83 protein-coding genes (1 of these 83 only partly in view) are annotated in these 115,343 nt (G+C 47.5%); 54 read left to right on the forward strand and 29 right to left on the reverse strand.

Annotated features, from left to right (window positions below; genetic code table 11):
- The 3 genes in view from BQ9893_RS17660 to dprA are tightly spaced (each overlapping or abutting the next) and all read left to right on the forward strand, a layout consistent with a single transcriptional unit that may run on beyond the window.
- A protein-coding gene (locus BQ9893_RS17660; RefSeq protein ID WP_075967451.1) for a peptidase U32 family protein crosses the window boundary here: on the forward strand, positions 1-690 show its 3' portion. The gene continues 570 nt to the left of window position 1, outside the view; 690 of the gene's 1,260 nt are visible here — the last part of the coding sequence; its start codon lies off the left edge, out of view; its stop codon occupies positions 688-690.
- Positions 690-1,097 (forward strand): acyl-CoA thioesterase, encoded by a 408-nt coding sequence (locus BQ9893_RS17665; protein WP_075967450.1) that lies wholly within the window; start codon positions 690-692, stop codon positions 1,095-1,097. The genes BQ9893_RS17660 and BQ9893_RS17665 overlap by 1 nt, the downstream gene beginning before the upstream one ends.
- Positions 1,094-2,209, forward strand: a complete 1,116-nt coding sequence (gene dprA / locus BQ9893_RS17670) for a DNA-processing protein DprA (protein ID WP_075967138.1) — start codon at positions 1,094-1,096, stop codon at positions 2,207-2,209. Before BQ9893_RS17665 ends, dprA begins: the two co-directional genes overlap by 4 nt.
- A 252-nt stretch (positions 2,210-2,461) precedes the next feature.
- On the opposite strand, the gene BQ9893_RS17680 is transcribed toward dprA, so the two are convergent.
- On the reverse strand, positions 2,462-3,352 hold the full coding sequence (locus tag BQ9893_RS17680) for a glycerophosphodiester phosphodiesterase family protein (RefSeq protein ID WP_208610827.1): 891 nt from the start codon (positions 3,350-3,352) through the stop codon (positions 2,462-2,464).
- Between the two features lie 498 nt (positions 3,353-3,850).
- Here BQ9893_RS17680 and BQ9893_RS17685 point away from each other — a divergent pair, with 498 nt between their 5' ends.
- From BQ9893_RS17685 to BQ9893_RS17720, 9 genes are all read left to right on the forward strand, one after another.
- Entirely contained in the window at positions 3,851-4,213 is a 363-nt protein-coding gene (locus BQ9893_RS17685) for a BlaI/MecI/CopY family transcriptional regulator (protein ID WP_075967141.1), read from the forward strand.
- A 20-nt stretch (positions 4,214-4,233) separates the two neighbouring features.
- Positions 4,234-5,970 carry a M56 family metallopeptidase gene (locus BQ9893_RS17690; RefSeq protein WP_075967142.1) on the forward strand — a complete coding sequence of 579 codons (1,737 nt, stop codon included), beginning with the start codon at positions 4,234-4,236 and terminating at the stop codon, positions 5,968-5,970.
- Between the two features lie 36 nt (positions 5,971-6,006).
- A complete protein-coding gene (locus BQ9893_RS17695) occupies positions 6,007-7,560 on the forward strand; it encodes a tetratricopeptide repeat protein (protein WP_075967143.1) in 1,554 nt (517 codons plus the stop codon).
- Positions 7,561-7,593: 33 nt separating this feature from the next.
- Positions 7,594-7,758 carry a hypothetical protein gene (locus BQ9893_RS21775; protein ID WP_167369884.1) on the forward strand — a complete coding sequence of 55 codons (165 nt, stop codon included), beginning with the start codon at positions 7,594-7,596 and terminating at the stop codon, positions 7,756-7,758.
- 165 nt (positions 7,759-7,923) lie between these two features.
- Positions 7,924-10,137: a patatin-like phospholipase family protein gene (locus BQ9893_RS17700; protein WP_081415489.1), complete on the forward strand. Its 2,214-nt coding sequence runs from the start codon at positions 7,924-7,926 to the stop codon at positions 10,135-10,137.
- Between the two features lie 12 nt (positions 10,138-10,149).
- On the forward strand, positions 10,150-10,824 hold the full coding sequence (locus BQ9893_RS17705) for a DUF2461 domain-containing protein (protein ID WP_075967144.1): 675 nt from the start codon (positions 10,150-10,152) through the stop codon (positions 10,822-10,824).
- Positions 10,825-10,969: 145 nt separating this feature from the next.
- Entirely contained in the window at positions 10,970-12,745 is a 1,776-nt protein-coding gene (gene sppA, locus BQ9893_RS17710) for a signal peptide peptidase SppA (RefSeq protein ID WP_075967145.1), read from the forward strand.
- Positions 12,742-13,407 (forward strand): DUF2975 domain-containing protein, encoded by a 666-nt coding sequence (locus BQ9893_RS17715; protein WP_075967146.1) that lies wholly within the window; start codon positions 12,742-12,744, stop codon positions 13,405-13,407. The genes sppA and BQ9893_RS17715 overlap by 4 nt, the downstream gene beginning before the upstream one ends.
- A gap of 142 nt (positions 13,408-13,549) precedes the next feature.
- Complete coding sequence (locus BQ9893_RS17720; RefSeq protein WP_075967147.1) at positions 13,550-13,762, forward strand: helix-turn-helix domain-containing protein; 213 nt, start codon at positions 13,550-13,552, stop codon at positions 13,760-13,762.
- Positions 13,763-14,161: 399 nt separating this feature from the next.
- Here BQ9893_RS17720 and BQ9893_RS17725 read toward each other — a convergent pair whose 3' ends face one another.
- Positions 14,162-15,526, reverse strand: coding sequence for a TrpB-like pyridoxal phosphate-dependent enzyme (locus tag BQ9893_RS17725; RefSeq protein WP_075967148.1), 1,365 nt, complete (start codon positions 15,524-15,526; stop codon positions 14,162-14,164).
- 156 nt (positions 15,527-15,682) lie between these two features.
- Here BQ9893_RS17725 and BQ9893_RS17730 point away from each other — a divergent pair, with 156 nt between their 5' ends.
- The 3 genes from BQ9893_RS17730 (at position 15,683) to rfbD (ending at position 19,137) form a co-directional block, all read left to right on the forward strand.
- Positions 15,683-16,903, forward strand: a complete 1,221-nt coding sequence (locus BQ9893_RS17730; RefSeq protein WP_075967149.1) for a DcaP family trimeric outer membrane transporter — start codon at positions 15,683-15,685, stop codon at positions 16,901-16,903.
- A gap of 123 nt (positions 16,904-17,026) precedes the next feature.
- Positions 17,027-18,247 (forward strand): DcaP family trimeric outer membrane transporter, encoded by a 1,221-nt coding sequence (locus BQ9893_RS17735; RefSeq protein WP_075967150.1) that lies wholly within the window; start codon positions 17,027-17,029, stop codon positions 18,245-18,247.
- On the forward strand, positions 18,247-19,137 hold the full coding sequence (rfbD, locus tag BQ9893_RS17740; RefSeq protein WP_075967151.1) for a dTDP-4-dehydrorhamnose reductase: 891 nt from the start codon (positions 18,247-18,249) through the stop codon (positions 19,135-19,137). Before BQ9893_RS17735 ends, rfbD begins: the two co-directional genes overlap by 1 nt.
- A 91-nt stretch (positions 19,138-19,228) precedes the next feature.
- On the opposite strand, the gene BQ9893_RS17745 is transcribed toward rfbD, so the two are convergent.
- On the reverse strand, positions 19,229-20,239 hold the full coding sequence (locus tag BQ9893_RS17745; protein WP_075967152.1) for an aspartate-semialdehyde dehydrogenase: 1,011 nt from the start codon (positions 20,237-20,239) through the stop codon (positions 19,229-19,231).
- Positions 20,240-20,372: 133 nt separating this feature from the next.
- On the opposite strand from BQ9893_RS17745, the gene BQ9893_RS17750 reads away from it, so the two are divergent.
- Positions 20,373-22,706 carry a lamin tail domain-containing protein gene (locus BQ9893_RS17750; RefSeq protein ID WP_075967153.1) on the forward strand — a complete coding sequence of 778 codons (2,334 nt, stop codon included), beginning with the start codon at positions 20,373-20,375 and terminating at the stop codon, positions 22,704-22,706.
- Between the two features lie 8 nt (positions 22,707-22,714).
- Here BQ9893_RS17750 and BQ9893_RS17755 read toward each other — a convergent pair whose 3' ends face one another.
- Positions 22,715-23,848 (reverse strand): clostripain-related cysteine peptidase, encoded by a 1,134-nt coding sequence (locus BQ9893_RS17755; protein WP_075967154.1) that lies wholly within the window; start codon positions 23,846-23,848, stop codon positions 22,715-22,717.
- A 95-nt stretch (positions 23,849-23,943) separates the two neighbouring features.
- Complete coding sequence (locus BQ9893_RS17760) at positions 23,944-25,467, reverse strand: glycoside hydrolase family 10-like protein (protein WP_075967155.1); 1,524 nt, start codon at positions 25,465-25,467, stop codon at positions 23,944-23,946.
- A 228-nt stretch (positions 25,468-25,695) separates the two neighbouring features.
- Here BQ9893_RS17760 and BQ9893_RS17765 point away from each other — a divergent pair, with 228 nt between their 5' ends.
- From BQ9893_RS17765 to rsgA, 8 genes are all read left to right on the forward strand, one after another.
- Entirely contained in the window at positions 25,696-28,923 is a 3,228-nt protein-coding gene (locus BQ9893_RS17765) for a glycosyl hydrolase (RefSeq protein ID WP_075967156.1), read from the forward strand.
- Between the two features lie 122 nt (positions 28,924-29,045).
- Complete coding sequence (uvrA, locus tag BQ9893_RS17770) at positions 29,046-31,838, forward strand: excinuclease ABC subunit UvrA (RefSeq protein ID WP_075967157.1); 2,793 nt, start codon at positions 29,046-29,048, stop codon at positions 31,836-31,838.
- Positions 31,839-31,951: 113 nt separating this feature from the next.
- Entirely contained in the window at positions 31,952-33,253 is a 1,302-nt protein-coding gene (locus BQ9893_RS17775) for an ATP-binding protein (protein ID WP_075967158.1), read from the forward strand.
- Between the two features lie 314 nt (positions 33,254-33,567).
- On the forward strand, positions 33,568-34,278 hold the full coding sequence (pyrH, locus tag BQ9893_RS17780) for a UMP kinase (RefSeq protein WP_075967159.1): 711 nt from the start codon (positions 33,568-33,570) through the stop codon (positions 34,276-34,278).
- A gap of 636 nt (positions 34,279-34,914) precedes the next feature.
- Entirely contained in the window at positions 34,915-36,504 is a 1,590-nt protein-coding gene (locus tag BQ9893_RS17785; protein ID WP_244155214.1) for a glycoside hydrolase family 32 protein, read from the forward strand.
- Positions 36,505-36,521: 17 nt separating this feature from the next.
- Positions 36,522-37,682: an MFS transporter gene (locus BQ9893_RS17790; protein WP_075967453.1), complete on the forward strand. Its 1,161-nt coding sequence runs from the start codon at positions 36,522-36,524 to the stop codon at positions 37,680-37,682.
- 108 nt (positions 37,683-37,790) lie between these two features.
- Positions 37,791-38,354 (forward strand): ribosome recycling factor, encoded by a 564-nt coding sequence (frr, locus tag BQ9893_RS17795; protein WP_075967161.1) that lies wholly within the window; start codon positions 37,791-37,793, stop codon positions 38,352-38,354.
- A gap of 90 nt (positions 38,355-38,444) precedes the next feature.
- Positions 38,445-39,377 (forward strand): ribosome small subunit-dependent GTPase A, encoded by a 933-nt coding sequence (rsgA, locus tag BQ9893_RS17800; protein WP_075967162.1) that lies wholly within the window; start codon positions 38,445-38,447, stop codon positions 39,375-39,377.
- Here rsgA and dgt read toward each other — a convergent pair.
- The 3 genes from dgt to BQ9893_RS17815 form a co-directional block, all read right to left on the reverse strand.
- Positions 39,374-40,699, reverse strand: coding sequence for a dGTP triphosphohydrolase (gene dgt, locus BQ9893_RS17805; RefSeq protein ID WP_075967163.1), 1,326 nt, complete (start codon positions 40,697-40,699; stop codon positions 39,374-39,376). The two genes, rsgA and dgt, sit on opposite strands and share 4 nt — an antisense overlap.
- A 14-nt stretch (positions 40,700-40,713) precedes the next feature.
- Positions 40,714-41,322, reverse strand: a complete 609-nt coding sequence (locus BQ9893_RS17810; RefSeq protein ID WP_075967164.1) for an L-threonylcarbamoyladenylate synthase — start codon at positions 41,320-41,322, stop codon at positions 40,714-40,716.
- Between the two features lie 108 nt (positions 41,323-41,430).
- Positions 41,431-42,288 (reverse strand): enoyl-ACP reductase FabI, encoded by an 858-nt coding sequence (locus tag BQ9893_RS17815; RefSeq protein ID WP_075967165.1) that lies wholly within the window; start codon positions 42,286-42,288, stop codon positions 41,431-41,433.
- 223 nt (positions 42,289-42,511) lie between these two features.
- Between BQ9893_RS17815 and BQ9893_RS17820 the strand changes: the two genes are divergently transcribed.
- Positions 42,512-44,281, forward strand: a complete 1,770-nt coding sequence (locus BQ9893_RS17820; protein WP_167369885.1) for a hypothetical protein — start codon at positions 42,512-42,514, stop codon at positions 44,279-44,281.
- Between the two features lie 128 nt (positions 44,282-44,409).
- Here BQ9893_RS17820 and BQ9893_RS17825 read toward each other — a convergent pair whose 3' ends face one another.
- Entirely contained in the window at positions 44,410-46,875 is a 2,466-nt protein-coding gene (locus BQ9893_RS17825) for a bifunctional UDP-N-acetylmuramoyl-tripeptide:D-alanyl-D-alanine ligase/alanine racemase (RefSeq protein ID WP_075967167.1), read from the reverse strand.
- Positions 46,876-46,895: 20 nt separating this feature from the next.
- Entirely contained in the window at positions 46,896-47,879 is a 984-nt protein-coding gene (locus BQ9893_RS17830; RefSeq protein WP_075967454.1) for a GSCFA domain-containing protein, read from the reverse strand.
- 129 nt (positions 47,880-48,008) lie between these two features.
- Between BQ9893_RS17830 and BQ9893_RS17835 the strand changes: the two genes are divergently transcribed.
- The 3 genes from BQ9893_RS17835 to porU are packed head-to-tail and all read left to right on the forward strand — an operon-like array spanning position 48,009 to position 52,662.
- Positions 48,009-48,659, forward strand: coding sequence for a redox-sensing transcriptional repressor Rex (locus BQ9893_RS17835; RefSeq protein ID WP_075967168.1), 651 nt, complete (start codon positions 48,009-48,011; stop codon positions 48,657-48,659).
- A gap of 3 nt (positions 48,660-48,662) precedes the next feature.
- Entirely contained in the window at positions 48,663-49,277 is a 615-nt protein-coding gene (locus BQ9893_RS17840; RefSeq protein ID WP_075967169.1) for a fumarylacetoacetate hydrolase family protein, read from the forward strand.
- Between the two features lie 16 nt (positions 49,278-49,293).
- Positions 49,294-52,662 carry a type IX secretion system sortase PorU gene (gene porU, locus BQ9893_RS17845; RefSeq protein ID WP_075967170.1) on the forward strand — a complete coding sequence of 1,123 codons (3,369 nt, stop codon included), beginning with the start codon at positions 49,294-49,296 and terminating at the stop codon, positions 52,660-52,662.
- Here porU and BQ9893_RS17850 read toward each other — a convergent pair.
- From BQ9893_RS17850 to BQ9893_RS17860, 3 genes are read right to left on the reverse strand one after another with little or no spacing between them, the layout of a single operon-like run.
- A complete protein-coding gene (locus tag BQ9893_RS17850) occupies positions 52,651-53,931 on the reverse strand; it encodes a DUF6080 domain-containing protein (protein WP_075967171.1) in 1,281 nt (426 codons plus the stop codon). The two genes, porU and BQ9893_RS17850, sit on opposite strands and share 12 nt — an antisense overlap.
- 17 nt (positions 53,932-53,948) lie before the next feature.
- Positions 53,949-54,542: an HAD-IB family hydrolase gene (locus tag BQ9893_RS17855; RefSeq protein WP_075967172.1), complete on the reverse strand. Its 594-nt coding sequence runs from the start codon at positions 54,540-54,542 to the stop codon at positions 53,949-53,951.
- Position 54,543: 1 nt separating this feature from the next.
- Positions 54,544-55,440 (reverse strand): decaprenyl-phosphate phosphoribosyltransferase, encoded by an 897-nt coding sequence (locus tag BQ9893_RS17860; protein ID WP_075967173.1) that lies wholly within the window; start codon positions 55,438-55,440, stop codon positions 54,544-54,546.
- Positions 55,441-55,586: 146 nt separating this feature from the next.
- Here BQ9893_RS17860 and porV point away from each other — a divergent pair, with 146 nt between their 5' ends.
- Positions 55,587-56,750: a type IX secretion system outer membrane channel protein PorV gene (gene porV, locus BQ9893_RS17865; protein WP_075967174.1), complete on the forward strand. Its 1,164-nt coding sequence runs from the start codon at positions 55,587-55,589 to the stop codon at positions 56,748-56,750.
- 26 nt (positions 56,751-56,776) lie between these two features.
- Positions 56,777-57,253: a 2-C-methyl-D-erythritol 2,4-cyclodiphosphate synthase gene (ispF, locus tag BQ9893_RS17870; RefSeq protein ID WP_005634408.1), complete on the forward strand. Its 477-nt coding sequence runs from the start codon at positions 56,777-56,779 to the stop codon at positions 57,251-57,253.
- 136 nt (positions 57,254-57,389) lie between these two features.
- On the opposite strand, the gene BQ9893_RS17875 is transcribed toward ispF, so the two are convergent.
- On the reverse strand, positions 57,390-59,285 hold the full coding sequence (locus BQ9893_RS17875) for a sensor histidine kinase (protein ID WP_075967175.1): 1,896 nt from the start codon (positions 59,283-59,285) through the stop codon (positions 57,390-57,392).
- Between the two features lie 117 nt (positions 59,286-59,402).
- On the opposite strand from BQ9893_RS17875, the gene BQ9893_RS17880 reads away from it, so the two are divergent.
- From BQ9893_RS17880 to BQ9893_RS17900, 5 genes are all read left to right on the forward strand, one after another.
- Entirely contained in the window at positions 59,403-59,747 is a 345-nt protein-coding gene (locus tag BQ9893_RS17880; protein WP_075967176.1) for a translation initiation factor, read from the forward strand.
- A 4-nt stretch (positions 59,748-59,751) separates the two neighbouring features.
- Complete coding sequence (locus tag BQ9893_RS17885; RefSeq protein ID WP_075967177.1) at positions 59,752-62,979, forward strand: UvrD-helicase domain-containing protein; 3,228 nt, start codon at positions 59,752-59,754, stop codon at positions 62,977-62,979.
- A gap of 72 nt (positions 62,980-63,051) precedes the next feature.
- A complete protein-coding gene (locus BQ9893_RS17890) occupies positions 63,052-63,714 on the forward strand; it encodes a phosphatidylserine decarboxylase family protein (RefSeq protein ID WP_075967178.1) in 663 nt (220 codons plus the stop codon).
- A 9-nt stretch (positions 63,715-63,723) separates the two neighbouring features.
- Positions 63,724-64,428: a CDP-alcohol phosphatidyltransferase family protein gene (locus BQ9893_RS17895; RefSeq protein ID WP_075967179.1), complete on the forward strand. Its 705-nt coding sequence runs from the start codon at positions 63,724-63,726 to the stop codon at positions 64,426-64,428.
- A 52-nt stretch (positions 64,429-64,480) separates the two neighbouring features.
- On the forward strand, positions 64,481-64,756 hold the full coding sequence (locus BQ9893_RS17900) for a DUF4834 family protein (protein ID WP_075967180.1): 276 nt from the start codon (positions 64,481-64,483) through the stop codon (positions 64,754-64,756).
- Between the two features lie 5 nt (positions 64,757-64,761).
- On the opposite strand, the gene BQ9893_RS17905 is transcribed toward BQ9893_RS17900, so the two are convergent.
- Together BQ9893_RS17905 and BQ9893_RS17910 are read right to left on the reverse strand one after the other, a co-directional pair.
- The gene (locus BQ9893_RS17905; protein ID WP_075967181.1) at positions 64,762-65,208 is read right to left on the reverse strand and encodes a nucleoside deaminase; all 447 of its coding nucleotides are present in this window, start codon (positions 65,206-65,208) and stop codon (positions 64,762-64,764) included.
- Positions 65,205-65,432 carry a hypothetical protein gene (locus BQ9893_RS17910; protein ID WP_075967182.1) on the reverse strand — a complete coding sequence of 76 codons (228 nt, stop codon included), beginning with the start codon at positions 65,430-65,432 and terminating at the stop codon, positions 65,205-65,207. Before BQ9893_RS17910 ends, BQ9893_RS17905 begins: the two co-directional genes overlap by 4 nt.
- 70 nt (positions 65,433-65,502) lie before the next feature.
- Between BQ9893_RS17910 and BQ9893_RS17915 the strand changes: the two genes are divergently transcribed.
- The 3 genes from BQ9893_RS17915 to BQ9893_RS17925 are packed head-to-tail and all read left to right on the forward strand — an operon-like array spanning position 65,503 to position 66,995.
- On the forward strand, positions 65,503-65,868 hold the full coding sequence (locus tag BQ9893_RS17915; protein WP_075967183.1) for a YraN family protein: 366 nt from the start codon (positions 65,503-65,505) through the stop codon (positions 65,866-65,868).
- Positions 65,869-65,890: 22 nt separating this feature from the next.
- Positions 65,891-66,247, forward strand: coding sequence for an MmcQ/YjbR family DNA-binding protein (locus BQ9893_RS17920; RefSeq protein WP_075967184.1), 357 nt, complete (start codon positions 65,891-65,893; stop codon positions 66,245-66,247).
- Positions 66,240-66,995, forward strand: a complete 756-nt coding sequence (locus BQ9893_RS17925) for a biotin--[acetyl-CoA-carboxylase] ligase (protein WP_075967185.1) — start codon at positions 66,240-66,242, stop codon at positions 66,993-66,995. The genes BQ9893_RS17920 and BQ9893_RS17925 overlap by 8 nt, the downstream gene beginning before the upstream one ends.
- A 44-nt stretch (positions 66,996-67,039) precedes the next feature.
- On the opposite strand, the gene BQ9893_RS17930 is transcribed toward BQ9893_RS17925, so the two are convergent.
- The 4 genes from BQ9893_RS17930 to BQ9893_RS17945 all read right to left on the reverse strand — a co-directional run bounded on the left by BQ9893_RS17930 (position 67,040) and on the right by BQ9893_RS17945 (position 75,623).
- Positions 67,040-67,246, reverse strand: a complete 207-nt coding sequence (locus tag BQ9893_RS17930; protein ID WP_075967186.1) for a hypothetical protein — start codon at positions 67,244-67,246, stop codon at positions 67,040-67,042.
- Positions 67,247-67,353: 107 nt separating this feature from the next.
- Positions 67,354-70,143 carry a sugar-binding domain-containing protein gene (locus tag BQ9893_RS17935; RefSeq protein ID WP_075967187.1) on the reverse strand — a complete coding sequence of 930 codons (2,790 nt, stop codon included), beginning with the start codon at positions 70,141-70,143 and terminating at the stop codon, positions 67,354-67,356.
- 224 nt (positions 70,144-70,367) lie between these two features.
- Complete coding sequence (locus BQ9893_RS17940) at positions 70,368-72,383, reverse strand: RagB/SusD family nutrient uptake outer membrane protein (protein WP_075967188.1); 2,016 nt, start codon at positions 72,381-72,383, stop codon at positions 70,368-70,370.
- Between the two features lie 15 nt (positions 72,384-72,398).
- On the reverse strand, positions 72,399-75,623 hold the full coding sequence (locus tag BQ9893_RS17945) for a SusC/RagA family TonB-linked outer membrane protein (protein ID WP_075967189.1): 3,225 nt from the start codon (positions 75,621-75,623) through the stop codon (positions 72,399-72,401).
- 705 nt (positions 75,624-76,328) lie between these two features.
- On the opposite strand from BQ9893_RS17945, the gene BQ9893_RS17955 reads away from it, so the two are divergent.
- The 10 genes from BQ9893_RS17955 to BQ9893_RS18000 all read left to right on the forward strand — a co-directional run bounded on the left by BQ9893_RS17955 (position 76,329) and on the right by BQ9893_RS18000 (position 94,606).
- The gene (locus tag BQ9893_RS17955; RefSeq protein WP_075967191.1) at positions 76,329-79,742 is read left to right on the forward strand and encodes a glycoside hydrolase family 2 protein; all 3,414 of its coding nucleotides are present in this window, start codon (positions 76,329-76,331) and stop codon (positions 79,740-79,742) included.
- A gap of 367 nt (positions 79,743-80,109) precedes the next feature.
- On the forward strand, positions 80,110-83,220 hold the full coding sequence (locus BQ9893_RS17960) for a SusC/RagA family TonB-linked outer membrane protein (RefSeq protein ID WP_081415490.1): 3,111 nt from the start codon (positions 80,110-80,112) through the stop codon (positions 83,218-83,220).
- 11 nt (positions 83,221-83,231) lie between these two features.
- A complete protein-coding gene (locus tag BQ9893_RS17965; RefSeq protein ID WP_075967193.1) occupies positions 83,232-84,815 on the forward strand; it encodes a RagB/SusD family nutrient uptake outer membrane protein in 1,584 nt (527 codons plus the stop codon).
- Between the two features lie 110 nt (positions 84,816-84,925).
- Positions 84,926-86,224: a glucosidase family protein gene (locus BQ9893_RS17970; protein WP_244155186.1), complete on the forward strand. Its 1,299-nt coding sequence runs from the start codon at positions 84,926-84,928 to the stop codon at positions 86,222-86,224.
- Between the two features lie 70 nt (positions 86,225-86,294).
- On the forward strand, positions 86,295-87,158 hold the full coding sequence (locus BQ9893_RS17975; protein ID WP_075967195.1) for a helix-turn-helix domain-containing protein: 864 nt from the start codon (positions 86,295-86,297) through the stop codon (positions 87,156-87,158).
- Between the two features lie 136 nt (positions 87,159-87,294).
- Positions 87,295-87,987: an RraA family protein gene (locus tag BQ9893_RS17980; RefSeq protein WP_075967196.1), complete on the forward strand. Its 693-nt coding sequence runs from the start codon at positions 87,295-87,297 to the stop codon at positions 87,985-87,987.
- Entirely contained in the window at positions 87,984-89,186 is a 1,203-nt protein-coding gene (locus BQ9893_RS17985) for a mandelate racemase/muconate lactonizing enzyme family protein (protein WP_244155188.1), read from the forward strand. The genes BQ9893_RS17980 and BQ9893_RS17985 overlap by 4 nt, the downstream gene beginning before the upstream one ends.
- A 5-nt stretch (positions 89,187-89,191) precedes the next feature.
- Positions 89,192-89,983: an SDR family NAD(P)-dependent oxidoreductase gene (locus tag BQ9893_RS17990; protein WP_075967197.1), complete on the forward strand. Its 792-nt coding sequence runs from the start codon at positions 89,192-89,194 to the stop codon at positions 89,981-89,983.
- 27 nt (positions 89,984-90,010) lie between these two features.
- Positions 90,011-91,564 (forward strand): sodium/sugar symporter, encoded by a 1,554-nt coding sequence (locus BQ9893_RS17995; RefSeq protein WP_075967198.1) that lies wholly within the window; start codon positions 90,011-90,013, stop codon positions 91,562-91,564.
- A gap of 42 nt (positions 91,565-91,606) precedes the next feature.
- On the forward strand, positions 91,607-94,606 hold the full coding sequence (locus BQ9893_RS18000) for a glycoside hydrolase family 2 protein (protein WP_075967199.1): 3,000 nt from the start codon (positions 91,607-91,609) through the stop codon (positions 94,604-94,606).
- Positions 94,607-94,661: 55 nt separating this feature from the next.
- Here BQ9893_RS18000 and BQ9893_RS18005 read toward each other — a convergent pair whose 3' ends face one another.
- Positions 94,662-95,834 carry a C1 family peptidase gene (locus BQ9893_RS18005; protein WP_075967200.1) on the reverse strand — a complete coding sequence of 391 codons (1,173 nt, stop codon included), beginning with the start codon at positions 95,832-95,834 and terminating at the stop codon, positions 94,662-94,664.
- 39 nt (positions 95,835-95,873) lie between these two features.
- Positions 95,874-97,484, reverse strand: a complete 1,611-nt coding sequence (locus BQ9893_RS18010) for a dipeptidase (RefSeq protein ID WP_075967201.1) — start codon at positions 97,482-97,484, stop codon at positions 95,874-95,876.
- Positions 97,485-97,554: 70 nt separating this feature from the next.
- On the opposite strand from BQ9893_RS18010, the gene BQ9893_RS18015 reads away from it, so the two are divergent.
- Positions 97,555-99,129 carry a beta-N-acetylhexosaminidase gene (locus BQ9893_RS18015; RefSeq protein WP_075967202.1) on the forward strand — a complete coding sequence of 525 codons (1,575 nt, stop codon included), beginning with the start codon at positions 97,555-97,557 and terminating at the stop codon, positions 99,127-99,129.
- 92 nt (positions 99,130-99,221) lie between these two features.
- Here the strand turns inward: BQ9893_RS18015 and BQ9893_RS18020 are convergent, their stop codons facing one another.
- From BQ9893_RS18020 to BQ9893_RS18040, 5 genes are read right to left on the reverse strand one after another with little or no spacing between them, the layout of a single operon-like run.
- Positions 99,222-101,645 (reverse strand): ABC transporter permease, encoded by a 2,424-nt coding sequence (locus tag BQ9893_RS18020; RefSeq protein WP_075967203.1) that lies wholly within the window; start codon positions 101,643-101,645, stop codon positions 99,222-99,224.
- 28 nt (positions 101,646-101,673) lie between these two features.
- The gene (locus BQ9893_RS18025; protein WP_075967456.1) at positions 101,674-102,336 is read right to left on the reverse strand and encodes an ABC transporter ATP-binding protein; all 663 of its coding nucleotides are present in this window, start codon (positions 102,334-102,336) and stop codon (positions 101,674-101,676) included.
- 17 nt (positions 102,337-102,353) lie between these two features.
- Positions 102,354-104,759 carry an ABC transporter permease gene (locus BQ9893_RS18030; RefSeq protein WP_075967204.1) on the reverse strand — a complete coding sequence of 802 codons (2,406 nt, stop codon included), beginning with the start codon at positions 104,757-104,759 and terminating at the stop codon, positions 102,354-102,356.
- The gene (locus BQ9893_RS18035; RefSeq protein ID WP_075967457.1) at positions 104,759-106,006 is read right to left on the reverse strand and encodes an efflux RND transporter periplasmic adaptor subunit; all 1,248 of its coding nucleotides are present in this window, start codon (positions 106,004-106,006) and stop codon (positions 104,759-104,761) included. Before BQ9893_RS18035 ends, BQ9893_RS18030 begins: the two co-directional genes overlap by 1 nt.
- A 35-nt stretch (positions 106,007-106,041) precedes the next feature.
- Entirely contained in the window at positions 106,042-107,415 is a 1,374-nt protein-coding gene (locus BQ9893_RS18040) for a TolC family protein (RefSeq protein ID WP_075967205.1), read from the reverse strand.
- Between the two features lie 238 nt (positions 107,416-107,653).
- On the opposite strand from BQ9893_RS18040, the gene BQ9893_RS18045 reads away from it, so the two are divergent.
- Positions 107,654-108,421 (forward strand): AAA family ATPase, encoded by a 768-nt coding sequence (locus tag BQ9893_RS18045; RefSeq protein ID WP_075967458.1) that lies wholly within the window; start codon positions 107,654-107,656, stop codon positions 108,419-108,421.
- A gap of 7 nt (positions 108,422-108,428) precedes the next feature.
- On the opposite strand, the gene BQ9893_RS18050 is transcribed toward BQ9893_RS18045, so the two are convergent.
- Positions 108,429-108,932: a flavin reductase family protein gene (locus BQ9893_RS18050; protein WP_075967206.1), complete on the reverse strand. Its 504-nt coding sequence runs from the start codon at positions 108,930-108,932 to the stop codon at positions 108,429-108,431.
- A 376-nt stretch (positions 108,933-109,308) separates the two neighbouring features.
- Positions 109,309-110,535 carry a M16 family metallopeptidase gene (locus BQ9893_RS18055; protein ID WP_075967207.1) on the reverse strand — a complete coding sequence of 409 codons (1,227 nt, stop codon included), beginning with the start codon at positions 110,533-110,535 and terminating at the stop codon, positions 109,309-109,311.
- Between the two features lie 123 nt (positions 110,536-110,658).
- Between BQ9893_RS18055 and BQ9893_RS18060 the strand changes: the two genes are divergently transcribed.
- The 4 genes from BQ9893_RS18060 to BQ9893_RS18075 all read left to right on the forward strand — a co-directional run bounded on the left by BQ9893_RS18060 (position 110,659) and on the right by BQ9893_RS18075 (position 115,246).
- Complete coding sequence (locus BQ9893_RS18060; protein ID WP_075967208.1) at positions 110,659-111,276, forward strand: SIS domain-containing protein; 618 nt, start codon at positions 110,659-110,661, stop codon at positions 111,274-111,276.
- Between the two features lie 5 nt (positions 111,277-111,281).
- Complete coding sequence (locus tag BQ9893_RS18065; RefSeq protein WP_075967209.1) at positions 111,282-112,211, forward strand: carbohydrate kinase family protein; 930 nt, start codon at positions 111,282-111,284, stop codon at positions 112,209-112,211.
- A 78-nt stretch (positions 112,212-112,289) separates the two neighbouring features.
- Entirely contained in the window at positions 112,290-113,354 is a 1,065-nt protein-coding gene (locus tag BQ9893_RS18070) for a tyrosine-protein phosphatase (protein WP_075967210.1), read from the forward strand.
- A 125-nt stretch (positions 113,355-113,479) separates the two neighbouring features.
- The gene (locus BQ9893_RS18075; protein ID WP_075967459.1) at positions 113,480-115,246 is read left to right on the forward strand and encodes a DEAD/DEAH box helicase; all 1,767 of its coding nucleotides are present in this window, start codon (positions 113,480-113,482) and stop codon (positions 115,244-115,246) included.
- The last annotated feature ends 97 nt before the right edge of the window (positions 115,247-115,343 follow it).

Raw genomic sequence — 115,343 nt, forward strand, 5'->3', positions numbered from 1 at the left:
CTGCACGAAATGAACGCTTCCGCCAACCGCGGAGCCTGCATGCAGATCTGCCGGCGTGCTTATTCGGTAAAAGACAAAGACAGCAATATCGAACTGGATATCGAAAACCAGTATATCATGTCGCCTAAAGACTTGAAAACAATTCATTTCATGAATAAGATGATGGATGCAGGCGTACGGGTATTCAAGATCGAAGGACGTGCCCGCGGTCCCGAATATGTCCGTCTGGTGACTGAATGTTATAAGGAGGCTGTGCGTGCCTACTGTAACGGCACGTTCGACGAAGAGAAGGTTGCCGTTTGGGACGAACGTCTCGGCAGCGTGTTCAACCGGGGGTTCTGGGACGGTTATTACCTGGGGCAACGGTTGGGCGAATGGAGCAGCAAATATGGTTCGGGAGCGACCAAGAAGAAAGTGTATGTCGCCAAAGGGATCAAATATTTCGACAAGATCGGCGTGGCGGAGTTCGAAATGGAATCAGGCAGCTTGAAAGTGGGCGATGAAATCCTGATTACCGGGCCGACAACGGGTGCAGTCATGCAGACGATAGACGAAATCCGTGTAGGCTTGAAACCGGTGTCCGAGACTGTCAAAGGCGAACGGTTCTCTTGTAAGGTAAGCGAGAAGATCCGGCCGTCCGACCGATTGTATAAAATGGAAAAAGTTCAACTTGAGAAAGTTTTTGAATGATGAAAGAGTATATTTTTAAACTGACAGACAAAGTCCGCGACTACGAATGCGATTTGCAGGGAGTGGTCAACAACTCCAATTACCAGCATTATATGGAACATACCCGGCATGAATTCCTGGAATCGCTCGGTGAGAATTTCGGAAAGATGCATGAGAAAGGCATTGACGGATTTGTGTCGCGGGTAGAGATCCAGTATAAAACCTCCCTTAAAAGCGGCGACCGCTATATCTCCTGCCTCAATATATATAAAAAAGGTGTCAAGCTTGTGTTCGAGCAGGATATTTACAGGGCTTCCGACAATGTACTGGCAACGAAAGGAATCGTTGAGTCGGTTATCGTCGAGAACGGGAAGCTGACACGTGGCGAATATTTCGACGAAATGCTAAAAAGAATAGAACATACATGACAGACAAACGGATTTACCAAATTGGCCTTACTATGATAAACGGCGTGGGAGATATCCTGGCACGGCATCTCCTGCAAACTTTGGGAGATGCAGAGGCGGTGTTTGCAGAAAAAAAGCCGTTATTGGAAAAAGTTCCGGGTATCGGTAGCCATATCGCAGCCGAAATCAAACGTCCGGAAATCCTGCAACGGGCGGAAAAAGAGTTGGCTTTTATCGAGAAAAATAATATTTCCTGTTATTATCTGGCCGATACGGATTATCCGCTACGCCTGAGGGAATGCCCGGATGCCCCTGTGCTTTTCTATTTCAAGGGAAATACGGACCTTGATGCAACTCGTATCATCAGTGTCGTGGGTACTCGCAACGCGACGGAATACGGTCGGGGGCTTACCGAATCCCTTATAAAAGACCTGGCGGAGACAATACCAGGGCTGTTGGTCGTGAGTGGACTGGCTTACGGTATTGATATCTGTGCTCACCGAAGTGCATTGCGTAGCCAACTGCCGACCGTTGCCGTGCTGGCGCATGGTCTGGATCGTATTTATCCTTCTTCCCATCGGAATACGGCTGTGGAACTGCTGGAATCGGGCGGGTTGTTGACTGATTTTCCCAGCGGGACAGAGCCGGATCGTCCAAATTTCCTCCGGCGAAACCGGATTGTCGCCGGAATGTCGGATTGTACGATCGTGGTCGAATCGGCTGAAAAGGGCGGCTCTTTGGTGACAGCCGATATTGCATTTTCTTATGGACGGGATGTCTGCAGCTTTCCGGGGCGTGTCGGCGACAACCATTCCAAAGGTTGCAACAATCTTATCCGGCAAAACAAAGCCGGTTTGATTACCTCTGCCGATGATCTGATCTCTGCTCTTTGTTGGGATATTCAAGCCACGGCTACTCCTGTTCAAGCGGAACTGCCTTTTTTCGATACGGACATTTCCACTCCGGAACAAAATCCGGTTTTAGCCATCATGCGGACACAGAATGAGATCCATATCAACGAACTTGCCTTGGCTCTGGACATGCCGGTGCATCAACTTTCTACGCAACTGTTCGAATTGGAAATAAGCGGGAAGATAAAAGTATTGCCGGGAAACATCTATAAACTGTCTTGACCGGTCTTTTCATAGGCTGTTTTTTATACCTGAGAGAGGAATGGGACTTCTATAAAAAATTAAAGGCTGTCTCACGACAACCCCTAACCAACTTTGTTAACCTTAAATCTAATACTATTATGAAAAAACCACAGTGCAAAGATACGCTTGTCAAGAGCGTTTGTCAAGCGTTTTACGGCTAATACTTGTTAATCTGGAGGGTACGAATGGTAAAAAGATTTTAACTTGATTTAAAGAACCTTTTAAACCACGTTATTTTGTTAAATCGAGCCCTTGAAACAGGTATGGATAGTCCGTTTCGATCACATCGGGACGAGTGCTGATCTCTGACTGGTAACCGGCTGTTTTTTCTGTTTCCGTTTTTGCCCGGTCGTGTGTCGGGGCAACGGAAATCATGCACATGACACCGTTTCGGTGCAGGTCATCGTACAACGGTTGCTGCTCGGGCTTCATTTTCGGTCCGACATAAGCCATCACTTGTCTCCAAGGAATACCGGCTTTCTCATATTTATCGAATTCTTCCCGATTCTTGCACCAGCAGGAAAACATGGCCTCCGGTTCCCGGTCGAGATAATAGCGGGCCTGACCGGCGTTATGTACCGTGTACATGACGTTGACAGGCTTTTCTTTTTCGATAAAATCAGCCATGACCTCCAAGGGCACATCTTTGATATCCAAATTCAGGATTGTTTTGCCCTTGCTCCATTCCAGGCATTCTTTCAAGGTCGGAATCTTGAAAGCAGTCACGTTGCCGTTACGGTCTACCAGATTGAATTGTCGTAGCTCCGCATAGGTGTAATCCGAAACTTTCCCTTTTCCGGTGGTTGTCCGGTCGATGGTTTCGTCGTGCATCAACACGATCACCCCGTCTTTTGTCAAGCGCGGATCGATCTCGAAAAACGATTCCATATAGGACAGGGTCTTCTCGAACGATTCGATGCAGTTCTCCGGATAACCGTCCAGCATTCCGCCACGATGTCCGCTGATCACAATCGGGCGGTCAGGAGCATACCGGAAATAGGCATGAAGATCCCCGCTGTTCTTTACTTGAATATAATGAGGATTTTGTTCTGTATCCGAAGCCGAAAGGTCTCCGGCAGTCATAAAGACTCCTAAAAGGAGTACAAGAAAAAAAGATAACATTTTCATGATGTTCGTATTTACATGGATTCCTTATTGATTACGAGGCTTAAAAGTAAAAATTTTTTGCCAATGCCGTGCTTGAAGATTGTTACAAAAATATGAAAATATGACCGGAGGCGAGATACGTAAGAGAAGCAGAGGGTATATAAAAAATTAAGGATTGTCATCACGACAACCCCTAACCAACTTTGTTAACCTTAAATCTAATACTATTATGAAAAAACCACATTGCAAAGATACGCCTGTCAAGCCCGTTTGTCAAGCCTTTTACAGACAATATATGTTAAGCTCCGGCGATTGTTTTGCCAAAAAATGTTGGCTATTTTAAAACTATACAGATTACGTGCAAAAACTGCTAATTTTAACGTTTGTCATGCCGCTTTGTTGCAGGAAATGGATTCCTGTGTTGGATCGTTAGTACAAATTAACATATAATTTCTTGTGCATTTACGACGTATTCGTAGCTTTGCGATACGATCGTAAAAAATAATATTGAAAATGGAAAGATTAACGAGACAGGAAGAGGATGTGATGCGTTGGATCTGGCAGATTGAGCCATGTTTTATCAAAGACATCCTGGCGAAGTATGAAGAGCCTAAGCCTCCTTATACGACAATCGCCTCTATTGTGAAGAATCTGGAACGTAAGAAATACGTGAAGGCAAAGCGTTACGGAAATACTTACGAATACAGGTCATTGATTCCACAGGAAGAATATAAACGAACGTTTATGGGGAATGTGGTGAACAACTATTTCGAGAACTCTTATAAGGAAATGGTCTCTTTTTTTGCGAAGGAGCAGAAAATTTCGACCGATGAGTTGAAGGAGATTATCGACATGATTGAGAAAGGACGAGAATAAACCGTTAAATACGTAATGCCATGGCACCGGAATTGGCCTACTTCTTGAAGGTAAATGTAGCTTTTATACTTCTTTATGCCTTCTATCGGTTGTTCTTTTACAAGGACACCTTCTTCAAATTGCGCCGTGCTATCCTCTTGGCATTCTTTGGGGTGTCATTGTTCTATCCGTTGATGAATATTCAGAATTGGATACGGGAACAGGAGCCGATGGCAGAGGTCATACAAATGTATTCGGCTATTTTACCTGAAACGATGATAACGCCTGGCAATATTCCCGAAACAAACGGGCATGATCTGTTACTTTCCGGTATTTCGTATCTCTATTGGAGCGGCGTTATCGTTTTGTTGCTTCGTCTTTTAGTGCAGTTGGGCAGCATATTGATGTTGACGCGACACTCGGAAGTGGCATTGATCCGTAACGTACGTGTACACATCCTTAATAAACCTGCCGGGCCTTTTTCTTTTTTCCGGCTGGTATTCCTGCATCCCGAAAGCCATTCAGAAAAAGAGATCGATGAAATTCTGACACATGAGTGTACGCATGTCAACCAATGGCATTCGATCGATGTGGTTATTTGCGAATTGGTTTGCATTATCTGTTGGGTGAACCCGTTTGTCTGGCTGTTGAAAAGGGAGGTACGTCATAATCTGGAATATCTGGCTGATGATACGGTGCTCGAATCGGGCTATGACAGCCGTAGCTATCAGTATCATCTTTTGGGGTTGGCGCATACCAATAAATCAGCCACCTCTTTATCCAATAACTTTAATATGCTGCATCTGAAAAATCGGATCAGCATGATGAACAAAAAGCGTTCCCGGAGTATCGGGAAGACGAAATACCTGATCTTTATACCGCTTGTAGGCGTTTTGCTGATCCTGAGCAATGTCGATGCCTTAGCCCGAATCACAGACGAATTGACGGAAAGCTCGTTTGCCGATGTCCTTGTGCCGGATGCCATCCAACCGTTTCCGGCGATCGGCAATGTCGCTCCGGCTGAAAAGCGTGAAGAGTATGTGTTGTCGGAGAAAGGGGCGGAAGCTGCCAAACAAGCCAGTAACCAGATATTTACCGTTGTGGAGGTAATGCCGGAATTCCCTGGCGGACAGGGAGCTTTGCTGGATTTTCTGAAAACGAATCTCAGATATCCGGAGTCAGCGATCAAGGACGGCATAGAAGGACGGGTCAGTTGTTCTTTCGTTGTCGGAAAAAATGGAGCTATCTCAGGTGCGGAAGTGATCCGTGGGGTAAGTCCGGCGTTGGATGGAGAGGCTTTGCGAGTGATAAACTCCATGCCGGTATGGTCGCCGGGAAAACAGAGAGGCAAGGCGGTTAATGTCAAATATACGGTTCCGGTAACTTTCCGGCTTACCGGTGGAAGGAAAAAGATATCTTCACGTGCCACGCGAAAGCAAGTGAAAGGAATCGATACGTCCGGCCGTGTCTTTACGGTCGTGCAGCAGATGCCTGAATTCCCGGGTGGACAGTCTTTGTTATTGAAATATCTGGCAACACGCATTAAATATCCGGTTATTGCCCAGGAGAATGGAATACAAGGCCGTGTCTCTTGCTCTTTCGTTGTCGACACGGATGGAAGTTTGAAAGATATTGAAGTGATCCGTGGAATCGATCCTTCGCTGGACAAGGAGGCTGTCCGGGTGATTCGGGAAATGCCTAAGTGGAATCCAGGCATACAAAATGATATGGCTGTAGCCGTCAAATATACGGTTCCGGTTACTTTCCGTTTGCAGTAAAAATAGACCGGAACAGGTCATAAATATGATATCATTATGAAAAGTAAGTTTTCTCTCTTACTGTTTCTTTGCGTACTGTCCTTTTGTGGACAGGCGCAAAGTTTTAATCTCCAGGAATTGGTCAACAAAAAGCAATTTCAGGAAGTGATAGCACGTGCGGACAGTCTTACCCCTGCCGATTCAGCCGATTATGCAACGATGTCGGCAATCGGGCAGGCATATGAGGGGTTGTTGCGCTATAAGGATGCTTATCAATGTTTCTCTTATTGCTTGAAAATGGATACGAGCAATATAGATGCGTTGAATGCCGTTGCCAGGAATGCGATCAATTTCGGGAAGATAGCGGAAGCGAAACAATGTTATCATAAGGTGCTGGAGGCCGATAGCATGAATTTTTATGCCAACTATCAGCTGGCACGCCTCTATTATCAGTTGGGTGATTATGGCAAGGCGACGGAACATTATCATATTCTTGCTTCCATCGAAGGGGAAAATCCGTCTATCCTGACCGGTTTGGCCGATTGCCATATCAAAAGAGGAACCGGACCTAATACGATGATCGCCCTTTCTTTGTATGCCCGTGCTCTGGAACTGAACCCGGAAAATGTGCGTGTGGCATCTTCTCTGGTCAATACGTTATTGCGGATGGGAGATGGGAAAGGGGCGTTGCAGGTATGTGACACCGCTTTGTTTTATAATCCGGATAACAGGCAGATTAGGCAGAGTAAAGGAATGGCGCTGTATATGGAGAAAGATTATTTACAAGCGGACACCGTGTACACGGGGCTATTGGCAGATGGAGATTCTTCTTTCCTGAATTTGAAATATGCGGGTGCCGCCCGCTATATGTCCGGGCATGCACTGGATGGAGTCGAACTGTTGGGAAAAGCGTTCGAAATGGATTCGACGGATGTGGAAACGGCTATGTTGTATGGCGCTTCCTTGGGGAAAACATACGATCGCAAACGGGCCTACGAACTATTCGATCTTGCGGAAACGAATATGCAGCCGAAAAAGTTTCTCGTGAATCTGCTGACGACTTTCCGGGGAGATGTGTTGAAACGGGACGGGCGTTGGCCTGAAGCGGAAAAGTTGTATTATGCCGCTTGGAAGAAAGACCCGACTCAGTTGAACTTCCTGTATGAGATTAACAGACATTATTGGGATGTCGATCCGGGGTTGTTTCAGAATGAAAAAGAATTGCAAAAAACTATTTTCAGCAAATATGCTTACCTGACGGCCTATATGAAGACGGACAAGTCGCAAAAGTATCTGTACAATTACCGTCCTTTTTTGGAGGCGGTTTGTGAAGATGCCTTTTTCAAGAATGCCGACGAAGTGACAATGTTGGCTCCTGACGGGAAAAAAACGAAACTGGCTGTCGCCGATCTGCGTGTATTGGTTGCCCAATTGCCGCAGATGCCGGAAGAGGAACGTTTGAGACGCGAAAAGATGCAGGCACAAATGAAGAAAGCCAGGGAAAAAGAAAAGGATCTGCATAAAAGTGGCGTTAAACTCGATACGCTCGTCTTGAATAAAGAAGAAAAAGAGAAAGCGCGGAAAATATTGAAAGACGCCGGCTTGGAATAGATAGGATATCTGAAAAATATAAACGATATAAATATGAAAAAGCAGATTCAGACGAACTGGAGGTGGATGATGGTTGGGATCTGCTTGGTCTTTATTGTTTCGACCTATCATGGGATGATTATTCGGGAGGATGGGGCGAAAATTATGTATGTGGATGCGGAATATATCAGGTTCGAGCTTTTGTTGGCCGGAAAGTAGACGGCATGTTATGTTTTTTCAATCCTTTTATTGCGTGAGGCGATAACAAAATATATCTTTGCCATTGGATATAAATAAGATATTCGTTATGAAGTAGTAACGATTGACAAGAACCTGTCCATAGAAGAATATATCCGTGGATAACAACTAAATAAAGGGATTGTGATGGTGAAGAAATGCCTGTCTCTTTTGCTGATATGCTTGCTCGTTTGGCCTGCGATAGCAGGAGAACGCAAGAAAGTCGCTGTCGTGTTGGGCGGTGGTGGTGCGAAAGGTGTGGCGCATATCGGGGTATTGAAAGTGTTGGAGGAGGCCGGTATACCGATCGACATCGTGACTGGAACCAGTATGGGAGCGATTGTCGGAGGTTTGTATGCCATCGGTTACAGCCCGGACGAAATCAAGGGAATGGTCGAGGATCAGGACTGGGATATGTTGTTGAGTGACAAAGTGAAACGCAGCCATCTGCTTTTCCCTGAAAAAGAGAAGGCGGAACGTTATATAGTCTCTTTGCCTTTCGGGTTGGAGAAGAAGGACCGGGTGATCGACGGGGTTGTGAAGGGCCAGAATTTGCAAAATCTCTTTTCGGACCTGACGATCGGTTATCATGATTCGGTCGATTTCAATTCTTTCCAGATTCCGTTTGCCTGTGTGGCAGTCGATATGGTCAGTGGCAAAGATTATGTATTCCATGAAGGCAGCCTTCCGCTTGCCATGCGTGCCAGTATGGCGATTCCGGCAGTGTTTACCCCTGTCCGGCTGGACAGTATGGTGCTTGTCGACGGTGGGTTGAATAATAACTATCCGGTGGATGTCGCACTTGCTATGGGGGCGGATATCATTATCGGTGTGGATTTGGCAACGAGCGATCTGCGTACCTACGACCGCCTGCATTCTCCCGGTGATATCGCAACGCAGATCATCGCTTTACACGGCTATGACAAATATGCGCAAAACCGCGACCGGACCGACCTGCTGTTTCGCCCGGATATGGAACCTTACCGTTCTACCAGTTTTGCCCCTGCCGCTCTCGACACGATGTTGCACAGAGGAGAAGCCGAAGCCCACCGTCGTTGGAACGAAATCATGGCTTTGAAGCGTAAGATCGGTCTTTTGGATACCGATACCTTTTCCATAGAGGCACGGAGGCTGGCGCATCGTCCCGTTTTGCCCGCCGATACTTTCTATGTCCGCCATATTCGTTTCGATGGAGCCGATCCGCGTGATCTGAACTGGTTGCATCGTATCTGTGCGCTGAAGGAGAACAGCCATATAACATTGAAGGAACTGCGCAAATCCATGTCTATCCTGGTGGGGACAAACGCCTATGCTTATGTAAACTACAAACTGACCGGCGAGAACCAGCAGGATTTGGTCTTGACCTTGCAGCCTAAATCGGAAAGTTCTGTGAACTTGGGTATACGTTTCGATTCGGAGGAAATCATCGGAGTGTTGGTGAATGCCACCTATCATAAGGGAAAACGGAATCATTCCCGTTTTGCTTTTACCGGGCGTGTGGGGAGTAAGATATCCTCTGCGATGCTGGATTATTCGATCGAACGTTCTCCACTGCGCAATTTCAATTTGTCGTATAAGTTCAGCTATAATAATTTGGACATTTATGAGAAGGGAGATAAACGGTTCAACACGACCTATACGCACCATCTTGCCGAATTCGCCTATTCGGATATGAACTGGTTGAGTTTCAAGGTAAAGGCCGGGTTGCGTTATGAGTATTTCAATTATAATTCCTTTCTTTACACAGGGAACAACGAACTGTATGCTGTGAAACCGGAGGGTTTTTTCAGCTATTTCGCATTGGCACATCTTGAGACATTGGACCAACGGTATTTTCCGAATAAAGGGGTTTCTTTGGAAGCGAACTATTCATTGTATACGGATAACTTTGTGAAATACAATGGTAGTTCTCCTTTTTCGGCTATCGGATTGAAGTTTATGACGGTTTGGCCCATTAGTTCACGTCTGAGTTTGCTGCCTGCGTTTTACGGGCGTGTCTTGATCGGAGGGAATACGGCTTATCCGTTCTTGAATGCGATCGGAGGGGAGACGTTCGGGCGTTATTTGTCTCAGCAACTACCTTTTGCCGGAATCAATCATGTGGAAATCCTGGATAATTCGGTTGTAGTGGCCCGTCTTCAGCTCCGGCAACGCATTGCGGGGAACAATTATATCACGCTGACCGGCAATTATGGTGTTCACGATAATGACTTTTTCCATTTGTTGAAGGGGAAAAGCCTTTGGGGCGGTAGCCTGGGATATGCTTATAACAGTATGGCCGGCCCGCTGAGTGCTACGTTTGGCATGTCCAACCGTAATTCGCATTTGCAGTTTTATATGAATTTGGGATTTATGTTTTAATATGATAAAGGTATGAATGCAGAAATAATGCAATTCCTGACGGAGTTGAAACAAAACAATAACAGAGAATGGTTTCAAGCAAATAAAAATCGTTATGATTCTCTTCGCAAAGGTTTTATCGATGAGGTTCAACAATTGATTAACCGGATTGCTTTGTTTGATCCGGAAATAGCCGGATTGGAGGCGAAGGACTGCCTGTTCCGTATTTACCGGGATATTCGTTTTTCGCCGGATAAGACTCCTTACAAAATTCATTTTGCCGCCTATATGGCTTCCTGTGGCGGACGAGGTAGCGAGCGTGGCGGTTACTATATTCATCTTGAACCAGGTGGCTGCCTGCTTTCGGGTGGTGTTTGGTGTCCGCCGCCGGCCTTGTTGAAAGCACTTCGTAAAGACATTTATGAAAATATAGAAGATTTTGTCGCCATCATGGAAAATCCGGCTTTCAAGAAGACATATCCGAAGATGGAGGGTGAAGTCCTGAAACGTATGCCTACCGGTTATCCTTCCGATTTCAAATATGGCGAAATTCTCCGGCATAAGGACTTTAGCGTCGTTTCCTATAAACCGGATGAATTCTTTTTCGAACCGGATTGGATGGATAAGGCCATTGATGATTTCAAGCTTTTGTATCCGTTCAACCAATTTCTGAATTATACGGTGGATGAGTATTTGGGAAGAATCTGATTTCAATATATATTTTTCGTATTTCGTAAATATTTTATCGAAAAACGATAAAAATGTTTGGTAGAGTCAAAAATAATATATTCTTTTGCATATCGAAAAACGATAAATATTATTTGAGAAACGAACAACAAATACATAAAACATTATGAAACAATTCTTCAAAACAGTATTTGCATCCACACTGGGCGTGCTGGTTGCTTTGGGAATCGTAACAATAGGTTCCATCTTTTTCATCATAGGAGTAGCTGCCAGTGCTGACGGTTCTTCCGAGTACAAACCGGATAAGAACACGGTGTTCAAATTGTCTTTGGATGGGGTCTTGGTTGATCAGGCAGTGAAGAATCCTTTCTCGGAACTGATGGGAGAAAGCAGTAATCAAATGGCTGTATCGGATGTGATCAAAGCGATCCGCCGTGCAAAAGCAAACGATAATATTAAAGGAATTTATCTGGAAGCCGGTTCGCTTTCTACTGGTTTTGCAGGAATCGAAGCGATCCGTCGTGAATTGGTGGACTTTAAGGACAGCGGTAAGTTCATTGTGTCTTATGGCGATTTTTATACGCAGGGTTCTTATTACCTGTGTAGTGTGGCCGATTCTGTTTTTCTGAATCCGCAAGGTAGTGTCTCGTTAGTGGGGCTCGTTTCGCAAGGCTTGTTCTTTACCGGATTGGCTGAAAAATTAGGTGTAGAACATTATATCTTTAAGGTTGGAACTTATAAGAGTGCTGTAGAGCCGTTTTTCCTGAAAAAGTTTAGCGATGCCAACCGCGAACAGTTGACTTCTTTCTTGGGCAGTGTATGGGGAAACCTGACTACTGCTATTGAGAAAAGCCGTAATATCTCTTCCGACGAATTGAACCGTTACCTGAACGAAGGTCTTGCAATGGGGCAGGCTTCCAATGCGGTCGATTATAGATTGGCAGACGGGCTTCGTTATCGTTATGAAGTGGAAAACTGTGTGAAAGAAATGGCCGGACAGGATGTGAAAGGCAAGCTGAAAACGGCAGGAGTGGATAAAGTCGCCTCGATCAAAGTGAAAGAAAAAGACAGCAAGAATAAGATTGCTGTCCTGTATGCGGAAGGTGAAATCAGAGACGAAGATTCTTCTTCTCCTTTCAGTGCCGATGAACAGGTGATTTCAGAAGAAATGGCAAAGAAGTTGCGTAAACTGAAAGATGACGATGATGTAAAAGCCGTAGTCTTCCGTGTGAACTCTCCGGGTGGCAGCGCTTATATTTCCGAACAGATATGGAAAGAAGTCGAAGAACTGAAAGCAAAAAAGCCGATCGTAGTTTCAATGGGTAATTATGCTGCTTCCGGTGGCTATTACATTTCTTGTGCAGCTAACAAGATTGTTGCCGAACGTACGACATTGACCGGTTCGATCGGTGTGTTCGGTGTCGTTCGTAATTTCACTGGGACATTTGATAAGGTAGGTGTAACTACGGATATTGTAAAGACAAATACATTTGCCGACCTGGGAGACATCAGCCGTCCGATGCGTGAAGATGAAAAGGCTTTGATTCAGCGTGGTGTGGAACACACCTACGATTTATTCCTGACTCGTTGCGCAGATGGCCGCGGAATGACGAAGGCTGAGATCGATTCGATCGGACAAGGACGTGTATGGACAGGCGAGCAGGCGTTGGAAAGAGGCTTGGTCGACCAGTTGGGCGGTATGGACGATGCAATCAAAGAGGCTGCAACATTGGCGGAACTGACTGATTATTCAATAACGGTAGCCGACGGGCCGAAAGATTTCTTTACCAAATTCATGGAGAAACAAATGGATGAAGCCAAAATTGCCATCACCAAATCTGTAATGGGTGAAGAGCAATTCAAATTGTTCTCAACTATCCGTCGGGCAGAAACGGAATCCGGAATAATTGCCCGTATGCCATTTGATATAAAAGGGTTATGAAAAAGCAATTGAATTTAATCTGTGTATTGATATTTTTCTTTGTCGGCCTGTCTTTGGTTCCGAGTATCTATTCGATGGGGAATGCTTTTGTGGACGGTTTCAAAGAAGGAATGTCGCAAGTGGAAGAAGCACATGAGCAGGGAGCAACAAATATCAGTGCGGAGATATTAAGTCCGTTGGCTCTTAATTTATGGCCGAAGTCTTTGGCTGCCACTTCTGATAAGCTGTTCAATCAGAAGGACCAGGAGTGGTATCCGGCTTCACATATCAAAACATTGGTCTGGGCAAAATCCAAAGATGTCGGATTTGCAGGATATGTAAGTTTCCTTGCGCTGATCGGCCTGTTCTTTATTATAAAAGCGATCATCCAATTCTACAAGCTTATCAATGCGATTAATCATGAGGTGATATTCGATTGGATGAATGTACGCCGTTTGAATCGTATCGGGCGTGATTTGCTGATCTCTTTTGTGATGACACAGGCTTATATGCTAATGAATTACTGGACGGCAACCCGCCTGTTCGAGCTGGAAGGTTATGAACATAATTTCTGGGGCGATTTTCAGTCAATGACGTTGATAATGGGACTGATCGCTTTATTGGTAAGCCGTATTTTTGCGATCGGTTTGCAGATGAAGGAGGAACAGGAATTGACCATTTAAGGAACTGATAATTTTTTCTTCTTCGGATGATATCTTTATTATCGCTTCGGAAGTTTGAGCATTCCGGTCTGGCAAGTACCGGAAAATGCAGGTGGTGAAATCTTGTAATGTCATAATTAACGAATAATCAAAAGGGAAGAATATGGCTATAATAGTGAATTTGGATGTGATGATGGCAAAAAGAAAGATTGCTTTAGGTGATCTGGCCGACCGTATCGGCATTACTCCGGCAAATCTTTCAATTTTAAAGACAGGCAAAGCCAAAGCTATACGCTTCTCTACTCTTGAAGCAATTTGTAAGGAACTCGATTGTCAACCGGCGGATATACTTGAATTTAAGGACGAGGAATCGTGATATTCCGGGAATGGCAGATAATGTTCTTACAATTTGTAAGTATGTCGAGGGCGTGAAAGTGTATGAAAACTTTAATATTGTTAAATAAGCTATATTTTGTGACAATATGTAAGCGGAAGTTTGTTCTATTATCGAATGATACCTACATTTGCGGCGCAATTTGAAAGTATTTTTAAGTGATTAATATTACACATATGGAATGTGGAATAAAAAGAAGAAAAACTTTAGCTTGAATGTCCAAAATATGGTTGCTCCGGCAACAAGTTATAACGACATTTTCTCATAATACCTATTTTAAAATATTTCATAGACACAACCGAAAATGGCGCGAATAACAAAAGACGTGAGTCCCTGTTATTAGCGCCATTTTCATTTTTTATGGTAGGTTCTCTGTTGTTCTTACTTAATGATCTTTTCTATCTCCGAAAGATTCTTTTCCACATCGGCATCCGTGACTTCGTAGTTTGTCAGGTCGCCAGCCAGATATTGGTCGTAAGCGGCCATGTCGATCAAACCGTGGCCGGACAGGTTGAACAGGATCGTACGCGGTTTGCCTTCGATCTTCGCCTGCTCTGCTTCACGGATAGCGGCGGCGATGGCGTGGGAAGATTCGGGAGCCGGTATGATACCTTCACTCTGTGCGAAGAGTGTGGCTGCTTTGAATGTCTCAAGCTGTTGGATGTCTACGGCATCCATCAGACCATCCTTCTTCAGTTGGCTGACGATGGAACCTGCACCGTGATAACGCAGACCGCCAGCATGGATATTGGCCGGGGCAAAGTTATGTCCCAAGGTAAACATCGGAAGAAGCGGTGTATAACCGGCTTCATCACCGAAGTCGTATTGGAATTGTCCTCGTGTCAGTTTCGGGCAGGATGCCGGTTCGGCTGCAACGATGCGGATGTCTTTCCCTTGTGTCAGTTTATGGCGCAGGAACGGGAATGCAATACCGGAGAAGTTTGAACCGCCACCGAAACAAGCGATTACCACGTCCGGATATTCTCCTGCCATCTCCATCTGCTTTTCTGCTTCCAGGCCGATAACCGTTTGGTGGAGCATTACATGGTTCAGTACACTACCCAATACATATTTACAATTGGGAGTCTGCATGGCCAGTTCTACCGCTTCGGAGATGGCTGTACCCAGACTTCCCTGATAGTTCGGGTGCTTGGTGATGATGTCGCGACCCGCACGTGTACTCATACTCGGCGAGGCGATCACTTCGGCTCCGAACGTCTGCATCATAGAACGGCGATAGGGTTTCTGATTGTAGCTGACCTTTACCATATAGACAGCCAGTTCCAATCCGAAGTGTTTGGCGGCCATGGCCATGGAAGCTCCCCATTGTCCGGCACCTGTTTCGGTTGTGATATTGGTTACGCCTTCTTTCTTGCAGAAATAAGCCTGCGGAATAGCTGAGTTCAGTTTGTGCGAACCGACCGGGCTGACACTTTCGTTTTTGAAATAGATGTGAGCCGGTGTGTCAATCGCTTTCTCAAGCCCGTAAGCACGGACCAACGGAGTCGGACGCCAGATTTTATACATATCGCGAACTTCTTCCGGGATTTCGATCCAAGCATCTGTCTGATTAACCTCTTGCTCTACCAACCCTTTGGCAAATAAGGGGTAGAGGTCTTCTGGTTTGAGCGGTTCCTTTGTTTTTGGGTTCAGCGGAGGAAGCGGTTTATTCTTCATGTCAGCCACGATATTGTACCAGGCTGTAGGAATATCTTTCTCCTGTAGTAAAAATTTTTTACTTTCCATGATGTTGTTATGTAGTTTACATTATTAATCAATTTGGCCTTTAAGGCTTACAACTTGGAAGCAAAGTAACAAATAATATTTCGTTCTTCAAATGAAATACAGGAAAATATATATCTTTGCGGCTCAACTCTGTTAAACAGATAACAAACTATAAAAATGAAAAAACTGATATTACTGCTGATTGGCATTTGCATGATGTTCCCGGCGATAGCCCAGAAGAAGAACTTCACTTATAAATTTTACGGCTTTGTCCGTGGAGACCTCTTCTATAATACGCGTGCCAATATGGCTCCGGTGGACGGGAATTTCTATTTGTATCCACTGGACAAGAAACCGGATGCAGGCGGTAAAGACTTGAATGCCGGTCCCAACGGTAGTTTCTATACCTTCACTTCTCGTCTTGGAGTGGACGTGACCGGTCCGAATATCGGTACGGCCCGTTCTTCAGCAAAGATCGAAGTCGATTTTGGCGGTTTCTCGTCCAGCACGACGATGTTGCGTATTCGGCAGGCCTATGTGGCGTTGGATTGGGAAAAGAGCCAGATATTGATAGGGCAGACTTGGCATCCTTTGTTCGGGAGTGTCTATCCGGATATCCTGAATCTTTCTACCGGTGCACCTTTCCAACCGTTTAATCGCGAACCGCAGATACGTTACCAGTATAAGGCAGGGAAAGTCAAATTGACTGCTTCCGCCCTTTGGCAGTTGCAATATCTTTCAAGTGGCCCTAACGGGATGAGCGAGGAATATATGAAGAATAGCTGTGTGCCGGAGTTCTATCTCGGTGCCGATTATGCTTCCGATGGTTGGCTGGTAGGCGGTGGTGTCCATCTGATTTCCCTGAAACCTCGTACTTCTTCTGTCTGGAATGAAAAGACCTATAAGGTAAATGAGCGTATGACGACGTTTTCCTATGAGGCTCATGCCAAGTATACCGGACGCAATTTCGCTTTTGCCGCCAAGAGCCTGATGGCTTCCAGCTTGGACCATACGGCGTTGATTGGCGGTTATGGCATCAGTTCCATCGCTCCGGATAACGGAAGGCAGGAATATACGCCTTTCCGCCATTCCACTTCTTGGGTTAATTTCACCTACGGAACGAAGTGGAAAGGGCATTTCTTTGCCGGTTATACCAAGAACTTAGGGACGACCGATGCTTTGGTTTCTGCAACCAAATATGGTATGGGATTGGATATAGATCAGGTTTTCTCTACCAATATCGCTTTCTCCTACAATCTGCCCCATTGGCAGATAGGAATGGAATATATGCCGACGACGGCTTGGTATGGCGATACGGACAGGACTTCCGGCAAGGTCGTAAATACGCATAGTGTCACCAATCACCGTATACTGGGGCTTGTGATGTATTATTTTTAAGAGTCTGGTTGGGCGGACTCTCCGATTGTCACAATTTCTATGCTTATACTCAAGCCCTTGAAAAAGACATTTTGTAGTGAGAACAAACTTCCTTACCTTTGCAGTCAATTTGAAAAGACAGAAATGAAAAGATACTTGCTACTCTTTGCGGCCTTGTGTATGGTGATGGCCGGTTATGCCCAGAAAAAGAATTTTTCTTATACTTTTTACGGACAGGTGCGTGGTGACCTGTTTTATAATTCCCGCGCTAATGCTGAGACAGTGGACGGACTTTTTTATCTTTACCCGAAAGATAAGAATCCGGATGCTGACGGGAATGACCTGAATGCTACGGCAAACGGTAGTTTTTATCTGCTCTATTCCCGTCTGGGGGTGGATGTGAAAGGACCGAATATAGGAAATGCCGTGACGACAGCCAAGCTGGAGGCGGACTTTCGAGGCTCCGGCAGTAATTGGGCGGTCTTGCGTATTCGCCATGCATACGTCAATCTGGATTGGGGAAAGTCGGCAGTGTTGGTGGGGCAAACCTGGCATCCGCTGTTCGGCGATGTATCTCCGCAGATGTTGAATCTTTCGACCGGTGCACCTTTCCAGCCGTTTAACCGCAGCCCGCAGATCCGCTACCGGTACACCTCCGGCAAAGGATTGCAGTTGACGGGAGCCGTGTTGTGGCAATTGCAGTATCTGTCTGCCGGCCCGAACGGAAAGAGCGAGGAATATATTAAAAACAGCTGCATCCCGGAAGTCTACGTTTCGGCTGATTATAAGGCAGACGGTTTGATTGCAGGTGTCGGTATGGAAATGTTATCCTTGAAACCCCGCCTGCAAACAACGGTAGATAACCGGACGTATAAAGTGAACGAACGGGTTACTTCGCTCTCTTTTGAAGCGCATGCCAAATATACGGCTCCGAACTGGTTGATAGCCGGTAAGACCTTGTTAGCCTCCAATCTGACGCAGGCCAGTATGTTGGGCGGGTATGCTGTTACTTCCATCGATTCGCGTACAGGGGAACAAGAATATACGCCATATCGCCATTCGATGACTTGGCTGAATGTGGTGTATGGAAAGAAGTGGAAGCCGGGAATCTTTGTCGGGTATCTGAAGAACCTGGGGACGGGAAAGACGATCGCCGGGCCGACCTATGGTGTCGGGTTGGATGTGGACCAGGTGTTTACCACCAACCTCCAACTCTCTTATAATTTGCCTCACTGGAAATTGGGAGTGGAATACAGCCCTTCTTTTGCCTGGTATGGCACAATGAATGCCGAAAACGGTAAAATAGAGGATACTCATTCGGTAACAAACCACCGCGTATTGGGTGTCCTGATCTATATGTTTTGATGAAAAAGATATTGATTATAGGAGCAAACGGGTTCACCGGGAGAAGAATCCTGGATAACCTTTCGGAGAACGGGGAATACGAGGTATTCGGCTGTTCCCTTCATTCTGATATTCGTCAGGAAGGAAATCATACTTTCATCCGGTTGGATATCAACGACTATCCGGCGGTAGAGACCTTGTTCGACCATATCTGTCCTGATGTCGTCATCAATTGTTCGGCTCTTTCCGTTCCTGATTATTGCGAGTTGCACCGCGAAGAGGCGTATGCCGTTAACGTGTCGGCGGTAGAAAACCTGGCTCATTGTTGCGAGCATCAGGGATGCCGTTTTATCCATCTGTCGACTGACTTTGTGTTTGACGGGAAAAGCGACCGTCTCTATACGGAAGAAGATATACCCGCTCCGCTCAATTATTATGGTGTGACCAAGTATCAAGGAGAGCAGGCGATAGCAAGTATTTGTCGCAACTATGCGATTGTCCGTGTGGTTGTCGTATACGGGAAAGCCTTGCCGGGCCAACATGGCAATATCCTGCAACTGGTCAAGAACCGTTTGGAAGCAGGGCAGGAGATTCGTGTCGTCTCCGACCAATACCGTACGCCGACTTGGGTGGCGGACATTGCCGACGGAGTGGAGAAGCTGGTGTATTCCGGTAATTCCGGTATTTATCACATCTGTGGCGCGGAATATCTCTCTATCGCTGAAATGGCATATCGTGTAGCCGATTACTTCAATCTGGATCGTTCCTTGATCCGCCCGGTCACAACGGAAGAAATGAAGGAAGCAACCCCGCGTCCGCATAATAGCGGATTATCTATTGAAAAAGCAAAACGAGAATTGGGCTATTGCCCGCATACGTTGGAAGAAGGACTGGAAGAAATGAAGATATAATTTAGGCACGGATTACAAGAAAGGAATCCGTGCCTAAAAGATCATGATAAAGGAGTTTTGACATCTCCTTCTCTTTATATTCAAATACCGTTTATCCGATATTCTTTACTTTCAACAAATACTCTGCTATCTGTACGGCATTCAAAGCTGCGCCTTTTTTGATCTGGTCGCTTACCGTCCAGAAGGTCAAACCGTTCGGATTCGTGATGTCCTTACGGATACGGCCTACGTAAACAGGATCTTTCCCGGCAATGAACAACGGCATCGGATAATCTTTCTTTGCCGGTTCGTCCTGCAGGATAACACCTTCGGCTTCAGCAAAAGCTTTGCGGGCTTCTTCTACGCTGATCGGGCGTTCCGTTTCGACCCAAGTTGCTTCGCTATGGGCGCGCATGACCGGAACACGCACACAGGTTGCGCTCACTTCGATGTCGGAGTGCATGATCTTGCGTGTTTCGTTATACATCTTCATCTCTTCTTTCGTATAGCCGTTGTCGGTAAATACGTCTACATGCGGAATAACGTTGTAAGCCAGCTGATAAGCGAACTTTTCTACAGTAGGTTCTTCGCCTTTCAACAATTGTTCATATTGTTTTACCAGTTCGGCCATAGCTGTTGCGCCTGCACCGCTGGCAGCCTGATAAGTCGATACGTGTACACGTTTGATATGCGACAGACCCTCGATTGCCTTCAATGCAACGACCATCTGGATAGTGGTACAGTTCGGATTGGCAATGATACCGCGCGGACGATTCAGTGCATCTTCCGGGTTCACTTCGGGAACGACCAAAGGTACATCGTTGTCCATGCGGAATGCACTGGAATTGTCGATCATCACAGTACCATATTTTGTAATGGTTTCTGCGAATTCGACAGAAGTACCGCCACCGGCCGAAACAAAAGCAACATCAATTCCCTTAAAGTCGTCGTTATGCTTAAGCTCCTTGACGGTAATCTGTTTACCACGGAAAGTGTAAACACGTCCGGCACTGCGAGATGAGCCAAAAAGCACAAGTTCATCTATCGGGAAGTTTCTCTCGTCGAGTACGCGCAGGAATTCTTGTCCTACGGCTCCACTCACTCCAACAATTGCTACTTTCATTTTGAGCACTAATTAATTTGTTTATAAAAAAAATGGTATACCTTTACAGCGTGTACGGAAAGCTCTGTGCTTTCTTCGCTACAACGCTTTAGGGGTGCAAAGATATACAAATTATAAACAAAACCAGAAGGCTATGAAACAATTTATTCTTTTTCTCTTCGTATTACTTCCTTTTTGTGTGATTTCACAAGTGAATGAGACGTTTGATGGACCGGAGTTGGGTTCCGACTGGATCGGTAAGGATCGGGAGTCGTTTAAAATTAATGAAGAGGGAAGGCTTCAACTTGTTATTAAACCTACTCAATCAGGGAGTCTCTCCATTGGAAAGGATATTCCCTATTCGACAAATATGCAATGGGAGTTTGACGTGTATATGCGGCAGGCACCGAGCAATGATAATAAGTTGTGTGTGTATTTGTATCAGGAAAATGCAGCGCGTTACTACTATGTGCGTATCGGGCGTACCGGTACGAAGGAGTTAGGATTGATGCGTCATGGAAAAGTCGAACTGATTACACCGCGCACGAACTTTGCAAACACACCGTTACTTTTGCATATCAAAGTCACACTGGAAAATAATGAACAATGGACATTATACAGCCGGACCGAAGGAACGTCCAGTTATAAATTGGAAGGAAGTAGCAAATATGCGATTACCGCTCCGCCGGAACGGGGAAATCTGATTTTTACATTCTATTATACGAAGACTCGAAGTGGTTTATTCAGCATTGATAATGTATATGTTTCCGATCGGATAACACCGACTCCTCTTGAGTCGGATGAACCCGGCAAACCGGGCCCTTCTCCCGTAGAACTCCCGAAATTGGTTGAAACCGAACCGATATCAGCCTCCATCTTGCGTTACACTTTTAATAAGCCGGTCGAAATAAAGAATGCTGTTTTTAGTATCTCCGATATTGGGGAGGCTTACCGGAAAACCTATGTGGATGAAGAGCTGAAAACCACTGTCAATGTTCTTTTCGAGAAAAATATGGAGAATGGCAAACAATATACGATCTCTTATCAAGGAGTGACCGATCTGTCTGGTAACCGTCTTTCCGATTTCTCGGAGAATGTGAAATTCAAAATGGAAGGTGACGACGCTGCCGATGTCCCGCCCGGTTCTATCCGGATAAATGAGGTGATGGCAAAACCGGGAGAGGCACAGGGAATGGCCGAGTATGTTGAATTATACAACAAGACATCTGCGCCTGTTTCCTTGAACGGATGGGAATACCGGAATGTGACAGGCAAGAAAGTTAAAAAACTGCCCAATGTGACACTGGCTGCAGGGAGTTATGCCGTTTTGTATGACCGTGAAAAATCATTGGCGGCCGATGATCGAGCCTTGTTGATCCCGATAGATAAATTTCCGGCTTTAAATGATCAAGGAGCCTTGTTGCATCTGTATAATGCTTCGGGAACATTAATAGATTCGGTTTCCTATGCCAAAGCCACCGGCGGTAAATCCTGGGAACATTCTGTTTCGGGTTGGCGTCTTTGTACTGATCCACGTGGAGGAACACCCGGTGCCGTTAATTCCTCTTCCGATAAGGCGGAAGAACCGCCGGTAGATTCGGACGGACCCGATACACCCGATGATACGAATGATCCCGATATTCCGGCAATCACAGATCCGGTTCAGCCAGGAGAAATCATTATCAACGAATTGCTTCCCGACCCGTATGCCGGAGGCAGCGAATATATCGAATTGTACAACCGTTCGGATCATCCCTTGTCTTTGTCTGCTCTCTCTGTTGCCATTCGTAAATCTGACGGTACACTCAGTACCCGCTACCCTTTGGCTTCTATTCAGCCTGAGCTGAACACCAAAAGCTATCTGCTCTTGACCAAAAACAAGGAAAGCGTTGCCTCTTTCTACGATATAGCCGATCCATCTGCCCTTTGCGAGTTGGCCAAACTTCCGATTTTAGCCAATACATCTTCCACTTTGGTCTTGTTCCGTTCTGCGGATGAGACGGTAATAGATGAAGTCGCCTATTCTTCGAAGTGGCACGCCTATTCTATCAAAAAATCGAAAGGAGTCGCTCTTGAACGTATCGACCCTGATGGCGCAACACAAGACGCGGCAAACTGGACCTCCGCTTCCGTAACGGCTGGTTACGGTACACCCGGTTATCAGAATTCCCAATACAAAGGCGCTTCGTCGGGTGGCTCTACGGGGATGGAGCCTCCTTTGTGGATAGAGAAATCCGGCAGTTATGCTATTTCCTATCTGCTCGACCGTTCGGGATATAGTTGTCGTGCTTTTGTTTTCAATACTTCCGGCCTGCGTGTAGCCGAGATTGCCAATCATGAGTTGTTAGGCACCTCCGGCGAAATCACCTGGAGTGGCGTTGCCGGCAACGGAAGCCCGCTGCAAGCGGGTGTCTATATCTTTTATGCAGAAATATATCATCCCGATGGTATAGTGAAACGCTTTAAGGAGGCTTTCCTGATCCGGTGATAGCAAGCCTATTCGTATACCGCCTTATACCAGCTAACCCTTTGTTTATACCATTCGAGCATTTTGGAGAGAGATTCTTGCGGGACGAAAACGGTCAGGCCGCAATAGCTTTCTACCGGTAATGCCTGTTGAGGTGTGCCGTAGTAATAATAAGATTTAGGAGTATGTGCCTTGTAGATAACCGCTTTGTCCAGGCAACAGATGAATTTGCTGTATTGTTCGTCTGTCGCCAACTGCTTGATATAGTCGGCCATGTCATATAACATTCCGGGACTGCGATACAAGTATTCCAGTCTTTGCATCTTTTTAAGATCGAGGCTGTAAATATCGCTTTCGGTCTTATCAGCCAAGATATCATGTGTTATGTTTTTCAGATTATCCAGTTCGCTTGTTTTCGTAAGCGATACGGTCGCATACGGATAAGAATTGTTCAGATAATGGTTGTAGAATGTTTGGCCCACCATTTCCAGTTGCAGGCCGGAGGCAAACAGTTGTGGCATCATCTCTGCATAAGGCCATCCGTCCGCCAGTGTTTCGGTGGGGGAAGCCAAGATATATTCGGCCTTGTTCCTAAGTTCATAAGCACATTCGATGCTTGCCATGTAGCAGGCATCGAACAAGATGAAATCAAATACGTTATCCGGCAGCCCTTTCGCCAGGTCGTCGATCTCCATCCAGTTGTTGCCGTCCTGTCCGAACGCTTTCAGCTTATTCTGGTAGTCGGAGGGAAGCCAGGCAGTCCCGTGGCTCCATAATATCAATCCATAGCTGTCTGCCGGATATTGTGAAAGCACTTCGCCGATCACACTCCGCATCACATCCGGATCTGCCGAATTCTGCTTTTCATAGTCCTTCAGGTGGAATTTCTTGACGACACCGTTTTCTTCTTTTATCTGAAGAAGTTCCGGGTTCGAACCGGCAGGAGCATAATAAACGATCAGGTTTCCTCCGTTGAGGTTTTGGGCTGTCGCACCTTCTATCATGCTCTCTATGTTTTTTGAGGCAAAACTGTTGAGGCTGTTATTGGCCATCATATAGACTAAGATGGTACGCGTAGTTCGGGGTCCCGGAGTTTCATTCTCGGAACAACCTGTAAATCCTAAGCAAAGGATGATAAACAGAGTGATAAGCTTTAATTTCATATGCCCTCAATACTAAATGTATTTCGTAACAAAGATACGAAATTAATCGGTTCTGTATGTGTGTATTGGCTGTCAATTATGCTAATGATACCGGACTAAAGTTTTACCATTTTGCTTTTGCCTTGATTCTCATTGTGAAAACGGTCTACTGCCGTGACTACGTAGCGGTATTTGTGTTTCCCGTCGTCGTAGGGTAGCAGATAGTTCGTTTTGCGTGTGATCGCTACTATCTTCGAAGGATCGTTCAGGTTGACCGGCTCTTTGTTTTCGAAGCGGTAGATGACGAAATAGTTTGCCAATTCGGGATTGGTCCTGCTTTGTTCCGCCTGCCAGTGCAACATATACCCTTGGGCAGTCCATTCGGCCTTCAGTTTCTTGACCTCCTCCGGCGCCCGGTTGTGCAGGTGAGTATAGGCCGGGATCAGAGCCGGATATCGGTGGTAGTTCCGTTTCAGGCTGTCGGCCACACCTTGGTTGTTCCAAAGTATTTCGTTTGCCGGCCAGAAGCAATTTCCGTTGATATGGGAAAGTGAGCGTTCGTAGCGCATCTTGCGGGTCAGTTCTCCGGCTTTCATGGTGCGGGCTATATCCTGGCCGATATATAGATGTCCGCCATTGGCATTTTTGTTCCACCATTTGATAAGCGTGATGTAATCGGCAGCCGGGTGTCCGATCTCCCAATATATCTGTGGAATGTTGTAGTCTATCCAACCCTCTTTTACCCAGCGTGTCACGTCTGCGTACAGGTCGTCGTAGTTTTGCAATCCGTTGGTGTTGCTGCCTGAACCGTCGGGCGTGCTTTTCTTATTGCGGTAGATGCCGAACGGGCTGATGCCGAATCTGACCCACGGTTTGGATAGCAGGATAGTGCGCTTGATCTCACGAATCAGCTTGTTCACATTCTCCCTTCGCCAGTCGGCACGTTGTGATGCTTTATATCCTTTGTTCAATCCGTATTTCTGAAAACTATTGTCGTCCGGGAAAGGCATGCCGGCTACCGGATAAGGATAGAAATAGTCGTCCATGTGGATTGCGTCTACATCATAACGGCTTACGATATCCCGTACCACACGGCAGATGAACTGCCGGCTTTCCGGTAATCCGGGGTCAAACAAGATTTGTTTGTTGTAGGTCACGAACCATTCCGGATGTTTATTATATATATGTGAATCGGCAAAACGGGTGTATCCGCCTGTACTTGCCCGGTAAGGATTCAGCCAGGCATGGAATTCCATATTCCGTTTGTGGCATTCTTCGATCAAGAAAGCCATTACGTCGAAGTCTCCGGCAGGTGCGAGTCCCTGCTGGCCGGTATAGAAACGGCTCCAAGGTTCGATGTCCGATTTGTAGAAAGCGTCAGCTTCCGGACGTACCTGGAAGATGATGGCATTGATCCCGCATTTTTGCAGATAGTTAAGCTTGCGGATAAAGTCTTTCCGCATTTGTACGGGTGTCATATCTTTGTATTCTCCCTGGAAAGCGGTCTGTATCCAAGCCCCGCGAAATTCCCGTTTCACATCTTTTCCAGTCGATTGCTGCGGTATTTGTTGTGCCGTCTTACATGATGTTACTGCGCCAAGCAGCAAGACCAGTAGCAGACGAAGGTATTTTGCCATCATGAAGTCTATAAGTTTGAGATTCTTTTGTCTGTTATTTAATCCACCTGCAAAGATAATAAAAGTTTAAAAGCCTCTATCTTTTTTGCGTTATAAACAGTGGTTTTGAGAATAAGGCTTGATGGAAATTTGTTTGGAAAAGCATTTTTGAAAAGATATAAATCAATATAGAAAACAGAGGTGGAAAGAATCTTGTTACTTTTACCGCCGAAATCTTAAAAAGAACAGACCATGAGGAAACCTCTGTTTAAAACATTGCTTTGTCTTTCGTTGTTGATGCCTTTTACGGGAAACGGGCAAGAGAGAAATGCGCTTGAGTCCGGTTTTATGAATCCGGCCGAAAAGGTACAAACATCCGTTTATTGGTATTGGATCTCCGGGAATATCTCGGAAGAAGGTGTGAAAAAGGACCTGTATTCGATGAAAGAAGCCGGGATCAACCGGGCTTTTATCGGGAACATCGGGTTGGAAGGAATTCATACGCTCTATAAGACCGTTCCGTTTTATAGTGAGGAATGGTGGAAGATATTGCATGCAGCCCTTAAAACGGCAACTGAATTAGGAATAGAGATCGGTATCTTTAATTCTCCCGGATGGAGCCAGTCGGGCGGGCCGTGGGTGAAACCTGAGCAGGCGATGCGTTATCTGGCATCGGTGAAGGCGGAAGTCAGCGGAGGAAAACAGGTAGAAGTTGTTTTGGCGAAACCCGATAAAGACTTCCAGGATGTAAAGGTAATCGCTTTTCCCTCTGTCGGGAAGAAAGCAGCCCGGTTGTCGGTGGCAAATGCAAAAGTGACATCTGCTATGCCTTTGCAAAACCTGAACAGCCTGATTGACGGAGATAAGGAGACAGCCGTGCTTTTTACGGAAAAGAGCGAAAAGCCGGTGGCGATCGATTTCAGGGCGGACGCCCCGTTTACCTTACGCAGTTTGCAAATCTTTCCCGCCCGTCAGCCGATTCAAGCCAATGCCCGCTTATGGGTGAAAGAAAACGGGGCTTATCGGATGCTGTCCGAGTTCAAGCTCGACCGTTTCAATGCAAATTTGAATGTCGGCTTTGATCCGTATGCACCGGTTGTTGTCTCTGTCCCGGCGACGACGGCAAGCGAGTTCCGGTTGGAGTTGGCAAACGTGGGTCCCGGTATGGGGCTGAGCGAGGTGGAATTCTCTTCCTTTCCCGCCGTGGAACGTTATCCCGAAAAGACATTGGCCAAGATGTTTCAGACCCCGCTTCCTTATTGGCATGAATACCAGTGGCCGGTACAACCGGAAACGGACGATCCCTCTCTGGTGATCGATCCGGGGAAAGTATTGGATATTTCTGCTTTCTTGCAGGGAGACCGTCTTGTGTGGAAAGCTCCGGCGGGAGAATGGACGATCTTGCGCACCGGTATGCTCCCGACAGGCGTGACAAACAGTCCTGCCGACCCCGAAGCAACCGGACTGGAGATAGATAAGATGAGCCGCAAACATGTGGAAGCACACTTCGAGGCCTTTATGGGTGAAATATACCGTCGTATTCCGGCAGAAGACCGTGCCTGTTGGAAAGTAGTCGTGCAAGATAGTTACGAGACAGGCGGGCAGAACTTTACCGACGACTTCTTGTCGGAATTCCAGGCGCGTTACGGCTATGACCCGTTACCGTTCCTTCCTGTTTATGAAGGATATGTGGTCAAGAGCGAGGACCAGTCCGACCGTTTCCTTTGGGATCTGCGGCGCTTGGTTGCGGATAAGATCGCATACGACTATGTCGGCGGCTTACGGGATGTGTGTCATAAATATGGTTTGACGACCTGGTTGGAAAACTACGGGCATTGGGGGTTCCCCGGTGAGTTCCTGCAATATGGCGGACAATCGGACGAGATAGGAGGTGAGTTCTGGAGTTTCGGCGATTTGGGCAATATCGAGAACCGTGCCGCTTCTTCCTGCGGACATATTTATGGGAAACAGAAGATTTCGGCCGAATCGTTCACCAGTGGCGGGACGCCTTTCAGTTGTTATCCCGCCATGATGAAACAACGCGGCGACCGTTTCTTTACGGAAGGGATCAACAATACGTTGTTGCATGTCTATATCTCTCAACCTTCGGAAGAACGCGAGCCGGGGATGAACGCCTGGTTCAGTAGCGAATTCAACCGGCTGAACACCTGGTATCCGCAGATGGATTTGTTTACATCCTATCTGAAACGAGTCAACTATATGTTGCAACAAGGCTTGAATATTGCCGATGTCGCTTATTTCATCGGCGAAGATGCTCCCAAAATGACCGGTATCGTAGACCCCGAACTGCCGAAAGGTTACCAGTTCGATTATATCAATGCCGAGGTGATCGAGCGCGACCTCTTTGTCAAAGACGGTTTGCTGACGTTGCCTCACGGCACTCAATACCGGATACTGGTACTTCCGAAGCTTGAAACTATGCGTCCCGAACTGCTTGCCAAGATCAAGAAACTGATCGAAGACGGTGCAGTTGTCTTAGGTCCGGCCCCGAAACGTTCGCCGAGTGGAGAATCTTACCAAACGGCCGACAGGCAGGTTGAAAAATTGGCCGGCGAATTATGGTCCGGTTTGGACGGGCGAAGCGTGAAGGCAGTCAAAAGAGGAAAAGGCGAATTGCTGTTCGGTATGACAATGGAGGAGGCCTTGAAGCATATCGGTTGTGTGCCGGATTGCGGATTGCCGGCAGATGCTCCGGTTCTCTACGGGCACCGTGCTGCTGTAGATGCCGATATCTATTTTATCTCCAACCAGAAAGACGAAACGATCGAGCTCCGTCCGGAATTCCGTGTCCGTTCAAAGCAACCGGAGTTGTGGGATGCGACAACAGGCCGTATTCGTACGCTCCCGGCCTATGAGGAGACAGCTGCGGGGACAGTCGTTCCATTGAAGCTGTATCCTTATGAGAGCGCTTTCGTCGTGTTCCGTCGGCCGGCCACAAAAGCGGAGGGGACAGGGTTGCAACTGAACTATCCGGTTCCGCAGACGCTTGTCCGCCTGGATGCTCCCTGGAAAGTATCTTTTGAGGAAAAGAGAAGAGGCCCTGCAAGCCAGACCTTTGCCTGCCTGGAAGATATCAGCAAGAACGAGAATCCCGATATCCGCTATTATTCCGGTACGATTTGGTACGAGACGGAATTTAAGTTGAAAAAGAAACCGGAGGGCGAATTGTATCTGAATCTGAACGATGTCGGTGTGATGGCAAAAGTGAAGATCAACGGTCAGTATGCCGGTGGTGTCTGGACGGCTCCCTACCGGGTAAATGTCACGAATTTGGTTCGTAAAGGAAAGAATAAAGTTGAGATAGAGGTCGTTACTACATGGATGAACCGTTTGATCGGCGACAGTGGTTTGCCGGAGTCCGAACGGAAAACCTGGACACCTTGCAATAGCTGGAAACCAACCGATACGTTGCAGAAATCCGGCCTGGTCGGCCCCGTTTATATAGAAAGTGTGAATTGATTGTTTCCGAATGTGAATGTCAGCCGTTTACTTGGCAAAACGGCAATCCTTTTTTACTTTTGCGATTCGGGAAGGTGTGTCAAAACTATCTTCCTCGGAACCGATTAATGAAGGAAATAATTATGTCCGAAAACAATTCTATATTCATCAAGGGAGCTCGAATCAATAACCTGAAAAATATCGATGTCGAGATTCCCAGAGACAAACTTGTCGTTATAACCGGCCTTTCCGGTAGTGGAAAATCATCATTGGCATTCGATACGTTGTATGCGGAAGGGCAGCGCCGCTATGTGGAGAGCCTTTCCGCCTATGCCCGCCAGTTCCTGGGGCGTATGAGCAAGCCGGAGTGTGATTATATCAAAGGCATTCCCCCTGCCATCGCCATCGAACAAAGGGTGAACACCCGCAACCCGCGTTCGACGGTGGGAACCTCTACGGAGATATACGAATACCTTCGCCTCCTGTATGCCCGTATCGGGAAAACCATCTCTCCCGTGTCGGGGACGGAAGTGAAGAAACACCAGGTAAGCGATATCGTGAAAGAAGTCTTAGGTTATCCCGCCGGGACTCGCTTTGCCGTATATGCCCCTGTCGTCCTGCCGGATGGGCGCGGTATCAAAGAACAATTGGAAATCCTGCAAAAAGAAGGGTACACCCGTTTATCCATTGGCGAGACCGTTTACCGTATCGGTGAAGTGCTGGCGGATGACGCATTGCTTTCCTCCCCGGTGATCGAACTGTTGATAGACCGTCTGGTCGTATCGGATGACAAGACATTGAAAAGCCGTCTTGCCGACTCTGCCGAAACGGCTTTCTTCGAAGGACACGATACCTGTATCATCCGTATCTACACACCCGAAGGAACGGTTGTAAAAGAATATTCCAAGAAGTTCGAGGCAGATGGAATGGTGTTCGAGGAGCCGACCGATATGATGTTCAGCTTCAACAACCCGTTGGGAGCCTGCCCGACATGCGAAGGGTTCGGGAAGGTGCTCGGCATAGATGAAAATCTGGTCGTGCCCGATAAAAGCCTGTCCGTCTTCCAGGGAGCGGTAGTCTGCTGGAAAGGCGATGTGATGGGAGAGTGGTTGAAGGAGTTTATCTTGAAGAGCGAGAAATACAACTTCCCTATCCACCGTCCCTATTACGATCTGACACAAAAGGAGAAGGACCTGCTTTGGCACGGAGCCCGCGGACTGCACGGCATCGACGACTTCTTTAAGTTTGTGGAAGAGAACCTCTATAAGATACAGTATCGCGTGATGTTGGCACGCTATCGCGGAAAGACCGTTTGCCCGACCTGCAAAGGTTCCCGTCTGCGTCCCGAAGCCCTCTATGTAAAAGTGGGAGGAAAGAATATCGCGGAACTGGTCGCCCTTCCGATCACGGAAGCAAAGGCCTTTTTCGATAATCTCCGGCTCGACGAGAACGATGCCTCCATCGCCAAACGTTTGCTGACGGAAATCTCCAACCGCCTGCAATTCCTCTTGGATGTGGGATTGGGCTACCTGACGCTCGACCGTCTGTCCGCCTCTCTTTCCGGTGGTGAGAGCCAACGTATCAACCTGGCGACCTCTTTGGGCAGCAGCCTGGTCGGTTCCCTTTATATATTGGACGAGCCGAGTATCGGGCTTCATTCGCGCGACACCGATTTGCTGATCAAGGTGCTCCGCCAATTGCAGGCATTGGGCAATACGGTTGTCGTGGTGGAACATGACGAAGAGATTATCCGTGCGGCCGATTACATCATCGATATCGGTCCGAAAGCCGGTCGCCTGGGGGGAGAAGTGGTCTATCAGGGCGATGTGGACGATTTGAAGACCAGCAGCAACAGCTATACCGTTCGTTATCTGACAGGTGAGGACCGGATAGAAGTGCCCCTTTACCGTCGTCCCTGGAATAATTATATCGAGGTGAAAGGCGCCCGCAAAAACAACCTGAAAGGGATCGATGTGAAATTCCCCCTGAATGTGATGACGGTCGTGACGGGTGTCAGCGGTTCGGGAAAAAGCTCGCTTGTGCGTGATATTTTCTACGAGGGTGTCAAGCATTATTTGGACGAGGCTGCCCGTTTGATGGTTGACTGTTCCGGTTTGGAAGGCGATATGCACATGATTAAAAGCATCGAGTTTGTCGACCAAAACTCCATCGGCAAGAGTTCCCGTTCCAACCCGGTGACCTATATCGGGGCCTACGACGAGATCCGTAAACTTTACGGCGAACAGCCCTTGGCTAAACAGATGGGCTATTCGGCTGCCTATTTCTCCTTTAATAAGGAAGGCGGACGATGCGAAGAATGTAAAGGAGAAGGAAAGATCACGGTCGAGATGCAGTTCATGGCCGATATCACCCTCGAATGCGAAACCTGCCACGGCAAACGTTTCAAACAGGATGTGCTCGATGTCGAATATCACGGTGCGAGTATCTATGATATGTTGGAAATGACCGTGAACCAAGCGATCGAGTTCTTCGGCCAATATCAGGGTTCGCAGGAAAAAAAGATCATCAAGAAACTGAAACCCCTCCAGGATGTCGGATTGGGATACATCAAACTCGGCCAGACTTCGTCCACTTTGTCCGGTGGTGAAAACCAGCGTGTGAAACTGGCTTACTATCTGGGCCAGGAGAAACAGGAACCGACGCTCTTCGTCTTTGACGAGCCGACGACCGGCCTGCATTTCCATGACATCAAGACTTTGTTGAAGGCTTTCAATGCCTTGATCGATAAAGGGCATACGGTTGTTATCATCGAGCATAACATGGATGTGATCAAATGTGCCGACCATCTGATCGATCTCGGTCCCGAAGGAGGAAATGCCGGAGGGAATCTGGTCTGTGCCGGAACGCCGGAAGAGGTGGCGATGTGCGAAGCATCCTATACGGGAAAATATTTAAAGGATAAACTTCTTTTCTGAGCTGGTACAACTGTGTTGGCTAACACCTGGAAAAAAGTTGCAATCTTGGGACTGTTTTCCTGGAAAAAAGTTGTAATATTGTAGCTGTAATATTGGAAAAAAGTTGCAGAAGTATGCTTAAAAGAAAGATTATCAATGAACTGTTGTATTGGAAAAGGAAGACTACAAACAAGGCTCTTCTGATTAAAGGTGCCCGGCAAGTAGGAAAAACAACTATTGTACGCCAATTCGCAAAGGCCAATTACAAGCATTTCATAGAGATCAACTTTGAGCAAATGCCTACGGCAAAACAAGCGTTCGATGGAAATTTGGATGCCCGTACCATACTTATAAATCTTTCGGCAATGGGATATGGTCCGTTGGAACCCGGCGAGACTTTGATTTTCTTCGATGAGATACAATCTTGCCCAAAAGCAAGAACAGCAATAAAGTTTTTGGTGGAAGACGGACAATACGATTATATAGAGTCGGGCTCTTTACTTGGCATCAACTACAAGGACGTATCGTCCTATCCGGTTGGCTTCGAACATGAGTTGGATATGTATCCTCTTGATTTTGAGGAATTCCTGTGGGCTTGCCATATCGGCGAAGATGTAATCGGCATGCTGGAAGATTGTTATGAGAATCTTCGTCCCGTACCTGCTTTTCTCCATCAGCAAATAATGGAGCGATACCGTCAATACTTGATAGTGGGAGGTATGCCTGAAGTTGTGGCGACATACCTTGCCAATGAAGATTTCAACAAAACTGTCACCAATCAGAAAGACATTCTCACAGGCTATCGCAACGACATATCCAAATATGCAGGGAATGATAAAATGCTGGTGAAATCAGTATTTGATGCTATCCCCGGACAATTGAGCAAACAAGACAAACGTTTTGTTCTTGCAGCGATAGAGAAGAATGCCTCACGGCGTAAGTACGGGGCGCCTACCCAGTGGTTGGTAGATGCGGGTATGGCATACTATTCTTTTAATGTAGGCTCATTTGAACTGCCATTTCCGAGCCATGAAAACCTCAAGTTGTACAAACTCTTCTTTGTCGATAGCGGACTCATGTGTGCCATGATGCTCGATAAGATACAAGTCAAGGTCTTGACAGGTGATATCTTTGTGAACGAGGGAGCTCTTGCCGAGAACTATGTGGCAGGTGAATTGGCCAAACATGGCATATCGTTGAACTATTACGACAGGAAGAGTAAACATGAACTTGACTTCGTTTTTCCTGAAGGAAATAAGATTTCAATCATAGAGGTGAAGTCGGGGAAGGACTACAAGAAACACTCTTCGCTCGATATGGCCCAAAGTCTTTTTGGCGACAGAATAAACCGACGGATAGTAATGAGCGGTAATGATTTGGAATTTGAAAACGGTATCCTATATTTACCTCTTTATATGAGTATGTTTATAAAATAAAATATCGTGCAAAATAAGTAATAAATACATGCGGTTTTGTTGGGTAAAAATATACGGCAATCCGTTTCTTTCCGCTGAAAGAGGATTGCCGTATAAAAGTTAGGAATTATAAGGTTCTGGTGACTTTTTCGCGTCTTCAAAATAAGTAAGTGTGTATCTTTATTCTCGGACAAAGATAGAAGAGAGATGTTACAATGCTGTTACAACGAGGGTACAGTCTTGTTAAATGTTTTACTAAAATGAAGGACTGCTATTGCCGGGTTATTGAAATACTGTATTTTTGTGGATATAACAATCAAACGAATCAAGATAATATGGCTCAGTACAAACGTATCCTGTTGAAATTAAGCGGCGAATCGCTTATGGGAGGTAAACAATATGGTATAGACGAAGTTCGTCTGAACGAATATGCGGCACAGATCAAAGAGATAGCCGAAATGGGTGTCCAGATCGGAATCGTGATTGGCGGCGGCAACATCTTCCGCGGCTTGAGCGGAGCGTCCAAAGGCTTCGACCGTGTGAAAGGCGACCAGATGGGGATGCTGGCAACGGTCATCAACAGCCTGGCCTTGAGTTCTGCCCTTGTGGCTCATGGCGTGAAAGCCAAGGTGCTGACAGCTATCCGTATGGAACCGATCGGCGAGTTTTATAATAAATGGCGGGCGATCGAATTGCTTGAACAAGGTAATGTCGTGATCATGTCGGGCGGAACCGGCAATCCGTTCTTTACGACCGACACGGGCTCATCCCTGCGTGGTATCGAGATCGAAGCGGACGTGATGCTGAAGGGAACCCGCGTAGACGGCATCTATACGGCCGATCCTGAAAAAGACCCGACAGCCACCAAGTTCTCGGAGATCACCTATGATGAAATCTATACACGCGGTCTCAAGGTCATGGACCTGACGGCGACCACGATGTGTAAGGAAAACAACCTTCCGATCATCGTTTTCGATATGGATACCAACGGCAACCTGAAAAAAGTGATGAGCGGAGAAAACATCGGAACGCTGGTGCATAATTGACAATCCGCCGGTATCCGAAAAGAAATATTCTGTTGTGAAAGGTGACAGATGACAGATAAAAAGGCCTTTTTGCAAAACTTTTCTGTGTAATTGAATTAGAATAGGCTCCCTTAAAGGCACCCTCTTCTAATTCACTTTTCCCTTAAACTTTTACAGAAATGGGTTTTTATCTGTCATCTGTCACCATAAATCATTGATAATCAATAATCGCTTTTTTAACTGCCATTCTATTTTCCCCCTTTCCTCGAACGCAAAGAAACAACCTGTTTTTATCCGGCTTTTATAACCGGACTACATAAAGCTATGCTTTAGCTCCCCTAACCCATAGCTTTACACCGGCTAAAGCTATGCTTTACGGTTTGCCGAGTGCCTCGATTTCCCGTACCTGGAGTGATATAAGGATGCTTTCCTGAATTATGTTGATTTTTCGGATGAAATGAAAAATAGTAGAAAAAAATTTTTTCTGTAAAAACTTGAAGAATAATTACGATGTGAACAATAAATAGTGTATATTTGAGGATGGATAGTGTAACCTTTTTGATTTCATTGTTTTATTTTAAATTCTAATTTTCCATGGAAGTGAAAACAAGATGCGTGTTGATTCTCGTAAGTGCTCTGCTGACCTGCATTTCTGCAATGGAGGCACAAGACTTGGCAATGAAGATTACGAAGAGATATCTTAATCTTCCGGTTTCGCATCAGACAGACCGGGCGGTAATGACTTTTGATGTGGATGGCAAACAGGAACGGGCGTTTGATATTCGCCTGGCTCCGGAAAACCCGGACTATTGGGTTTTCTGTGATATGTCTGCTTTGAAGGGCAAAGAGATAAAAATCTCCTATAAGGGGAACAAGGCCGGAATAAACAAGATATATCAGGCAGATGAAATAGCGGGGCAGGATAGTCTGTATGCCGAAACCAACCGCCCGCAAATTCACTATACTCAACGTAGGGGGTGGAATAACGACCCTAACGGACTGTTGTACTATGACGGTGAATACCACCTGTTCTACCAGCATAATCCGTATGAGCGCGATTGGGGAAATATGCATTGGGGGCATGCGGTAAGTAAAGACTTGATACATTGGGAGGAACTGCCTGTCGCCCTGTATCCGGACGAACATGGTACGATGTTCTCCGGTTCGGCTGTGATCGACTATGGCAACACCTCCGGCTTCGGAAAGAAAGGTACTCCGGCGATGGTGGCTGTCTATACTGCCGACAGTCCGGAAAAGCAGGTGCAATGTGTTGCTTATAGCCTCGACAGAGGGCGTACGTGGACGAAATATACGGGAAACCCGGTGATCGACTCCAAAGCGAAATGGAACAGTAAAGATACCCGTGACCCGAAAGTTTTCTGGCATAAGCCATCCCGTAAATGGGTGATGGTTCTGAATGAACGCGACGGGCATTCTATCTATAACTCGGATAACCTGAAAGACTGGACGTTCGAAAGCCATATCACCGGCTTTTGGGAGTGTCCCGAATTGTTCGAACTCCCTGTCGATGGAAATAAGAATAATACCAAGTGGGTGATGTACGGAGCCTCCGGCACTTATATGATCGGGGCTTTTGACGGCAAGAAGTTTACACCTGAAGCCGGTAAATATTACTATTCGACCGGTTCTATCTATGCCGCCCAGACCTTCACCGGTATCCCTGAATCCGACGGGCGTCGCATCCAGTTGGGCTGGGGGCGTATTTCTCATCCGGGAATGCCTTTCAACGGCATGATGTTGCTTCCGACAGAATTGTCTTTGCATACGACCAAAGACGGTATCCGCCTTTTCAGCAAACCGGTCAAAGAGTTTGACCGGTTGCAGACGGAAGCCGGCCGGTGGAATTCACTGACGGCCGATAAGGCCAATGAGTTGCTTCAATCATATAACAATGCCGGGATATTGCGTATCCGGACCACGGTCAAACTGTCTCATGCCACGAGCGCGGGCCTGAACCTCTTCGGGCAACCTTTATTGGATTATGATATGAACTTCAACCGCATAAACGGCGTGTTCTATTCACCTGAAGATATGACCAGCATGGAAATTACGGCCGATATCATTCTGGATAAGACATCTGTTGAAGTCTTTATCGATGACGGCGCTTACTCCTATTCGATGGAGCGCCGTCCGGATATGAAGAATAAAGAAGGTTTTCGTTTTTGGGGAAATAATGTGGAAGTAAAGGACCTGGAAGTGTATACGCTCCGGTCTATATGGAAATAAAAAACAGCAGACAGATCATGAAAGAGAAAAGTTTGTATATGAGATTGATCCCGGTGATGCTTGTCTTCTTCACGATGGGATTTGTGGATTTGGTGGGAATTGCCTCCAACTATGTGAAGCTGGATTTAGGGCTGACGGATTCCGAAGCGAATATTTTCCCCTCCTTGGTGTTCTTCTGGTTCCTGATCTTCTCCGTCCCGACAGGGATGTTGATGAATAAGATCGGACGGAAAAAGACGGTCATGCTGAGTCTGGCCGTTACCTTCGTGTCGTTGCTGATCCCGTGTTTCGGCGAGGGCTATATGGTGATGCTGGTCTCCTTTTCTTTGTTGGGGATCGGGAATGCTTTGATGCAGACTTCGCTGAACCCGCTTCTGTCTAATATTATTACCGGAGATAAGTTGGCGAGCAGCCTGACTTTCGGGCAGTTTGTCAAAGCGATCGCCTCTTTTCTGGCGCCTTATATTGCTATGTGGGGAGCGACTGCGGCGATCCCTTCGTTGGGGTTGGGCTGGCGTGTGCTGTTTCCGGTCTATATGGTGATCGCGGTTGTTGCGATTTTCCTGTTAGGGGCGACCCCTATCAAGGAAGAGAGGCCGGAAGGCAGGCCCTCCACGTTCGGTGAATGTATAGCCTTGCTGGGTAACCCGTTTATCCTGTTGATGTTTGTCGGCATCATGTGTCATGTCGGCATAGATGTCGGTACGAATACCACCGCCCCTAAAATCCTGATGGAACGGGTGGGGATGGATATACATGCGGCGGCGTTTGCAACGAGCCTCTATTTCATCTTTCGTACGATCGGTTGCCTGACCGGTTCGCTGATCCTGGCTCATTGGTCGCCGAAGAAGTTCTTCATCGTCAGTGTCGTATTGATGGTCGCCTCGATGGTGGGTTTCCTTCTGTTTGACAGCAAGGCCCTGCTATATGTCAGCATCGCTTTGGTCGGATATGGTAATTCGAACGTCTTCTCCATTCTTTTCTCCCAGGCTTTATTGTCGATGCCCCAACGGCAGAACGAGGTGTCCGGCCTGATGATTATGGGACTTTTCGGGGGAACGGTCTTCCCGCTTTTGATGGGTTTTGCCTCCGATGCTCTCCATTCGCAGACAGGAGCTTTGCTGGTTTTGGCAGTCGGGGTGTTTTATCTGCTCTCCCTTTTTACGAAATTGAAGTGATCCTGAAGGTTCGGAAAAACATATTTCCGTAAACAGTTTGCCAAAAAGAAAAACTTTACTATTTTTGTTTGCCTAACGAACAAAGAAAACAAAAATATACAATCACTTATGGCAGATATAAAACAGTATGTAAAGGCGGCAGAAGAGAAGATGACTTTTGCGATCGAATATTTGGACGAACAGTTGTCTCATATCCGTGCCGGAAAGGCGAATCCGAAAATCTTGGATTGCGTGAGAGTTATGTATTACGGAGCTCCTGTCCCTTTGACAAATGTGGCTACCGTAACTATACCGGATGCAAGAACGATCATGATCACCCCGTGGGAAAAGAAGATTATCAAAGATATTGAAAAAGGAATCATGGATTCCGAAGTCGGTATCACTCCTGAAAACAATGGTGAAGTGATCCGTTTGGGTATTCCTCCTCTGACGGAAGAACGTCGTCGTCAGTTGGCTAAACAGTCCAAACAGGAAGCGGAAACGGCCAAGATCAGTATCCGTAATGCCCGCCGCGATGCAATCGAACAATTGAAGAAAAGCATCAAGTCCGAAGGAACTCCTGAAGATGTCGAAAAAGACGCAGAAGCAGAAGTCCAGAAAGTCCATGACAAGTATATCAAGAAAGTAGACGAACTCTACGCTGCAAAGGAAAAAGAAATAATGACGGTATAACGAGTTGAAAGTTGAAAGTTGAAAGTGACGGGATAGATCCTTTCTTTCAACTTTTAACTTTCAACTTTCAACTTTCAACTTTCAACTAACATGAGGGGATTGGTTATAAAGAATACGGGTAGCTGGTATACCGTACGCACCGATGACGGGCGCGATATAGAAAGTAAGATCAAAGGAAATTTTCGCCTGAAAGATATACGTACCACCAATCCTGTTGCGGTTGGAGACCGGGTCGATATAGATATCAATGCCGAAGGAACCGCCTTCATCACCCAGATCGAAGAGCGGAAGAATTATATCATCCGCCGCGCTTCTAACCTCTCCAAACAGTCGCATATCATTGCCGCAAATGTAGATCAGGCAATGTTGATCGTGACGGTCAACTATCCGATTACCACCACCGTTTTTATCGACCGCTTCCTTGCTACAGCCGAGGCCTATCGTGTGCCGGTGAAGCTGGTCTTCAACAAAATAGACCGTTATCATGGTGGAGACCGGGAATTGTTGGACGGTTTGATCAACCTGTATACGACAATCGGCTATCCTTGCTCCATGCTTTGCGCCCGTACCGAAGAGGGGTTGGACGAGTTGAAAGAGGATCTTAAAGGGAAGATCACCTTATTGTCCGGTCATTCCGGTGTGGGGAAATCGACAATCATCAATAAACTGGTTCCCGGTGCAGGCCTTCGCACCGGCGATATCTCCGAATACCACAACAAGGGGATGCACACCACGACCTTTTCCGAAATGATTCCTTTGCCCGGCGGTGGTTACCTGATCGACACTCCGGGGATCAAAGGTTTTGGCACGATCGAAATGGAAGGAGCGGAAATCGCCCATTACTTCCCCGAAATATTCAAATTCTCCGCCGATTGCAAATTCAACAACTGCTCTCACCGTCACGAGCCGGGCTGTGCGGTGTTGCGTGCCGTTGAAGACCATTATATCAGCGAATCGCGATATAAAAGCTACCTGAGCATACTGGAAGATAAGCTGGAAAGCAAGTACAGGGAGGAATATTAGACTGCCGGCAAACTCATCCCTGTGATTTTGCGGTATAAATCCAAAGCATATACATCTGTCATGCCGGAGATATAATCGAGTACGCATTGCACTTTGCCGTAGACGGTCGGCGCGTTCGTGTCGTACTGTTCCGGGATGCGTTGCAGCAGGAGCTTGCTGTAGGCATGGTCCTGGTTCATGACGGCTTCCGTCAACGTGTCGATCAAATGGCTGAAGATATGGTAACCGGCCAGTTCGATGTCTAACACCTCTTTGGCGCGATATATCTTTTTGTAAGCGGTTTCAGAGCAAGTTGCATAAGCAGCCTTTGCCTGGTCGCAAATGTTGTCGATAAGCGGAGTGTTGTATGTCCCGTTGAGGAGGCCTTCTTCATTTTCGAGGAAGATACGGGAACATTCGTCCACCAAAAGACCGATGATGCAGGAACGCAGGTAAGCGATCTGCTCGTTGGTGTCGTCCACCATTTTCATGACGCGGACAATATGGTCGAGGCGTTCTCCCTCGAAAAAGTTGAGGAGCAGCCGGATGGCCTCTTCCGTGGTCAGGATATGCAGCTTGCAGGCATCCTCGATATCCATGATCTGGTAGCAGATGTCATCAGCGGCTTCCACCAGGTAGACAAGCGGATAACGGACAAACTTGTTCGCGTCTTCCGGGTTCCGGCAAATACCTAATTCGTTGGCAATACGCATATAATCCTCCTCTTCCGATTGGAAGAAACCGAATTTTCCTTTCTTCCCTGCGTAAACGGAAGAATACGGATATTTGATGATGGATGCAAGCGTGCTGTATGTCAGGGCAAAGCCGCCTTTGCGACGGCCGATGAACTGGTGGGTGAGCAGGCGCATGGCATTCGCATTCCCTTCGAAGTGGAGGAAATCTTCATAGCGCCCTCCTTCGTTGATAATTTCTTCTTGCAGCTTTTTCCCGTTCCCTTCGGCAAAATAGGCAGAGATCGCCCGCTCTCCCGAATGCCCGAACGGCGGGTTGCCCATGTCGTGGGCCAGGCAGGCGGCTGAAACGATGGATCCTATTTCCGGGAAATTGACGCTCCCGTCCGGATATTTCCGCATCAGGCCTTTGGCTACATTATTACCTAATGAACGTCCTACGCAGGAAACTTCCAGGCTGTGTGTCAAACGGTTGTGCACGAATATGCTGCCCGGAAGAGGAAATACCTGCGTTTTGTTCTGCAAACGGCGGAAAGGGGAGGAGAAGATCAGGCGGTCGTAGTCTCGCTGAAAATCGGTACGTTCATGTTTGCGTTCATGATATTCTTCCATGCCGAAGCGTTTGCCGGAGAGTAATTGGTTCCAGTTCATCTTGTCTTATTCGTTTAATAGATTAATTCACCTTTTCCTTGGCGGACAATTTCAAAGTCGTCTGTCGTGCAGTCGATGACGGTCGAAGCCTCCGTGCCTCCGTAACCACCGTCGATGACGATGTCCACCTCGTTTTCATACTTCTCTTCGATCAGTTCGGGATCGGTACTGTATTCGATGATGTCGTCTTCGTCATGCAAAGACATGGTCAGGATCGGGTTTCCGAGTTCCCGTACGAGTGTGCGGATAATATTATTGTCCGGCACACGGATACCCACCTCTTTTCTGTTCTTGTATATCTTGGGTAGTTCGCTGCTGGTAGGCAGGATGAAGGTAAAGGCGCCCGGCAGGTTCTTCTTCATCAACTTGAAAGCAGCGTTGCTCACTTTGGCATATTCGCTCAGGTTGGAGAGGTCATAACAGATAATGGACAGGTTGCTTTTCTGCGGGTTGACGCCTTTCATCTGGCATATCTTTTCGACTGCACGTACATTCAATGCGTCGCAACCAATAGCATAAACGGTGTCGGTCGGGTAAATCACGAGGCCGCCGTTGCGCATGATATTGACCACTTTGTCTATCTCCCTGAGATTGGGGTTTTCGGGGTATATTTTTACGAGCATAGCGTTATGAGTTGAAAGGTGAGAGTTGAAAGGTGAAAGTGGAAAGTTTACTTCGTGTTTCCTCAAACTTTCAACTTTCACCTTTCAGCTTTCACCTGATTTACGGTTTTAGCCGTAAATGATGTGTCCGTTTTCGTCGGTATATTCTTCCAGACCTTTGCTGTACTGGTTCATGGCACGAAGGCTCATGCCCATGCTTGAGAAGCCACCGTCGTGGTAGAGATTCTGCATCGTGACTTTGCGGGTGAAGTCGGAAAACATCATGACGCAATAGTCTGCACATTCGTCGGCTGTGGCATTGCCCAGCGGACTCATCTTTTCGGCGAAATCCATCAAATGGTCCATTCCTTTCACACCGCTACCGGCCGTAGTCAGCGTCGGCGACTGGGAAATGGTATTGATACGTACGTTCTTTTCACGGCCATAGATGTAACCGAAACTGCGGGCTATAGATTCCAACAGGCTCTTGGCATCAGCCATATCGTTGTAGCCGAAGAATGTACGTTGTGCCGCCACATACGAGAGGGCGACCACCGAACCGTATTCGGCAATGGCATCCTGCTTTTTGGCAACCTGCAACATCTTGTGGAAAGAGATTGCGGAGATATCCAGCGTCTTTTCCAACATGGTGTAGTCCAAATCGTCGTAGGTACGTTTCTTACGCACGTTCGGGCTCATGCCGATGGAATGTAAAACGAAATCTATCTTACCCCCTAATACTTCTACTGATCTGGAGAAAACAGTTTCCAAATCTTCCACGCTCGTAGCATCCGCCGGAATAACTTCGGCGTGCAACTTCTCGGCCAAAGCATCCACCTGTCCCATGCGAACCGCGATAGGCGTGTTGCTCAGTGTGATCGTTGCTCCTTCTTCTACGGCTCTTTCAGCCACTTTCCAGGCGATAGACATATCATTCAGCGCACCGAATATAATGCCCCGCTTGCCTTTCAATAAATTATGACTCATTCTTTTTATTTATATATGTTACGGCACAAAAGTACACAAAATGTGCAAGATACGCAATCTTTTACTTTATTTAGGAGGCCGGGCAAAAGTAGTTGTAACTTATTGTTTATATTTGTATATTGTTGAAGAAGGAAATAGACAGAGATCGGTTAATTTGAAAGAGTGAATATAAATGAGGAAAAATCTATTTAATGTTTTATGTGTTCTCCTGGGATTGAATCTTATGCTTTCAATGTGTAACCGGGCGAATGCGCAGATTGTTTCGTCCAGTAAAGCGGATACATGGGAAGCCATAGATGGATTAGGACGGAAATTGCCGGATGCCCAAAAAGCCGGCAAGCCTCGTAAGGATCGTTTTGTCGGTCTGTTTTATTTTGTTTGGCACGGAGCTCATGGGTATGATAAGCATATGACCACGTTGCCGGATGAGGGAGTTCGGCCAAAATCTCCAGAAGATGTGAATAGTCCCTATGATATAACTCGCTTATTAAAAGAGAACCCGGAAAATCCGGCTTATGGGCCGGAACCTGCCTTCCATTACTGGAGTGAACCTTATTTCGGCTATTATCTGCCGGATGACGAGTGGATTATACGTAAACATGCACAAATGCTCTCCGATGCTGGCGTCGACGTTATTATTTTCGATATTACCAATGGGGCGATTTATCAGCCGCAAGTGTTGAAGATTGCGGAAGTATATACACGGTTGCGTGCCGAGGGCATTTCTACGCCTTCGGTTAGTTTTATGATTAATTCTAATTCGGTTTCAACAGCAAACCGTTTATATGAGCAGTTTTATAAAAAAGGATTGTATTCTTCTTTATGGTTTAGATGGAAAGGACGGCCTTTATTACTATGTAATCCGGAAGGCCTTTCGGAAGAGATCGTGGATTTTTTCACGTTGCGTCAGTCGTGGGCATGGACGAAAGGCCAAGAATGGTTTGCTGACGGGAAAGACAAATGGCCATGGTTGGATCATACTCCGCAAGGATATGGCTGGCATGAAAGCCCGGATAGGCCGGAGCAAATGCCTGTTTGTATAGCTGAACATCCGATTTCCAATATCGGACGGAGTTTTCACGATGGGAAGGAACCGGATTCGCAGCATCTTCGTTCGAAAGAAGGACTTTATTTCAAAGAACAATGGGAACGTGCATTGGAGGCTGATCCTGAATTTATTTTTATTACGGGATGGAATGAATGGGTCGCAATGCGTTTTACGAATGGTGCTGCTGGGGGTATGTTGGGTAAGCCTATAAAGAAAGAGGATACATTCTTTGTCGATTTGTATAATGAGGAATACAGCCGTGATGCAGAACCTGAAAATGGAGAATTAGCTGACCATTATTATTGGCAAATGGTGGATGGCATACGTCGTTTTAAGGGAGTGCGGGAAGTTATCCCGGTAAAAAAATCTTTCCCGATAATTGTTGATGGCGATTTTGGAGACTGGACTTCTGTCTCTTCTGTTTATTATGATGACAAGGGCGATACTTTTCATCGTAAACATCCGGGCTGGGGGAGAATCAAGGAATATGTAAACACAACGGGACGTAATGATATCGTAGAGGCTCGTATTGCTGATTCCGGCAGTTCTGTCTCTTTTTATGTGAAAACGGCAGAGCCGATAATTGGATGGGAATCCGGACAGGCTATGAATCTTTTTATCCAGGTTGAAGGGGAAAAATCTCCTCAATGGGAAAACTATCAATATATGGTCAATCGTAATCCCGGGAATGAAAATAGTACCAGTATTGAACGCTGTACAGGTGGTTGGAACTGGAAAGTAGAGGGGGAAGTCTCTTATGCTGTTAAAGGGAACGAATTGGAAATACAAGTTCCTAAAAGAATATTGAAAATCGGCTCTGATTATATTCTGAATTTCAAATGGACGGATAATGTGCCGTTGGATGGAAATCCGATGCATTTTTTGGATAAAGGAGATGCTGCTCCCAATGCACGATTTAATTATCAATTTATATATGGGAAATAGAGCTTTGAGGCCGTAAAGATGAGATTTAGGGGAACAGGGCATTGTCGCCTGTTGTGTGAAAATAAGATAGCCGGCACGGATCGTTCGTAGTTGAAGGAGCTGCCGGCTATCTTTATTTCTGTTTTTGTTTATTCCCTGTAGTAAACTCTTTTTACCCTTGGCGAGATCGAGGTCAGTATCTCGTACGGGATGGTCTTCAGCTTGTCTGATAGTTCGCTGACGGGGAGTTCTTCGCCGAAGATGATGACGGTGTCCCCTTCGCGTGCATCAATATCGGTGACGTCGATCATACAGGCGTCCATGCAGATATTGCCGATAATCGGACAACGATGTCCGTTGATCACGACTTCACCGCCGCCATTGCTGAAATGGCGGTCCAGGCCGTCGGCATACCCGATCGGGATAATCGCGATACGTGAATCGCGCTTTACATAGCTCATCCGGCTGTAGCCGATGGAATCGCCTGCCGGGACGTTTTGTATCTGCAAGATGGTCGTCTTCAGCGTGCTGATGTTTCGCAACCCTTTCTGGCCGGAGGCGCTGACGCCGTACAGGCCGATGCCGAGACGTACCATATCCATCTGGTAATCGGTGAACCGTTCGATTCCCGCCGAATTCAGGATATGCTTGATCACCTTGTATTCCAGTCCGGCTTCCAGTTCTGCTGCCGCGCGGGTGAATGTATCCAATTGCTTTTTCGTGAAATCGTCGAAGATATAGGAGTCGCTACCTACGAGATGAGAGAATACGGAGCGGGCGACTACGCCGCTTTGTCCTTTCAGCCGGCGACAAACCTCCGGTATATCTTCCGGCTGGAACCCTAAACGGTGCATACCTGTGTCGATCTTGATGTGGATCGGATAGGAGGTGATGCCCCTGCGTTCCGTCTCTTTTATCATCGCGTCGAGCAGGCGGAAGCTGTACACTTCCGGTTCCAACTGGTTTTCAAACAAGACATTGAAGCTGCTGAATTCCGGATTCATGACGATAAGCGGGATCGAGATGCCTTCCTTGCGCAGTTCCTCCCCTTCGTCGGCAACGGCAACGGCCAAGTAGTCGCAACGATGCTCTTGCAAAGTCTTTGCCAGTTCGTAGGAACCTGCGCCATATCCGAAAGCTTTGACCATGCAAACCATCTTAGTCTCCGGTTTCAGTTTCGAGCGGTAGTAGTTGAAGTTATGGACAACGGCATCCAGGTTCACTTCCAGGATCGTCTCGTGTACTTTCTTCTCCAGCAGTTCGGAAATACGCTCGAAATGGAATTGGCGGGAACCTTTTATCAGGATCAATTCGTCTTTGAACTTTTTGAAGGACGGAGACTTGATGAATTCCTCCGTCGTCAGGTAAAATTCTTTTTCAATATCAAAGACACTGCCATACTCTTTCAGGTCGCGGCCGATACCGATAATACGGTCTATCTTCTTTCTGCGCACCAGATCTGCGACTTTCTTATACAACGACTTCGGCAGTGTCCCCGATTGCAGGATGTCCGAAAGGATCAACGTGCATTTCAGGCCTTTTTCTACGCGGCGGCTCTGCTGGAAATCGAGAGCGATATCCAAAGAGTTGATATCCGAATTGTAAGTGTCGTTTATCAACAGGCAGTTGTTGATACCTTGCTTTACGTCCAAGCGCATGGCAACCGGTTCGAGGCGCTTGAACTTTTCGACATCGTTCACGCTCGTAGGCTTCAGGTACAACATCACGGCCATGCAGTGGATGACGTTTTCGATAGAAGCATCGTCAGTAAAAGGAATCGTATAGGTCCGGTCAAAACCTAAAAGCGTGCAGCGAATGATGGTTTCGGATTCCAGCTTTTTGATCGATTCGATGTATAAAGGCGCTTCCGAGTCTGTCCGGCTCCAGGTGATAGCCTTGTGGGATAGGCAGGCCGACTCGATGCAGTTGGAGATGAAGGCATCGTTACCGTCATAAATGATCGCTTCGCAGTCGTTGAACAAGGTCAGCTTTTCCAGGCATTTCTGCGTGGAAGATATAAAGTTCTCCTGGTGTGCTTCCCCTATATTTGTGATCACGCCGATGGTCGGTGCGATGATGGGTTGCAGGCGTTCCATTTCGTCCGGTTGGGAAATGCCGGCTTCGAAAATTCCTAATGTATTTTTGTCGTTCATCTGCCATACCGACAGCGGGACTCCCAATTGCGAATTGTAGCTCCGGGGCGAGCGGACGATGTTAAACTCGTTATGTAATAGTTGATATAGGAACTCTTTTACAATCGTTTTCCCGTTGCTCCCTGTGATGCCGATTACCGGAATATTGAAACGTTTCCGGTGATGGGCTGCTAACTTCTGGAGTGCTTTCAGCGTATCCTTGACGACAAGGAAGTTTGCTTCCGGCATCGACTCGAACTCCGGTAAAACAGTGCTGACTACGAAGTTGCGTACACGTAGCTTATATAATTCTTGTATATAATTATGTCCGTCGTTGGTCTTTGTCTGGAGGGCAAAGAATAGGCTTTGTTCCGGAAATGAAAGACGGCGGCTGTCGGTGAGCAAGATGCTGACAGTAGCATCCTGTAATTTCTTGGCGTCAGCTCCCATTATCCTGGCGATCTCTTTAATTGAATATTCCATTCTTTTCTCTATAATTAGGTTTAGAATTTCTTTTTAATCATTTCGATTTCATTTGTCATATCAAAGTAAGGGAATTTCTCGTTAAGTCGTTCCATCTTTAACAAAGTTTGCGAGATGAATTGTTTGTAGGCTTCGCTTTCCGGCTGAAACGGTTTGTGGTTAATAGCCTTTTGGATATCCTTCCATTCTTTAAGGATAGACTGCGAATCAGGTGAAAGCATGTTGCCCGTGAACTGTTCCCAGATGTATTCGACAGCTGCGGAGGATGGGTGCAGCATATCGTCGGCATAGAAACGATAGTCTCTCAATTCATCCATCATGATTTCGTAAGCAGGGAAATAGGCGGTATGTTCCGGAAATTCCTTTTGCAGCGCATCGATGGCAAGCAGGAGCGTGGCTTTGCTTAGCTGGTTGCCGTGCGCCCCGTCTTTCCAATGGCGGATCGGGCTGACGGTGAAGAGTATCTTCAGTTCCGGATTCTGTTCCCAAAGCGAAAGAAGCAGGCTTTTCCATTCTGCTACGATCTCCTCGACGGTGAGCAGTTGCCGGTCGAACATCTTTTCCGGTAGTTTATGGCAATTGGAAACGATTTTTCCCGAACTTTTCAGCCTGTAGACCCGTGCCGTGCCGAAAGTAACGATCATCCGCCGGGCTTCCCGTATTTTGTCGGCTGAACTGAACAGCCGCGTATTAATATTTTCCAGGCATTCCGTTTCCGAAGGTGAGGAGAAACGGCTGTGATGGCTGAAACTATGGTAGATCCCTTCATGCCGGAAAAGGTCATCCCCGGTGAACCGTTCCGGCCGAAGCAGCATGCGAATCGCTTCGGCTATGGATGAAGGATTATAAAGTGTACCGAATGGGTTTAGATCGGTCTTGAACTTATTTTCTTCCAGTTTCTTTCCGATGTTTTCAACAAAACAGGAACCAAGTAAAACCGTTTGCTCCGTATAAGAAAATGTAAACGGGGCTTTCGGAATGGAGATGCGGGTGTAGAATTCCATCATTTTTGATTTGATTTGTTTTAGTAATCACGTTGATTTCACCTCTCTTTTTTCACACAAATGTAACCTATTTTTCTATTCCCGAAGAAAAAATTGTACTTTTGTGAGCTACATTAATAAGATTGAACAATGGCTAACGATGAAATGAAACAAATTTGGAAAGTACCGGAACCGACTCTTAGGAGGTTGCCGTGGTATCTTGCCTTTTTGAAATTGATGAAAGGAAGAGGGGAGACTTTCGTATCATCTACTCAGATTGCCAAAGAAATTAATGTGGATCCCAGTCAGGTGGCGAAAGACCTCTCCTTTGTGAATATTTCAGGAAAGACGCGTGTCGGCTATGAGATCAGTACGCTGGTGGACGTGTTGGAAGATTTCTTGGGTTTTACGGCGCAGCATAAAGCATTCCTGTTCGGCGTCGGTAGCTTGGGGGCCGCTTTGTTGCAGGATTCCGGTCTGAAACAATACGGCTTGGAGATTGTCGGAGGCTTCGATGTCCGCCGGGAACTTGCCGGAACCGAGATCAACGGGATACCGGTCTACCATATGGATGATTTTCCTGCCAAGCAGAAAGAATACGGAGCGACGATCGGAGTGATCACCGTCCCGGTCAACAAGGCGCAGGAAGTGACCGAACAGATTATCGCCGGAGGGATCAAGGCTTTGTGGAACTTCACCCCGTTCCGTATCCGTGTGCCGGAAGATATCGTAGTGCAAAATACCTCTATGTACGCTCACCTTGCCGTGATGTTCAACCGCTTGAATTCAATCAATCACTGACATATGAAAATAATAGCCGTAGGAATGAATTATGCCGCCCACAATAAAGAGCTGCATCATTCGTTAGAATTATCGGAGCCTACTATCTTTATGAAGTCCGACTCTTCGTTGCTGAAGGATGGCAAACCGTTCTTTATCCCTGATTTCTCTTCGGAGATTCATTACGAAACGGAGATCGTCGTGAAGATAGACCGGTTGGGAAAAAACATTGCCGAACGTTTCGCTCACCGTTACTATAACGAGGTGACGGTAGGAATTGACTTTACAGCCCGCGACTTGCAAAATAAACTGCGTGCGCGAGGGTTGCCTTGGGAAATCAGTAAGGCGTTCGATAATTCGGCTGTTCTCGGAACGTTCGTCCCTGTAGAGCGTGTGGGAGATGTGAACCGCATCCCTTTCCACTTGGATATTAACGGGAAAACCGTTCAGGAAGGAAACACGCAGGACATGCTTTTCCCAGTCGACAAGATCATAGCTTATGTGAGTCGTTTCTTTACGTTGAAGATAGGCGACCTGATCTATACCGGAACCCCGGTAGGCGTGGGGCCGGTCAAGATAGACGACCACTTGCAGGGATATATCGGCGAGCAGAAGCTGCTGGATTTCTTTGTGAGATAACACGGAAAAAGAACGTATGAAGAGAATCTTATATACCTTGCTGTTTGTATTCGGTCTGCTCGCATCTGCATGGGCGGATGGTAGCCGATATGCTTCCGAGTCGGTGTTGAACTCCGGGAAATGGGTGAAGATACAGGTGGCGGAAGATGGTATTTACAAACTGACGGCTGCCGACCTGAAGAAGATGGGCTTTTCCAATTTAGACAAAGTCGCTGTCTGTGGTTACGGAGGCTGGCCTTTGGATGAAGATTTCTCTACTGCTTATATTGATGATGTCCCAGAAGTAGCCGTGTGGAGGAATGCGGATTATCTGTTGTTTTACGGGAAGGGGCCGCGCAAATGGGAATATTCCTCTTCCGATAAGTCTTTTATCCACACCAACAATCCTTATTCCAATTACGGATATTATTTCGTGACCGAAAAAGAAACGGCCGGACGTACGATGGAAAAGGCTGCATCTGCCGATGGAGCCACTCTGCAGGTGACGACTTTCGATGACTATGTTTTGCACGAAGAAGAGTTGGTCTCGGTGAACAGCTCCGGGCGTGAACTGTATGGCGAATCGTTTACCTCTACTTTATCCCGCGATTTCACGATATCGGTTCCGGGCATTACGAACGACGAGGGAAAGGCAACCCTGTCTTTTATCTCCCGTGGAAACGGAACGATCACCATGAATGTCGATGGAAATTCTTTGATATCCGGTTCTGTCTCTGTCCCGTCGGACGAATACGAAGTGGCACGGGAATTGTATCGTGAAAGAGCTTGGACCGCTGATAAAGGTGAAACTGTAAAGGTCAACATCGGATACAGTACGACCGGACATAAGAACGTGTACTTGAACTATTTCCGTCTTCAGATGAAGAGGCAATTGAAAGTATATGATGATTATACATTCTTCCGCAGCCTCTCGGCTGTAGGCAATGCTTCCCGCTTTGTGGTTCAGGGTGCCGATGCCAATACACTGGTTTTTGATGTGACCGACGGTATAAATCCGCTGCAGATGGAAACATCCCTGAACGGGACGGAACTGTCTTTTTCTATTCCCGCCTCCGCTTCCTTGAGGGAGTTCGTCGCAGTGAAGCCTTCGCAGATTAAAGCACCCGTGACAGTCGGTGAGGTGGCGAACCAGGATCTGCATGCCTTGGCACAGCAAGATATGATCATTATCGCCCAACCTAATTTCACAACTCAGGCGGAACGTTTGGCGGAAGCGCATCGGACAAAGGATAACCTGACGGTCCGGGTGGTGACGCCGGAAGCGATTTATAATGAGTTTTCCAGTGGTACGTCGGATGCAACCGCTTATCGCCGTTTTATGAAAATGTTCTACGACCGGCAGACTTCAGAGGCTGACGCCCCCAAATATTTACTCTTGTTCGGCGATGGTTCGTATGATAACCGAAAACTGACTTCCTCCTGGAAATCAGTGGATATGAGCAATATGTTGCTGACGTATCAGACGGATGAGTCGCTGAATCAGCATTCCTATGTAGTGGACGACTATTTTGGTTTTCTGGATGATGCGGATGACAAGGTATCGCTTCTTTATAGAAAAAAAGTATGTTTAGGCATCGGACGCTTCCCTGTCAGAACTGTGGAGCAGGCGACCCAGGCTGTGGATAAGGTAATCTCTTATATGGAAAACAAAAATACGGGTTTGTGGAAAAACAATCTGTGTTTTATGGCTGACGACGGTAACAATGCGGACAGTTTTACAACCGATCATATGAGTTACGCGAATCAGTTGGCTACTTATATCGAAAGCGAACATCCTGAATTTTTGGTCAATAAACTGTATTATGATGCCTACAAAAAGGATATGGCGGCAGGAACTTATCCGGATGTACGGAGTGGGTTGCAAAAACTTTTAAAAGACGGATTGTTGTTGTTCAATTATACGGGACATGGGGGGACAACGGGTTTAAGCGATGAGAAAGTGTTGACACAAACAGATATCAACCAGTTTACTTATACCCATCTGCCGGTATGGATTACGGCAACGTGTGATTTTACACGATTCGACGACTTGAATACTTCTGCCGGAGAAGATGTATTTTTGAGTAAAAACAGCGGAGGCATTGCGTTGTTTACGACTGTCCGTGTTGCTTACTCCAGACCGAATTTTCCGATAAACAATAGTGTGATCCGTAACTTGTTCGAGAGAAACAATGGGCGTCGCCGTACGTTGGGAGAAGCGATGCAGGCAACAAAAAACGCCTTGTCGTCTGTTTATAAACTGGGTTTCTGCTTGATCGGCGATCCGGCTGTGAAGATGGCTTATCCTGAATACGGGATGAAAGTGACAACCGTAAACGGGCATTCGGCAGATGGAAGCCCGATCTCTTTCAAAGCCTTGGAAAGGATAACGGTCGAAGGAGAGGTGTTGGATGCTTCCGGGCAGTTGGCAACTGATTTTACCGGCATCGTAAACCCGACCGTGAAAGATAGCAAGACGACTGTCACTTGCTTGAAGAACAGCAATAAGGATGACAGTCCGGCTTTTACTTTCACCGATTATCCGAATACGATTTTTATGGGAAATGACTCCGTACGCAACGGCAAGTTCAGTTTCACATTTACAGTCCCGAAAGATATTTCCTATTCCAACCTGCAGGGAAAAATGAACCTGTATGCCGTCGATACGGAAAACGGCAATGAGGCACAGGGTAATTTCGACAACTTCATTGTCGGAGGAACATCCGACACGGCGGAGACCGATACGGTCGGCCCGGAAATCCGTGCCCTTTACCTGAACGACACGACGTTTGTGGATGGTGGCCAAGTGAATACGACTCCTTATTTTGTTGCCGAATTGTGGGATAAGAGCGGAGTGAATATCACGGGAAGCAGTGTCGGGCACGATATGATGCTGGTAATAGACGAGTCGACCTACCTGAGTTATAACCTGAACAGCTATTACGAATTATTGCCGGGCGAAGATGGAACCGGCATTGTGAAGTTCCCGATTCCCGCGCTTGAGCCGGGCAAACATACGGCGGAGTTCTGGGTGTGGGATATCCAGAACAACTCGACCATGCGGACGTTTACCTTCGAAGTGGTCGAAGGATTGAAGCCATTCCTGCTCGATGTGATTGCAACACCGGGTATCGCTCGTGAGCAGGTGACTTTCCATCTTATGCACAACCGCCCCGAAAGCCGTATGAAGGTGGGCATCATGGTCTACGATCTGGCTGGCCGCCAGCTTTGGAAACATGAAGAAAGCGGAACTTCCGGCCTGTTCGAAAACTATACGGTCTCCTGGAATCTGACATCAGGCGGTGCCCGTATGCGTCCCGGTGTCTATATCTATCGGGCGGCCATTAGCACCGATAATTCCAAGGAAGCGACGAAAGCACAGAAGTTCATTATTTTAGGTGAATAAGAAGGAACGCATGAGTTCCATCGTGTTTATCGTTGCGGTCAGAACAAAGAAGCCGATAATGGTCCAGTCCAGTATCCGGTACATGCGGACCGGTAGCCGCGTGTATAACCAACCCAGCAGGATCGGGACTGCAAACATCCAATGCCCGCCGAACAGGATCGCCTCGTTCATCCCGTAGCGGATGACAAAATGGATCACGAAGTCGATACTCAGGTACATTAGCAGCAGTTGCACGTATTTGTTTTTCAGGTTGAGCAAAGCCGAAGTCGCGACTAATAACAACAAGAACATGATCGCGGCATAATTCCAACTGTGCAGGTACTCGCTGGGTCGCAATACGACTTCTTTCCCTACCAGTTGTTGTGTGAGAGGCGTGCTTATGATCGTATTGCCCCAAAAATCGACCAGTGCTTGTTTTCCGAATGTCTCGTCATGGATAAAATATTGCCCGAGCTGCCCGACCGCCTCAATAGGAGATTGGCCTTCCGGGTTGAACAACTTTGCTTTGAGGGTGTAAAAGCCCATGACGACAGCAACACAAATGACAAATGGCAGCATGACTTTGCCCCCAGTCCGTATTTTACGCCGAAGCGGAGCTTTGTTCAGGAACAAGGCCATAGCCGGTTTGGCTGCGTTGGTGATCGTTATACCTCCGCAAAGGAAAGTGAGGAAGAGAATGGTCCGTCCTTTTATGTATCCGGTCTGTTTGTATTCCCGGGAAAGCATTAACAACGAGAAGACGAGCAGGAAGAAAGAGAACGGATAGGATTCTGTCGTGAACGACAGGACGACTGTCGTGAAGAAACATCCCGTGAACCCTGTCAGTAACAAGGCCCGGCGGGTGGAAAGCCGGACGATCTGTTTCAGGTAACGGAAGATCAGGACCAGGCCGCCGGTTATCAACAGGTTCATCAGCATCAGGCAGACAATACCGGAAGTTTTCTCTTTGAACAGGGTTGTCAACAGAATTATCAACAACGTTTTCAACAAATGGAAGATGCCGAAGAAAGGATGGCTGACGTCGAATGCGCCTCCGCGCGTGTGGAGATGGAAAAGATTGTCATAGCCCAAATAACTTCCGGCACCCCCGTTAGGGACATCTATCAGTTCCGTATGAAAGAGCATCCCGTAGCCGATACACCCGTAAAGGAGGAAAAAGAAAAGGAAAAGCCCGGCTTCTATCGGGGTCGGTGGAAACAACGTGCGTTTCGTCTCTCGCCACTCGATCCGGAGAGCGCGAAACAGAATAGACAGGCAGGATGGTATCATAGGTATATAATATATGTTTATTTATTGTTGAAAGGTTTGTAATAAGGAACATTTGCGAGGGCGAGCAGTTCTTTGTCGCCACTGCTGTCGCCATATACATAGAGGGTCTCAGAGGCGAAATCCGGATATAACCGGCGGAGCCTGCGCACCTTTTCGCTCCCCTTGCAGTTGGGTGTGGAAAATCGGCCGGTCAACATTTGTCCTTTGACTTCCAGTTCTGTCCCTTCCACAAGCCGGATTCCGATTGTTTGTGCCCAAGGCCGTATCCAGTCAGGTACAGACGCACTGATAATGGCGATCTTGTCCCCTTTTTCCTGATGCCTGCGTATCTCATCCAAGGCGGCAGGATAAACGAAAGCCGGTATACGAGAAGCATATTCAAGGCAAGCCTGACGGAACTCGTCCGTTCTCATCCCCCTCAGGAAAGAAGAGATCACAAGTTCTTTGGCCCGGTGCGTGGAGAGAAAACCCGTTAAGGCTGCCCCTTTCAACAGGGCGATCCAGGGGAGCCGCAGGAGGAAAGCCTTCCATCCGCAAGTCCGAATCAGGAAATCCGGCAGAGAGTCGCGGGAAATAATGGTACCGTCGAAGTCGAATATTGCGATTGCCATATCAGTAAATAAGTAAAGCGAATACGATGAACCAGCCTGCCACGGTCAGCTGCAAAGTGCGGTCCTTCAACAGGATATCGGTCGGGTTGCAGTTGCTCTTCTCCACTAAGATGATCTGCATGTAGCGCATGATGCCTGCCAGGACGAACGGGACTGTGACATACAGGTATTCGCTGCTTCTCGACGTCACTTCGGGAGAAAGCGTATATAATATGTAAGTCACAGCGATTATGGAAGAGAGAAATGACAGGATCACATTCAGGTAGTCGATCGTATATCCGGTAATGTTCTTACGCGAAATCTGTCCGGTTTCCATGAAATTGCGCAAATCGTCCCGTCGTTTGGCAAAAGCGAGGAACAGAGAGAGAATGAATGTCATGATAATCAGCCAGTGCGAAAGCTCTATGTCGCCGGCGACGGCTCCTGCTTCGAGCCGGATGATGAAACCGCAGGCGACGATCATGGCATCGATGATCTGTACCTGCTTGAGGAAAAGCGTATATGCCAGGTTCAGAAGGATGTAGCCTCCTGATGATAACCAGATTTGATTGCCGCTTGTTTGTATGAGATTGAAACAGGCCGCACTCGCTCCATATAGCAGGAACATGAGGATGAGGGCTGTCGTCGGCGTGACCTTCCGGGAGGCGATCGGGCGGAATCGTTTGACCGGATGCAAGCGGTCTTCATCCGCATCCATCAAATCATTGAAAATATATACGCCGCTGGTGAGCAGGCAGAAACTGGCGAACAGGATTGCAACGTTCCGCAACCTGTCCGTATCTCCCATTTCCTGTGCAAAAAACAGGGGTAGAAACAAAATGATGTTTTTTACCCACTGGGAAGGGCGCATCAGAAGGAATAATGCTTTAATTTTGCCTGTCGATTGTATATCTTTCATACTCAAAAGACAAAAGTAGGAATTTTATTCGAGCATACAATAAAGTTCGGATTATTCAGTTTATATATAAGAAATAATAGAGGGTGGTGCGTGAACCGCCCGTACTTTATAGATAACTCGGAAAATAATTAAGGATAGAATATAATATGATAAGTAAATTCAGAATCGGCGTACTCGTTATAATACTAAACTTCTTTGTTTCGGTTGCGGCAACTTGGGGGCAAGATGATCCTTCTTTGCTCCAAATGGCGGTTCCTTCGTTAAATATAGCCCCGGATGCACGAGGTGGCGGTATGGGAGACATGGGGGCGTCCACTTTGCCGGACATCAATTCGCAGTATTGGAATGCGGCCAAATATGCTTTCATGGGAAGTAAGGCGGGAGTCAGTCTGTCTTATACGCCGTGGTTGCGCAAATTGGTCAACGATGTGGCTTTGGTGAATATGACCGGTTATTACAAATTAGGGAATAGCGATTTACAGGCTGTCAGCGCCTCTTTGCGTTATTTCTCATTAGGGGAAGTTAATATATGGGAGAATATCGGGGATGTCCCTTATGGATTGAACCCGTACGAGATGGCGTTCGATGTGGCCTACAGCCGTAAGTTGTCCGAGTCTTATTCGATGGCGGTAACCTTGCGTTACATCCGTTCGGATATGGGGACGGACCAGCATGACGAGAGTTATGCCGGCAATGCTTTTGCTGCCGATATTTCCGGTTATCTGGAAAAATATGTGTTGATGGGAAATGCAGAAGCTTTGTGGAGTTTTGGTTTCAACCTGTCGAATATCGGGAGTAAGATATCGTATGACGGAGGAAATACGAACCAGTACCTTCCGGCAAAACTGACTTTGGGAACGGGTTTGCTTTATCCGATCGATGACTACAACCAGATCGGTTTTTATTTGGACCTGAATAAATACATGGTCCCGTATGCCCCGCAAAAGAAAGAAGGAGAGACGGATACCGACTACCAGGCACGTGTGGAAGACTACAAATCGTGGTCGAGCATTTCCGGTATGATGAAGTCTTTTACCGATTCGCCTAACGGTTTGTTGAAAGAAATCATGGTCTCGGTCGGAGCCGAGTATAGCTATAATGAACAGTTTTTCGTCCGTGGCGGTTACTTTTACGAGAATGCGAATGTCGGCAACCGTAAATACTTTTCTGTCGGTGCCGGTTTCCGTATGAGCGTGTTCCAGTTGGATGCCGCTTATCTGATCAGCACGGTTCCACAGAACCCGTTGGACCAGACGCTTCGTTTCTCCCTGTCTTTTGATATGGACGGGATCAAGAACTTGTTCAGGTGAAAGTTGAAAGTTAAAAGTTGAAAGTAATGAAAGTACGTGTAGGGTTTGGATATGATGTGCATGCGCTGGTGCCGGAACGCGATTTGTGGTTGGGTGGAGTGAAAATAGAACATACGATGGGCTTGCAAGGGCATAGTGATGCGGATGTTTTGATCCATGCTATCTGTGATGCTCTGTTAGGCGCGGCCAATATGCGTGATATCGGGTATCATTTTCCCGATACGGCAGGCGAATATAAGGATATCGACAGTAAAATCCTGTTGTTCGATACGATGGAGTTGCTCCGTGATGCCGGATATACGTTAGGCAATATAGATGCGACCGTTGCAGCTGAACGTCCTAAGCTGAATCCTCATATCCCCGAAATGAAGCGGGTAATGGCCGACGTCCTTCAGGTGGATGTAGAAGATATCTCCATCAAAGCGACGACAACCGAAAAGTTAGGTTTTACCGGACGGCAGGAAGGTATAGCCGCTTATGCAACAGTATTGATACAGAAATAGTCATTTGTTTATTCATCCTTTCTTTGGATATTTTCGAAAGTTTCCCTTGGCTGAAAATTTATTTTCATGCCGGGGAAACTTTTTTTTCATGCTGGTGAAAATAAATTTTCATGCCTATGAAACTAATTTATCCTCCTTATCTGTTTTTCACTTCGCAGGGGATGGTGAACCAGAATGTGCTACCCGCGCCTTCTTTCGATTCTACTCCGATTTCCCCTTTCAGATAATCAACGATCGTATGGCAGATAGACAGGCCGAGTCCTGTTCCTTGGATGAAAGGATCGAATTTGGCAAACCGTTCGAACACATGCGGGATGTTTTCCTCCGCAATGCCTTTTCCCGTATCGGCGACATAGAAGCGCAGGCCGCCTTCCGTCTCTTCATAGCCCATTGTGATGGAGCCTTCGAATGTGAATTTGCAGGCATTGGTCAGGAAATTGGTGACCACCTGCATCAGCCGGTTCTTTTCGGAATGGATAAAACACCCCTTCTCCGGCAAGACACAGATTAGTTTTACGCCCGGTTTGGTTTTGTTGCAAAAGACCTGTTCCAGGCGGTTGAACATGCCGGAAACATCTATGTCGCTATAGGTGAAGTCCATCTTGCCCGCTTCGATCTTGGAGAGATCGAGAATGTCGTTGATGAGTTGCAGCAGTAGCTCGTTGTTCGTTTCGATTATTTTGCGAAATTCTTCCCTGTCTTCTTCCTCTATCTCTCCTTGGGCGATCAGGTTGGAGAAGCCGACGATCGCATTGAGCGGTGTCCGTATTTCATGGCTCATGTTGGCAAGGAAAGCAGTCTTCAGAAGGTTGGCTTCTTCTATCTTCTCTTTCTCCCGCAATTCTTTTTCCATCTTCCTTTTCTGGATAAGGAGGCGGATACGCAAAGTGACGATAGAGGCTGACAGGAAAAGGATGACAATCCCGCAGATGATCGGGACTTTATATTTGTCGAGAAACGTGGGAGGTTCCTCAAAATATACGGCATTTTTAGGATAGTAGGACGGGTCGATGCCATGTGCATACAAATGCTGGTAGTTCAGGTATGTTTGAGGATTGCCTCCGATCCGTTCGCAAGGGACGAAAGTATCTCTTTTTGTTAGGATTTCCCGTATGGTTGTGATGATCGCATCGTTGAAATCTTCGATGGATATATAATGTCCGCCTGCAAAATTCCCGTTTTTGATGTCGAGGTCGACAATCAGATAGACCGGCGTATTGGAGAAACTGCTTGTCATCTTCTGTACATTGTCCGTTAAATAATGGTTTTCTCCTTTTTGAGGGATGGCATACCAGGAATAGTAGATGATCGCGACATCCTTCTTGTTGTAAGTCGTCAACGTGTCCAACAGGTTCTCCGTAGAAAGTTCGGGCCACGACAGGATATCCAGTTCAAGGTTCGGAAACTGTTTCCCCAATACGTTCTGTAGCTCTTGGCGAGTGACGAAACTGATATAGCGGTTGTCGCAGATAAAGGCGATCTTCTTCAGTTCGGGCTGCATCATCCGGATAGTCTCGATCGTTTCCCGGACGTAAAGTGGTTGCCGTAAGGTCGTGACGTTATATCCTTTGATCATCTCGGATGTAGGAATCATGGCTTCCCTGAATCCTAAATTACAGTCGACCATCGCTTTGATATTGCGGGGGACCATGCCTTGCGAGTAGCAGATGAGGCTTGGAACACCTTTCCATTCGTGATCAAAAAGCGGGCGAGTGACGAGCCATGCCGGGTCGCCGATGCAAATGACGGCTTTCGGTGGAAAAGGATATTGCTGCCGCAGATAATCCAGCTTGCGGGCAATCTCCATCGTATCTTTGATTAGCGGAATCTGTAATTCTTCTCCTTTTACCTGAATCATGTCATCGGCAAGTGTGGCACGAATCGTTTCATAGGCCAGATGTGTCCACGTCTCTTTAAAATTGATAGAGTGAAGGACCAATATGTAGTCTTTGGGGCTGTCCTGTTGGCTGCGAAGTTCCGGGCAACACAATGACAGGATAACATATATGAAGAGGAGACCGGTTTTATTCATTCCTGTTGAATTAGAGGATTAATACCCAAGTCTGCGCAAAGATAAGCAATAATGTCCGTAATCTTGTTTATCCCAACGTTAATTTGTAGATTTGACCCCACTAAGAAAAGATGAAATATGAAGAGTAACGACTGGAAGGACCGTCTGGGAGTCATGTATTCAACGAACCCGGATTTTCAATATAATACAGGAAACGAAGAGGAAGAAGAAACGCTTCCGAAAGAAAAACAACAGTTGCGTATCGCATTGGATAAACGGAACCGGGGTGGCAAGGCTGTGACATTGATAACCGGTTTCCGGGGGACGGCCGGCGATCTGGAAGCACTTGGAAAGTTCCTGAAAGTGAAATGCGGTGTCGGTGGCTCGGCCAAAGACGGGGAAATCATCGTACAGGGCGACCTGCGTCCTAAAGTGCTGGAAATATTGCAAAAAGAAGGCTATGTCAAAAGCCGTATAATCTGATCGTATGCTGACAGTCTACAGAGCCTCCGCCGGAGCCGGGAAAACGCATAAGCTGACCGGTGAATACCTGACTTTGCTGTTTACAGGACCGGGCGCTTTTCGCCGTATCCTTGCCGTGACCTTTACGAACAAGGCGACGGACGAGATGAAGACCCGTATTGTCGACGAACTGTATAACTTGGCTTCCGGCCGGAAATCGGATTATGTGGAATTGCTGAAGTCCACTTATTCGTTGACGGAGGTTCAGGTGCGGAAGCAGGCGGCCAAGATATTGATCGATATCCTGCACGATTATTCTGCATTCAATATCAGTACGATCGACCGCTTTTTTCAGCAGACCATGCGTGCCTTTACGCGCGAGATCGGTTTGCAGGGAGGTTATGGGATCGAGATGGACCAGGAGCTGGTGCTCACGACGGCAATCGACAACCTGCTGTCGGATCTCGAAAAGCCCGAAAGCAAGGACTTGTTAGGCTGGCTGCTTCGGTTTGCGGAAGATAAGATAGAGAACGGAGGGGAATGGAATCTCCGTAAAGATATTATGGCCCTGAGCCGGGAGGTGTTCAAGGAAAGCTATAAGGCTTTCAGCGACGCGGTCGGTCGGGACATAGAAGACAAGAAGGCGCTGGATGACTACAAGAATGAGCTGTACGGCATCATCCGCTCGGTGGAGGCGACTGCCAAAGAGTTAGGAGAACGTGGCCTGGCGATCCTGGATAAATATGGGCTCAAAGTCTCTGATTTCAAAGGAGGGAGCCGTTCGCCCCTGACCTTTTTCGACCGTCTGGTTCAAGGAGAGATGAAAGAGCCGTCTGCTACTTTTATCGGTCTGGCGGATAACCTGGACGGCTGTTTCACGAAAACGGTTTCGCTCGGCACCCGACAGATCATCGGATGTGCTTTTGAGGATGGCCTGAACGATTGTATAAAAGGTATTATATCTTTGTTTAATAACCTGACAGCCTATAATACCGCCCGTGAAATTGTCCGCTATTATTATACGTTGGGTATCCTGACCGATGTCTCCCGTCAGATAGCCGCCTACCGGGAAGAAAAGAATGTGATGTTGATTGCCGACACGACCGAATTGCTCAGTAAGGTGATCGGAGGAAGCGAGGCCCCTTTCATTTATGAAAAGACCGGTACGCATGTCGACCATTATATGATAGACGAGTTTCAGGACACCAGCGGAATGCAGTGGAACAACTTCCGTCCGCTGATCGAAGAGAGTCTCGCGCATAATCGTGACAACCTGATCGTGGGAGACGTGAAGCAAAGCATTTACCGTTTCCGTAACTCGGACTGGAAGTTGCTGGACGAACAGGTTCAATCCGATTTCCCAGCCGAAGAAGTCCATGAAGAGACGCTGAAAGATAATTGGCGCAGTTGCCGGAATATAGTCGAATTCAACAATGCCTTGTTTACGACACTTCCCTGTGCTCTCCAGGCGTTGTATAACGAAACGCTGTCCGTCTCATCCCTCAATGAAGAGCAGCGTGCGGCCTTTTTCACCAAAATCATGTCTGCCTACGATAAATGTTTTCAACAGGTTCCTCCTCCTTTTAAGCAGAAAGACGGGCATGTGCGGATTGAATTCCTCTCCGGTGACGACGACAAAGATTGGAAAGAGGAGGCTTTGGAACGATTGCCCGGCGTGTTGGAGAAACTGCAGGACAACGGCTATGCCCTGAAAGACATTGCGATCCTTGTCCGCACTAACCAAGAAGGTGCACAGGTGGCGGATACTTTGTTGGCTTATAAGGAAGAGAATCCTTCCGACCGCTACAACTACGATATTATTTCGGATGAGGCCCTGTATGTCAGCGGTTCGACGGTTGTCCGCTTCATGGTTTCCCTGTTGCGCTACCTGAAGAACCCCGAAGACCGGACGAACGAGCAGATCGCTCTATACTCCTATCAAGTGTTGAAGGGTATATTTGGTATCGAAGCCCCGGCTTTTCCGCCTGAAGTCGTTTCTGCCCTGCAAATCCTCTCCCGTCGGTCCCTCTATGAAATAACGGAAGGTCTGTTCCGGCTTTTTGCCGATGACTTTCCCGAAAACGAGCAGGTTTTTGTCCAGGCATTCCTGGATATGGTGTCCGAATATACCCAGAAGGAGAGCGCGGACCTGAACCGTTTCCTGAAATGGTGGGACGAAACGGGCTGCCGGAAAACAATTGCCACGCCGGACGGACAGAACGCGATCCGCATCCTGACGGTTCATAAATCGAAGGGGCTGGGCTTTAAGGTCGTAATCATTCCTTTCGGGGATTGGGAGATCGACCATAAGCCGACAAAACCGGTGATCCTCTGGTGTCACCCGGAAGAGAAGCCGTTCGATCGCCTGCACCTGGTTCCCGTACGCTACGGCCAGTCGCTCGGAAAGACAATTTTTGCAGGTGATTACTTTAAAGAACGTTTGCATGCCTTTATCGATAACCTGAACACGTTGTATGTCGCTTTTACCCGTTCGAAAGAGGAACTGATCGTTTTCTCGCCTCGCCCGAAGAAGATGAAGGAAGAAACCGGTGAGGTGGAAAAGATATCGACCTTGACCGATGCCTTGTGGGTCGGCCTGCATACGGATATGCCCGATACGCGGGAGGGAGAGAAACTGATCTCGTTGCCTGCAGCTTTCGATACCGGAACAGGCGTTTTCGAACTGGGCGACTGGTGGCATCCGGCTGCAAAAGAAGAAAACGGGGATGCTCAGGAGATCGGGATGGCGCGCCTTAGCTCCATTTCTCCGGACGACCGTTTGCAATTACGCCTGCATGGTAAAGGCTATTTCTTCGATAATACCCGCCGAAAACACGGGGCTTTGATGCATGAGGTGTTGAGCCGTATACGTACCCGGAAAGATATTCCGCAGTCGGTCGAACGGTATCGTCTGGAAGGAGTTATCGACAAAGAGGAAGCCGTGGCACTCGTCGCTCGTCTCGAAGAGTTGTTGAACCGGCCGGAAGTCGCCTCTTGGTATGACGGTGCCGCACGTGTGTTGAACGAAGTCGATATCCTGTTCGGCAAAGGACTGTCCAAACGTCCGGACCGTGTGATGATCACCGGAAACCATGTGGTCGTGGTCGACTATAAGTTTGGAGAACATACTGACCGGCGCTATCATAATCAGGTAAGAAACTACCTGAAACTGATCCGGCAAATGGGCTATGACGATGTTGAAGGATTCCTTTGGTATGTTGAATTAAGCAAAATAGAAGCTGTGAAAGGGTGATATATTTTTGTTATTCGGTAAAAATGAATATTTTTGCAAATTCTTACGATAAATACTCGATTAAATTAAAGAATGAAAGTACATAAAGAAGGAACAGGCCTATTGTTAACGCTATTCACGATATTCTTTGTCGTGGATGTAGCGCTGTATCATACTGTCGGTGGAGGTTGGGGATTCTATGCCACGGCTTTCGTCACCACAGCCCTGTTCTTGTTGGTACTTAACTTTTTCCGCAGTCCGTTCCGTCGTTTCCCGTTCGATTCGGAAGGGTTGGTGATCGCCCCTGCCGACGGTACGATCGTGGCGATCGAGGAAGTGATGGAGAATGAAATCCTGCACAAAGAATGCTTGCAGATATCCATATTCATGTCCGTTTTTAACGTGCATGCCAATTGGTTCCCTGTGAACGGGACTGTCAAGCACGTTTCGCATCAGAAAGGACGTTTTATGGCTGCCTACCTGCCGAAGAGCAGCACGGAGAACGAGCGTTCGGCTGTCGTGATCACGACCCGGGGAGGAGTGGACGTGTTGGCACGCCAGATTGCAGGAGCAATGGCGCGGCGTATCGTGACTTATGCCAAAGTCGGCGATAAATGCCATGTAGACGAGCAGATGGGCTTCATCAAGTTTGGCTCGCGTGTAGACGTTTACCTGCCGGTCGGGACGGAAGTCCTGATTGAAATGGATCAGAAGGTTACCGGTAATCAAACTCCGATAGCCCGTTTGGGAAAATAAGAGAAATAAATGAGCATCAAGAATAGCATACCTAATTTTGTTACCTGCTGCAGCCTCCTGTCGGGTTGTATCGCTTGTGTCATGGCATTGAGGGGAAACTTGCCGATGGCGACCCTGTGGATTGTCATTGCGGCTGTTTTCGATTTCGGCGACGGTTTTGCCGCCCGTTCCCTGCATGCATACTCTCCGATGGGGAAAGAGCTGGATTCTCTTTCCGATATGGTCAGTTTCGGGGTCGCTCCCGGAATGATTGTCTATTGGCTGTTGGAGCAGGCATGCATGACGATTCCCGCTTTGGGAGAGGCGGCCGGCTATGTCCCGTATATGGCTTTGGTGATACCTGTCTTTTCCGGGTTGCGCCTTGCCAAATTCAATATCGATGAAAGGCAGACGACTTCTTTTATCGGTATGCCTGTCCCGGCTCATGCTCTTTTTTGGGCGTCTATCGGATATGCGTTCCATTCTGCCGTACCGACGGACAGTATCGGGTTTATTGTAGGAACGATAGTTGTGGCGGTCCTGTTCTCGTTTTTGTTGGTCTCGGAGATCCCGATGTTCTCATTGAAAGTGAAATCGTTGGCCTGGAAAGGCAATGAGCTTCGCTATATTTTAATAGCCGGAGCGGTGGTCTTTGTAGCTCTCTTTGGCGTTCTGGGTATTGCCGGAACGATTATCCTCTATATAACCTTGTCTTTTTTTAACAAAAGAAGATAAACAAGGATTCGTATCTTTGTGTTTGTGTAGTGAATCAACTAAGTGACGGAATATGATTAAGTTTTTGTTTGTTATGTTCTTCTTTTTTATCCTGTTGGTTTTTCTAATGGGATTCTCTATCTTGCGTACTTTTAAAAATATCCTGTTCGGAAGCGGGAACAGCGGAAGTAGCGGGAAAAAGAGTGAACAGCGCCGTCAAACAAGCGGTTACTCTTCCGGTGCGCACAGCAACAGCTCCGTACGCGATGAGTACGCCTCGCAGGCCTCCCGCAAAAAGATCTTTGCAAAAGATGAAGGGGAGTATGTGGACTATGAAGAGGTGAAATAGGTTGTTCAGCGCTTGCGCTGAAAGAAGTTGCGCATTTCTTCGGCGCATTCGTTTTCGAGAACCCCTTTTTTGACTGTCGCTTTAGGATGTAAGGCTTTCGGTGCATATTGCTGGAAGCCTCTTTTTTCGTCTGTCGCCCCGTAGACGATCTTGCTCAGTTGTGACCATCCGATCGCTCCGGCACACATCACACATGGTTCGACTGTCACGTAGAGGCTGCATCCAGTCAGGTATTTGGCTCCTAAGACACCGACTGCTGCCGTTATTGCCAGCATTTCGGCATGGGCGGTCGGATCGTTCAGGCGTTCTGTCTGGTTGTGGGCACGGGCTATGATCTGGTTATTGCATACGATAACGGCTCCGACGGGAACTTCTCCCTCATCGGCTGCTGCGCGGGCTTCTACCAGCGCCTGCTTCATGAAATATTCGTCGTTGAACGGGTCGATGATCATCTTCTCATTTCGTTTTCATTGAAGAGGGTGGGATAGTCCTCTTCCAGGGTTTTAAGTATGTGGGACAGGATTGTTTCGCGGTACCAACGGGATTTGTTGATGATTTTATACCTGGCAAGATAACGCTCCACGGCCTTATGCTCGTCATCGTTGAGCATAAAAGTGACTTTGTGCACGCGTGGGTGGTTCGGCAGCGGAGATGAATATTTACGTTTCATTGTCATAGTTTTGCAAATGTAAGGGTGAAAGCGCAAATAAAAAAGAAAAACAGTATATTTGTGCAAATTACATGAAATGGCTAAACGGAACGAAACGGGAAAAGAGGGAGAATCGGTTGCTCGTGCTTTTCTGGAAAAGCGAGGTTACAGGATTACCCATACGAACTGGCACTGGCATCATTATGAATTGGATATCGTAGCAGTCAAAGATGCTTGTCTGGTTGTGGTTGAAGTAAAGACACGTTCGGGAGATTATCTTTTGGCGCCGGAAGAAGCGGTCGATACTCTCAAAATCCGCCGTATCGTGGCGGCGGCCGATGCGTATGTCCGCTTTTTCAATCTTGAACTGCCGGTCCGTTTCGACATCATAACTGTAATAAAGAAAGGCGAAGAGTTTGAAATAGACCATATAGAAGATGCATTCTATGCTCCTTGCCGCTAATAAGCCAAAATAAGGAAACAGTATGAATATAGAAGAAACCAGGGAATATTGCCTGTCGTTGAAGAACGTGACGGAATGTTTCCCTTTCGATGATGTTTCGTTGGTGTTCAAAGTAGAAGGGAAGATGTTCCTGCTCCTGCCTTTGGATGCCGAGGAACCGTGTGTTTCGCTGAAATGCAGTACCGATTATATCGAAGACCTGCGCGAACGATATGCGGCAGTGGAGGGCGCTTGGCATTTTAACAAGAAATACTGGAACACCATCTATCTCGACCGGGATATGCCGGACGGGGAGATCAAACACTGGATCCATCATTCTTATCGCGAAGTGATCGCCAAGTTACCGAAAAAAATAAGAGAAGCTTACGAAAATGAATAGCAAAAACGAAACACCACAGATCATCCGGCTCGCCGAGACGGATTCGACCAATAACTACCTGCGGGAACAATGTGTAAAAACAGGGTTGCCGGAAGGCAGCCTCGTCATAGCCGATTTCCAGACAGCCGGAAAAGGGCAGGTTGGGAACTCGTGGGAATCGGAAGCGGGGAAAAACCTGATGTTCAGTCTCCTTCTATACCCTGATTTTCTTCCGGCGAACCGCCAGTTCCTGATTTCCCAGATAGCATCCTTGAGCGTGAAGGAGACGCTGGATGGGTATACGGATTCTGTTACGGTGAAATGGCCGAACGATATTTACTGGAAAGACCGTAAGATATGCGGAATGCTGATCGAGAACGATCTCTCCGGGCAGCATCTCTACTGTTCAGTAATCGGCATCGGGCTTAATATCAACCAGGAGATATTCCGTAGTGATGCGCCCAATCCCGTATCTCTGACTCAGATTACGGGTAAGACGTATGACCGGGAAGAAGTCCTGACCCGTTTCTTACGTATCTTCTTTCATTATTATTCTCTGTTGTTGCAAGAGAAAGAGAATGAAATCCGGGCTGCCTATATGACGGCCTTATATCATGGTGACGGTTATTATTCCTATATAGATGAAAACGGCCCTTTCGAAGCTTGTATCCATGCAATCGAATCGACCGGCCACTTGATCCTCCGATTGCGTGATGGGGAACTGCGAAGATATGCATTCAAGGAAGTGACTACCGTTGTCCCCCGGTAAGAAATCCCGATTGATCCGTCATTGCGAACGTCCGGTTCCGCCATTTATGGCATCCGGTCTTTCTTCTTGTTCCGAATCTTCAGCCGTTTGATCTGCAGGAAACGCAGCAGGCCGATAACAAGAACAGTCACCGCAATCACCCCGAAATATTGCACATAATCAGGATCAGCTTGTTTGCCAGGCCAGCCGATTATGCTCATGATGATCAGGTAAATCAGTAGAACTGCTGTTGTTAAGTTTACTTTCTTCATCGCATTTTTTCGTATTTGAATACAAACTTAGAGAAAAATATGGTTGAGATAGCTCACCCCCTCGATGATTTTCCAGTCGAGGGGGTGAATATGATTTTTTTTGTCTATCAGTAGATCGAGTCGTTTTTTTCTTTTAAACTTCTTTGTCCAGAAGTCAGGAACGTACTGATTGTAGCGGGAGAGGTCTGTTGTGACGGATTGAATTCATCGGATTTCATATATTCTATGATACTGTACAACAGTTGTCTCTTTTCCGGATTCTTTTCCTGTTCGCGGAGTAGGTCCATGCTGCATATGACTAACTTCCCATTCAGGCAGTTCGTTTCGAACAAGTTAGTCAGACGGCGGTTGTTGGCGAAGTTGTCCACACATTCGATGAGAGGAGTGATCTCGGTATATAGGCTGTCAATACAGAGTGTCTTTGACTGTGTCGTGAGTCGCCACCATTGCCAGTCGGTATGGCTGTCGGTCGGGAAGTGTGCGAATGCCGGATGGTTTGGATCGAGCAGCAATCCCATTGTTCCCGCCTGTTTTGGAAAATGTACCGGGCTCCAGAATACGGGGACGAATTTACCTTCCAATCCTTTCAGAGATTCGTAAGGGGGGTTGAACAAGACCTTTTTCCCTTCTTGCAAGGCCTTTTCGGCAGTGGCGAAACGGTCTGTGATAATGATGTCTCCTTTGTTGATGGTCAATGATGCCGGGTACACCCATATTTTCCACTCGTTTGTGTAGTCACTTCCTTTCAGGGTTGCCGACAAGGTCAGTTCTTTTGCTTCCGTGATTTGGTTTAGTTGGCAACGGATGTTTCCAGCAGGACTGTTTTCTCCGACGGGAAGCGAACAGGTCGGAAATTCTCCCTGCGCAACCGTTTGCCCGTTCCGATCGGTCAGTTTCCAATCGATAACTGCATTCTCGATTGCTTTGTCGCTATAGTTCACCACTTCGATAGTCGCTTCAAATGGTTCGTCGGAAGTATAGGTTGCTTTAGAGAAACGAGCCAATGGGGTTACCGGGGCGCAAGACTGGCGGAAGGAAGCAGCTTCTGTCACCCCTTTACTTTCCCAAAAAGCATTCAGCAAGCCGACGAGAGCTGTTCCCTGCCCAGGGAAATCATGGAGGTCGAGTAGTTGGAAACCACTGATTCCAGGTGTTCTCATCGCCCTTTCGATCTCTTCTTTATAGAGGAGGGCAGCCAGTTTGCCTGTCGCCATCAGGTAGTCGTCTGCTTTGTCTGCTAATCCTTTCTTTTCAAGGTCTTCTTTTACGCCTTTGAAGTTTAGCGGATCCAGTACACCTGTATATTTTTCGATCTCTTTCAAGTCGGGATAAACTGCATATTGCCCTATTTCGTGCGTGACGAGCGGAACGTCCATCCCTTCGACCGATGCAGAATAATCCTTGTCGAAGCGGGGGGATTCCGTGTTGAATACGCCTTGCCCACGCACCCATCCTTTCTTCGTCCATTGGGTGATAAAGAAATCGTCATTCGCTTCCGGCCAATTTCCATGCCCTTTCTCGAAAGTGAAGGAGGTAGTGGTGTAGAGGTGGCGCGGATCCTTTTCTTTGACATGATTCAGGAGTGAGCCCAAGAATTCGAAGTCATATTGCAGCTCGTTTCCAAGACTGAGTAGGCAGAAAGAAGGGTGGTTGCCGTATTCTTCCAATATACGGTCAGCTTCGGCATATAAATAGGGAGCACGTTTGTCATTGCATAAATTGGTGGACCAGAGCGGAAGTTCGACTTGTAGGTAAAAGCCAAGCGAGTCTGCCACCTCGAATGCTGCTTTGGGCGGGCACCAAGAATGAAAGCGGAGATGGTTCAGCCCCCATTCGCGGGCAGTTGAGAATACCTTTTCCCAACCTTCGTGCTGCATGGGAGGATATCCGGTTAGCGGGAATATGCAGCATTCCAGCGTTCCTCTTAAAAATATCTTCCGGTCATTCAATAGAAGCGCCGGTCCTTTCTTTTCCAGATCCCGGAAACCGAACTTGATTTCCCGGGAATCTTTATACGGATCTGTTTCGATGGAAGCCCGGAGCGTATAGAGGGTGGGCGAAAACTCGTTCCAAGTCTGGATGTCGTCCTTGACCGGACAAACCAGGTCGATGAGGTTCTCTCCGGGTTGGAGGGTTATGCGTTGCTGTATTTGTGTTGCAGGGTCCGTTGTCGCTTTTATATCGGCGGTTAATGTGCCGGTAGTTACAGCCCCCGAATTGTTTATCTGGCATCTTATCTTTACCTGTTTGTTTTTGTAATCCGGGTATGCCTGTAAGTTACGGATTGATAGGGCATCTTTAGCTGTTAGGGCTATTTCTCCGATTATTCCGTTCCACATGATCTGTGTCTCGTTGGTATAGGCATGTGCCATGTCACCTGCCGTGATATCATATCGTTTCCGGTTATCGACGCGAATCGTGATTTTATGCTTGCCGGGAGTCAACTGTCCCGTTAGGTCGTACAGATGCGGAGCGACCAGGCTTTCTTGCATGCCTTCGACCTGTTTTCCGTCCACCCATACGGCTGTTTGCCAGATGACGCGTTCCAGTTTTAGTTCGATTTCTTTGTCTTTCCAGCTGGAGGGTATATCAACTTCTTTGCTGTACCAGGCCGGTCCGACATAACTGTTTTTTCGAGTTAGGTGTAGGACTTGTGGCTTATGGATGGCAGGAGCCAATTTGTTTGGCGTTCCGTATCCGGCATCATCGGTAGTTCCGGGTAACTGGATCGTGTTTTTTAAGTTATGTTCGGCCCAGTTTTCTTTTATTCCCGTGTCGGTACTATCTAATGCAAATTCCCATTCCCCGGCCAAGGATATGTGGGAGAGATCGTTTTTACATGAAAACATGCACATCAGGAGTGCTGTCAGTAAAAGGTAAATGTTTATTCGTCGCATGAATCAGATATTAAGTTTATCGTATGCAAATTAAGCCTTTTTCCATAGTCTAAAAAATAGACTAAATCGTGATTATAATGGAGAATCTTTTTAAAGCTTTTGATGATGGAAAGTCTCAAAAGAATCATTTTGTGATAAGAAGGAATGCTTTTGAAAGAAAAATGCAGTTTCTGCAATAAGAAGTGCTCCTTCTTATTGCAAAAGCTGCATTTATACCTGGAAGTTTACCGGATAGCCGGCATGTTTGCTTCTGTTGGCCAGTATGGATTCTGGTAAATAGGAGAATCTTCTACATTTCCGGTACTTGATGTGATATCGAAATGCTGGATATTATATGGGGTCAGATAGTGTGCCATCGACCAGCGATATCCGTCCTTTGCGATGTTGTTGTTTACTTTCTCGTATGGACGGAGGTATTTGCTGCGTGTCGGTTCCGAAACGTTTGATTTAGGATTGTCCATGCCATATACCAATTGTGACGTACCGTCTTCATTTTTATACCAGTTCTGCATTTCACCCCAGATTTTGAATCCTTCAATGTGGTAAGGCGTGTTGATCATCTGGTCCATCGCTCTCCAACGGCGTAAGTCCATATAACGTAAGGCTTCTGCCATTAGTTCGCAACGACGTTCGCGGCGGATGTTATACAGAGTCGGATCTATCAGTTGTCCAGCCGAGTATGCGCCCCAGTCGTTCAGAGCTTCCTTCGTCATATCTGTCGCACCGATTGTTTTGTTGTAATCCGGATCAATATGAGAGCGTTCGCGTATTTGTCTCCAGTAACTCTGAGCTGTTCCGTCTAAAGCACCGTCCCGTTCGTAGCAGGCTTCCATGTAGTTGAGCAAGGCTTCCGTGCCGCGGAATGCCAAAGCACCGGTATAGTTCTGAGTGTTGTCGCATTGCTTCTGTTCGTAGCTTCCGCCTTTACGCAGGGCGTAACCTGTAGAATAACCTTTTTCCGCGTTACTGTTCAGGATAACCGGATAGGGTTCGACAGGCACAGCCATGTCTCCTCCTGCCGCTTCAAACAGGATGTTCTTTTGTCCCGGTTCTTTGAGGAAAATGGATAGGCGTGAATCACGCTCCTTACGCACATCGGCAATTGTTTCATCTCCTTGGTAACCGCTGTTGGGCGAATAGATCGGCAGACCGTTGGCCATCAGGAACCCTTCTACCATACCGCGTGTAAGTCCGATACCGTAGTTCCCGTGTTGCCCGGCCGTCACGACATTGTGCGTAACCCCTAAGGCTTTACTGTATGGACGCCATAATAAGACTTCACTGTAACCGGACATATTCTCTGCTGAAAACATATCCATATAAGGGTTGGCGGCTTCTACGGCGGATTGCTGTACCAGTCCCGTGTTTTCAACCAAAGTAATTTCGTCTCCCACTGCTTTGGATGCTTCCATCGATTGTGTTAGGAAATAGTTGATTTCTTTGTCTATATCTCCTGTCGGGAACTGATAACCGGCATTATAGTCTTTACTTTTTCCCGGCCATTCCGGTCCGTTAGGCACGAATGCCGTGTTTTTAAAATATTTCAACCAGGTTCCTTCAAAAAGGGCGACACGCGATTTAAGTAATAATGCTGTTTCCTTGTTTATACGCGTTTTGTCGGTTCCTTTGCCTGATCCCATCAACATGATTGCCGAATCAAGATCGGAGAGGATGAATCGCGCCACCTCGTTGCGGGGTGAACGTTTGCTGGCTTCTATCAGTGGTTCCATCTGGTCAGGAACTGTGTTGCGCACAATCGGGAAATCGCCAAACATCTGATAGCGTTTGAAATATTCGTGTGCCCGTAGGAAGTAAATTTCACCGATGTATTGGCGGATTTTAGTTTCGTCTCCGGAAAGAGTCTTTCCGTTATAGCGGGGCAGGACGTTTTCGAGGAAATAGTTGCAGCTGTAGATGAACTTGAAACGATAGGGATCGTCATCCATTTTCTGCGACTGTTTGGTTTTCCATTGTCCGGAAATATACCGATCGTTATAATTGAAACTAGCCTGGTTGTCGGTGTCTTTGTCCTCACCGAAAATGCCGTAGCCATAACTATGTCCGGGCAGTATGTCTTTGTATAGTCCGTTTGCATAAGATGCCAGTTGCGATTCCTCCACCAGATATTTATCCGGTGAGATCGTGGCTTGGGGCTCCTGATCCAGGAAGTCGTTGCAGGCACTGAAAACCGCGATTAATGCGGCTCCGGTTACATATTTGAATATATTGATCTGTTTCATGATGCTTTTGTTTTGTTATAAAGTTACACTTATACCGAAAGATATCGTTTTGGATAAAGGATAAGCATTCCCGTTTTTATCCGTATCGTCACCTCCTCCGATAGTTTCGGGGTCGAACATGTTTGCCAATGATGTACCGGTCCACAAGTTCTCACCAGAGACAAATACGCGTAGTTTCGATACATAAAACTTGTGTGTCAGGTTTGCGGGCAAGGTATAGCCTAACTGGACATTTTTTAGACGAATATAGGCTGCATTCTGCAGATAAGCAGTCTGTCTTTGTCTGTTCTTACTTGAATCGAATACAGGACGAGGGTAGTAAGCATTTAAATTCGCTGGGAGATCGTTTGATGCTTCTGCACGAAAATAGTCCGCATGTTCTACGAAACCGGTAGAATGCCAGAGGCTGGTCGCTCCCCAAAAATAGGCACTGCCTTGCCAGTAATCACGTTTCATGACTCCTTGGAAGAAGGCGCGGAAATCAAATCCTTTATAATCGGCATTCAGGTCAAGGCCGAATAAATAACGCGGAGTATTGTTACCGATCTTTTTCATATCGCCCATATCGTCATATTTGTTACCGCCATTATCGATTTTACCGTCTCCGTTCAAATCTTTGTACATGATGTCACCGGCGTCCCAGTTCGTTCCTAATGCGTTTTGCCCACCGTTCGGAAGTGAGGCCAGATGCTGGTCCATCTCGTCTTTCGATTTGGCAATACCGATCGTTTCGTATCCGTAGATATCGCCCATCATCTGGCCTGCCTGGTATTTGTCCAGAGTATTGGTCGGGTTGGGATAACGGGTGATTTTGGTACGGGCATCGGATAGTATGAACTTGACTCCATATCCCAAGCCGTTTTGTAACCTGTCGTTCCAACTGACATCCAGGTCGAAACCGTAAGTCTTCAAGTCCGTATTGTTCGTTTTTGGCACTTCCAGGCCGAGGATATAAGGTAATTCGGGGGCCGGACCTACCATGTCGAGCGTCATGCGGTTGTAATAGTCGAACGAACCGGTCAGACGGTTGTTGAAAGCTCCGAAGTCGAACCCGATATTCCAGTTGCGGACACGTTCCCATCCCAAAGACGAACTGATAAGGCCCGGAACTTCTGCTGTATTTGGCTTCATCCCGTTTTGCAGCCAGTCGCCGTTGCTTGCTTTTATGGTCAGTACCCGGTAAGTCGGATACCACTCTTTCGTGTTCTGATTTCCTAATTCGCCGTATGATCCGCGTAATTTAAGTGTCCCTACATATTCGGCGACCGGCTCCCAGAAACTTTCACGTGCAATGTTCCATCCCAAGGAGAAAGAGGGGAACCAGTTCCAGCGTTGTTCTTTCCGGAAACGGGATGTGCCGTCGTATCGCAGGTTGATTTCAGCCAGATATTTACCTTGGTAGTCGTAGTTAATACGTCCGAAGAATCCAGCAGTAGACCAGGCATATCGTGCTCCGTTCGTACTCGGAGTTATCATGTTTCCGTAATAATCCTGTCCGGTGGTTATATCGACTTCCGGTTGTCCCGGAACGATAATGCCGTCACGTTGTAATCCGAATTCGGTCTTTTTTAGCTGTTCTGCTTGGAAACCGACCATTCCTTTGAAATTATGTCCGGATTCGAGGCTATGGGAGTATTCCGTGTAAGCATTGATGTTCATGTAGTTTTCTTTGAGTTGGTCTTCATGGACATTTGAGCTTGAGTCATATACATACGGGTTTCCGTGGACATCATGATTATACAGGTATTGTTTGTCCCAGTGGCGGTTGGCCGACATGATCCTGTAATTGAAATCCATATGGGTGATCCAGTTCTTGACCGGTTCTAAGATTAATGAAGCCTGTTGGTAGATGTTGTCGGTCTGGGTTTTGTCCCGTCCTCCGTCTCTCAGTCCCAGAGCGGGAGAAGGGGAGGAATACATATAGCCGTTATCATCATATACCGGCAATGTCGGCCATCCCTGTCTTGCAAGATCTCTGAATAAGTCGCTCTTCAAAGCGGAAGGACGGCCGAAATCTTCACGGGTGAAACGGTTACTGTAGTTGAGCTTTGCCCAGTTTGTCAGTATAAGATTAATCTTGGCTGTTGTCGTGTAACGGTTATAGGTATCCTGATTGAATTCCATCAAACCATTTTGATCAAGATAATTCATGGAGAGATAATAATTGATTTTTTCCGAACCACCATTTAGGCTCAGGTTATGCTCCTGCGAAAAAGTATGGTCACGGTAGATCGTATCGTACCAGTCTGTATTGGCGTTACCGGCCGTATAGCCGTCATACCAGTAATCTCCGTTTGCAAGACTGACCGTGGATAATTTACCATCCCGATAATCCTTGATACGTTGTAAATGTTCCGGTTTAAAATAGGCTCCGTCTCCTTTGTTAAAGGCTGCATCATTGTAGAATGTGGCAAATGTGTAAGAGTCCATTTGTTTTGGCATTTTGACAGGACTTCCCCATCGGAAATTGTTGTTGTAGTTGACGGTCGTTTTACCGCTCTTTCCGCTTTTGGTTGTTACCAGAATAACCCCGAACGGTGCACGTGAACCGTAAATCGAAGAGGCTGCCGCGTCTTTCAAGACAGAGATATTCTCGATGTCTTGCGGGTTTATGGAGTTGATATCGCCCTCCATGCCGTCGATCAAGACCAATGGCCCGCTTTCCGAACCCTCGCCGATAGTACCTGTACCACGGATACTCATATCCATTTTTTTGTCCAGAGTACCGCTTGTGGTCGAGATCTGCAAGCCCGGGACCATACCCTGAAGGGCTTGGACTGCATTCTGGACAGGGCGTGATTCCAAAGCCTCGGCATTGACTGTTCCGACCGAACCAGTCAGGTTTACTTTCTTCTGTGTACCGAATCCTACTACTACTACTTCATCCAGTTTTTGTGTGTCTTCTTTCAGTACGATATTCAGAACGGTCTGTCCTGTGAATTTAATTTCCTGGGTGATAAATCCGATATACGATATCTGTATGATATCACCATTTTTTACTCCTTCCAATGTGAACTGCCCGTTCATATCGGTCATGCTGCCATTTGTGGTGCCTGTCACCACAACAGTAGCTCCGGCCATTGGGCCGAAGCTATCTTTTACTATACCAGTGATTTTCCCGTTCTGTTGGGGAAAGTCTACATTCGGTTGTCCGGATGTTACCTCTGCATGGCTGGCTACAGGATAACTTAATATACCGGCTAACAGGATTAGACTGATCGGTTTCAAGTTTTTCAACATACTTTATGTATTTAGTTATTTAATAATAGATATATTCTATTCTATTTATAGTTGTACTTCATTTGAATAGGTTCGTTATATATTTGAAATGACATTTTAGTATCATGTTAAACTTTTGCAAAGTAATGTGATATAAGATGTGTGTAAAATGGATTATTCTATTATTTGATGGATTATATTATTAATGGTGTATTGGCTGTTGTATCCTTATGTGTGTATTATATACTTGTATATCATTTAAATACTGTTTTGCCTTAAATGGGAATGATAGACTGATATTTTATATTGTAATAATGTACTATTATGATAATATGTGGATATTTCTTGTTTTTATTTATACAAAAAGTATATATTGAGGAATATAATAATCGAAAAATACAACAAAACGGAACTATAAGATCTTTTACTATATCAAGACTTCGGTAAATTTTTATCGGGATTTTAAGAGGCATTAAACAGAGAGCCGTTCTCTACAGATGGTTCAATGGATGGGCGCGAAGTCCCGGATTATTACAGAATTGGGTTTCAACCGGAAAAATAGTTTTTTCGTCATAATCAGGAATATGAAAGCAGTTCCGTTTTGTGTTAGTTTTCCTGTTTTTTGTTCCTGGCAGAATTGTATTCTATTAAGAGAGAGGGAAGAAAGATTTTTGGATTGTCCGTACTTTTGCATATCGGATTTTGTAAATATAAAACAGAAACAATATGCGTATGGTCAATCTATGTAAAAACAAGTTGTTCAGTACCGGGCTTATGCTCTTTGTGTGTCTTGGCTTATTGGCCCAGAACAAGGAGATGCGGCGGGTGGCTGCGAACGATTGCGGGGTAACGAATGCACAAACTTTCCTGATCAAAGGGGACGACTATACATTGCCGGATTCTTTCACGGGAAGCAAAGAGGCGAAAACCTGTAATTTCGGCGGAACGGTCATCTATGCTTTCGATCAGATGGATATACAGGCCGATTACCGGATGGAGGTGGTCTATCTGGCTGACAACCGGAGAGAACAGCGTATCGTGGCTGACGGCAATGAAGTGCAGGCTCCCGTTGTGCTTGAAAAAGGGAAGGAGCAGCGCTACATGATCGACCTGCCGAAGAAAGCCTACGCTTACGGACAGTTGGTTCTGGTGTTTGAAGTCTTGAAAGGAGATAATGCGATTGTTTCGGAGCTGAACCTGTATTCGTCCAATCCGGCCCAGTTGAAGCCTTTCGGGGAAGAGCGTAAAACGGAACTGGCGCATACCCAGGCCTATACGGTGGATACGACTGTTTGTGTGGAAAAAGTTTTACCTGTATATACCATCAAGCCTCGTCAGGTAGCCGGTGTCTATAATCCGGTCCTGTCCTTAAACGGGACGTGGTTGTTTAATGAAAAGCCTGCTGCCCGTTTTTATGAACAGAAACAGAATGGGCAGGACTGGAAGCCGATCGTGGTGCCGGGACAGTGGTCCATGCAGGGCTTTAAAGTCGATTCTGCCGGTTTCGGCGGCTATCAGACTACATTCACGTTGCCGGCGGACTGGCAAGGGAAACAAGTGAAACTGCGTTTCGACGGTGTCTCCAGCGAGTCGGTCGTGTATCTGAATGGAAAGGAAATCGGTTCCCATATGGGGGGAATGACGGCCTTTGAACTGGATGTCACGAAAGGGTTGAAGGCGGGTGAAAACCTGTTGGCCCTGCAGGTACGCAGCGAGTCGTTGGCGGATATGTTAGGGAGCCTGACTCAATATGCGGCACATCAGTTGGGAGGCATAACCCGTAAAGTGACACTCTTTGCCGTTCCGGATATCCATTTGTCGGATCTTCGTATCGTGACGGATCTGGACGATGACTATAAAAATGCAGACCTGAAAGTATATGTGTCGGTAAACAATAGTTCGGAAGACGTACAAAAAGATGTATCGGTTCGCCTTTCCCTTTCCGGACTGCCTGTTGTCCTGAGCCGGCATATTCCGGAGATTGCCGCCGGGTCTTCCTGGAGCGGTTGGCTGACTGGCAAAGTCGTTTCTCCGGATAAGTGGGATAACGAGCATCCATCTTTATATACGATGAAAATCGAAGTCGGAACCTCGGACAAGGTTGTCGAGCAGATAGAGAAACGTTTTGGCTTTCGCGAGATACGGATACAAGGAAATCGTTTGTTGGTAAATGGCAAGGCTGTCAAGTTGAGAGGTGTTTGCCGCCATGAAATGCACCCGTTGACTGGACGTGTGATGAATCCTGCCCTGGAACGGAAGGATGTCGAGTTGTACCGAGATGCGAACTGCAATTTTATCCGTACTTCCCATTATCCTCCTTGTGAAGAGTTACTCGAAGTCTGTGACGAACTGGGCATGTTCGTGGAAGTGGAAGCACCGGTCTGCTGGATCGGCCATCATGCGAATGAGAACTGGAAGGTGCTGAACTATCGTGATCCTAAATACTATCCGTATGTATTGCAGGCGAATATGGAGATGATTCAGTTCTACCGGAACCATCCTTCCATCATCTTCTGGTCGATGGCGAACGAATCTTACTGGAATAAAGAATTTGCACAGGTAGAGGTCTATATGGAAAAAGCCGATCCTACCCGTCCGTTCACGTTCCACGACCAGGCCTATGGCGGGTTCAACAACCAGGGCAGTACGGCCCCGATCGCAAATATCCATTATCCGGGTCCCAACGGATATAAGGTCGCCGCCAAAAGCGACCGGCCGATGACGTATGGCGAATACTGCCACCTGAATGTCTATAACCGGAGCGAGCTGGTGACTGACCCCGGCATCCGTAGCGATTGGGCATTGGCACTGGCTCCTACGTGGGACAATATGTATAAGACACCGGGCGTTTTAGGCGGTTCTATCTGGTCTGGTATCGACGATATATTCCAGATGCCTAACGGGAATGCAGTCGGTTATGGCCCCTGGGGACCGATCGACGGCTGGCGTCGCCCGAAACCGGAGTACTGGGATATGAAAAAGATATACAGTCCGGTCCGTGTGACAACCGAGGCGCTATCTCCTGCCAACGAACTGGTCATCGACCTTGAAAACCGGTACACCTATACAAACCTGGATGAACTGCGTATCACGTGGACGTACGGAGAGGAGAAGGGAACGGCTTTCGTAGACCTGGAACCCGGTGAAAAAGGACAACTTCGCATCCGGATTGCCCATCCCGAAAAGGCGAATGAACTCTATCTGTCTTTTGCCGATCCCCGCGGCTTTACTGCCGATGAGTATTTGATTCCTGTCGGCAGACAGGTACAGAACGAATTGCAGGCGTTGCCCGCTACTTCTACCCGCTTGAAAGAAAAGAAAGACCGCTATGTCGTTACCGGAAAAGATTTTAGTTGTGAGATCAGCCGTGTATCCGGCCAGATACTTTCGGTAAAGAAAGGGAAAAAAGAAATATTGAACGGTGGCCCGTGGCTGATGGCCTTGCCGTTGACAGGTGGAGGATGTTATCCGAATCATAATGCCAATACGCCTGTGTTCAATGACCTTTGCTCGGACTGGAAAGTAGAAAAAGTAGAGGCAGTCCAACAGGGTGATGACATCCTGGTAAAGGTGGCAGGCGCTTATAAAGAGTTTTCCGGTTCTTATGACCTGAGAATAAATGCAGGAGGCGAACTGTCGGTAACCTATTCGTTCGATGCCCTTGAAGAGGTGAATCCGAGGCAGTGGGGACTGGTTTTTGAAGCTCCTGTTTCTTATGATAAGACCTTCTGGCGCCGGGATGGCATGTGGAGCGTTTATCCGGCCGACCATATCAGCCGTCCGGTAGGTGAAGCCTGTCTCTTTTATGAAGGACTCCCTGCGAAAGTCGATCCACGTACGGAACCTGCCTGGTCTTGGAGTATGGATTATAACGAACTGGGAAGTAATGATTTCCGTTCCACCCGCCGGAACATCTGGTATGCCGGCCTGAAAGACGGAAACGGCAGTAAGATTACCGTCTCTTCCAATGGCAAACAGCATTGGCGCTCTTGGTTGGAAAAAGACAAGATCCGTTTCCTGGTTGCCGATTTTGTTACGGCAGGAAACGAGATGTTCCTCAGCAGTTATTATGCTCCTTACCGGAAGCCGTTGAAGAAAGGAGACAGGATCGGAGGGAAGGTTGTAGTAAGAGTGGAATAATCGTAAGATTGTCCATCCTGATCTTGTTATTGTCTATTTTTTGTGCAATAGGTTATTGCTTACTTTGCTGTATCTAAGAAAACAAGATTGATTTATTATTGATGAGATTATGTGAGAGTGTTTCTTAAATAAACAGGACTCTGACGCTGTATAAGCGATAAATGCATTTATCCCGGTGCTGAAGGTTTTCACCTTCAGCATCCAAGAGTTCTATGCGATGATTATTAGGGAATTTAGAAAGAAAATGTGTATGCCAAAAAGAAATCCGACAGTATAAGTTAGGATTTTGAAATCATCCAAAAATGTGAGAAAATTTATTTATACGGCATAACGCCGTGTTTCATGTTAATTATTTAATTCCATTATTATGAACAAAACAAATGGTGTAAATTATGTCAGATTTCTGCTCGTCGGAGTTGGATTCTTATGCGTGGAGGGCACGCCTGTTTTGGGAGAAACAGTTATTTCAGATAAGTCTGATATCATGAAAATGTCCATTACGAACGATTCCAGGATCTCTGGTGTCGTAGTCGATCAGACTGGTCTTCCGGTTATCGGCGCAAATGTGTCCGTGAAAGGAACGACGAACGGGACGATTACGGATATGGATGGAAAGTTTGATCTGGAAGTTCCTGCCGGAGCCCAATTGGTCGTATCTTATATCGGTTATATCACCCAAGAGTTTGCGGTTGGCAATAAAACGACTTTCCAGATTGTATTAAAAGAAGATACTCAAAACCTGGAAGAGGTTGTCGTTGTTGGGTACGGAGTCCAGAAAAAGGTGAATATGACAGGTTCTGTAGCGGCCATTAATTCGGAATCGTTGGCTAACCGGCCAGTAACCAACGCCTCTACTGCGTTGCAAGGGATGTTACCGGGTGTAACCGTCGTGCAGAACAGTGGGCAACCGGGTAAGGATAATTCTTCGATCCGCATCCGTGGTGTCGGTACGTTGAATAATGCAAACCCGATGTATGTCGTGGACGGTTTGATCGTTTCTACGATTAATGACATCGATCCGAACGACATCGAGAGTTTGTCTGTATTGAAAGATGCGGCGTCGGCGGCTATCTACGGTTCGCGTGCCGCCAATGGTGTTGTTTTGGTGACGACAAAGAAGGGTAGTAAAAAAGCGGCTACTTTGAAATATGACGGTTATGTGGGATGGCAATCTCCGACTTCTCTGCCTGAATATCTTCCTTCTCATGAATATGCGGAACTGTATAATATGGCATTGCGCAATGAAGGGAAGAGTCCTGCTTATACGCCAGATGAAATAGAAAAATTCAGAAATGGCAGTGATCCTGACAACTATCCAAACACTGATTGGTTAGGCTTGTTTTATAAAGATAAAGGTTTCCAGCATAGCCATCGTGCGGAAGTGAGCGGCGGTAGCGAAACGACTACCTATATGTTCTCCCTGGGATATTTGGGACAGGACGGTATCATTGAAAATTCCGACTTTCAACGTTATAACTTGAGAGGAAACATCAATACTCAGATTAATAAGTTCTCTGTTGGGGTCAATTTCTCTTATACTTACGGAAATACAAATGAACCGATCAGTTCCTGGACCGGGGATTTATACCAGATTTTCCGCCAGATAAATCGTATTGCTCCGTTTGTTCCCTATAAATATTCGAATGGTTATTACGGTTACATTGCCGACGGCAGCCCGATGGCTTGGGTTGAATCGGGTTCGATCCATAATCAGAAATACTATACGACTCGTGCTGTTGGAAATGTTGGGTATGAGATCATAAAAGGATTGAAGATACAGGAAGTGATTGGCTACGAACATACGGGAAGTTCTGACGAAAAGTTCCTGAAGGATATCCAGTACTATAATTGGAAAACAGGCGAACCCAGCCAATATCAGGGACCGAACAGCCAGACGGATGACCGTGAAGATTATATGATGCTCAATCTGCAAACCTTATTGACTTATAACAATACGTTCGGTAAACACACCATTGGCGCTTTAGCCGGTTTTTCGCAGGAATACAGCCGCCGGGATTGGACGATCGGCAAACGCATCAACTTCCTGAATAACGATCTGTGGGAACTGAATGCCGGTTCACCGGACGGGCAGACTGCAGAAGGTTCGGCTAATGAGTATGCCCTACGTTCGTTCTTCGGACGTGTGACGTATGATTATGACAACAAGTATTTGTTCGAAGCCAATATACGTCGGGATGGTACTTCCCGTATCAACCGGGATACCCGTTGGGGAACTTTCCCGTCTTTCTCCGCTGCATGGCGTATTATCAACGAGCCGTTTATGGAACCAGCATGTGATATCCTGTCCGATTTGAAGATCAGGGCCGGTTGGGGAAAACTGGGTAATCAGCAGTTAGGTACTGACAACCGTAAAGCGATCGAATATTATCCGTACCAATCCGTATTGTCACAGAAAAACTATGCATTCGGCGGTAAGGTGAACCAGGGAGTCGCTCCGGTCGACGGCGCCAATAATGATCTGAAATGGGAAACGTCCAAGACGACTAATATCGGCCTGGATATGGGATTCCTCCAGAATATGTTCACGTTGACAGTCGATGCGTATTGGAAAAAAACGTATGATATCTTGATGAAATTGCCCGTAAGCACGCTGTATGGGTTGGAAGCCCCTTATCAGAATGCCGGAGAAGTGACGAATAAAGGTATAGAAATGCAATTCGGGTATAAATATGCCCATAAAGATTTCACCTTTAATGCAACAGCGAATGTGGCTTACAACAAAAATGAAGTGACCAATCTGCATAATGAGGGTGCAAAGATCTGGGATGGTTTCAAATTCAAACAGGAAGGACATCCTATCAATTCATTCGGCGGTTACGAAGTACTCGGTATTTTTACTGACGAAGATGATCTGAAGAACAGTGCCGTTATCAATCGTGAGCAGGCCGGGTTGGGTGACTTGAAGTACAAAGATCAGAATGGTGATGGTAAGATTGACGGTGAGGATCGTGTTTATTTGGGTAGCTGGGATCCTTCCTGGACATTTGGCCTGAATTTGAGTGCTACATGGAAAGGTTTCGATGCTTCTGTCTTCTTCCAAGGAGCAGCCGATGTGAAAGGTTTCCTTCAAAATGAAACGGTCGGACGCTTACAGGGTAATACGGCTAAGCCGACCGCTCTGTTCCGTGATTCCTGGGATGCGGAAACCAATCCGAATGGTAAATTCCCTCGTCCGTTGACTACTTGGAGACAGAACGATTCGGAAACGAATCCATCGGACTTTTGGATCATCAATTCGTCTTATTTGCGAATGAAGAACATCCAGATCGGATACACGTTGCCGAAGAATGTCTGCGACTTTATACGGGTTCCGAAAATCCGCATTTATTATAGTGGACAGAACTTGTTGACTTTTACCGGATTTAGCGATGGTTTTGACCCTGAAGCCCCTGTCGGTGCCCGTGGTTACTATCCTCAGGTAAAAGTAAATACGTTTGGATTAAATGTAACCTTTTAAATAGATATATCATGAAAAAATATAGTTTATATGCTGTACTGTTACTCTTCATAACATCTTGTAGCAGTGATTTTCTAGATCGGAATCCATTGGATCAACCGTCGAATGAAACATTCTGGAATACGGAAAAAGATGCGTTGGCTGCTGCAACCGGCTGCTACGAAAAGTGGTTCAGTATGGATGAGGTGGTCTATTTCGATTGTGCTTCCGATAATGCTTACAATCCTTTCCCATGGGAAGGTTGGCAAGTACAGGCTACCGGTTATGCAACGGCTAACGATTATGGGCAGAATTATATGAAATATGATAAGATTGTTCGTTGTAATAACTTCCTTGCCAACATCGACCGTCCGGAAATGAGTGAAGAAATACGAAGCCGTCTGACGGCGGAAGTCCGCTTTTTGAGGGCTTGGCATTATTTTTTGAAAGTGACTCTTTACGGGGATGTGCCTTTGGTAAAAGAAGTGCTGGATGTTAATAATTCATACCTGCCTCGTACTCCGAAAGCCGAGGTTGTGAAATTTATTTTGGATGAATTGAACGAGATCGTTCCCTTACTGCCGGAGACGTATGCCAGTAGTGATGCTGGAAGAGTCACCAAAGGAGCTGCTCTCACGCTCAAAGCCCGTATGGAGATATTCGAAGGCGATTATGCTGCTTGTGCTACCACATGCGAGCAGATTATGAAGTTAGGGTATTCTTTGTTCCCTGATTATAAAGGTTTGTTTAAGATCGCCAATATGGGTAACGAGGAAGTGATTCTGGATGTCCAATATGTGGAAAATCTGGCGAAGAACTGGGTTCTTGGTGTAATGCCTCCTGCTTCTGTCGGAGGCTGGTCTTCTATCAATCCGACTCAGGCATTGGTGGATGCTTATGAATGCATAGACGGAAAAACGATTGAAGAGTCTCCTTCCTATAATCCTAAAGACCCGTATAAAGACCGTGATCCCCGTTTGGCAGCTTCTCTGATTTACCCGGGTTGCCTGTATGAAGGTAGTTATTTTAATCCGATCGATATTAAAGATCCGACCGGTGACTATTATGCGCCTTACGGGCGTTCGAAAACCGGTTACCATCCGCGTAAGTACATTGATAACTTGGGTGATTATGCCGATATGTGGAACACGGGAATGAATGCGATCGTGATGCGTTATGCCGAAGTTTTGCTGATGTATGCCGAATCGAAGATCGAGTTGAACCAGATAGACGCTTCCGTTTATGAAGCGCTTGATGCGATCCGGACCCGCGCCGGTATGCCGACAATAGATAAGGCGATCTATAACAATCAGTCGAAGATGCGTGAACTGGTACGTCGTGAGCGTCGTGTCGAGTTGGCACTGGAAGGTCTTCGCTGGTTTGATATCTGTCGTTGGAAAATCGGTGAAGAGGTTATGCCGGGGCAAGTGTATGGCGCACTATTGGGGACGGTCGATGCCGAAACCGGTGCTTTGAACCTAACAGATGAACGGATAAAAGTTGAAATCCGTCTGTTTGATCCGGCGAAGCATTATTTGTGGCCGATCCCGCAGAGTGTGATTGATGCCAGTGTGACCAACGGAGAACCGACCATGGTACAGAATCCTGGATACTAATTTTTTGTTAATAATAATAGTACCGGATCTTAACGGACCCCCATAGCCTGTGTCTTAACGGGCTATGGGGTATTTTAAATATCATGTGTGGAATGAAAATATATAAATTTATGATACGATTGTTATTTGCCATAGGGATTGTCGCTGCTTTTATTTTTGGAGGGTGTACTCCTTCTGCCAAACAACAATTGGCTGAAACGATCTCCCAAGATATTTCGTTGAGTGTTGTTGATAGTATGGCACGAGCGACTATACGGGAAGGGTTTAATGCCGGTAGCGGATATTCTCAAATATGGGCTCGTGATATGAATACCTTTATTGAGGTGGCTTGTGAAGAGAATGATACGGAAGAGATCCGCAGTGCCATATTGCTCTTTTTTGCCTTGCAGCAATCGAACGGGGAGATGATTGACGGTTATGTGCTCAAGGAGGATTTTACTTGGTATGATGACACGCCTTATTATTCCGAAGCAGCCCCGAAACATGTCGCATTCAAGAATACGGTGGAGACAGACCAGGAGACCTCTTTAATACAAATTGTCGGGAAGTATATACGTAAGACTGGCGATCGTTCCATCCTGGAAGAAGAAATTGCCGGACGAACAGTCAGCGAGCGTATAGAGGAGATGGTGAACTATCTGATGCGCGAACGTTTCGATGAGAAATACGGTTTGCTGTACGGAGCGATGACTGCTGATTGGGGCGATGTCCAACCAAACGATGATTTCGGTTGCGATATGAACGAACTCTCTCATGCAGCAATCGATGTGTACGATAATGCCATGTTTATTATTGCCTTGGACTATCTGGTAGAACTGTATCCGGAAGAGGCAGACAGGCAGAAGTGGCAACAGCAGCGTGAACGGATTGCCGGGAACGTGCGTAAACATTTGTGGGATGCCGATCGGCAAAAGTTTATTCCGCATGTGTATCTCGGAGAATCCCCGATACCTGCCGGCTTTGATGAAAATGCAATCCATTATCATGGAGGTACCGCCGTGGCGATAGAAGCCGGGTTGTTGTCGCATGAGGAGATTGCGGTAGTAAATGCTCAGATGCTTGAAAATGTCCGATTGTCCGGTATGCCCAGTATCGGCTTGACGCTTTATCCCGTATATCCACAAAATTTCTTTCATGGTTGGATGGCTGAACCATATGTTTATCAGAATGGGGGAGATTGGACTTGGTTTGGTGGGCGTATGATTCAGCAACTGGTGGCTAACGGGTATGTAGAAGAAGCCTATGCTGAAATTCGGCCGATGCTTGACCGGGTTATTCGTAACAAAGGGTTCTATGAATGGTATGGCAAGGGAAATATACCCAGTGGTTCAGGTAATTTTAAAGGCTCCGCAGGCGTGTTGGCAAAGGCGATTGCAATGTTGAAGCATTGGGCGGAAGAGAATAAGTGATATTTTATCTTGCGTTTTTTTATTCAGTTGTTTTTTAGTAGATTTGTTCGGTCTACAAATGTAATACGTTATGGAACATTCATCTGAACAATCGTTATGGGGAATGCTGGAAGGCATCACCGAGAATCTGAAGCATAAACGGCTGGCGGATGTGTTTCGTTTTGTATCGTTCCGCCCGTTCGAGACGTTCGGGCCGCATAAACATCTGCGTATTGAGATCAATTATGTGAAGAAGGGCAATTGTATCCTGCATCTGGAGAACGAGAGCATCAGTTTCAGTGAGAACGAGATGATGGTGATTTGTTCCAACGTAGAGCATACTTTCGAGGCCGGATCCGAAGATACGACCCTGATGCAGTTGGAGTTCCTGCCGGAAGTATTCTCCCGTTTCAATCCGGACGGACACGGACAGACGAAGGATTTGGCACCTGTCACGATCTTTTCCGAAGAGAACCGGTTGATCAAGATTGTGAATAACGTCCGTATCATGCGTGCCGTGCAGCGTATTGTCAATGAGATGAACCAGAAGAGCAAATACTACCAATATCTGGTTGTCATGTACTATGCCGAACTGCTGATCCTGATTTACCGTTACCTTGATGAGGCCTATCTTCCGATTTGTACAAACGATTCGTTGAAAAAGGCGATCTCCTATATCCGTTTGAACTACCGGTCCGATATCACGATCAGCGATGTCGCGTCACAAACCGGAGTCGGAGAACGGTACTTGCGCAAACTATTCTCTCAGTACCTGAGCCTCTCTCCGTTGGACTACCTGAACCAAATCCGAATTAACAAAGCGATCGAACTGCTGCGGAACACGGAAATGTCCGTCAAGGAAGTCTGCTTTGCCTGTGGTTTTCAATCCCCTCAATACTTCTCCCGTATCTTCAAACAACAAATGGGCATCTCTCCGCGAGAAGTAACAAAATAGACAGTGCCGTTTTCTCTACTTTTTCCCTTTTTCTGTTCCTCGTAGCATAAGCAACCAGGGGTGTTTATGCCGTATCTTCTTCTCTTCGGGCTTTATCTTTGCTGGTAGAAAGACGAATTGTAAAAAGGAATTCACAATGAAAGAATGGAAAGACGATAAAGCTCTGTTTGCTTTGATAAAAGATGAGCTTTACACCGCGGTGGTCGGTGATATTATGGATAAGATGGGTTATACCCGCCAGTTTTTGCCACCTCGTATCCGCCCGCTTCGTGACGACATGCTGGTTGCCGGACGTGCCATGACGGTATTAGAGGCCGATGTGCTGGATGCCGGAAAGGATAAAGGGGTGAACCCTGTGTTGAAACGCTCTTTCGGTTTGATGCTTGAAGCGCTGGACGACCTGAAGGAAGACGAGGTATATGTTTGTTCCGGTTCTTCTCCTGCTTATGCTTTATGGGGCGAATTGATGAGCGCACGTGCGATCCAGTGTAAAGCTGCCGGGGCGGTTGTCAATGGCTACTCCCGCGATACAAAAGGAATTTTAGCATTGGATTTCCCTTGTTTCTCCTATGGCCCTTATGCTCAGGACCAAGCACCGCGTGGAAAGGTGATCGACTACCGTGTGCCTATCGAGATGGAGGGCGTACGGATCAATGACGGGGATATCCTGGTCGGCGACATCGACGGCGTATGTGTCGTGCCCCGTGAGATCGAGGAAGAAGTGTTTACCCGCGCCTTGGAGAAAGCCCGTGGCGAACGGATGGTTTTGAAGAAGATACAGGAAGGGATGAAAGCCCGCGATGCTTTCGATAAATACGGAATTATGTGAAATATGATAAAAAGGTAGGAGACAACATAATGAAAATTACAGACGTAAAAGTATGGTTGGTCCAGGGCATCAAATACAACTGGACATTACTGAAGATATATACCGACGAAGGCTATACCGGCGTAGGCGAAGCTACCAACTGGCCTGGCAGCCCGATCGTTTTCGAAGCCGCCAAGCATGTCGGACAGCGCATCATCGGCCTCGACCCGATGAAGACCGATTTTATCTGGACGAAGCTCTACCGCGACCTGAACTGGATCGGCCCGTACGGAGCCAGCCTGTGTGCGATCAGCGGCATTGACATGGCGTTGCTTGACTTGAAAGCAAAGGTATTGGGCGTTCCTTGCTACGAATTGTTGGGCGGAGCTTACCGGAAAGATATCCTGCTCTATGCCAACTATTGGTTTACCGGCGGAGGACACAACGAAGCGGATTATGCCGCCCAGGCACGCCGTGTCATGGACGCCGGTTTTACGGGGCTGAAGTTCGACCCCTTCGCCCACACGAACTATTTCTATGGTGAAGACCTCGCTTCTAACCTAACCCTGACGGCGGAACAGCAGGACTTGGCGTTCAACGTCTCCAAAGCCGTACGCGAGGCTGTCGGTCCTGAATGCGATATCATGATCGAAACGCATGCTATGCTGAACTACCGGATTGCCGTCAAGATGGCGGAGCGGCTGGCAAAGCTCGATATCACCTGGTATGAAGAACCGGCAGGCCCGGAAAGTTCGCAGACGCTCCGTGCCATGCGCGAACGCATCCCGTCGGATGTCGCTATCTGTGTAGGTGAGCGCCATTACACCCGTTTTGGTATCCGTTCGCTGCTGGAAAAGCATGTGTGCGACGTGATCATGCCCGATATCACCCGTTGTGGCGGACCGTCAGAGATGAAACGGATGGCTACGATGGCGGAAGCCTACAACGTCTTGATCGCCCCGCATAACCCGAACGGTCCTCTTTCGACACTTGCTTCTTCACATGTTTGTGCCGCAATCCCGAACTTCTTCCGTCAGGAGTTTATGTTCAACGATGTTCCCTGGCGCGACACGGTGATCGACCATCCGATAGCCGAGATGGTCTATGACGGTCATCTGTACTTGTCCGACCGTCCCGGTTTGGGCGTGGATCTTGTTGAGGAAGAGATAGAAAAACACCCCGGCATCACGACGGATGCTCCCGATAACTTTTATATCTGATCCGTATGAGTTTTGCACTCGATTATAAAGATAAGGTAGTCCTGGTCACCGGAGTCTCCTCCGGGATCGGGCTGGGTGTCGCAAAGGAATTCGCACGGGCGGGTGCGAATGTGGCAGGTTGTTCGCGTAAATCTCCGGACGATGCGAGCGTACAGGCTTTCCGGGAGGCGGTAGAGTCTGAAGGCGTACGCTCGTTCTACAGGCAGGCAGATGTGACGGATGTGGAGGATTTGAAAGGCTTCGTCGAAGGTACGGTCGGAACTTTCGGACGTTTGGATGTGGTTGTCTCCAATGCCGGCATGAACGTGTTCGAGGGAGCCGAAGGTTGCACGGAAGAACGTTGGCATTACAATCTCGATCTGAACCTGGCATCTCACTGGCGTCTGGCTAAACTCTGTAAACCTCATTTAGAGAAGAGCGGCGAAGGCGTCCTGCTCCTGATGACTTCCAACCATGCTTTCAGTTCCATCCCCGGATGTTTCCCTTACAACGTGACGAAGACGGCTATCACCGGTCTGGTGCGCAGCCTGGCGATCGAGTGGGGACCGGCTGTCCGTACGGTGGGGGTAGCTCCCGGATTTATCGATACGGCGGGCAACGATACTTGGTTTGACTCGTTCCCTGATCCCGAAGCGGAACGCCGGCGGACGATCAATCTGCATCCGGTCAAACGGATCGGGACGGTCGAAGAGGTAGGGGCATTATGTGTTTATCTTGCTTCTCCATATGCACGATTTATCTGCGGGACGACGATCCTGATGGACGGCGGACGTTCGGCGTTGATGCAGGATGAATAATACACCGAATAAGAACAAACAGATACCATGAACACAATCGATCTTATAATCTTTATAGCCTATTGCCTCTTGATTCTCTGTGTCGGCCTTTTTGTTTCGCGAGGCAAGAAGGGGAATGAACGGGATGCCGGCGATTATTTTCTGGCAGGGCGTGGACTTGCCTGGTGGGCGATAGGCGCTTCTATCATTGCTTCCAACATCTCGGCCGAACAGTTTGTCGGCATGTCTGGTTCCGGTTATGCCATTGGGCTGGCGATGGCGACCTACGAATGGATCGCTGCACTCGGACTGATCATCGTGGCGAAGTTTTTTATCCCCATCTTTTTAGAGAAAAAGATATTCACGATGCCTCAGTTTCTGGAAGAGCGTTTCGATAAACGGGTAAAGACGGTGATGGCCATTTTTTGGCTGGCTGTTTTCATTTTTATCAATCTTACCTCCATTCTGTATTTGGGAGCTTTGACAATCGAAAAGGTGATGGGAATCCCGATGCTTTATGGTATAATCGGACTGGCAGCCTTTGCCGGTATCTATTCGATTTACGGAGGACTGAAAGCGGTGGCGCTGACGGATGTGATCCAAGTCGTGTTCTTAGTTGGTGGCGGATTGGTCACGACCTATATCGCCCTGAACCTATTGGGGGAAGGTCACGGTGTGTTCCAAGGAATGGTCAACCTTTATGGTGAGGCGACTGATAAATTTCACCTGATCCTCGACAAGTCACATCCCAGTTATAAAGATCTGCCGGGTATTTCCGTGATCCTCGGTGGCCTCTGGGTGGCAAACCTCTATTATTGGGGGTGCAACCAGTATATTATCCAACGTGCGTTGGCAGCCAAGTCGGTCCGGGAGGCGCAGAACGGGATGCTTTTTGCCGGCTTCATCAAACTGTTTATCCCGCTGTTAGTTGTGATACCTGGAATTGCTGCCTTTGCATTGGAAGCACCATTGGCAAAGTCGGATGAGGCCTATCCGTGGCTGCTCAGTAACCTTCTTCCAGTAGGGGTAAAAGGAGTGGCTTTTGCTGCCTTGACTGCCGCGATCGTCAGTTCGCTTGCTTCGATGATGAACAGTATCTCCACGATCTTTACGATGGATATCTATCGTTTTTATTTTCGAAAGGAGGCGGGACAGAAAGAATTGGTCCGTACCGGGCGTTGGGCGAGTTTCGGCTCGTTGCTGATAGCCGTGCTGATCGCCCCGATGTTGTCGGGATTGGACCAGGCTTTCCATTATATCCAGGAGTTTACGGGGTTTGTCAGCCCGGGTGCCTTGTCGATATTCCTGGCCGGTTTCTTCTATAAGCGGGCAACGGCAAACGGGGCGCTGGCGGCGGCATTGGGATCGTTCGTCTTCTCCTTCGGCTTGAAATTCTTCTTCCCCGAACTTCCTTGGATGGACCGCATGGGGCTTGTGTTCCTGATATGCTGTGCGCTCATTGTCGTATTTGGGAAAAAGAATCAGCCCGTCAATGCCTATACGCTGCATGACCCGGCTTTGTTCCATACCGGCCGGATGTTCAATGTAATGTCAGTAGCCATACTGGTAATATTAATAGGCTTTTACTACTTTTGGTGGTAAATTGATGCACACGTAATCCGTGCCTAAAATATAAATATGCAAATGAAACAGATAAAGACAATACTATTCGCTTTCGGTTGCAGCTTCCTGCTGTCTGGTACGAAAGCATTCGCACAAGTAGAGAGGCTTCCTGATGAAGCGTCCTATCCGGTCTTACAGAAATTGGCCGGTGTCGAGTCGCCTGCCGTTTTGTTGAGTGGGACGTGGCAGTTCCGGTATTCCCCGGATAGCAAGTGGAACAAGATACAGGTTCCCGGCGAGCCTGCCATGCAGGGTTATGCCATCGAACATGACAAACCGTTCACCTACCGGAAGTCGTTTACCGTTCCGGCCGATTATGCCGGTAAACATACAATCTTGCGTTTCGACGGCGTCTACAGCCATGCCCGCCTGTTTGTGAACGGCACGTTCGTCCGCGAACATCATGGCGGCTTTACCCGTTGGGAGACGGATATCACCTCTTTTGTCCGTCCCGGAAAGAAAAACGAGATACGCCTCGAAGTGACGGACCGCTTGGACGATATCTCGTATGCCTCCGGTTATGCTCACCATCCGGTCGGAGGAATCCTGCGCGATGTGACTTTATTCGCATTGCCCGAAACTTGCCTGTATGACTTCTATGCCGAAACGCATTTGGATGCCGCCTACAAGGATGCAGTCTTGGAGATCGCTTACAAAGTCCCGGTTGCCGGAAGTACGGAAGTCGCCTATACGCTGACCGACCCGTCAGGCAAACACTATCCGTTAGCGCAATCCCGGTTCTCCCTGAAAGAGGGCGGGAATACGAATGAACTGTCCGTCAAGAATCCGTTGAAGTGGGATGCCGAACACCCGAACCTCTATACACTGACCGTCACCCTCAGCAAGGACGGAAAGGAGATCGGCCGTTTCGACCGCCGTATCGGTTTCCGTGACGTGAAGATAGAGAAAGACCGCATGTTGGTGAACGGCATGCCGGTGAAGCTGCGTGGAGCCTGCCGGCATGATATCCACCCGACATTGGGCCGCACGACAACTGCCGAACTGGACAGCCTCGATGTGATCCTCTTCAAACGTTCCAATATGAACTTTGTCCGTACCTCGCATTATCCTCCTACGGAACGTTTCTTAGAGTATTGCGACCACTACGGCATCTATGTGGAGAGCGAGACGGCCGTCTGCTTCGTCGATACCTACCGGCAGAAGAACTATGCGCCGGGTAAAACGCAGGACAGTGCCGAGTTCACGCCTCGCTATCTCTCGCAATGTCGCGAGATGGTGAAGTCGTTCCGTTCCCATCCCTCCATATTGTTCTGGTCGATCGGTAACGAAAGCGTGTACGGTGCGAACTTCCAGCAATGCTGGGATTGGGTGAAGGCGACAGACAAGACTCGTCCGGTTATATTCAGCTATCCCGGATCGGTCGGCGAGAAGAAGCCGATCTATGACATTCTGAGCATGCATTACCAGGATGTAAACGGAAACCTGAACCAATGGAATCGTTCTACCCGTGGTTTCCAGGGAGAAGGAATACCTGCCCTGTTCGACGAATGGGCGCATCCGGCGTGCTACACTTACGCTACCTTGCAGGAAGATCCGAATATCCGTGAGTTTTGGGGGCATTCGATCGAAAAGATGTGGAGTGGCCTCTTTGATGCTCCCGGTGGTTTGGGCGGTGCTATCTGGGGATATGTGGATGAAACATTTATGTTGCCCGAACCGAAGGTCGGGACTGCTTTCTGGAAAGAGTTTGCCCGTACCGCTAAACCGGAAGGCTATCAGGGCAAATGTGTCGGCTACGGAGAGTGGGGGATCGTGGATGTCTGGCGTCGTGAGAAACCGGAGTTTTGGGCTACCAAGAAAGCCTATTCACCGGTCCGCCTGATGACGACCGAGGTAGCATCTTTTCTGCCCGGACAGCGTTTGTTGCTTCCGGTGTATAACCGCTTCGACCATACAGACCTGGACGAGATCAAGATACGTTATACCTACAAGGGAGTGGAAAAAGAACTTTCCGCCCCTTCCATCGCACCCCACCAAAAGGGATTGTTGGTAATCCCTGCCGAGGCTTGGGAGAAGGGCGAACCGTTGTCAGTCCGTTTCTATACGGCTACAGGAGAGCTATTGGATGCTGAACAGGTTTCTTTGGGCTGTGATAACCATATTTACCTCACCGATTCGAAATCGTCTCCGGCAAACGGTGTGTTGCGGGTAGAAGAAACCGCCGATATGATTACGGTTAAAGGAAACGGTTTCGAGATACCCTTCTCCAAAGAAACCGGTCTGATCTGCAATGCGACTTCCAAAGGGCAGGTTATCATCGAGAAAGGCCCGTTCCTCCATCTCGACATCAACTTGAATCATCTGACCGGTGCCGAAGTACGTAAGAGTGCGCAGAAGTTCCTGACCTCCGATAGTGACTGGAAGAAACGAGGCTTGACTTATACCCGTAAAGAGGATGTGGTCGAAGTCGCTCTTTCCGGTTCCTACAAGGATGTGCAAACGGATATACTGATCCGGATCTCCGCTGGTGGTGAAATGAATGTCAGCTATATGGTTGTAGGCCAGCCGAACGGATACCTGCGTGAGACGGGCCTGTCTTTCTACTTGCCCGAACGCTTGGACTATCTGCAGTGGGAGCGTAAAGGTATGTGGAGTTGTTATCCCGAAGACGCTTTTGCCGGGAACACGGGTGAAACTACCCTCTATAACCCGAAGCCTGTACAATATGGTGAAAACCCCGATCAACCTTGGTCGTCCGATACGCACAACTATTACTATTGGGCGGATGCCGGCGCAAATTGTACCCGTCCGTTGACCCAAATGGCAAAGGGCATGAAGGAGAACATCTATCGCTATACCCTTTCCGCTACAGGCGAGAAAGCAGGGCTTACGGTTTGCTCGCCAGACGCATCCTTGGCTTGCCGTGCTTCCAAAAGAGGAGACGGGCAGTTGATGCTTTACATTAATAATCGTTGGGATTACCCGGAGATTGCCTGGGGCAACTATTGCAAGACGTTGGAGGCGGTGCCTTGCTATGGCGAGATGAAGATACGGTTCTGATTTGGATTCAGGCACGGATTACACGAACCCATGTAATCCGTGCCTATAAATATATTTATTTGATTCCTAACTTCCCCTTGATCGCTTTGGGTATCGCATCCTTATGAACCATTACATAGATGGTTTTGGCGCGGACGAAGCTCTCGGACATGTTCAGGTAGCCGCCGAACTTGTTGCGGTCGGTACCCCATGAGTTCTTGGTGATGTAATATTTCGTGCCGTTCTGGTCTTTTGTGATGCCGGTCACGTGCATCAGGTGGTCATCGGTAGTCACGAACGATTCGAAGCCGGCCTGGCGTACTTCCGGAGTTACGTTGACTTCCGGGTAGGGGCGTTCGAACTTGAACACCTCTTCCAAACGTTCCTTTTCACCTAATTTCTCGAAACGGGCGCGGTCCGTATTCGACAAGTCTTCCACTTTTTTTACTTCCGGGTTGATGGCGACACCGTTCGTAAAGGAGAATCCCTTCTCGCTCACGTCACCGTCCCAACAGACCGTATAGCCGTTTGTCAAAGCATGGTCCACCGTCTCCATCATTTCGTCGAGCGGCAGGTTGTACATCAGGGAATGTTCCCAGTTGTCGGGTACTTCCACGTCGAACTTCACATAATACGGATGATGCGTGAAACTGGTCAGTTCGATATAGTCGTCCATATTCAACCCTAACGATTCGGCGAATGACTTCGGCGTATACTCTTTTCCCTTATAAGTGAATTTCTCCGGCAGTTTGCCTAAATAGGTATCGAACAGGTTGTCGATCAGCTTGTAATATTCCGGACTGCGTGTTTTCGCCTTCACCGCCACATCCGCAAGTGCCTGCATATAGCGGACCATCTCGCTGTGGTTGTGCCGTTCGGAGTCGTAGTTGATACCCGTATACACCTCTTCCGGTACGATCCCCACCTGGCGGTATGCATTCATAAAGGTATGTGAAAGGCTGCCCTGCCCGATATTACCCTCTCCGCGACGCAGATAGTTGTCCTGCAATTGGTTCATATATTTCTGGCGGACGATGAACATCTCCGAAAGGTCATACGTCCCTTTTCCCATACGGAGCAGTTCGGATTCCATAAACGAAGTCGTGGCAAAGCACCAACAAGTCCCCGTTGCCGCCTGGTTCTTAACCGGGGTAGCGGGAACCGTTACCACTTCTGTAAACTGATATCCCTGGCCGAACGCTGCCGAAGCAGAGAACACCAGCATACAAGATAGAATAAGTGATTTCATGATTTATGAATTATGATTTATGAATAAAATGTCAATTGCTCAGAATCCTCTCGCGAACATCTTCCAGAACTCGTCCGCCATCTCCTGCCAGCGTAGGATTGTCGCACCGGCGAAGTCTGCCGTGTAGCCGGTCAGGAAAGCCCGTGCGGCCTCTTCCCCTTTGCTGCCCTGCAATTCTTTGTAGCGGTTTTCAACGAAAGGCATCTCCGATAAGCCCTTTTCCTCGAAGTGGGCTATCGCACCGTTGATCTTGTCTTTGGTCAATCCCCAGCGAACCGTAGCCAACTTGTTTGCCGTCCGGTATTTCCAGACGATGGCATCCTCGCGATGGCGGTGCTGCCCGCAGATACCGAAAGCAACCGGCAGGTCGGTCGTTCCTGCAAAGATCGGGATGCGCGGACTCTGTCCCGGATTGTCGAACGACAGCCAGGCAACGCCGCCTACTGCATCCGGCAGCCAACTGCGAAGCTGTATCACGTGCGAGTAAGAACATTGCGGAACTGCCACCAGGCGATTGCGAGTCACCGTCCCCGGTTTCACACTGTTCAGCATATTGACCATATCCGTCACCATCCACGGGTTTGCCGCCGGGCTGGTGATGGTGTCTGTCTTTTGTGTCTCCTTGTTCTTGACAGTAACTTTCAGGTTGCTTGTCATGTCCCATTCCGTTCCCTCGTAGGTCTGGCGCAGTAATGCCATCACATCCGTTACGGTAACCGCTTTGTCCGGCTTCACGCTAATCGGCAGTTCTTCTGCGTCGTACGACAGTTTGAGCGAAGGAGCCAATGCGTTCAGGATAAAATACTCGCGGATACTGAATGCCTTCGGTTCGCCGAAATAGTTGCCCCCGCTATAGGCTTTCCAAAATTTGAACGGTTCCTTGCCGTCCCAAAAGCCCATCTTTTTGGCAACGGAGAATACATTTTTTGAAGCCATATAATGATCCTCGTCTTTCAGGTCGAGCGTGGAGATACGCGAGATATTGGCCGATACCCCTACATGATCATCCGGGATACGGACAGCCGCCCATACACCACCGATTTTGTCCTGCCCTTCGCCGAACACCTCAAAATGCCAGACCTCGTTCGGATCGGCGATCGTCAGGCATTCGCCCGAATCCCCGTATCCGTGTTCGGCAACCAGTTGCCCGATCAGCCGTATCGCTTCGCGTGCCGTCGTGCAACGCTGTAAAGCGATCTTTTCCAGCTCCTCGATCAAGAACATCCCTTTCTTGTTCTGTAACTCTTTGCGTCCGGAGATTGTCGTTTCGCCAATCCCCAACTGTTTTTCATTGAGGCAGGGGTAAGCGGTATTCAGAAATTGATAGGTCGAGCGGGCTTCCGGTATCGTCCCCTTCAACTCCATGTTCGTGCGGTCGGCAGGATATTCGGTGTGCATGCGGCCGTTATAGATGGCAACCGTCGTGTCACGCTCGTAACGGGTGGCTGGGACGATCTCCATCCATGTGCGGTAGTTCCCGTCACAGGTGTGGCTGGTCATGACCGAACCATCAGCCGATGCTTTCTTTCCGATCATGATGCTTGTACAACTTTCGGGGGTATTGACCGGCCGGGAATATTCGATTTCCTGGCTTTGGAGGTTACTACAGTAACATATCAGAGCGATTGTAAGGAGAAAAAATCTATTCATGAGTTTTGTTATTTTGTTCAGCGGTTAAAGATATAAATTTTTATATATTTGCCCAATAATATAACAAACCATGAGAAAACTAATTTATTTAAGCACATTACTACTTCTATTCGTGTTGCCTTTGGCAGCACAACAACCTTTGCTCCCGACACCGGTAAAGGTACAGAACGGGAAAGGCTCGTTCACTATCGGAAAGAATCTGCAAATACAAGGTAATGGCGGGTATGCCGACAAGTTGGCCGCCGGGCTGCAATCCGAGTTGAAAGAAGCTGGTATGCAAGCGTCATCTGCCAGTGGAACCATCCGTCTGGAATTGACAAACGATTGCAAAATGGCCGATGAGGCCTATACGCTCATTGTCGAACCGAACAGTGTTCTATTGCAAGCCTCTTCCGAAGCCGGCCTGTTCTATGCCAAGGAAGCCCTTTTGCAACTCTCCCGTTTCGGTAAAGGCAATGTGCGGGTCTGCAAGATACAGGATCAACCCCGCTATGGATGGCGCGGTTTCATGTTAGACGAGAGCCGCCATTTCTTCGGTAAAGAAAAGGTGAAACAATATCTGGACATCATGGCGTCTCTTCGGCTGAATGTGTTCCACTGGCACTTGACCGACGAACCGGGCTGGCGTATCGAGATCAAGCGCTATCCGAAGCTCACCACCGAGGGGGCTGTTGGTAACTGGCATGATCCTAAAGCACCTGCTACGTTCTACACCCAGGAAGAGATCAAGGAGATCGTCGCCTATGCAGCCGACCGCCATATCATGGTCGTTCCCGAATTCGACATGCCGGGCCATGCTACTGCCGTCTGCCGTTCCTATCCCGAAATCTCCGGTGGAGGAGAGGGCAAATGGCAGCATTTCACGTTTCATCCTTGCAAAGAAGAAACGTTCGAGTTTATCAGCAACGTGCTCGACGAGATCGTCGCTTTGTTCCCTTCCCCTTATATCCATATCGGAGGCGACGAAGTGCACTACGGCAACCAAAGTTGGTTCACCGATCCCGAAATCCAGCAATTCATCAAAGATAAGAACTTGGGTAACGAGACGGGCCTGGAACAGTATTTTATTCGCCGTGCCGCCGATATCGTCGCATCCAAAGGCAAGACGATGATTGGCTGGGACGAGATGATCGATGCCGGTGTCTCTCCCGACAAAGCTGTCGTCATGTGGTGGCGCCACGACCGCAAACACCAGTTGGTGAAGGCGTTCGAAAATGGTTACCGGGTGATTATGACTCCGCGCCGTCCGTTGTATGCCGACTTCATCCAGTATGGTGGCCATAAAGTAGGTCGTGTATGGGGAGGTTACAACACGATCGAGAACATCTACTGTTTTCCCGAACCTATCATCCATCTGACGCGCGATTATGAAGATCAGGTGATGGGCCTTCAGTTCTCCCTTTGGACGGAACGGGTAGCCGATGCCAAGCGTTTGGACTATATGGCTTTCCCACGCTTGGTTGCTGTAGCCGAATCAGCTTGGACTCCTGCCAAATCAAAGGAATGCAGCCTCTTTATGCAAAAACTTCCTTATTTCTTGCAATACCTTGGTGAAAAAGGCATCTATTATTTCAACCCCTTCAATCCTGAATCTACACCCGAACCCGGCGCTCCTGATAAGGAAGATGTGTTGAAGAATGGATAAGAGATCAGGTATAGGCCGAATATTTCTGATTCGTATTATAACAGAGTACACTATTGGCGACTTATTTGGAGCCAATAATGTACTCTCTTTATTTATTCGTAGCGCAAGGACTTGGCCGGTTTGCTGAAGATGGTTTTGACCGTTTGCCAGCCGATGGTCAGCAAAGAAATCACACACAATAGGAGAACCGGAACGAAGAAGAACCAAGCTTTCCAGTCTGTACGGAACGAATAATGGTTTAGCCAGTCTCCCATAATCCAACCTGAAAGAGGAAGGGCGATGACAATAGCAATGGCAATCAGCAGGAAGAACTCGCGCCCCAACTCATAGAACAACTGTATCCTGGAAGCTCCCAGAACTTTTCGAATTCCCATCTCCCGGATACGGGTCGAACAAGAAAACATGACCAGGACACCCAATCCCATACAAGAAATAAAGATCGCCAGTATCGCAAAGAGTGCAATAATCACCCCGAATACTTCATCCTGCCGGTATTGCTGGTCGAAGAACTGGTCGAGAAAGAAATAATCATAGCTGGAATCCGGGAAATGACGTTCCCATGCACCTTCGACTTGCTTCACAAGATCACGCGGGTTACCGTTCTCCATAACGACAGAGATATAGCGTTGCTTCATCCAGCTCAGTTTCTCATGCAAGGCAAACAGGATCGGCGTATAATCTTTGTTAAGCGACTGCTGATGGTAATCTTTCACTACTCCGATGATCTGCATTGGCTGATCGACGGTTTCGACAGACAGACGTTGCCCCAAAGCAGTATCGACCGATTCGAATCCTAATGTACGTACGGCCGATTCGTTTAGGACAATTTTATAAAAATCTCCTCCATAATCTTCGGAAAAACCGCGACCGGCAACAAACTTCATGTCATAAGCATCCAGAAAATACTCGTCGCAGCTCAGCATCTCCAACAGGCGTGTCTGCTTTGTCACATCATTTTCGCGGACGATGGACAGAAAGTCGGCCACCTCCGTTCCGGGAACTGCACCGGAAACCGTCACTGTCCTGATAGAAGGCAAGAATGCTACTTCTTTCTTAAAAGCCTCCAACTTCATCGCAAGTTCCTCGCATTGTGCTGGGAACTTAAGTACCAATGTCTGATCTACCCGTACTCCCAAAGAAGCACTTCGCATGTATTGAAGTTGCGCGTACACAATCAATGTTCCGCAAAGCAATACCAAAGAAGCCGTGTATTGCAGCACCACCAGGACCTTACGGGTGGCCGTTGCCCCACGTGTATGGGTGAATTTCCCTTTCAGCATCCGGATAGGCTTGATACCGGATAAGATCGTAGCCGGGTAAAAGCCGGAAAGAAACACACCGATCGCGAAGATCAGCAACAGATACCATCCCAGCGAGGTCGTAAACCAGACAGAGAAACTCAGAGCTCGCCCCGTCAGATTATTGAAAGAAGGCATCAACGCTTCCATCAGCCCGACAGCCAGAATAAAAGCGATGCTGTTCGTTACCAGCGATTCGAAAAGGAACTGGAAAACGACCTGCCTTCGGCTTGCTCCTGAAGCTCGGCGTATACCGATCTCTTTTGCCCGTTCCATCGAACGGGCAACGGTCATGTTGATATAGTTGATCCAAGCGATACAAAGAATGGCAAGTGCCGTACAGATCAATACCCAGATAGAAGAGCGGTTCCCCTTTACTTCCGGCTCATATGCTTTCTGTGAATTCAGATGAATATCACGTAGATTCGTTAACTGAATTGCCCATGCTCTATTCTTCAACGCCTCTTCCGTCTTATATTTTTCGGCCATTTCCGGGAAATTGTCCTCTACTTGTGTCTTCAGATTTGCCGACTTCAATAAAACATACGAATAGACTTCGTGGCGATACCAATATTCATCCATCCATTTCGGGAGTGTCTTGTAAGAGATCAGGAGGCTATAGCGGACATGTGTATTGACCGGCATATCTTCCATGATACCCGTCACTTCGCAGGCTTCCTCTCCGATATTACTACGGAAGATCAGGATTTTCCCAATCGGATTTTCTCCCTTGAAATATTTGTGGGCAATCCGTTCGGTGATAACCACCTTGTTCGGCCCGTCCAGGCAGTTTTCCTTATTCCCTTTCAATAGTTTGAAATCAAAAAAATTGAAGAAGTTGGCCTCTGCATAACCGATACCGGTTTCGCGGTACAATAGCTCGTTGTATTTCACGACCTGTTCCGGATAATACTGGCTTCCGACACGGGTATAATCTTCAATGCCACTCATATTCTGCTTCATAGCCGTAGCATAGCCGGCAGACGAACTTGCCCAGTCGTCCGTCAGCTCTCCGTTCTCGAAGAAACGGGCTTCGACGCGGAAGATGCGGTCCTGCCGGGTGTGGATATCGTCGTAGCTGTACTCGAAGGCCACATATGTCAGGATCAGTAGGGCCGCTGCCATACCAATTGCCAGCCCGACAACATTGATGGCGCTGAACCCTTTCTTTTTGGTAAGGCTTCGCCACGCACTGTTCCAGTAATTTGATAATATCATGGTCCGATAGATTTTTATTTATAAATATTCAGGAAACGATTCGTCCGTCCAAAAGATGGATAATCCGGTGTGCAAAACCGGCATCCCGTTCCGAATGGGTAACCATGACGATCGTCGTTCCCTGCTTGTTCAGCTCACTGAGCAATTCCATCACCTCCGCCCCGTTTGTCGAATCCAGGTTCCCTGTTGGTTCATCGGCGAGAATCAAAGGACAATCTGTCACCACGGCACGTGCGATCGCCACACGTTGCTGTTGTCCGCCTGATAACTGTTGTGGAAAATGTCCGGCACGGTGCGCGATGTTCATCCGGTCGAGGACCTCCATCACCTTCCGTTTACGTTCAGACTTCCGGCCACCGAGATATATCAACGGTAATTCCACGTTCTCGAAGACCGTCAATTCATCTATTAGGTTGAAGCTCTGGAAAACAAAGCCGATATTCCCTTTACGGAAAACCGTCAACTGGTTTTCTCCCATTTTGTCTACCTCTTTGCCATTAAAGAAGTATTTTCCGGAGGTTGGAGAGTCGAGTGTCCCCAGGATATTCAACAAGGTTGATTTGCCACAAACCGAAGGCCCCATGATGGCTACAAACTCACCTTGTTTGATCTCAATGCTTACCTCGTTTAATGCCTTCGTCTGTACCTCTTCCGTAGTGAAGACCATAGACAGATTTTCTGTTTTAATCATATTCATATACATTTAAATTATTCATTCCTAAGAATACGCATCGGTTTCAACCGGATCACGCGCCACACCTGGCGAAGCACTGTCAGGAAAGCGATACACATCAACAACACAAATGCCACCCCGTACACCCACCAAGGCAATACGATATGAAAAGCATAACTTTCCAGCCATCCGTTCATCAAAACCACGGAAACAGGTAACCCCAATATGGTAGCAAGCACCGTAAGAAATAACAATTCACGTGTCAAAATGATAAAAAGACTTGTTTTCCCTGCCCCCAATACTTTTCGTATCCCGACTTCCTTCACTCGTGCCAGCATGGAAAAAAGTGTCACGACCCATAGACCCAAACAGGCTACGAAGACAGCCAAGAGTGACGCACTGGCAAAAATCCAACCAAAATTGCGATCCGACTTATACAAGCTGTCGCTATAATCATCCAAATAGAAATAAGAAAAAAAGGCGGACGGAAAATAAGTCCGATACATCTGTTCCACTTCAGCCAACCGATCAGAATTGACCGAACCATCCATTTTGACGGATATGTAAGGAGTCGCAATAAACGGAACCTGCTCTTTCAGAAAAAAGAGGATCGGCTTGTACGGTTCTGCAAGCGACTGCTGGTGATAGTCTTTCACAACTCCGATCACTTCGAGCGGTTCTTCCAGAACCTCCATGGCCAATTGTTCTCCTAAAGCCTTTTCCGGAGAAGAATAACCGAGCTGACGTACCGCTTCTTCATTTAAGATGACTTTATTCCGCTCATTGCCGTATGTTTCCGAGAAAGTACGTCCGCAAAACATATCCGGCGAGTAAAGCGGCAGATAGTCATAATCGACAGCAAACATCTGTATCAGTTTTACTTCGGAAAGGTCACTGCCGTAAGGACGATTGGTGAAGTAGTTCGCCACCTCGACACCCGGCACAGCACCGGAGACAGAAACATGAACGATATAAGGTATCTGTTCCAATCGTTTCTTGAAACTCTCCATTTTGACAGACATACCTTCGGTAAAAGCCGGATATTTCACCACCAGTATTCGGCTTGAAGAAACGGAAGAAGTTTCCTGTTGCATGTAATGAACCTGTCCGGTCACCACCAGCGTACCGGAAATCAAAACGAAAGAGGCGAGAAACTGGCCGACGATCAATACTTTCCGCATCCGGTTCCCTTTGTGGCTGTGCAACAACTTTCCCCGCATAATATCTGCCGGACGGATGCGTGTCAGCAGGAACGACGGATACAACCCGGTAAATAAAGTCCCCCCAATAAACACACTTGCCGCCATGACCCAGAATTCCGGAGAAAGGAATGCACCGGCAGCAAAATCCAGTTCCGCCCAACGGCGGGCAAAAGGCAATAACACTTCGACCCAACCGAGAGCCAAGATCAGAGCCGATAAGTTCAACAACCCGGCTTCTAACAATCCTTGCAGGACCACCTGCCTGCGAGAAGCTCCGAATGCTTTGCGGATGCCGAATTCCCTGCCTCGTTCCAAATAGCGGGCAACCGTCAGGTTCAATGCGTTCACCCAGCCGATCAACAAAAGAGCGATTGCCATCACGGAAAGGATTCGTATAGCCATACTGCTCCCTTTTCCCTCTTTTTCATAAGACTTGCGAGGAGTCAGATGAATATCATACAGATGGATCAATTCGACTTTCCAGTCCTTGTGCTTCAACGCCGTCGTCTTGTACTTCCCGGAGATGGCATGGAATGCCGTTTCGATATCGGCCGGTTTCTTTCCCGGTTCAAGCCGGATATATGTATAAACACCGTGAATATACCAAATGTCGCGCCTTGCCTCCGGAATAGTCGAAAAGGACAGCAGGAAGTCATAATGCAGATGCGAATTATAAGGCATATCGGCAATTACACCCGTCACTTCGAAATGCTGTTCGGACGAAGAAGTACGAAAAGCCAGCACTTTACCGATAGGTTCACCGTCGGCAAAATAACGGCGTGCGGCACTTTCGGTTATCACCATTGTATTCGGACGGATCAATTGTTCGCTTTTTCCCCCTTTGAGGATCGGAAAATTGAAGAGCTCGAAGAATGCCGGTTCGGTATAGCAATACTGCTCTTCTATGAACTGCCGGTCGCCAAACGTTACCTCTTGCCCGCGATCTTGTGCTGTCACACGTACATATTGTTCAATACCTGGAATCTCGCGAGACATGGCGGGGGCATGCCCGAAAGAAGTCGTCGCCCAATTGTCTGTCAAAGTTGCCCCTTCATAGAGGCGGCTCTCCACACGGTAGACACGGTCTCCGTTATGGAACGAATCGAAACTCAATTCAAACCATACATAGAGCATAATCAGCAAGGCTGCACCGATACATACGGAAAGACCGAACACATTCAGGACGGAAAGAGACTTTCGCGCCCGCTGGCTTTTGATTACCTGAGACCAATATTCCATCAGCGTAAAATTAATCGTTCATTTTCACCAAACAAGTCATATCCGGAAATAATCACTTTATCTCCCGGTTGCAGTCCTTCCACAATTTCGTAATATTGCGGGTTCTGGCGGCCAATACGAACAGGACGGCGGCGAGCAGTCCTCCCTTCTTCGTCCACGACATACATATACTCTCCGCCACTTGCCTGATAAAAGCTTCCACGGGGAATGATCACTGTTTGAACGGGATCACCCAATTGCAGATTCAGGTGGTAGGTCTGTCCGGCACGGATATTTTCCGGTCGGGCGGAGATGAAATGCAGGTCGGTTCGAAACTGCCCTTCTCGCACTTCCGGGTAGACTTTCGTTACTTCCATATCGTATTTTTTTCCCTCCCGTTCAAAACTGGCGGGGAGATCGGACATGACACGCTCCACGTAGTGTTCGTCGATCTTGGCTTCCACTTTCAGTTCGGGTGTGATTATCTGCCCGATGCGTTCACCCTGAGCGATGGACTGGCCTATCTGAGCTTCCAGATTTCCTAACTGGCCATTGACGGGAGTCTTCACTTTCAGGTTTTCCAGACGCTCACGGACCAAGGCGAGACTCTTCTTCATATTTCGGATATTCTCATCGAGACTCTGCAGTTGGCTGCTGCGAAACAGGTCGTCCTGCTTGATGCGTTCATCCACGACCGTAAGCTGTCCGAGGGCAGCCTCGTAATCTTCTTTAGCTTGCAGGAAATCTTCACGGGAAAGCAGCTCCTTTTTATAAAGGCGATCGTATTGCCGGAAACGGCGTTCCTTCTGTGTCAGTTCTTTGTTCAAGGCGATACGATCCTGTTTCAGCCTGAGATGTTCCTGTTCCATGCTGATACGGGTGTTGCGCAACTCGTTCTCCTGATAGGCCAGGTCAGCCTCGCTTTGCAGGATGCCGATGTTCAGGAGTGGGTTACTGAGACGGAGTATCACGTCGCCCGCCTTCACTTGTTCTCCTTCCTCGATCAGACGTTCTTCAACACGGCCGCCTTCGATGGCATCGAGATAGATGATACGGTCCGGCAATACCTGCCCGATGACACGGATATAGTCGTTAAACTCTCCTTTTTGCACGGTGGCGATCGTAATCCGCTCTTTCTCCACCTTCATGGAAGAGGAGGTGTCGCGAAAAATGAACCAGAGCAAGCAAAACAGTATGGCGACTCCTCCTGCTACGGTATAGATGTGTTTCTTCTGAAATCGAGACTTCCGCTCAATGCGGGTGTCCATGTTGTTATTCATCATCATTTATTATATTTTATCTGTTACTTGCGGGTCGATTCAGAGGTAACGAACGATCCGGTTCTATAAAACTCCACTAATTTCTTTTTCAACTCATACTGCAACCGGGTACGACTCAATTCTGCCTTAGCCATGATATAAAGATTCCGCTTCTCCATCAGCTCGAAGACAGAAATCATTCCTTCTTCCCATTTCTCCTCGCTCTCTCTCAGTGTGATGGATGAAGAACGAAGTTGTTCGAGCGCCTGCCTATGTTCCTCTATGGATGCCCGAAGTGACAGGCATGCATCGTCTATCTCTTTATAGAGGCCGATACGTTGTTGTTCGTTCTCGTTTTGTATCTGGCGTAGGCGGAAACGCTCTTTTCTGACACCGGTCAGGCGGGAAAATCCACTGAACAAGGGCAGCGAAACACTCACACCGATATATTTATTCATATTATTTTTCAACTGCTCCTTGATCGGGACGATTCCGCCCGACTCATTCCTTTCCGTGTCGTAGTAACCGGAATAGAGGCTGAACTCCGCCTTGACGGAGGGAGAGAAAGCACCGGACGCTATCGCCAACGACTTGCGGGAAGCCCTTTCCCTCAACTCCATAGCCCGGAATTCCGGCAGTGAAGTCTCGGAGGCGGCATAGAGTTCGTTGGAATCGGGAGCAGGTAATGCGGGAAGCTCATTCTCCTTATCGGGGAGGATTGCCAATGTATCGGCATTCCGCATATTCAATAGTTCCTTCAAGGCAAGCAACGAGAAGCGGCAACTGTTAGCCTTCACTGTCTCCTGGTAAACATCGGATTGCAGGCGTGCTTTTACTTCCTGCAAATCAGAAGGGGAACGCATGCCCAGTTCTACATATTCGAGCATCTGTCCATGATAGCGTTCGCTCAGCTTCCGCTGCTCGACGGCAAGCCGATACATCTTCTCGTCGAAGCGGAGCCGAAAGAAAGCATCCATCACCTCAAATGCAATCCGGTTCTCTTCGATCTTCTCCGTAAGGCCACTGAGTTGCCTGTTCAGTTTGCGGAATTGCAAACGGTTGACGCGTGTAAACCCGTCGAACACAGGAAGCGAAACATTCAATCCCACCGTACTTTCCAGAAAGGAAGAGGAAGTATAGAGATTTGTCTTCGGGTCCACCGAACGTCCCAAACGTTTTCCCAACGCACCGGTAGTACTCACCGAGGGAAGGAAATCGCCATAAGCGGCAGTCAGATCTTCTCCGGCAATCCGCGTATCCAGGCGGCTGTTCCGTATCCGGTAGTTCTGCTCGACGGCGTAGCGCATGCAATCGTCCACCGTCCAACCGGATTGTGCCTGCAAGTTTCCCGATGAAATCAGGAAGACGAGAAGGAAAAGAGAGAAACCTCGTTTAATCGTTATTTGTGCATTCATCATGCCAGAAAGGAAGCAAATGGCGTGCCAGAAATGTAATGTTCAGATTATCAGGCGTAATTAAAGAAGTTCCCTTGGCGATCGTCCAATTTTTTGACGCCCGACCGTCCAACTATTTGACACTGGCTCTTACCCCGTTTCCCGCAAGCGAAGGATTTAATTGAAAATAGAGAATCCTGAATTGTTTTTCTTTCGTACCTTAGTCCCCGAAGACAGAGTTTCCAACATTATCAGTATCAAAATGATTTATCTGAAGCAAATCAAACTAATCAATCCGGACGAAGTATCAGGACCGGTAGAAGACTTGAAATATCCGTACAAGGCGGCAGCCGTGCGCTATATGGATGAACTTGTGTTCACGAAGCCCGTCACGTTCCTGGTGGGAGAAAACGGAATCGGTAAGTCGACCCTATTAGAGGCCGTCATGTATAAATACGAGAGGCGTGATGAAGATTTGCAAGGTATGCTGAATGATGGAGACGAGAGTCACAAAGTACTCGCCAATGTCTTGCCCGGCCAGATTCGCTTAGTGGAGGTGCGCAAGCCGGACGATCATTTCTTTTTCCGTGCCGAATCCTTTTTTGATCACGCCCGCGAGATCGATGCCCAGTCGATGCGCGACATCCTCAAATATGGGCGCGACTATTCTATGGGGCGCTACGGAGGACGACGCCTGCTGGAACAGTCGCACGGTGAAAGTTTCCTCAGCACGTTCCTCAACTATGGAGAGCGGAACATGCTTTATATTCTCGACGAGCCGGAAGCAGCCCTTTCCCCCCAACGCCAACTGTCGCTGCTCGTACGGATAAAAGAGTTGGCAGATCAAGGATGCCAACTTATCATTTCCACTCATTCGCCGATACTGATGGCTTATCCGGGAGCAGACATCTACAACATAGACGAAAACGGTGCCCGTCTGACTCCTTTTGAGGAGACAGAACATTACCAACTGACGAAATATTTCCTGACGCACACGGAGCAGATGCTCCGTGAACTGGGAATCGTCTAAGCCAGGCTCAGGACCAGGCATTCACGATTTCTGCTACATAGACGTTGTGCGGGTTTCCGGATGTTGCGTTGTACCACTTATCGTATAAGGCGGAATCGACAAAATGATCCTTGTCAATCTTTGTCACGTAAAGGGTCTTACATTCGAGCGTCAGGCGCGATTCCTTGAAACAAGGGTTACCCAGATCGGTAAAACAAGGCGTCAAACCCGTTGCAGCAACCTTGTCGATATCCCGTCCCGACTTCGAACCGCAAATCTTGTGGGCGGCCTTATGCTCTTCTCCTAAGAAAGAAAGTGTGAAAAAGCCCTTTGCATCGACAAACTCGCGGGTATAACGTTCCGGACGAATAAAAACAAACACTACCGGCTTGTTCCACAGGAAACCTACGCCTCCCCAACTTGCCGTCATCATGTTGAACTTATCCTTGTCGCCGGCGCTTACCAGCATCCACTCTTTTCCGATTATCTCTATGAAATTGTCTTTGATCAGACTCGGTTCTATTGCCTTCATAATATTATATCTTATTTTATAACCTCCCAAAGATACGGAAATATTCATTTACGTATGTGCTGAACTTAAATATCTCTTTGTGGTATGCCGGCTGACGTCTGCAAAGAAGGTCCATGCATATCCGGGATGATGAAGGAACATGTTTTTAAGATTATCAAAATGTCACTACTACCCCCTCTAAATCGGATTAGTACCCCATGTTTTTGGAATTACACTAACGGGTAATATTTTTTAACCTTTCATAAAGTACAGATTTATCCGGATAGAGATAATAAAATGACATTTGCCCAAACTCTCTTAATTGAAAAGTCGGGTGTCCGATAAAGACAAGTTGTCGGAATTGAAAAGGGAAGAGGAGAGTATAGGCTAACGTCTCTTATTGATAGATCAGGCTGAACAGACGTTCCGGCGCAAAAACCTCGTTAGCGACTTCCTGTATCTCTTCGGCAGTCAGTTTTTCCAACTTGGCAAAAACTTCCGGCAGGGTGTCGTAGCGGTTATAATGGAGGAAACTCTTACCCAAGCCCAGAAACAGACCTTCCCGGTTATCGCCTGAGACACCTAATTGCCCGATCACTTGTTTTTTGGCTGCTGCCAATTGGGTTGCGGTCAACTTCACATCGCGCAGCTTGGCCAGTTCCTTATGAACGAGCTTGATCGCTTTCTCTTTGTTTTTCGGATCGGTTCCGAAATAGATGCTCGCCAGCCCTGTATCAGTATAAGAAGTCACGTTCGATTCGACGTTATAGACAAGTCCGTTCTTCTCCCGGAGAGAGACGTTCAAACGGTTGTTCATCCCCGGACCTCCCAAAAGGTTGTTCAGCAAGAACAGAGGCAGGCGTTTCTCATCGTGCATGCTGTATGCCCGTCCTCCGATCAGCACATGTGCCTGATGGGTATCTTTGTGTATTTGGCGGCTGGAGGGGAGTATCTTACCTGGGGCTGTCCGGTTACGTGCCGCCATCGGAAAAGCAATATCAGACAGGGTGCTTTCCGCCATCTGTACGATCTTCTTGAACGGGATACGGCCCATCGAGAAGAACACCATGTTTTCGGGAGCATAGAAACGCCTCATAAACGATTTGCCAGACTCGCTTCCAAAACTGAGCAACGATTGCTCGTCTCCCAAGATATTATGCCCCAATGCATGGCCCTCGAACAGCAGATTCTCGAATTCATCGAAAATCAGTTCCGATGGACTGTCTTCGTATGAATTGATTTCGTCCAGGATCACGTCCACCTCTTTCTCTATCTCCTGTTCCGGAAACTGCGAATGGAACACCAGGTCGGCCAGCAGTTCGAAAGCCCGCCGGAAATGTTCCTCCATAAAAATGGAATAAACGAAAGTCTCCTCTTTTGTGGTATAGGCGTTCAGTTCTCCTCCCACATTCTCCATCCGGTTCAGGATATGCCAGGACTTACGCTTTTCCGTTCCTTTAAATATCATGTGTTCGACAAAGTGAGCCAATCCGAATTCGTCCGCCTCCTCATCCCGTGTCCCCGCATTTACGGCAAACCCGCAATACGATACCGGAGACGCAGCAGGAAGATGTACGATACGCAAACCATTCGGCAAAATATGTGAGAAATAATCTTTTTCCATTATCGATTCATTAGAGGGCACAAAAGTACAAAAATATATGCCTCCGGCTGTGCAGGTATCATTAAAATAGATACATTTGTACTTTGTTAAATTCATAACATATATAGAATCATTTTAGAAGCTATGATAAACGAAGCAATCTCGTCTATTCTGCAACAAGAAGCTGAAGCTGTACGCAATATCCCGATAACCAGCGGTTATGAAGAGGCAGTGACACTCATTGTGAAACATGTGCATGAACTCGGTGGAAACCTGATCACCAGCGGTATGGGAAAAGCAGGGCAGATCGCCATGAACATCGCGACCACTTTCTGCTCGACCGGTACGCCCGCCTACTTCCTGCATCCCAGTGAAGCACAACATGGCGACCTCGGTATCGTCCGCAAGAACGATGTCATGTTGCTCATCTCCAATTCCGGCAAGACACGCGAACTGCTTGAACTGGTGGAGTTGACACGTGGTCTTGTGCCGGAGATGCAGTTTATCGTGATCACCGGTAATCCGGACAGCCCGCTGGCAGGCGAAGCGACGATTTGCCTGCCGACCGGTGCGCCGAAAGAAGTGTGCCCCTTAGGACTCACCCCCACCACATCGACCACAGTCATGACGGTAATAGGCGACCTGCTGGTAGTCGGTACCATGAAGCGTATAAATTTCGGCTATCCCGATTATGCCAAACGGCATCATGGCGGTTACCTGGGTTCGAAAAGTCGCGAACAGTGTAAAAACGAAAACAGATAAGCAGCATGAGGAAGGTAATCGGTATCGGAGAAACCATTCTCGACATCATCTTCAAGAACAACCAACCCCATGCGGCTGTGCCCGGCGGGTCGACTTTCAACGGCCTTATCTCGTTAGGCCGCCTCGGAGTGCCTGTCTCCTTCATCAGCGAAGTCGGCAATGACCATGTCGGTGACATCATTCGTGACTTCATGACGGAAAACAACCTTTCCACCCGCTATGTCGATCGTTTTCCGGACGGCAAAAGTCCAATCTCGCTCGCATTTTTGGATGGCGACAGTAATGCCAACTATACCTTTTATAAGGACTATCCGAAGCAACGCCTCAATGTGCCCTTGCCGGAGATCAACGAAGACGATATTTTTATCTACGGTTCCTACTATTCACTGAATCCTGCGCTCAGAGGACGGATGGTTGAATTTCTCGATTATGCACGCCAGCGCAAGGCTATCCTTTACTACGATCCGAATTTCCGTAAGGCACATGCCCACGAAGCGATACGCCTCGCCCCGACATTGCTCGAGAACTTCGAATATGCTGATATCGTACGCGGCTCGGACGAGGACTTCCTCAATATCTTCGGGGAGACCGACAGTGAAAAGGTCTATACCGACCATATCCGTTTCTACTGCGACCGCTTCATCACCACTCACGGAGCCGGAGGCGTGAATCTCTATCATGGAGACTTACGCTGTCATTTCGACTCGCCTGCCATCCATCCGGTCAGTACGATCGGGGCTGGCGACAACTTCAATGCAGGCATTCTTTACGGGCTGTTAAAATATAATGTCCGCCATTGCGACCTCGCCAATCTTTCCCGGGAGACGTGGGCGAACATCATCCGCTGCGGGATCGATCTGGCAGCCGAGGTTTGTTGCAGTTACGATAATTACATTTCTAAAGAATTTGCAACTTCCTACCTCTCTCAGTCTTAAATATCATTAACCGGGGAGATAAAGGGGTATAAAGACACATGTTTTTCACTATCTTTGCTTTGCATGAGTAGTAGAAGTATGATATTGAAACGGATTCTTTTCTTGTTCACCAGTGTGACCTTATTGACAGGATGCAGCTCCGGCCGGGCACCTGAAATTCGCGCTATATGCCTGCGTGACGACATCGGTAACTATATTATCAAATGGGAAACGGATCCCCATACCGACGGGATGATGAAACTTTATGTCTCCGATACTCCAAATTCTTTCGATATGTCGCAGCCGTGTAGCTATGCCGACATCAACGACGGAAGGGTGACTTACATCACGAACGACAACATTACCCGCAAATATTTTCTCCTGTCATTCAACGACAAGTACTTCCGTACGGTCGGCGCTCGCTCGGTACAGATGGACAGTGTGCAAAACTTGCGTGACATAGGAGGCTATTTCAGCGAACACGAAAACCGTATGACTGGCTGGGGCAAGATATTCCGTTCGGGCGAGCTCAAATCGCTGAGCCGCAACGATACCATCCGGTTGGACAACCTGAAGATAAAAACGGTTATCGACCTACGGGGAGAAGACGAGATCGCCCTCGCTCCGGAAAAATATGCAGGAGTAAATATCATCTCCATTCCGATCCCGGTAAAAGGAAAAGAGCAAATTACCCGGCGTTTGGAAGAAGGGCGCATACGTAAAGGTGACGGGCTTGTGTACATGCAGGACACCTATATCAGCTATGTGACGGAAAACAGCGAACAGTTCGGTAAGGCCCTGAAAGTCTTCCTCGACAAGGACAACTATCCGATCCTTGTGAACTGCTCGATGGGAAAAGACCGTGCCGGTTTCCTGACAGCTATGCTGCTGACAGCCCTCGATGTGCCGGAAGAGACGATCATGAAGGACTATATGGCTTCCAATAACCACATAGACCTGCGCCACCTTGCCTATATGGCACGCGATCTTAATACGGATGCCCAAGAAACCATCACCGTGCTGCTCGGAGCAAACGAGACATGGCTGGATTTGGCTTTCCATAAGATAAAGAAAGAATATGGTTCGATCGATAAATATCTGTCGAAAGGATTGCATCTCACGGAAAAAGAGCGCGATACATTAAAAGATATCATACTAAACTAATCGGTATCCGAATTATTTGCGTACCTTTGTCCCCACTCTGAATTTATTATATATACATATATCACATTTTGAAAACATTTGAAGAATTAGGAGTTGCCGCACCAATATTGAAGGCAATTCAAGAAATGGGCTACGAATCGCCCATGCCGGTACAGGAGGAAGTGATTCCTTTCCTACTGGGAGATGACAACGACGTAATTGCATTAGCACAGACAGGTACAGGAAAAACCGCTGCTTTCGGCCTTCCGATCCTGCAAAAAATCGATGTAACTACATATTGCCCCCAAGCACTCGTACTTTGTCCCACTCGTGAGCTTTGTCTCCAGATTGCCGACGATCTGAATGACTACTCCAAGTATATCGACAACCTGAAGGTTCTCCCGGTATACGGAGGTTCCAGTATCGAGAGCCAGATCAAGACGTTGAAACGCGGTGTGCACGTAGTTGTGGCCACTCCGGGGCGCCTTCTGGACCTGATGAATCGTAAAACGGTAGACCTCAGCTTGGTGAAGAACGTCATCATGGACGAGGCGGACGAGATGCTCAACATGGGCTTCACCGACAGCATCAACGCAATTTTGGCCGAAGTGCCGGAAAACCGTAATATGCTGCTCTTCTCAGCTACCATGCCGAAGGAGATCGCTGCCATCACGAAGAAGTATATGAAGAATCCGAAGGAAATCGTGATCGGCAACAAGAACGAAGGTAACAAGAATATCCGCGACATCTATTATATGGTGCAGGCACGCGACAAGTATCTGGCACTGAAACGCATCGCCGACTTCTACCCGAATATCTACGGCATCATTTTCTGCCGTACTCGTAAGGAAACACAGGAGATCGCCGATAAACTGATACAGGACGGTTATAATGCCGACTCGTTGCATGGCGAACTGAGCCAGGCGCAACGCGACTACGTGATGCAGAAGTTCCGTGTCAAGAATATACAGTTGCTTGTCGCAACTGATGTGGCTGCTCGCGGCTTGGACGTGGATGACTTGACACACGTGATCAACTACGGCCTGCCTGATGAAGTGGAATCCTATACACACCGCCGTGGGCGTACGGGGCGTGCCGGAAAGACTGGAGTCTCCATTTCGATCTGCCATGTGAAGGAGAAAGGCAAAATCCGCGAGATCGAACGGATCATCAACAAGAAATTCGAGAAAGGAGAAATGCCTACCGGACATGCCATCTGCGAAAAGCAACTTTTTAATCTTGTAGACCAGATAGAAAAGGTAAAAGTGAACGAAGAGGAGATTGCCTCTTTGATGCCTCAAATCTACCGTAAGCTGGAATGGTTGGACAAGGAGGATATTATCAAACGGGTCGTTTCGCTCGAATTCAACCGTATGATCGACTACTATAAGGATGCCCACGAGATCCAGCAGGTGGACGAACGTTCTACACGCGGTGAGCGTGGCGAACGCCGTGCTCATGCAAGTGAAGAAGGTTATTCACGCTTCTTCCTCAACTTCGGGAAGGCTGACGGGCTCTATCCGAACCAACTGATCGAACTGGTCAACAAATGTGTACCGGGCAAGGTGCGCATCGGCAAGATCGACTTGCGCGAAAACTATTCTTTCTTCGAAGTGGAAGATGGGGAAGCCCAGCGCGTGATGGACAGTATGAATGGTTTTGAAGTGGATGGACGCCGTATCTCCGTCGAGCCTGCACAGGGCAAGAAAGAGGATGGCGGGCGTGGAGGCAAACGCAGTTACGGCGGCCGGCATACCGATGACGGTTACAAGGGCAAACGTGGCGGTAAAGATAGCGGCCGCAGGGGAGGTGACCGTTCGGATCGCACCTTCCGAAAAGACGAGCGCGATAGCGACCGTCCTTGGAAACGAACTGCTGCCGCACGCGATGCTCGCAAGAAAAGACGTTTTTGAGTATATGCTTGCACTCTGTCGATATTCAATGCCGGAAATAATATTCTTTTAGCACATGAAGAGTATGATGAGGTAAGGAGGGTGGAAGTAGGGATAG

It is taken from the genome of Parabacteroides massiliensis (genome assembly GCF_900155425.1).
In the GTDB taxonomy this organism is placed as follows: domain Bacteria; phylum Bacteroidota; class Bacteroidia; order Bacteroidales; family Tannerellaceae; genus Parabacteroides; species Parabacteroides massiliensis.

Coding starts and splice junctions, on each gene's coding strand:
- BQ9893_RS17665 (WP_075967450.1), top strand. CDS start 690: ATGAAAGAGTATATTTTTAAACTGACAGACAAAGTCCGCGACTACGAA.
- dprA (WP_075967138.1), top strand. CDS start 1,094: ATGACAGACAAACGGATTTACCAAATTGGCCTTACTATGATAAACGGC.
- BQ9893_RS17680 (WP_208610827.1), bottom strand. CDS start 3,352: ATGTTATCTTTTTTTCTTGTACTCCTTTTAGGAGTCTTTATGACTGCC.
- BQ9893_RS17685 (WP_075967141.1), top strand. CDS start 3,851: ATGGAAAGATTAACGAGACAGGAAGAGGATGTGATGCGTTGGATCTGG.
- BQ9893_RS17690 (WP_075967142.1), top strand. CDS start 4,234: ATGGCACCGGAATTGGCCTACTTCTTGAAGGTAAATGTAGCTTTTATA.
- BQ9893_RS17695 (WP_075967143.1), top strand. CDS start 6,007: ATGAAAAGTAAGTTTTCTCTCTTACTGTTTCTTTGCGTACTGTCCTTT.
- BQ9893_RS21775 (WP_167369884.1), top strand. CDS start 7,594: ATGAAAAAGCAGATTCAGACGAACTGGAGGTGGATGATGGTTGGGATC.
- BQ9893_RS17700 (WP_081415489.1), top strand. CDS start 7,924: ATGGTGAAGAAATGCCTGTCTCTTTTGCTGATATGCTTGCTCGTTTGG.
- BQ9893_RS17705 (WP_075967144.1), top strand. CDS start 10,150: ATGAATGCAGAAATAATGCAATTCCTGACGGAGTTGAAACAAAACAAT.
- sppA (WP_075967145.1), top strand. CDS start 10,970: ATGAAACAATTCTTCAAAACAGTATTTGCATCCACACTGGGCGTGCTG.
- BQ9893_RS17715 (WP_075967146.1), top strand. CDS start 12,742: ATGAAAAAGCAATTGAATTTAATCTGTGTATTGATATTTTTCTTTGTC.
- BQ9893_RS17720 (WP_075967147.1), top strand. CDS start 13,550: ATGGCTATAATAGTGAATTTGGATGTGATGATGGCAAAAAGAAAGATT.
- BQ9893_RS17725 (WP_075967148.1), bottom strand. CDS start 15,526: ATGGAAAGTAAAAAATTTTTACTACAGGAGAAAGATATTCCTACAGCC.
- BQ9893_RS17730 (WP_075967149.1), top strand. CDS start 15,683: ATGAAAAAACTGATATTACTGCTGATTGGCATTTGCATGATGTTCCCG.
- BQ9893_RS17735 (WP_075967150.1), top strand. CDS start 17,027: ATGAAAAGATACTTGCTACTCTTTGCGGCCTTGTGTATGGTGATGGCC.
- rfbD (WP_075967151.1), top strand. CDS start 18,247: ATGAAAAAGATATTGATTATAGGAGCAAACGGGTTCACCGGGAGAAGA.
- BQ9893_RS17745 (WP_075967152.1), bottom strand. CDS start 20,239: ATGAAAGTAGCAATTGTTGGAGTGAGTGGAGCCGTAGGACAAGAATTC.
- BQ9893_RS17750 (WP_075967153.1), top strand. CDS start 20,373: ATGAAACAATTTATTCTTTTTCTCTTCGTATTACTTCCTTTTTGTGTG.
- BQ9893_RS17755 (WP_075967154.1), bottom strand. CDS start 23,848: ATGAAATTAAAGCTTATCACTCTGTTTATCATCCTTTGCTTAGGATTT.
- BQ9893_RS17760 (WP_075967155.1), bottom strand. CDS start 25,467: ATGATGGCAAAATACCTTCGTCTGCTACTGGTCTTGCTGCTTGGCGCA.
- BQ9893_RS17765 (WP_075967156.1), top strand. CDS start 25,696: ATGAGGAAACCTCTGTTTAAAACATTGCTTTGTCTTTCGTTGTTGATG.
- uvrA (WP_075967157.1), top strand. CDS start 29,046: ATGTCCGAAAACAATTCTATATTCATCAAGGGAGCTCGAATCAATAAC.
- BQ9893_RS17775 (WP_075967158.1), top strand. CDS start 31,952: ATGCTTAAAAGAAAGATTATCAATGAACTGTTGTATTGGAAAAGGAAG.
- pyrH (WP_075967159.1), top strand. CDS start 33,568: ATGGCTCAGTACAAACGTATCCTGTTGAAATTAAGCGGCGAATCGCTT.
- BQ9893_RS17785 (WP_244155214.1), top strand. CDS start 34,915: ATGGAGGCACAAGACTTGGCAATGAAGATTACGAAGAGATATCTTAAT.
- BQ9893_RS17790 (WP_075967453.1), top strand. CDS start 36,522: ATGAAAGAGAAAAGTTTGTATATGAGATTGATCCCGGTGATGCTTGTC.
- frr (WP_075967161.1), top strand. CDS start 37,791: ATGGCAGATATAAAACAGTATGTAAAGGCGGCAGAAGAGAAGATGACT.
- rsgA (WP_075967162.1), top strand. CDS start 38,445: ATGAGGGGATTGGTTATAAAGAATACGGGTAGCTGGTATACCGTACGC.
- dgt (WP_075967163.1), bottom strand. CDS start 40,699: ATGAACTGGAACCAATTACTCTCCGGCAAACGCTTCGGCATGGAAGAA.
- BQ9893_RS17810 (WP_075967164.1), bottom strand. CDS start 41,322: ATGCTCGTAAAAATATACCCCGAAAACCCCAATCTCAGGGAGATAGAC.
- BQ9893_RS17815 (WP_075967165.1), bottom strand. CDS start 42,288: ATGAGTCATAATTTATTGAAAGGCAAGCGGGGCATTATATTCGGTGCG.
- BQ9893_RS17820 (WP_167369885.1), top strand. CDS start 42,512: ATGCTTTCAATGTGTAACCGGGCGAATGCGCAGATTGTTTCGTCCAGT.
- BQ9893_RS17825 (WP_075967167.1), bottom strand. CDS start 46,875: ATGGAATATTCAATTAAAGAGATCGCCAGGATAATGGGAGCTGACGCC.
- BQ9893_RS17830 (WP_075967454.1), bottom strand. CDS start 47,879: ATGGAATTCTACACCCGCATCTCCATTCCGAAAGCCCCGTTTACATTT.
- BQ9893_RS17835 (WP_075967168.1), top strand. CDS start 48,009: ATGGCTAACGATGAAATGAAACAAATTTGGAAAGTACCGGAACCGACT.
- BQ9893_RS17840 (WP_075967169.1), top strand. CDS start 48,663: ATGAAAATAATAGCCGTAGGAATGAATTATGCCGCCCACAATAAAGAG.
- porU (WP_075967170.1), top strand. CDS start 49,294: ATGAAGAGAATCTTATATACCTTGCTGTTTGTATTCGGTCTGCTCGCA.
- BQ9893_RS17850 (WP_075967171.1), bottom strand. CDS start 53,931: ATGATACCATCCTGCCTGTCTATTCTGTTTCGCGCTCTCCGGATCGAG.
- BQ9893_RS17855 (WP_075967172.1), bottom strand. CDS start 54,542: ATGGCAATCGCAATATTCGACTTCGACGGTACCATTATTTCCCGCGAC.
- BQ9893_RS17860 (WP_075967173.1), bottom strand. CDS start 55,440: ATGAAAGATATACAATCGACAGGCAAAATTAAAGCATTATTCCTTCTG.
- porV (WP_075967174.1), top strand. CDS start 55,587: ATGATAAGTAAATTCAGAATCGGCGTACTCGTTATAATACTAAACTTC.
- ispF (WP_005634408.1), top strand. CDS start 56,777: ATGAAAGTACGTGTAGGGTTTGGATATGATGTGCATGCGCTGGTGCCG.
- BQ9893_RS17875 (WP_075967175.1), bottom strand. CDS start 59,285: ATGAATAAAACCGGTCTCCTCTTCATATATGTTATCCTGTCATTGTGT.
- BQ9893_RS17880 (WP_075967176.1), top strand. CDS start 59,403: ATGAAGAGTAACGACTGGAAGGACCGTCTGGGAGTCATGTATTCAACG.
- BQ9893_RS17885 (WP_075967177.1), top strand. CDS start 59,752: ATGCTGACAGTCTACAGAGCCTCCGCCGGAGCCGGGAAAACGCATAAG.
- BQ9893_RS17890 (WP_075967178.1), top strand. CDS start 63,052: ATGAAAGTACATAAAGAAGGAACAGGCCTATTGTTAACGCTATTCACG.
- BQ9893_RS17895 (WP_075967179.1), top strand. CDS start 63,724: ATGAGCATCAAGAATAGCATACCTAATTTTGTTACCTGCTGCAGCCTC.
- BQ9893_RS17900 (WP_075967180.1), top strand. CDS start 64,481: ATGATTAAGTTTTTGTTTGTTATGTTCTTCTTTTTTATCCTGTTGGTT.
- BQ9893_RS17905 (WP_075967181.1), bottom strand. CDS start 65,208: ATGATCATCGACCCGTTCAACGACGAATATTTCATGAAGCAGGCGCTG.
- BQ9893_RS17910 (WP_075967182.1), bottom strand. CDS start 65,432: ATGACAATGAAACGTAAATATTCATCTCCGCTGCCGAACCACCCACGC.
- BQ9893_RS17915 (WP_075967183.1), top strand. CDS start 65,503: ATGGCTAAACGGAACGAAACGGGAAAAGAGGGAGAATCGGTTGCTCGT.
- BQ9893_RS17920 (WP_075967184.1), top strand. CDS start 65,891: ATGAATATAGAAGAAACCAGGGAATATTGCCTGTCGTTGAAGAACGTG.
- BQ9893_RS17925 (WP_075967185.1), top strand. CDS start 66,240: ATGAATAGCAAAAACGAAACACCACAGATCATCCGGCTCGCCGAGACG.
- BQ9893_RS17930 (WP_075967186.1), bottom strand. CDS start 67,246: ATGAAGAAAGTAAACTTAACAACAGCAGTTCTACTGATTTACCTGATC.
- BQ9893_RS17935 (WP_075967187.1), bottom strand. CDS start 70,143: ATGCGACGAATAAACATTTACCTTTTACTGACAGCACTCCTGATGTGC.
- BQ9893_RS17940 (WP_075967188.1), bottom strand. CDS start 72,383: ATGAAACAGATCAATATATTCAAATATGTAACCGGAGCCGCATTAATC.
- BQ9893_RS17945 (WP_075967189.1), bottom strand. CDS start 75,623: ATGTTGAAAAACTTGAAACCGATCAGTCTAATCCTGTTAGCCGGTATA.
- BQ9893_RS17955 (WP_075967191.1), top strand. CDS start 76,329: ATGCGTATGGTCAATCTATGTAAAAACAAGTTGTTCAGTACCGGGCTT.
- BQ9893_RS17960 (WP_081415490.1), top strand. CDS start 80,110: ATGAACAAAACAAATGGTGTAAATTATGTCAGATTTCTGCTCGTCGGA.
- BQ9893_RS17965 (WP_075967193.1), top strand. CDS start 83,232: ATGAAAAAATATAGTTTATATGCTGTACTGTTACTCTTCATAACATCT.
- BQ9893_RS17970 (WP_244155186.1), top strand. CDS start 84,926: ATGATACGATTGTTATTTGCCATAGGGATTGTCGCTGCTTTTATTTTT.
- BQ9893_RS17975 (WP_075967195.1), top strand. CDS start 86,295: ATGGAACATTCATCTGAACAATCGTTATGGGGAATGCTGGAAGGCATC.
- BQ9893_RS17980 (WP_075967196.1), top strand. CDS start 87,295: ATGAAAGAATGGAAAGACGATAAAGCTCTGTTTGCTTTGATAAAAGAT.
- BQ9893_RS17990 (WP_075967197.1), top strand. CDS start 89,192: ATGAGTTTTGCACTCGATTATAAAGATAAGGTAGTCCTGGTCACCGGA.
- BQ9893_RS17995 (WP_075967198.1), top strand. CDS start 90,011: ATGAACACAATCGATCTTATAATCTTTATAGCCTATTGCCTCTTGATT.
- BQ9893_RS18000 (WP_075967199.1), top strand. CDS start 91,607: ATGAAACAGATAAAGACAATACTATTCGCTTTCGGTTGCAGCTTCCTG.
- BQ9893_RS18005 (WP_075967200.1), bottom strand. CDS start 95,834: ATGAAATCACTTATTCTATCTTGTATGCTGGTGTTCTCTGCTTCGGCA.
- BQ9893_RS18010 (WP_075967201.1), bottom strand. CDS start 97,484: ATGAATAGATTTTTTCTCCTTACAATCGCTCTGATATGTTACTGTAGT.
- BQ9893_RS18015 (WP_075967202.1), top strand. CDS start 97,555: ATGAGAAAACTAATTTATTTAAGCACATTACTACTTCTATTCGTGTTG.
- BQ9893_RS18020 (WP_075967203.1), bottom strand. CDS start 101,645: ATGATATTATCAAATTACTGGAACAGTGCGTGGCGAAGCCTTACCAAA.
- BQ9893_RS18025 (WP_075967456.1), bottom strand. CDS start 102,336: ATGATTAAAACAGAAAATCTGTCTATGGTCTTCACTACGGAAGAGGTA.
- BQ9893_RS18030 (WP_075967204.1), bottom strand. CDS start 104,759: ATGGAATATTGGTCTCAGGTAATCAAAAGCCAGCGGGCGCGAAAGTCT.
- BQ9893_RS18035 (WP_075967457.1), bottom strand. CDS start 106,006: ATGGACACCCGCATTGAGCGGAAGTCTCGATTTCAGAAGAAACACATC.
- BQ9893_RS18040 (WP_075967205.1), bottom strand. CDS start 107,415: ATGATGAATGCACAAATAACGATTAAACGAGGTTTCTCTCTTTTCCTT.
- BQ9893_RS18045 (WP_075967458.1), top strand. CDS start 107,654: ATGATTTATCTGAAGCAAATCAAACTAATCAATCCGGACGAAGTATCA.
- BQ9893_RS18050 (WP_075967206.1), bottom strand. CDS start 108,932: ATGAAGGCAATAGAACCGAGTCTGATCAAAGACAATTTCATAGAGATA.
- BQ9893_RS18055 (WP_075967207.1), bottom strand. CDS start 110,535: ATGGAAAAAGATTATTTCTCACATATTTTGCCGAATGGTTTGCGTATC.
- BQ9893_RS18060 (WP_075967208.1), top strand. CDS start 110,659: ATGATAAACGAAGCAATCTCGTCTATTCTGCAACAAGAAGCTGAAGCT.
- BQ9893_RS18065 (WP_075967209.1), top strand. CDS start 111,282: ATGAGGAAGGTAATCGGTATCGGAGAAACCATTCTCGACATCATCTTC.
- BQ9893_RS18070 (WP_075967210.1), top strand. CDS start 112,290: ATGATATTGAAACGGATTCTTTTCTTGTTCACCAGTGTGACCTTATTG.
- BQ9893_RS18075 (WP_075967459.1), top strand. CDS start 113,480: ATGGGCTACGAATCGCCCATGCCGGTACAGGAGGAAGTGATTCCTTTC.